Genomic DNA, 113,927 nt, shown 5'->3' on the forward strand with positions numbered 1-113,927 from the left:
ATATGGAGTATTTACCATAAAAAGTAACAATAAAGCCCAGGCAAATATTATTATATTTACCCGTGTTTAACTTTATTATTACAATCAACAATCATTGCCGAAGAGAATAAAAAAAGGGGCAATGAAATTGCCCCGTAATATAGCCCAGACGATTGAATACGCCTACTGCCGTTAATGTTATATGCGCTTATTTTGACCAGTAAGCGGCTTTTGCTTTCTGCAGCTTTTCATAGGCCTTCAGCAGAGACTGATGCGCCGGGAAGGCTTTCAGATCGCTGTCAACCGCCTGCAGACCGTAGAACGGCTCTTCACCGCTCAGCGCCGCGCTGGCGGCTTCAACCGCTTCAGCACCGTACATACGTACGAAAGCGTTCAGGTACTGCAGTGGCTCGCGATCGTCTTCCTGCGCAAGCAGCAGCAGGGTTTGCAGGCAGCGGTAATAGTTGGTGCGCTCGGCGGAGAAGACCGACTGGTTAAACTCCATGGTCCATTCTGTCCAGGCCAGAGCCTGATCCAGATCGCCGCCCGCGAGGGCCAGCATCGCTTTCAGTTCACCGATGCGCAGCGTATACCAGCCGTTGTCTTTCCCGGTCGCCAGACCCAGCAGCTCGCGCACGCGGGTAAAGTCATCGTGGCCTTCATCGTCCAGCTGGGCTATCAGGTTGAGATAATCTTCTTTTTCCCACTCGCTGCCCGGCAGGGAGAGTAGGGTTTCACGCAGGTGCGCGCCCATGCTGTTGTTTGCGAGCCACAGATCTTCCGCCGGGTAGATATCGGACATGCCAGGTACGATGATGCGGCACGCGTAAACGCCCAGGTGTTCGTAGTCGGCAATGTAGACTTCCTGATCTTCGGCGTCGAAGATTGCCATCAATGTAGCGAACTCTTCTTCGGTGGTACCGGCAAAGCTCCAGTCCACGAACGGATAGTCCGCGTCCTGCTTGAACATATCCCAGGAAATCAAACCGCTGGAGTCGATGAAGTGGGTTTCGAGGTTGGTGTGCTCGGCCACTTCTTCATCGTCAAACGTTGGCGGGGTGAATACGTCGAGATCTTTCAGGCTACGGCCCTGCAGCAGCTCGGTCACGGTACGCTCCAGCGCCACGCCGAAGTCAGGGTGCGCACCGAAGGAGGCGAAGCAGGTTCCGTTAGTCGGGTTAAACAGCACGACGCAGATAACCGGATATTTACCGCCCAGCGAGCCGTCATACGCAAAGATTGGGAAACCTTCCGCTTCCAGTTTGGCGATGGATTCCACCACGCCCGGGTAGCGCGCCAGCACGTCCGCCGGGATCTCCGGCAGGCTGATGGATTCAGCGATGATACGGTTTTTAATGTGACGCTCGAACACTTCAGACAGGCCCTGCACGCGCGCTTCATTGCGGGTATTACCGGCGGACATACCGTTGGACACATACAGGTTGCCGACGATGTTCATCGGAATATACACGGTCTGCTCGTCAGACTGACGGGTGAACGGCAGGGCGCAGATCCCACGCTCTTCATTCCCAGATTGCAGATCGATCAGCATGCTGGCGGTCAGTTCGTTTTCCGGATCGTAGAAGGCACGCAGACGGCCATCCAGAATGCCTTCCGGCAGTTCATCGTCTTCGGTCAGCGGGAACCATTTTTCGTTCGGATAGTGAACGAACGGGCCGTTGGCGATGGTTTCACCCAGCCAGAAGTCAGCGAAGAAGTAGTTGGTGGACAGACGCTCAAAATACTCACCCAGCGCAGAGGCCAGTGCCGCTTTTTTCGTCGCACCTTTACCGTTGGTAAAGCAGAGCGCGCAGTCTTTGTCGCGAATGTGCACGGACCAGACGTGAGGCACCGGGTTCAGCCAGGAGGCTTCTTCGATGTTAAAGCCCAGGTCGGTCAGTTTCTGCTGGAAGCGAGCGATGGAATCTTCCAGAGCGGCGTCTTTGCCGGGGATAAATGTTTGAGTCATGGCGTTCACTTTTATCGTACGTAAAGCGCGCAATGATACGGGTTTTGCGTGACGGGTGCTATCTCCGACGAAAATAAATGGCTGAGCTATGCTTAGTAGCAGTAACTGACTGTTAAGGCATAGAAAAATGAAAGCATTTGATCTCCAGCGGATGGCGTTTGATAAAGTTCCACCTGAATTTCTGGGCGAAGTGGCGCTGCGCAGCCTGTATACCTTCGTACTCGTCTTCCTGTTTCTCAAAATTACTGGCCGTCGTGGCGTTCGTCAGATGTCTCTGTTTGAAGTGCTGATCATCCTGACGCTGGGCTCGGCGGCGGGGGACGTCGCGTTTTATGACGACGTGCCGATGGTGCCGGTGTTTATCGTTTTTGTTTCCCTCGCCTTGCTTTACCGGCTGGTGATGTGGCTAATGTCGAAAAGTGAAAAGCTGGAAGATCTGCTTGAAGGGAAACCGGTCGTTATTGTCGAGGACGGTCAGCTGGCCTGGGAAAATGTGCAAAGCGCCAATATGACCGAGTTTGAGTTCTTCATGGAGCTGCGCCTGAATAGCGTTGAACAGCTCGGACAGGTGCGGCTGGCGATCATGGAAACCAATGGGCAAATCAGCGTCTATTACTATGCTGATGACGACGTTAAGCCCGGCCTGTGTATCCTGCCGGATATGTTAGTAGAACGGTTCAGGGTGATACCTGAAACCGGGGAGTATGCATGTATAAAATGTAGTCATGTTGTGGGGATGCATGCGGGCGATCATCAATTATGCCCTCGTTGTGCAAATCCGGAATGGACAAAGGTTAGCCGGGCTAAACGCCTCGTCTGACAGCGATTTTGTCGGTTTTGTGACGACGAGGCGGCAGATTGTTTTGTGTGACGAAGGGCACATTTCCCCGGTCATAAGTTTTAGACATTGCGGCGCGTGTCACTGAATGATAAAACCGATATCCACAGTTATAACTTATGGCTTTTAGCGTGGTGAGGGGAAATGGCTCAAGTTTTTAATTTCAGTTCAGGTCCGGCAATGTTACCGGCAGACGTACTCAAACAGGCTCAACAGGAACTGTGTGACTGGAACGGTCTGGGTACGTCGGTGATGGAAATCAGCCACCGGGGTAAAGCGTTTATTCAGGTGGCGGAAGAGGCAGAAAAGGATTTTCGCGATCTGCTGAACATTCCCTCGAACTACAAAGTATTGTTCTGCCATGGCGGTGGACGCGGTCAGTTTGCGGGCATCCCGCTCAATCTGCTGGGCGACAAAACCACCGCTGATTACGTCGATGCCGGCTACTGGGCAGCCAGTGCGGTAAAAGAAGCGCACAAATACTGCACGCCGAACGTTATCGACGCCAAAGTGACCGTTGACGGTCTGCGCGCCGTGAAGCCGATGAGCGAGTGGCAGCTGTCTGACAACGCCGCGTATCTCCACTACTGCCCGAACGAAACCATCGACGGCATCGCCATTCACGAAGAGCCAGACTTTGGCGACAATGTCATTGTGACGGCGGACTTCTCTTCAACCATTCTGTCCACTCCGCTGGACGTCAGCCGCTACGGCGTCATTTACGCAGGTGCTCAGAAAAACATCGGTCCTGCTGGGCTGACTATTGTCATCGTCCGTGAAGACCTGCTGGGGAAAGCCCATAAGTCCTGCCCGTCAATCCTGGATTACACCGTCCTGAATGACAACGACTCCATGTTCAACACCCCACCTACGTTTGCCTGGTATCTCTCCGGCCTGGTCTTCAAATGGCTGAAGCAAAACGGCGGCGTGGCGCAGATGGACAAGATCAATCAGCAGAAAGCCGAACTGCTGTACGGCACGATCGACAAGAGCGATTTCTACCGTAACGATGTGGCGAAAGCGAACCGTTCCCGCATGAACGTACCGTTCCAGCTGGCAGACAGCAGCCTGGACAGCGTGTTCCTGGAAGAGTCGTTCGCGGCGGGTCTGCACGCGCTGAAAGGCCATCGTGTGGTGGGCGGGATGCGTGCTTCCATTTATAACGCCATGCCGCTGGAAGGGGTTAAAGCCCTGACCGATTTCATGATCGACTTCGAACGTCGTCACGGTTAATTTGCTGTTTTTCACCCCCGCAGCGTCCCTGCGGGGTTTTTATTATGTTGAGTTGAGAGTTTAGTTTTCATGGAATCCCTGACGTTACAACCTATCGCGCGGGTAGATGGCACCATCAATCTGCCTGGTTCAAAAAGTGTCTCGAACCGCGCTCTGCTGCTGGCAGCTCTGGCAAACGGCACCACCGTCCTCACCAACCTGCTGGACAGCGATGACGTGCGCCATATGCTCAATGCGCTGAAAGCGTTGGGCGTTCATTACACACTCTCTGACGATCGCACCCGCTGCGAAGTGACCGGCAACGGCGGCGCGCTGCAGGCGAGTGACGAGCTTGAGCTGTTTCTGGGTAACGCGGGTACCGCGATGCGTCCGCTGGCGGCGGCCCTGTGCCTCGGGAGCAATAACATCGTGCTGACCGGCGAGCCGCGCATGAAGGAACGTCCGATCGGCCATCTGGTAGATGCCCTGCGTCAGGGCGGCGCGCAGATTGAGTATCTGGAGCAGGAAAATTACCCGCCACTGCGTCTGCGCGGGGGCTTTACCGGCGGTACCGTCGAGGTTGACGGCAGCGTCTCCAGCCAGTTCCTGACGGCGCTGCTGATGACCGCGCCGCTGGCCCCGCAGGATACGGTTATCACGATTAAAGGTGAGCTGGTCTCCAAACCGTATATTGATATTACGCTGCATCTGATGAAAACCTTCGGCGTTGAGGTTGAAAACCAGTCTTATCAGCGTTTCGTGGTTCGCGGCTCGCAGCAGTACCAGTCGCCGGGCAACTACCTGGTTGAAGGCGATGCTTCATCCGCGTCCTATTTCCTTGCCGCTGGCGCGATTAAAGGCGGTACGGTAAAAGTGACCGGCATTGGCCGCAACAGCGTGCAGGGCGATATTCGTTTTGCTGACGTGCTGGAAAAAATGGGCGCGGTTGTCACCTGGGGGGATGATTTCATCTCCTGTACCCACGGTGAGCTGAACGCCATCGACATGGACATGAACCATATCCCGGATGCGGCGATGACCATTGCCACGGCGGCGCTGTTTGCCAAAGGCACCACCACGCTGCGCAACATCTATAACTGGCGCGTAAAAGAGACGGACCGCCTGTTCGCGATGGCAACCGAGCTGCGTAAAGTCGGCGCTGAGGTAGAAGAGGGCGAAGATTACATTCGCATTACCCCTCCGGCAAAACTGAACTTTGCTGAAATCGGGACCTATAACGATCACCGTATGGCGATGTGTTTCTCGCTGGTGGCGCTGTCCGATACCCCTGTGACCATTCTCGATCCGAAATGTACGGCGAAAACCTTCCCGGACTATTTCGAACAGCTGGCGCGCATTAGCACCCTGGCATGATGAAGTCTTGCCGCATCACCTGATGCGGCATTTCCTTACGCTTCCTGACGATCTTTCCCGCTCATTTCTTCTACACTCTGCTTCTATCATTCCGTAATTTGCACGCAAAGGTAACAGTTGCGCACGTTGGCGCGTATAATGCGCGGCGTTCATGTTAACGGTATGCCTTATTTAAGGAGAAAAAGATGACGGCAGTTGCCCCGGTAATCACCATTGATGGGCCGAGTGGCGCAGGGAAAGGTACTCTGTGCAAAGCGATGGCGGAAGCATTGCAATGGCATCTTTTAGATTCGGGAGCAATCTATCGCGTGCTGGCGCTGGCTGCGCTGCATCATCACGTGGATGTCGCCTCTGAAGAAGCGCTGGTACCGCTGGCTGCGCATCTGGATGTGCGTTTTGTTTCTACCGATGGCAACCTGGAAGTGATCCTGGAAGGGGAAGACGTGAGCGGCGAAATCCGTACGCAGGAAGTCGCTAATGCGGCCTCCCAGGTGGCGGCTTTCCCACGCGTTCGCGAGGCGCTGCTGCGTCGCCAGCGAGCGTTTCGTGAAGCCCCGGGTCTGATCGCTGATGGACGCGACATGGGAACCGTGGTCTTCCCTGATGCGCCAGTAAAAATCTTCCTTGACGCCTCTTCGGAAGAACGTGCTCAACGCCGTATGCTTCAGTTGCAGGAAAAGGGGTTTAGTGTTAACTTTGATCGCCTTTTATCCGAGATAAAAGAGCGCGATGACCGCGATCGTAACCGCGCCGTCGCACCGCTTGTTCCTGCAGAAGATGCATTAGTTCTGGATTCAACCAGTTTAACTATTGAGCAAGTGATTGAAAAAGCGCTACAATATGCGCGCCAAAAACTGGCACTCGCGTAATCGCGACCGATTTAGCAGTACCCCCGCTGCAATGGATTGACGGCGGGTATGTGAAACAACCCCATCCGGCACGGAGCCAGGTGGACGTTAATATTAACCTGAAGATTAAACATGACTGAATCTTTTGCTCAACTGTTTGAAGAATCCTTAAAAGAAATCGAAACCCGTCCGGGTTCCATCGTTCGCGGTGTTGTTGTTGCTATCGACAAAGACGTAGTACTGGTTGACGCCGGTCTGAAATCTGAGTCCGCCATTCCGGCTGAGCAGTTCAAAAACGCCCAGGGCGAGCTGGAAATCCAGGTTGGTGACGAAGTTGACGTTGCTCTGGACGCAGTAGAAGACGGCTTCGGCGAAACCCTGCTGTCTCGTGAGAAAGCTAAACGTCACGAAGCATGGATCACGCTGGAGAAAGCTTACGAAGAAGCTGAAACTGTGGTCGGTGTTATCAACGGCAAAGTTAAAGGTGGCTTCACTGTTGAGCTGAATGGTATTCGTGCGTTCCTGCCAGGTTCACTGGTAGACGTTCGTCCAGTCCGTGACACCCTGCACCTCGAAGGCAAAGAGCTTGAGTTCAAAGTAATCAAGCTGGACCAGAAGCGTAACAACGTTGTTGTTTCCCGTCGTGCCGTTATCGAATCCGAAAACAGCGCAGAACGCGATCAGCTGCTGGAAAACCTGCAGGAAGGCATGGAAGTCAAAGGTATCGTTAAGAACCTCACTGACTACGGCGCATTCGTTGACCTGGGCGGCGTTGATGGCCTGCTGCACATCACCGACATGGCGTGGAAACGCGTTAAGCACCCAAGCGAAATCGTGAACGTGGGCGACGAAATCACTGTTAAAGTGCTGAAGTTCGACCGCGAGCGTACTCGTGTATCCCTCGGCCTGAAACAGCTGGGCGAAGATCCATGGGTAGCTATCGCTAAGCGTTACCCAGAAGGTACTAAACTGACTGGTCGCGTAACCAACCTGACCGACTACGGCTGCTTCGTTGAAATCGAAGAAGGCGTTGAAGGCCTGGTGCACGTTTCCGAAATGGACTGGACCAACAAAAACATCCACCCATCCAAAGTTGTTAACGTTGGTGATGTAGTGGAAGTGATGGTTCTGGATATCGACGAAGAACGTCGTCGTATCTCCCTGGGCCTGAAGCAGTGCAAAAACAACCCATGGCAGCAGTTCGCGGAAACCCACAACAAGGGCGACCGTGTTGAAGGTAAAATCAAGTCTATCACTGACTTCGGTATCTTCATCGGCCTGGACGGCGGCATCGATGGCCTGGTTCACCTGTCTGACATCTCCTGGAACGTTGCAGGCGAAGAAGCAGTTCGTGAATACAAAAAAGGCGACGAAATCGCTGCAGTTGTTCTGCAGGTTGACGCAGAGCGTGAGCGTATCTCCCTGGGCGTTAAACAGCTCGCAGAAGATCCGTTCAACAACTGGGTTGCACTGAACAAGAAAGGCGCAATCGTAAACGGTAAAGTGACTGCAGTTGACGCTAAAGGCGCAACCGTAGAACTGGCTGACGGCGTTGAAGGTTACCTGCGCGCTTCTGAAGCTTCACGTGACCGCGTTGAAGATGCCACTCTGGTTCTGAACGTAGGCGACGACGTTGAAGCTAAGTTCACCGGTGTTGACCGTAAGAACCGTGCAATCAGCCTGTCTGTTCGTGCTAAAGACGAAGCTGATGAGAAAGATGCAATCGCAACTGTTAACAAACAGGAAGATGCAAACTTCTCTAACAACGCAATGGCTGAAGCTTTCAAAGCAGCTAAAGGCGAGTAATATCAGGTTCTCAGCATCATTTGAGCTGTAACGCATTTACAGCGCGAAGGATGATGAGCAGACTTGACAGATTGCAGGATTCGTCCTGTAATCAATAACAAAGGGCGGCTACGGCCGCCCTTGTTTAATGAGCTGTTCAGCTAATTGGTTTGAAAGGAACCGGAGGAATCATGACCAAGTCAGAATTGATTGAAAGACTTGCCAGTCAGCAACCGCATATCCCTGCCAAGGCAGTGGAAGATGCCGTAAAAGAGATGCTGGAGCATATGGCCTCCACTCTTGCCCAGGGCGAGCGCATTGAAATCCGCGGTTTCGGTAGTTTTTCTCTGCACTATCGTGCTCCACGTACCGGGCGTAACCCGAAAACTGGTGATAAAGTCGAGCTGGAAGGGAAGTACGTTCCACACTTTAAGCCGGGTAAAGAACTGCGCGATCGCGCCAATATTTACGGCAACTGAGTTTAGCCAGCCGGTTAAACTGGGTTCGAAAGAAAGCACCTGCGGGTGCTTTTTTTGTCTCCGTCACTTTCATTCTGAAGGTGTCTCGCATTTTAAGTTGCGTTTTCTGCAACGCGCTAAAAACCTTGCAGCGCTTGCTGTAGATTGCATTTTTCATACCTGACACCCCGCTCGATCTGCCCGCATACTGCCACCCAGAAACAGGGAGGTAGCAATGGGAATTCCCGATTTAGGCATCTGCGCCATTCTGGCGATAGCCCCGTTACTCTGGTTACCTGAACTGCCATCGCGTTATACCATCTGGATAATGATGGCTGGCGGGGTTGCACTGGCCGCACGCCAAAACGTACGGCTGAAGTATGTGGGGATGACGCTGTTATTTTGCGTGTGGGGCATTCTGGCCGCGCAAGAGAGCGTCTGGCCGATGCAGCATTTAACCGCAGGTGCCGTACAGGCCGAGGTGGAGATCGCCGCGACTGATGGTGCCACTGTGCATCAGGGAAAAATACTCACCATTGATGGCCAGCGCTGGTGGGCGTCAACAGGCGTAACGCTTTATGGTCATTATCTGCCGCAGAAAGCGTGTGCCGGTCAGCGCTGGGCGATGACGCTCCGGCTCAGGCCTGTACACGGCGAACTGAACGACGGAGGGTATGACCCCCAGCGCAGCGCTATTGCCCGCCATCAAACGCTAAGTGGGCGTTTTACCCATGCAGAACTCATCGATGGACGCTGCAGCCTGCGAGCGCAATACCTGACATCGCTGCAAAACCGACTTTCAGTTTATCGCTGGGGCGCGGTTATCCTCGGGCTGGGCATGGGAGAACGTCTGGATGTCCCCAGGGAAATAAAAGACCTGATGCGTGAAACCGGCACGCTGCATCTGATGGCGATTTCGGGTCTGCATATCGCGCTGGCGGCCTCCATCGTCTGGTTTCTTGGGCGCGGGCTTCAGTTTTTATTACCTTGCCATCGGGTCAACTGGCAAATGCCCCTGCTGGCAGGGTTATTCTTTGCTGCTTTCTACGCCTGGCTGACCGGTCTGCAACCACCCGCGCTACGCACGGTCATCGCACTTGCTGTACTGGCGGCGCTGCGGATCGGTTCCCGGCAATGGTCTCCATGGCAGGTGTGGATCTGCTGTGTCGCGGCGATCCTGATAAGCGATCCCTTAGCCATACTTTCGCAGAGTCTGCTTTTGTCTGCATTTGCCGTCGCCGCGCTGATTTTCTGGTTTCAGTGGTTGCCGCTTCCTCACTGGCAGTGGGCTCGCCGGATACGTCCGCTGCTGAACCTGGTCTATCTGCAAGTCGGCATGCTGTTACTTCTCATGCCGCTACAGGTTCTGATTTTCCATGGCTTTAGCATTTCATCGTTGATCGCCAATTTCTTTGCCGTGCCGTTGGTGACGTTTGTCTGCGTACCGCTGATTTTACTCGGCATGCTGCTCCATCTGCTGCCGCTGGCGGGGCTGGAAAGCGGCATCTGGTATGCAGCCGATAAGACGCTTACCGGGTTGTTCTGGTTGCTGATGCGCCTGCCAGACGGCTGGCAGAGTGTGGACCAGCGCTGGCAGTACATGACGTTACTGCCGTGGCTTATCCTCATCGGCTGGCGTTTCCGCGCCTGGAAAACCGTTCCTGCCGTTTGTCTGGCGGGATGTGTCTTGCTGGCTTCTCCCCTCTGGCGAACGGCGAAAAGCGACGCCTGGACGCTCCATATGCTGGACGTGGGGCAGGGGCTGGCAATGGTTATTGAACGACAGGGAAAAGCCATTCTTTACGATACCGGGCTTGCCTGGCCGGGCGGGGATAGTGCACAGCGGTTAATTATTCCATGGCTGCGCTGGCATCATCTGCAGCCGGAAGGCGTCATTCTGAGCCATGAGCATCTCGACCATGCGGGAGGCCTTGTATCGCTGCAAAAAACATGGCCCGAAATGTGGGTAAGAAGTCCGTTGCACCAGACCGGGCATCGACCCTGCTTTCGCGGGCAAAGATGGCAATGGCAGGGGTTAACGTTCACCGTCCACTGGCCCACTGAAAATTATCCGGCTCAGGGTAACAATCACTCCTGCGTGGTAAAAATTGACGACGGCGAGCAGAGCGTTCTGCTGACGGGAGACATTGAAGCACAGGCAGAACAGGCTATGCTTAGCCATTACTGGCAGCATCTAACGTCCACCCTCATACAGGTACCTCATCACGGCAGCAATACCTCGTCGTCATTGCCGCTGGTACAGCGGGTTGAGGGACAGATAGCTCTGGATTCAGCGGCCCGCTATAACGCATGGCGATTCCCGTCGGCTAAAGTAGTCCGGCGCTATCGAAAAGAGGGATATATCTGGCACGATACCCCCCATTCCGGGCAAATATCGGTGACATTTTCGCACCATCGCTGGCAAATCCGGCGCGTGCGGGATCAATTTTTACCCCCCTGGTATCATCAGTGGTTTGGCGCGCCCGTAGATAACGGGTAGAATATGCGGCTATTTCAACAAATGCTGGTTTTTTGAATGCATAACGACAAAGATCTCTCCACGTGGCAAACCTTCCGCCGACTCTGGCCGATGATTGCACCCTTTAAAGCAGGCCTGATCGTGGCGGGTGTAGCGTTAATCCTCAACGCAGCCAGCGATACTTTTATGTTATCGCTCCTCAAACCGTTACTGGACGACGGTTTTGGTAAAACGGATCGCTCAGTGTTGCTGTGGATGCCTCTGGTGGTTATCGGGCTGATGATCTTACGTGGTATCACCAGCTATATCTCCAGCTACTGCATTTCCTGGGTTTCCGGGAAAGTGGTTATGACCATGCGCCGTCGTCTGTTCAGCCACATGATGGGCATGCCGGTCTCATTCTTTGACAAGCAATCCACCGGGACGCTGCTGTCTCGTATTACCTACGATTCAGAGCAGGTTGCCTCCTCCTCTTCAAGCGCGCTGATTACCGTCGTGCGCGAAGGAGCGTCGATCATCGGTCTGTTTGCAATGATGTTCTATTACAGCTGGCAGCTGTCGCTGATCCTTATCGTGCTGGCACCGGTCGTGTCCATTGCTATCCGCGTCGTCTCAAAGCGCTTCCGCAATATCAGTAAGAATATGCAGAACACCATGGGGCAGGTGACGACCAGCGCAGAACAGATGCTGAAAGGGCACAAAGAAGTGTTGATCTTCGGCGGTCAGGAAGTTGAAACCAAACGCTTTGACAAAGTCAGCAACAAAATGCGTCTGCAGGGGATGAAGATGGTCTCGGCCTCTTCCATCTCTGACCCGATCATTCAGCTGATTGCCTCACTGGCGCTGGCGTTCGTTCTTTATGCGGCAAGCTTCCCGAGCGTAATGGAAACGCTGACGGCGGGTACTATCACCGTAGTCTTCTCCTCGATGATTGCCCTGATGCGCCCGCTGAAATCCCTGACCAACGTGAACGCCCAGTTCCAGCGCGGGATGGCCGCCTGCCAGACGCTGTTCAGCATTCTGGATTCTGAACAGGAAAAAGACGAAGGTACACGCGAGGTAGAGCGCGCCCGTGGCGACGTGGAGTTCCGCAACGTGACCTTCACCTATCCAGGCCGCGAAACGCCGGCTCTGCGCAATATCAACCTGACGATTCCGGCAGGTAAAACCGTTGCGCTGGTAGGCCGCTCCGGCTCCGGTAAATCCACCATTGCGAGCCTCATCACTCGTTTCTACGATATTAACGAAGGTGAGATCCTGCTGGATGGTCACGATCTGCGGGAGTACACCCTGCAATCGCTGCGTAACCAGGTTGCGCTGGTTTCTCAGAACGTGCATCTCTTCAACGATACGGTTGCCAACAACATTGCTTATGCACGCACTGACGAGTACAGCCGCGAGCAGATTGAGAACGCCGCGCGTATGGCGTATGCAATGGACTTTATCAACAAGATGGATAACGGTCTGGACACGATAATCGGTGAAAACGGGGTACTGCTCTCCGGCGGTCAGCGCCAGCGTATCGCCATTGCGCGCGCGCTGCTGCGCGATAGCCCGATACTGATCCTGGACGAAGCAACCTCTGCACTGGATACGGAATCTGAACGCGCGATTCAGTCGGCGCTGGATGAACTGCAAAAGAACCGTACTTCGCTGGTGATTGCGCACCGTCTGTCCACTATTGAGCAGGCAGATGAGATCGTCGTGGTTGAGGACGGCATCATTGTTGAACGCGGAAGCCATGCCGATCTGCTGGAACATCGTGGCGTTTACGCCCAGCTTCATAAGATGCAGTTCGGCGAATGATTGCGCGCATCTGGTCCGGTGAATCCCCGCTGTGGCTGCTGCTTTTGCCGCTCTCCTGGCTGTACGGTTTGGTGAGCGGCATTATTCGCCTGTTTTACCGTCTGGGGATCAAGCGTGCCTGGCGCGCGCCGGTTCCGGTAGTCGTGGTGGGTAACCTCACGGCGGGCGGCAACGGCAAAACGCCAGTGGTGATCTGGCTGGTGGAGCAGTTGCAAAAACGCGGCATCCGCCCCGGCGTGGTGTCGCGTGGGTATGGTGGTAAAGCGGCGCACTACCCATTGCTGCTGTCGGCGGAAACCACGACCGCAGAAGCGGGTGATGAGCCAGTATTGATTTTCCAGCGTACCGGTGCGCCGGTTGCGGTCTCCCCGGTGCGCAGCGACGCCGTGCAGGCCCTGCTTGCTGAACACGCGGCACAAATCATCATCACTGACGACGGCCTGCAGCATTACGCTCTGGCGCGTGATAAAGAGATTGTAGTTATCGACGGCGTTCGTCGTTTCGGCAACGGCTGGTGGCTGCCCGCTGGCCCCATGCGTGAACGCGCTTCGCGTCTGAAGTCCGTTGATGCGGTGATTGTTAACGGCGGTGAAGCAAAGTCGGGTGAAATTCCTATGCGTCTGTTACCGGGAATGGCGGTCAACCTGGTGACGGGTGAACGCCGGGCGGTTGCAGAACTGCCTTCGCTGGTGGCAATGGCGGGTATTGGTCATCCGCCGCGCTTCTTCGCGACGCTGGAACAGTGTGGCGCCCGGCTGGAAAAACGCGTTCCGCTGGCTGACCATCAGGCGCTGGTGTCAGAACAGGTTGAGGCGCTTACCGCGCCTGGCCAGACGCTCATTATGACCGAAAAAGATGCGGTGAAATGCCGTGCCTTTGCGAAAGAAAACTGGTGGTATCTGCCGGTTGACGCTGAACTCAGCGGCGAACAGCCGGAACAATTGCTTAAGGAACTGATTGCGTTGGTGCAGTAGAGGCTTACGCGGTTCTGGTGGCGCTTTGACTGACAGGAAAACGCATGTCTTTACCGCAACTCTCGCTTTCAGCCGCACGTCATTTACACCTTGCCGCGCAGGGGCTGCTCAAAAAGCCCCGTCGCCGCGCGCAGCCTGCCGATATCCTCTCTACCATCCAGCGCATGTCGCTGCTCCAAATCGACACCATTAACATTGTCGCCCGTAGCCCTTACCTGGTGCTGTTTAGCCGCCTGGGGAGTTATCCTCCGCAGTGGCTGGATGAGGCGCTCTCCAAAGGGGAGCTGATGGAGTACTGGGCTCACGAAGCCTGCTTCCTGCCCCGTAGCGATTTCGCCCTGGTACGTCACCGTATGCTTGCTCCGGAAAAGATGGGATGGAAATACCGGCAGGCGTGGATGGAGGAACATGAGGCCGAAATAGAGCAGCTTATCAGCCATATTCAGGAAAACGGCCCCGTTCGATCCGCCGATTTTGAACATCCGCGCAAAGGTGCAGGCGGATGGTGGGAGTGGAAGCCGCACAAGCGTCATCTTGAAGGGTTGTTCACGTCAGGCAAAGTCATGGTCATTGAACGGCGTAATTTTCAGCGCGTTTATGATCTGACGCATCGCGTGATGCCTCACTGGGACGACGAGCGGGATCTGCTTACTCAGGAGGCGGCCGAGGCCATCATGCTGGAGAACAGCGCCCGCAGCCTGGGCATTTTCCGTCCGCAATGGCTGGCAGACTATTACCGCCTCCGTCAGCCTGCGCTGAAGCCTCTGCTGGAGATGTGGCAGCGTGAACAGCGAGTTATTCCCGTTATGGTGGAAACGCTGGGCGAAATGTGGCTGCACGCGGATCTTGTCCCTCTGCTGCCCGAGGCTCTGGAGGGGAAACTCCGGGCGACCCACAGCGCGGTGTTGTCACCTTTCGATCCGGTGGTTTGGGACAGAAAACGCGCCGAGCAGCTGTTTGACTTCAGCTACCGGCTGGAATGCTATACCCCGGCGCCAAAGCGGCAATACGGCTACTTTGTTTTACCGCTGCTGCACAAGGGACAACTGGTCGGACGCATGGATGCCAAAATGCACCGCAAGACCGGCACGCTTGAAGTCATTGCCCTTTATCTGCAAGAGGGCATCAGGGTCACGGCGAGCCTGGAAAAAGGGTTATCGTCCGCCATTAGCGAGTTCGCGCGCTGGCAGGAGGCTCGCGACGTATCGCTTGGCCGGGTACCTGACGGGTTATTCACATCCTGTCGAAGTGGCTGGGAAACAGGCACGCCCTGAAAAGGGAATGTGTTAAGCTTTAGCGATTACCCATACGGAGGAACTATGGATCACCGTTTACTTGAAATTATTGCCTGCCCGGTATGCAACGGCAAACTTTACTACAGCCAGGACAAACAGGAGCTGATCTGCAAGCTGGACAGTCTGGCCTTCCCGCTGCGTGACGGCATTCCGGTACTGCTGGAAAATGAAGCCCGTTCCCTGGTGGCAGAAGAGAGCAAACCATGAGTTTTGTTGTCATTATTCCTGCACGTTATGCCTCAACGCGTCTGCCGGGTAAACCGCTGGTAGATATCAACGGCAAGCCGATGATTGTGCATGTCCTTGAGCGGGCGCGTGAGTCCGGTGCCGACCGCATTATCGTTGCAACCGATCATCCTGATGTCGCCCGTGCGGTTGAGGCCGCAGGCGGTGAGGTGTGCATGACCCGCGCCGATCACCAGTCCGGCACCGAGCGTCTGGCGGAAGTGGTTGAGAAATGTGGTTTCAGTGACGATACGGTCATCGTCAACGTGCAGGGCGACGAGCCGATGATCCCGGCCGTTATTATCCGTCAGGTGGCGGAAAACCTGGCGCAGCGTCAGGTCGGTATGGCGACGCTCGCGGTGCCTATTCACCACGCTGAAGAGGCATTCAATCCGAATGCGGTGAAGGTGGTGATGGATGCCGAAGGCTATGCGCTCTATTTCTCCCGCGCTACGATTCCGTGGGATCGCGATCGCTTTGCGCTCTCTAAAGAGACCATCGGTGATTCTTTCCTGCGTCATATTGGGATCTACGGCTATCGCGCCGGCTTTATTCGCCGCTATGTAGCCTGGGCGCCGAGCCCGCTGGAGCATATCGAAATGCTGGAGCAGCTTCGCGTGCTCTGGTATGGCGAAAAAATCCACGTTGCCGTTGCCCGCGAAGTACCGGGAACGGGCGTTGATACCCCAGAAGATCTTGAGCGCGTCCGCGCCGAGTTGCGCTAATCCCGCCTGCATCCCTCCTTTCGGAGGGATGTCCTCTCCCCGCAAATTCCCCTTTCTTTACCCTAATTGATCTCTTCCGGGTGACATCTTCACGCTGTGCGCTCATTATAAAAGCAGTAGTCTTAATGGGGGTAATCTCATATGGAACAGCTGCGTGCCGAACTTAGCCATCTGCTGGGTGAGAAGTTAAGCCGGGTCGAATGCGTGAGTGAAAAGGTCGATACCGCGCTCTGGTCGTTGTATGACGGCCAGGGCAACCCGATGCCGTTGATGGCACGAAGCTTCTCGTCGCCGGGCGTGGCCAGGCAGCTTGCCTGGAAAATGTCGATGCTGGCATGGGAGGGAACCGTCCGTATGCCGACCGTGTACGGCGTGATGACCCACGAGGAACATCCCGGCCCGGACGTACTGCTGATTGAGCGTTTACGCGGTGTGCCGGTTGAAGCGCCCGCGCGTACGCCGGAACGCTGGGAACAGCTGAAGGATCAGATTGTTGAGGCGCTGCTGGCCTGGCACCGACAGGATAGCCGCGGGCTTGTTGGTCCGGTTGACAGCACCCAGGAAAACCTGTGGCCGCTGTGGTATCGCCAGCGGGTGGAAGTGCTGTGGGGGACGCTTAACCAGTTCAACAATACCGGTTTGACCATGCAGGACAAACGTATTCTGTTTCGCACCCGCGAGTGCTTACCGGCGCTGTTCGACGGCTTTAACGACAACTGCGTGCTGATCCACGGCAATTTTACTCTGCGCAGTATGCTCAAAGACTCCCGCAGCGATCAGCTTCTGGCGATGCTAGGGCCGGGGATCATGCTCTGGGCACCGCGGGAATATGAGCTGTTCAGGCTCAGCGACAGCGGGGCGGCGGAAGGTTTACTGTGGCACTACCTTCAACGCGCGCCCGTTGCAGAGGCGTTTCTCTGGCGTCGCTGGCTTTATTTGCTCTGGGACGAAGTGGCGCAGCTGGTCAACACCGGACGTTTCAATCGCGCCAACTTCGATCTGGCGGCTAAATCACTCTTGCCCTGGCTCGCCTGACGAGCCTTTCAGCCACTGCCAGAGGCGTCCGAGCGTCTCGTAGCCGACGCGATCGCTATGCATCAACCACATCGGAGAGGGGATCACCCGTTCCCATGGGTTGAGCGGCGCGCTGATGGCCATCTGGTTTGCCGGTGCGGGAAGCGGGTGCAAACCTTGCTTCTCGAAGAAAATCATCGCTCTTGGCAGGTGCGAGGCGGAGGTCACCAGTAAGAACGGAACATCGCCAATCGCCTGCTTCACCGCGGCAGCCTCTTCCTCGGTATCCTTTGGGCTGTCCAGCGTGATGATAGAGGAACGCGGTACGCCGAGCGATTCCGCGATTCTGGCTCCCGCTTCAGCCGTACTCACCGGGTTGGTTTTGGCCGCTGCGCCGGTGAAGATCATTTTTGATCCCGGATTCGCCAGCCACAGGCGAATACCTTCGTTTAGCCGCGGCAGGCTGTTGTTGATCAGGTTCGAACTGGGGGCCCAGTCAGGGTCCCAGGTATACCCGCCGCCCAGCACAACGATGTAATCAACTTTCTGGTTTCCCTGCCACGTAGGATACCTGTTTTCGATGGGGCGCAGCAGTCCATCCGCCACCGGCTGCAGGCTCAGCAGCAGCAGGACCAGCCAGCCGAACGTAATAAGCGTTTTGCCACTCTTCTGAAAGCGACTAAACCACACCAGCGCCAGCCCCAGCGCGATGATGATAAGCAGCAGCGGAAGGGGAAGCATCATCCCTCCAACGTATTTCTTAAGGGTAAAAAGCATCCTTTTTGGTTCCTTTTTTGACCATACAGCAGATGATTACCGGTGATATTACACCAGAGAGGTTCATTCTCCGCGCGGGTGTGACAAAATAGCGGTTTTGCAGTTAGCGAGTGGAACTCTCCCAATGCGGGATCGCAATTTTGATGACATCGCGGAAAAGTTTTCGCGCAACATTTATGGCACCACGAAAGGGCAGCTCCGTCAGACGATCCTCTGGCAGGATCTGGACACTATTCTGGCGACGTTCGGTGGTCAAACGTTGCGCGTGCTGGACGCCGGAGGCGGTGAAGGGCAGACGGCGATAAAAATGGCTGAACGCGGTCATCACGTCACGCTTTGCGATCTTTCTGCTGAAATGGTCGCCCGCGCGACGCGTGCGGCAGAAGAGAAAGGTGTGAGCGACAACATGCATTTTATACAATGCGCCGCTCAGGACATCGCGCAGCATTTGGAAACCCAGGTTGATCTGATATTGTTTCATGCGGTGCTGGAGTGGGTTGCCGATCCGCAAAGCGTGTTACAAACCCTGTGGTCAATGTTACGTCCGGGCGGTACGCTGTCGCTGATGTTCTACAATGCTAACGGCTTCCTGATGCACAACATGGTGGCAGGGAACTTCGACTATGTTCAGGTCGGGATGCCGAAAAAGAAAAAACGCACGCTTTCCCCGGACTATCCGCGCGATCCGCAGCAGGTTTACGGCTGGCTGGAAGAGATTGGCTGGCAGATCGTCGGGAAGACGGGCGTCAGGGTGTTTCATGATTATCTGCGTGAAAAACACAAACAGCGTGACTGTTTTGACACCTTAACAGAATTAGAAACGCGGTATTGCCGCCAGGAGCCGTTCGTCAGCCTTGGCCGCTATATTCACGTCACCGCGCACAAGCCGCAGATGCAAGGATAACCTATGAGTGAATTTTCCCAGACAGTCCCCGAACTGGTTGCCTGGGCCAGGAAAAACGATTTCTCCATCTCGCTGCCGGTAGACAGACTCTCTTTCCTGCTGGCGGTTGCCACGCTGAACGGCGAACGGCTGGATGGTGAAATGAGCGAGGGTGAACTGGTGGATGCGTTCCGCCACGTCAGTGATGCGTTTGAGCAAACCAGCGAAACCATTAGCGTGCGTGCCAATAACGCAATCAACGATATGGTGCGTCAACGTCTGCTGAACCGCTTTACCAGCGAGCAGGCGGAAGGAAACGCCATCTATCGCCTGACGCCGCTGGGCATCGGCATCACCGATTACTACATTCGCCAGCGCGAATTTTCCACGCTGCGTCTCTCCATGCAACTGTCGATCGTGGCGGGTGAGCTTAAACGTGCCGCCGACGCGGCCGATGAAAACGGTGACGAATTCCACTGGCACCGCAACGTTTACGCGCCGCTGAAATACTCGGTGGCCGAGATTTTCGACAGTATCGATCTCACTCAACGTCTGATGGACGAGCAGCAGCAGCAGGTGAAAGACGATATCGCGCAGCTGCTGAACAAAGACTGGCGTGCGGCCATTTCCAGCTGTGAACTTTTATTGTCAGAAACCTCCGGTACGCTGCGTGAGCTGCAGGATACGCTGGAGGCCGCAGGGGACAAGCTGCAGGCCAACCTGCTGCGCATCCAGGATGCGACCCTGGCGCACGACGATCTGCATTTTATCGACCGTCTGGTGTTTGATCTGCAGAGCAAACTTGACCGCATTATTAGCTGGGGCCAGCAGTCGATCGATCTGTGGATCGGCTATGACCGCCACGTGCATAAATTTATCCGTACCGCGATTGATATGGATAAAAACCGCGTCTTTGCTCAGCGTCTTCGTCAGTCGGTACAGACCTACTTTGATGCACCGTGGGCGCTGACCTATGCCAATGCCGATCGTCTGTTGGATATGCGCGACGAAGAGATGGCGCTGCGCGATGAAGAGGTCACCGGTGAACTGCCGCCGGATCTGGAGTACGAAGAATTCAACGAAATTCGTGAGCAACTTGCGGCGATGATCGAAGAACAGCTCGCCGTCTACAAAACCAGACAAGCGCCGCTGGATCTTGGGCTCGTGGTGCGCGACTATCTGGCGCAATATCCGCGCGCGCGCCACTTCGACGTTGCCCGCATTGTGGTAGACCAGGCGGTGCGCCTGGGTATCGCGCAAGCAGACTTCACCGGACTGCCGCCGAAGTGGCAGCCAATTAACGATTACGGAGCCAAGGTACAGGCGCATGTCATTGACAAATATTGAACAAGTGATGCCAGTTAAGCTGGCACAGGCGCTGGCGAATCCGTTATTTCCGGCGCTGGACAGCCAGCTGCGTGCCGGTCGTCACATTGGCCTGGACGAGCTGGATAATCACGCCTTTTTGATGGACTTCCAGGAGTACCTGGAAGAGTTTTACGCCCGCTATAACGTGGAGCTTATCCGCGCGCCGGAAGGCTTTTTCTATCTGCGCCCGCGTTCCACGACCCTGATCCCGCGCTCCGTGCTCTCCGAGCTGGACATGATGGTTGGCAAAATTCTTTGCTATCTCTACCTCAGCCCGGAACGCCTGGCAAATGAAGGCATCTTCACCCAGCAGGAGCTGTACGATGAACTGCTGACGCTGGCGGATGAGAGCAAACTGCTTAAGCTGGTGAATAACCGTTCGACGGGGTCGGATCTTGACCGTCAGAAATTACAGGAAAAGGTTCGCTCTTCCCTGAACCGTCTGCGCCGTCTGGGGATGGTCTGGTTTATGGGCCACGACAGCAGCAAATTCCGCATCACGGAATCGGTCTTCCGCTTCGGCGCCGACGTGCGTGCGGGCGATGATGCGCGTGAAGCGCAGCTTCGCATGATCCGCGACGGTGAAGCGATGCCGGTGGAAAACCATTTGCAGCTCAATGATGAGCATGAAGAGAATCTGCCGGATAGCGGGGAGGAAGAGTAATGATTGAACGCGGTAAATTTCGCTCACTGACGCTGATTAACTGGAACGGCTTCTTTGCCCGAACCTTCGATCTGGATGAGCTGGTCACGACTCTCTCCGGTGGTAACGGGGCAGGTAAATCCACCACCATGGCGGCGTTTGTAACGGCGCTGATCCCCGACCTGACGCTGCTTCACTTCCGTAACACCACCGAAGCGGGCGCGACAAGCGGCTCCCGCGATAAAGGCCTGCACGGTAAGCTGAAAGCGGGCGTCTGTTATTCCGTGCTGGACGTCATCAACTCTCGTCACCAGCGCGTGGTGGTGGGCGTACGTCTGCAACAGGTTGCCGGCCGCGACCGTAAAGTGGATATCAAACCGTTCGCCATTCAGGGGCTGCCAACCTCCGTACAGCCGACCGCGCTGCTGACGGAAACGCTGAATGAACGCCAGGCGCGCGTCCTGACGCTGCAGGAGCTGAAGGACAAGCTCGAAGCCATCGAAGGCGTGCAGTTCAAGCAGTTCAACTCCATTACCGACTACCACTCGCTGATGTTCGATCTGGGCGTGGTAGCGCGCCGTCTGCGCAGCGCATCAGACCGTAGCAAATACTACCGTCTGATCGAAGCGTCCCTGTACGGCGGTATCTCCAGCGCCATTACCCGTTCCCTGCGTGACTACCTGCTGCCGGAAAATAGCGGCGTGCGTAAGGCCTTCCAGGACATGGAGGCGGCGCTGCGTGAAAACCGCATGACGCTGGAAGCGATTCGCGTTACCCAGTCTGACCGCGACCTGTTTAAACACCTGATCAGTGAAGCGACCAACTACGTTGCGGCGGACTACATGCGCCACGCCAACGAGCGCCGCGTCCATCTCGATCAGGCATTAGAATATCGCCGCGAGCTGTTTACCTCCCGTAAACAGCTGGTGGCCGAGCAGTACAAGCACGTCGAAATGGCGCGCGAGCTGGGTGAGCACAACGGTGCCGAGGGCGACCTGGAAGCCGACTACCAGGCCGCCAGCGATCACCTGAACCTGGTGCAGACCGCGCTGCGTCAGCAGGAAAAGATCGAACGCTACGAAGCGGACCTCGATGAGCTGCAAATTCGTCTCGAAGAGCAGAATGAAGTGGTGGCCGAAGCTGCCGAGATGCAGGAAGAGAACGAAGCCCGCGCCGAAGCCGCCGAGCTGGAAGTGGACGAGCTGAAAAGCCAGCTTGCGGATTACCAGCAGGCGCTGGACGTGCAGCAGACGCGTGCGATTCAGTACAACCAGGCGCTACAGGCGCTACAGCGTGCGAAAGAGCTGTGCCATCTGCCAGACCTGACGCCGGAAAGTGCCGACGAGTGGCTGGACACCTTCCAGGCCAAAGAGCAGGAAGCCACCGAGAAACTGCTCTCGCTTGAACAGAAAATGAGCGTCGCGCAAACGGCGCACAGCCAGTTTGAACAGGCTTATCAGCTGGTAGTTGCGATTAACGGCCCGCTGGCGCGTAGCGAAGCCTGGGACGTTGCCCGTGAATTGCTGCGCGACGGCGTCAACCAGCGCCATCTGGCCGAGCAGGTGCAGCCGCTGCGTATGCGCCTGAACGAGCTGGAACAGCGTCTGCGCGAGCAGCAGGAAGCCGAACGTCTGCTGGCCGAGTTCTGCAAGCGTCAGGGTAAACATTACGATTTCGACGAGCTTGAGGCCCTGCATCAGGAGCTGGAAGCGCGTATTGCGGCCCTGTCCGATACCGTATCAAATGCCAGCGAACAGCGTATGACGCTGCGTCAGGAGCTGGAGCAGCTTCAGTCCCGTTCGAAGGCGCTCCTGCAACGTGCGCCGGTCTGGCTGGCAGCGCAAAGCAGCCTGAACCAGCTCAGCGAACAGTGCGGCGAGCAGTTCGAGTCCAGCCAGGAAGTGACCGAATATCTGCAACAGCTGCTAGAGCGCGAGCGCGAAGCCATTGTTGAACGTGACGAAGTGGGTGCCCGCAAGCGTGACGTCGATGAAGAAATCGAGCGCTTAAGCCAGCCGGGCGGGTCAGAAGATCCGCGTCTGAACACGTTAGCCGAGCGTTTTGGCGGCGTACTGCTGTCTGAGATTTACGATGACGTTGGCCTGGACGATGCGCCGTACTTCTCCGCGCTGTACGGTCCATCCCGCAACGCAATTGTGGTGCCGGATCTGTCGCTGATTTCTGAGCAGCTCGCAGGGCTGGAAGATTGCCCGGAAGATCTGTACCTGATCGAAGGGGATCCGCAGTCGTTCGATGACAGCGTCTTCAGCGTTGACGAGCTGGAAAAAGCGGTGGTGGTGAAAATCGCCGACCGCCAGTGGCGTTACTCCCGCTTCCCGGAGCTGCCGCTGTTTGGCCGCGCCGCGCGCGAAAGCCGCATCGAGAGCCTCCACGCCGAGCGTGAAACGCTGTCTGAACGCTTTGCTACTCTGTCGTTTGACGTACAGAAAACCCAGCGTCTGCACCAGGCGTTCAGCCGCTTTATCGGCAGCCATCTGGGCGTGGCGTTTGAAGCCGACCCGGAAGCGGAAATCCGCAAGCTCAACACCCGCCGTGGCGAGCTGGAGCGCGCGATTGCCAGTCATGAAAGTGACAACCAGCAGAGCCGCGTCCAGTTCGAACAGGCGAAAGAGGGCGTCGCTGCCCTTAACCGCATTCTGCCGCGCCTGAACCTGCTGGCGGATGACACGCTGGCCGACCGCGTGGATGAGATCCAGGAACGTCTGGATGAAGCCCAGGAAGCCGCGCGCTTCGTGCAGCAGCACGGCAACCAGCTGGCGAAGCTGGAGCCCGTCGTGTCTGTACTGCAGAGCGACCCGGAACAGTTCGAGCAGTTAAAAGAAGATTACGCCTGGTCGCAGCAGGTGCAGCGCGAAGCGCGTCAGCAGGCGTTTGCCCTGACGGAAGTGGTGCAGCGTCGTGCGCACTTCGGCTACTCCGATTCGGCTGAAATGCTGAGTGGTAACAGCGACCTGAATGAAAAACTGCGCCAGCGCCTTGAGCAGGCGGAAGCGGAACGTACCCGCGCTCGCGAAGCGATGCGCAGCCACTCCGCTCAGCTGAACCAGTACAACCAGGTGCTGGCCTCGCTGAAAAGCTCCTTCGACACCAAGAAAGAGCTGTTAAACGACCTGCAGAAAGAGCTGCAAGACATTGGCGTTCGTGCCGACAGCGGGGCGGAAGAGCGCGCGCGCATTCGTCGTGATGAGCTGCATAGCCAGCTCAGCAATAACCGCGCGCGTCGTAATCAGCTGGAAAAAGCGCTCACCTTCTGCGAAGCGGAAATGGATAACCTGACCCGCCGCCTGCGCAAGCTGGAGCGCGACTATCATGAAATGCGCGAGCAGGTCGTGACGGCGAAAGCGGGCTGGTGCGCCGTGATGCGGATGGTGAAAGACAACAACGTTGAACGTCGCCTGCACCGTCGCGAGCTGGCATACCTTTCTGCCGATGAGCTGCGTTCGATGTCGGATAAGGCGCTGGGTGCGCTGCGTCTGGCGGTGGCGGATAACGAACACCTGCGCGATGTGCTGCGCATGTCAGAGGATCCGAAACGTCCTGAACGTAAAATTCAGTTCTTCGTTGCGGTTTATCAGCACCTGCGCGAGCGTATTCGTCAGGACATTATCCGTACCGACGATCCGGTCGAAGCCATCGAACAGATGGAAATCGAGCTGGGCCGTCTGACGGAAGAGCTGACCTCCCGCGAGCAGAAGCTGGCGATCAGCTCCCGCAGCGTGGCGAATATCATTCGCAAAACCATTCAGCGCGAGCAGAACCGTATCCGCCAGCTGAACCAGGGGCTGCAGAGCGTCTCGTTTGGTCAGGTCAACAGCGTGCGTCTTAACGTCAACGTACGTGAAGCCCACGCGACGCTGCTGGAAGTGCTCTCTGAGCAGCACGAGCAGCATCAGGATCTGTTCAACAGCAACCGTCTGACCTTCTCCGAAGCGCTGGCGAAGCTGTATCAGCGCCTGAATCCGCAGATTGATATGGGCCAGCGTACGCCGCAAACCATCGGTGAAGAGCTGCTGGACTATCGTAACTACCTGGAAATGGAAGTTGAGGTAAACCGTGGTTCAGACGGCTGGCTGCGTGCGGAATCCGGAGCGCTGTCGACCGGTGAAGCCATTGGTACCGGGATGTCGATTCTGGTGATGGTGGTGCAGAGCTGGGAAGATGAAGCGCGCCGCCTGCGCGGGAAAGACATCTCCCCATGCCGACTGCTGTTCCTCGATGAAGCGGCGCGTCTTGATGCCCGCTCGATTGCCACGCTGTTTGAGCTTTGCGAACGTCTCGATATGCAGCTCATCATTGCGGCACCGGAAAACATCAGCCCTGAAAAAGGCACCACCTATAAGCTGGTGCGTAAAGTGTTCCAGAACAGCGAACACGTGCACGTTGTCGGGCTGCGTGGTTTTGCGCCGCAGCCGCCGGAATCATTGCCGGAAACCACGGCAGACGCTTCCTGAGGCGTTTTGTTACAAAGAGCGGCGCAGAAGCGCCGCTTTTTTTATTCTCTTAACTTGTGTTCAGGGCTGCGTTATCTTTAAACTTCTTTACATAAGGTAAGGCAACAGAGTTGTCGTCTACCTATAATAAAATAAAGCCCCACCGTGATGGGCATGTCGTGAAAACAGGGGGCAAGGGATGTTGCTAAAGAAAGAATGTGGTCGTCAGCTGTCAGCGCTGAGTTTATGTCTGGCAGTGATGTTTGCTCCACTGTTAACCGCCCAGGCCGACGAGCCTGAAATTGTGCCGACTGACAGCACCGCAACGACAGGCGCGCAGCCGACGTCATTGTCTCAGCCGCTGGAACAGTCTACGGCAACGGCCATCATGGCCGGGATTAAGCCGCTGCCGGAAGGCATCGACGTTGAATCGCTCAGCCAGCAGCTCCAGACAGGCCTGCCTGCAGGCTACACGCCTGCCTATATCAATCAGCTCACGCTGCTTTATGCTGCCCGCGATATGAAACCCATGTGGGAAAATCGTGAAGCCGTGCGCGCCTTCCAGCAACAGCTGGCGGAAGTGGCCATTGCGGGATTCCAGCCGCAGTTTACGAAGTGGGTTGAGCTGTTAACCGATCCTGCCGTCACCGGTCAGGCGCGGGACGTGGTCCTTTCTGATGCCATGATGGGCTACCTGCAGTTTGTGGCGGGTATTCCGGTCAATGGCAACCGCTGGCTGTACAGCGATAGGCCCTATAAGCTGGCGACGCCAGCCCTGTCGGTGATTAACCAGTGGCAATTAGCGCTGGATAACGGCGACCTGCCGCGCTTCATTGCCAGCCTCGCGCCGGCGCATCCACAGTATGCCACGATGCACCAGTCGCTCCTCGCGCTGGTGGGGGACTCGCGTCCATGGCCGCAAATGCGGGGGACCGCAACGCTGCGTCCGGGTCAGTGGAGCAGCGATGTGCCAGCCCTGCGCGAGATCCTTAAACGCTCCGGTATTCTTGATGGCGGGCCGAACATTGCCCTGCCGGGCGACGATCCGCAAAGCGCGGTGGTCAGCCCGTCAGCGCCCATAAAAGAGAACAAGTCCACTACCCTGAGCAATAAGCCCGAGGCTTACGATCGCGAGCTGGTCGCCGCGGTTAAACAGTTCCAGGCCGCTCAAGGGCTGGGAGCCGATGGCGTCATTGGACCTTCAACGCGTGACTGGCTTAACGTATCGCCTGCGCAGCGGGCCGGGGTGCTGGCGCTTAATATTCAGCGTTTGCGTTTGCTGCCGGGCACGCTGTCTACCGGCATTATGGTCAATATCCCTGCCTATTCACTGGTTTATTATCAGGATGGTAGCGAGAAGCTGGCCTCGCGCGTGATTGTCGGGCGTCCGGATCGCAAAACGCCGATGATGAGCAGCGCGTTAAATAACGTGGTGGTTAACCCGCCGTGGAACGTGCCGCCGACGCTGGCGCGTAAGGACATTCTGCCTAAGGTCTGGAACGATCCGGGTTATCTGGAACGTCACGGCTATACGGTCATGCGTGGCTGGAACAGTAAAGAGGCGATCGATCCTTACATGGTCGACTGGTCGACGATCACTGCCTCCAACCTGCCGTTCCGCTTCCAGCAGGCTCCCGGAGCGCATAACTCGCTGGGGCGCTACAAATTCAACATGCCAAGTTCAGATGCTATCTATCTGCACGATACGCCGAACCACAATCTGTTCCAGAAAGATACCCGGGCACTGAGTTCAGGCTGCGTGCGCGTGAATAAAGCCTCGGAGTTGGCCAACATGCTGCTGCAGGATGCGGGCTGGAACGATACGCGTATTTCTGACGCCCTGAAGCAGGGTGATACGCGCTACGTGAATATTCGCCACAACATTCCGGTTAATCTTTATTATCTGACAGCGTTTGTGGGTGAAGACGGTCGCACGCAGTACCGTACAGATATTTACAATTATGATCTCACCGCGCGATCCGGCGCACAAATTTTGCCAAAAGCGGAACAATTAATCAGGTAAATGAAGTAGTTCGGGAAAAATGATTGTCGTAAGTTATGGTGAATCGGGGCCAATATCGCTGTAAGCCGCGTATTCACTGGGGTTGGGCGCCTTGACGTACCCTGTTTTGCCAGTTAAGGTGCCCTTCGTGCGCTAAGCATATTACGATTTCCTTGACCTGTAGACCTGATTATCATGGACAAATTTGACGCTAATCGCCGCAAGCTGCTGGCGTTAGGTGGTGTTGCGCTTGGCGCAGCGGCCATCTTACCGACGCCAGCATTTGCCACCCTCTCGACACCTCGTCCGCGCGTTTTAACGCTCAGCAATCTTCACACCGGTGAGTCGCTAAAAGCGGAGTTTTTCGATGGCAGAGGCTATATTCAGGATGAATTAGCAAGACTCAACCATTTTTTCCGTGATTTCCGCGCGAATAAAGTAAAAGCCATCGACCCAGGACTGTTTGATCAGCTTTTCCGCCTTCAGGGCCTGCTGGGCACCAGCAAGCCGGTGCAGCTTATTTCTGGTTATCGCTCAATTGATACCAACAATGAACTGCGCGCCCATAGCCGTGGGGTAGCGAAAAAAAGCTACCACACGAAGGGACAGGCAATGGATTTCCACATTGAAGGCGTTTCGTTAGCCAATATTCGCAAAGCCGCGTTATCTATGCGCGCGGGTGGTGTAGGATATTACCCACGTAGCAACTTTGTGCATATTGATACCGGGCCGGTTCGGCACTGGTAATAACGAAACACAGGAGCAGTATGAACTATCGTATTATTCCGGTTACCGCGTTCTCCCAGAACTGTTCATTAATCTGGTGCGAGCAAACCAAACTGGCCGCGCTTGTCGATCCCGGCGGTGACGCTGAGAAAATCAAGCAGGACGTTGCCGACAGCGGCGTGACGCTGATGCAGATTTTACTGACGCATGGTCACCTCGACCACGTAGGCGCAGCAGCTGAACTGGCTAAACACTACGGTGTGCCGATTATTGGCCCGGAAAAAGAAGATGAGTTCTGGCTGCAGGGGTTACCCGCCCAAAGCCGCATGTTTGGCCTTGATGAGTGTCTGCCATTGACGCCCGATCGCTGGCTGAACGAAGGAGAGCGCGTTAACGTAGGGAATGTGACTTTACAGGTGTTGCATTGTCCTGGGCATACGCCAGGCCATATCGTCTTCTTTGACGACCAGTCCCGTCTGCTGATTTCCGGCGATGTGATTTTCAAAGGTGGCGTAGGACGCAGCGATTTTCCGCGCGGCGATCACGGGCAGCTGATTCAGTCGATCAAACAGAAGTTATTGCCCCTGGGTGATGACGTAACGTTTATCCCTGGACACGGTCCGATGTCGACGCTGGGTTATGAACGGCTCCATAACCCGTTCCTTCAGGATGAAATGCCTGTCTGGTAACCAGCATAAAAAAAGCCTGCTTAACGCAGGCTTTTTTGTGGGCGCAAATTACAGGACGGCGACAATCGCTTCGCACAGTGGCGCCATGTTGTCAGGGGTCATGCCTGCAACGTTTACGCGGCCAGAGGCTACGGCGTATACGCCAAACTCTTCACGCAGACGCAGAACCTGCTCTTTGGTCAGGCCGCTGAACGAGAACATACCGTTCTGTTTGATGATGAAGCTGAAGTCGCGGTCAGCGCCTTTCTCCGCCAGGGTGTTCACAAACAGCAGGCGCATGCGCTGGATACGCTGACGCATATCGTTCAGCTCTTGTTCCCAAATCGCGCACAGCGCATCGTTGCTCAGAATGGTCGCAACAACAGACGCACCGTGTGCCGGCGGGTTAGAGTAGTTAGCGCGGATAACGGACTTCATCTGGCTGAAAGCGCGATCGGCGGTCTCATCGTTAGCCGCAACCAGCGTACAGGCACCTACACGCTCATTGTACAGACCAAAGTTTTTGGAGTAGGAACTGGCAACGATCAGCTCCTGATGCACGGCTGCGAACGCGCGCAGGCCTTCGGCATCTTCTTCCAGGCCGCGGGCGAAGCCCTGGTAAGCAAAGTCAAACAGTGGCAGCCAACCTTTCTCAACGGAGAGCTTCGCCAGGTGTTCCCACTGCTCAAGCGTTGGATCGATACCGGTTGGGTTGTGGCAGCAGCCGTGGAACAGCACCACGTCACCCGCCTGCGCTTCGCTCAGGCTTGAGAGCAGGCCGTCAAAGTCGAGAGCGTGGTTTGCCGCATCGTAGTAAGCATATTCGCGCACTTCCAGGCCCGCAGAGTTAAAGACGCTCTTGTGGTTCGGCCAGCTTGGGTTGCTCACCCATACGCGCTTCACAGAGGTGTTTTTCGCAAGGAAATCCGCCGCCACGCGCAGCGCGCCGGTACCGCCAGGGGTCTGCGCCGTGCGCGCACGTTTGTCACTCACAATTGCGCTGCCTTTACCGAACAGCAGCTCCTGGGTGCAGCGACCAAATTCAGGGATACCATCAATACCGAGGTAGTTTTTGGTGGTTTCATTTTCCAGCAGATACTGCTCAGCTTTCTTAACGCTGGTCAGTACCGGAGTTTTGCCGGTTTCATCTTTATATACACCAATACCCAGGTTGATTTTGCCAGGGCGGTCGTCGGCACGAAACAGATCGGCCAGGCCCAGAATAGGGTCGGCAGGAGCGGCGGTAATGTTCTCAAACATGACGAAGTTCCATTGTGATTACAGAAGTGAAATCCGCTATCAGGTTAACGGTAGATTTACAAAATGCCAACCGTTTGCGACGAAAAGCGTGCGGCTTTTCAAAAGTCGCCATTATTTTCTGTCAGGCATAAAAAAACAGGGCCGAAGCCCTGTTCATTATGCATATAACAAAGTGGTGTTCTGATTAGAACTGGTAGGTTACACCCACAGCAGCCATATCGTCGTTGCCGTTCAGGCCGCCAACCACTTTCGCGTAGTCGGTGTCTTTGTCCAGCAGGTTGATGTAGTAGTCAGCCCACACGTTGAAGTTTTTGTTGAAGTAGTAAGTCGCGCCAACCTGGATGAATTTAGCCAGGTCTGCATCGCCGCCTGAGAAGGTGCCGTTAGCATTGGTTACGCCAACCAGGTCTTTACCCTTGGTCTGCACGTAGGAGATTGCTGGACGCAGGCCGAAGTCGAACTGGTACTGAGCAACCACTTCGAAGTTCTGCGTTTTGTTCGCGAAGCCAGCATCACCGTCAGAACCGGTACGGGTGGTGTTACGGGTTTCTGCATAGGTGGTTGCCAGGTAGATGTTGTTAGCGTCGTATTTCAGACCAACACCCCATGCTTCAGCTTTGTCACCCTGGCCATCAGCTTTCTGGCTCAGAGTACGGTTAGCGTTGCTGTAAGATGCGATTGCACCGAAGCCTTCGCCGAAGTCGTAACCCACAGAGTAGCCTACGCCGTCACCGTTTGATTTGAAGACATCATCACGGTCATTTTTACCCTGGTACTGAACGCCCAGGCTCAGGCCGTCAACCAGACCGAAGAAATCGCTGTTACGGTAGGTCAGCAGGCCGGTGCTGCGGCTGGTCATAAAGTTATCAACGTAGTTACCGCCCCAGGTCATACCAGAGAAGGATGGCGCCATATCGGTGTAGGATTCTACGTCGTAAACGATACCGTAGTTACGACCGTAGTCGATGCTGCCAGCGTCGCCCGCTTTCAGACCCGCGAAAGCCAGACGGTTTTTATTTTTCTGTGCGTTATTTTCCGCATCATTTGCCATGAAGCGGTATTCCCACTGGCCGTAACCGGTCAGCTGGTCGTTGATCTGAGTTTCGCCTTTGAAACCGATCTGCGCGTATGTTTGGTCGGTGCTGTCAGAGTTGTCGCCGGTGGTCACGAAATCGTGCTCGCCGTTAACTTTACCGTAGAAGTCCAGTTTGTTGCCGTTCTTGTTATAGATTTCTGCAGCGTTAGCTGCACCGGCTACCAGCAGGGCAGGGATTACCACTGCCAGAATATTGCGCTTCATCATTATTTATTACCCTCATTGGTTTTTTTATGACACTCGCCACTGCCGTCAATAAATTCTGTCAATAAATATTTCCGGAACTATTGATGAGAGTTTGGTGTCTTTATGTATCTGACAGGCATCTTTCCATTCACCGAAGCGTTTCGCTAGCCTGAAAGTGCTACAATTCTCAAGATTGAGTTACAGAAAGAAAATATGTGTAACTAAATGTGTAATTTTGGGAACTTTGTGAACCATCTCAAATTTCAGAACCCCCTGGCGAATTAAGCATCGGTTTGTTTTCTATATATATGAATTCCTTATGTTTAATTTGGATAAAGGCAATTCCTATAAACGAATGTTAAACGACTCGTTTTTTCTTATGACCCAAAAAAGACTTCTGGATGGCTGAAAAATTGGTTGAAATTTGTGCTATTACTTCAGAATGTAATAATCGCAATAAGAATGAGGTTAATTTTTTGTGGCTGGATATTTCGCGGAAACAAAACGTAACAGGTAGCGGTTGTGACGGGGTAGTGGTTTAAAAACGCTGACTTTACGCTGACAAAAACTGACAGGGCAGAATAAAATAATGGCCAGCAAATGCTGGCCATTGTCTGTTGCGTTGCTTAGAAGCTGGCGTTGCGTGGTGTACGCGGGAACGGAATTACGTCACGCACGTTCTGAACGCCGGTAACGTAGGCGATCAGACGCTCGAAGCCCAGACCGAACCCAGCGTGCGGAACGGTGCCATAACGGCGCAGGTCGCGATACCAGCTGTAGTCCGCAGGGTTGAGCCCCATCTCTGCCATGCGCGCGTCAAGCACGTCCAGACGCTCTTCACGCTGAGAACCACCAATGATTTCACCGATGCCCGGCGCCAGTACGTCCATCGCTGCCACGGTTTTCCCGTCTTCGTTAAGGCGCATATAGAAGGCCTTAATGTCTTTCGGGTAGTTTTTAACGACAACCGGCGCTTTGAAATGTTTCTCGGCGAGATAGCGTTCGTGCTCAGACGCCAGATCGACGCCCCAGTAAACCGGGTTCTCAAACTTCTCACCGCATTTCTCAAGGATCGCTACCGCATCGGTATAGTCCACCTGCGCAAAGTCGGCAGAGACGAAACGCTCCAGACGCGCTACAGCATCGCTGTCTACGCGTTCGGCGAAGAACTTCATGTCGTCAGGACGCTCTTCCAGCACCGCTTTGAAGACGTACTTCAGCATCGCTTCTGCGAGACCTGCAACGTCATTCAGATCGGCAAACGCCACTTCCGGCTCCAGCATCCAGAACTCCGCCAGGTGGCGGCTGGTGTTGGAGTTTTCGGCGCGGAAGGTTGGGCCGAAGGTATAGATCTTAGACAGCGCACAGGCGTAGGTTTCGCCGTTGAGCTGGCCGGATACCGTAAGGAAGGCTTCTTTACCAAAGAAGTCTTTGTCGTAGTCGACTTTACCTTCCGGCGTGCGCGGCAGGTTTTCCATGTCCAGCGTCGAGACGCGGAACATTTCGCCTGCGCCTTCCGTATCGGACGCGGTGATCAGCGGGGTAGACACCCAGAAATACCCCTGCTCATCGAAGAAGCGATGCAGCGCCTGGGCCAGCGTATGGCGCACGCGAGCCACCGCACCAATCAGGTTGGTACGCGGACGCAGGTGTGCGACTTCACGCAGATATTCAATGCTGTGACGTTTTGCCGCCATCGGGTAGGTGTCCGGATCTTCAACCCAGCCGGTCACTTCAATGGCAGAAGCCTGGATCTCGAAACTCTGGCCCTGGCCCGGGGATGCCACAACCACACCGGTGACGATAACGGAACAACCCGTCGTCAGGCGCAGAACGTCATCATTGTAATTGGGCAGAGAATTATTAATGACGGCCTGTACAGGATCAAAGCAGGAACCGTCATAGACGGCAAGGAAGGAGATGCCAGCTTTAGAATCTCGGCGAGTACGCACCCATCCGCGCACGGTGACCTCCTGGTCAACGGCGACACGGCCCTGGAGTACGTCGGCTACAGGCACAACGCTCATAATATTCTCTCTGTTAATAGTCGGAAAAAATAAACACTTGTCCACCCCAAGACGGGGGGATATCTATGTTACCTGCCAACCGCTATCAGACAAGTAAATTTCGCAGTCAAAAGAGAAGAATTGAGAAATAAATAAGGGAAGGGAGCCCTGAAGGCTCCCTTATGTGCTTAACTGGCTTTTTTGATCTGGGGGAGATCGAACGCTTTGCGCAATGCGCGAACAAACGCTTTGTCATGGCAGATGGTTTTACCCGGGCTGTCGGAGAGCTTAGCCACCGGCTTGCCGTTACATTCCACCAGCTTTATCACGATATTCAGAGGTTTTACCTGAGGAATATCGCAGGTCAACCGGGTACCGATCCCGAAGCCCAGATTAATTCTGGCATTGAAATGACGATACAGTTCGACGGCCTTTGCCAGGTCGAGATTATCGGAGAAGACCAGTACCTTGCTCATCGGGTCAATGCCGAGTTTTTGGTAATGAGCAATCGCCTTTTCGCCCCATTCAACCGGATCCCCTGAGTCGTGGCGTAACCCCTGGTAACGCTCAGCGAACTCGGGACCAAAGTCGCGCAGGAAGGCATCCATCGTAATACAGTCGGTCAGGGCGATCCCGAGTTGATTCGGGTACTCTTCAAGCCACGCAGCCAGCGCCGCACGCTGGCTGTTAGCCAGGTCCGGGCTAATTTGCTGATGCGCCTGGAACCACTCGTGCGCCTGGGTGCCCATTGGCGTCAGGTTGAGGCGACGAGCCAAATCGTAGTTGCTGGTACCCACGAACCACGGCTCCTGCTGCAGACGTTCAACGATAGCCTGCTGAACCTCGCGAGAGAAGCGGCGACGGGTGCCGAAATCCATCAGGCGGAAGCGGGACATATCCAGCCCTTCGGTCAGCGTTGAGAATGCCTCAAGTTTGTTCTCCAGCGAGGCGACCGCCTGTTCGACGCCCGTTTCAGGCGAACGGTAGCGGTGAGCCAGCTCGCTGATGACGGCCAGAAGCGGCACTTCCCACATGATCACTTCCCGCCACGGACCTTCAAGACGAATATCCAGCTTGCCGTTCTCGTTGGTCACGGTGACCTGTTCAGGCTTATAGCGGAAGTCGCGCAGCCAGTTCAGATAGTCCGCTTTAAAGAAAGGCAGGCCAGAAAGCCACTGATATTCGTCATCGGTGAGCGCCAGATGCTGCATCGCATCGACCTGTTCACGAATGGAGTCTGCGTAGATACCGAGCAAGTCGTCACCACGGCAGCGGAATTCCGCCGCGACGTGAACGTCATAGTAATGGTGGAAAACGGCTTGCTGCATATGCAGTTTATACGCGTCGGTATCCAGCAACGTATGCAGAACCGGAGAAGCGAATTGAGTCATAGGTGCGCTGTAGCATCCTCTCACGGGAGCGTTTAGTACAATAAACAACTCCGGAGTATACCTTGTTTAGTGATTTATTGAACCCCGATCACAACATAAGCACACTTTATGGTCGAGAGCATTTCGTGCCCCGTGTTATACAAATGTAGCGAAAAAGGTGTTTAAGCCTGAAAAGATGAACATTCTGCATAGCGCGTTTTACGCAACAGGAATATATTGAAACGTTACTCGACAAACGATGCATAAGGTTTTCTATGACACAACAGCCACAAGCCAAATACCGCCACGACTACCGTGCGCCGGAATACCTGATTAGCGATATCGACCTGACTTTTGACTTGGATGCCACAAAAACCGTTGTGACGGCGGTAAGCCAGGTGACGCGCCACAGCGCGACTGCCGTACCGCTGCGTCTGGATGGCGAAGACCTGACGCTGGTCTCCCTGCACATTAACGATGAAGCCTGGTCAGATTATAAAGAAGAAGGCAACCAGCTGGTCATCGACAACCTGCCGGAACGCTTTACGCTGCGCATCGTGAATGAAATCAGCCCTGCCGCCAACACGGCGCTGGAAGGGCTCTACCAGTCAGGCGTGGCCCTGTGTACCCAGTGTGAAGCCGAAGGTTTCCGCCACATTACCTGGTACTTGGACCGCCCGGACGTGCTGGCGCGCTTTACCACCAAAATCATTGCCGATAAAACCCTCTATCCGTTCCTGCTCTCCAACGGTAACCGCGTGGGTGAGGGCGAGCTGGAAAATGGCCGTCACTGGGTGCAGTGGCAGGATCCGTTCCCGAAACCGTGCTACCTGTTTGCGCTGGTGGCGGGTGATTTCGACGTGCTGCGCGATACCTTCAAAACCCGCTCTGGCCGCGAAGTGGCGCTGGAGCTGTTCGTTGACCGCGGCAACCTTGACCGCGCGCCGTGGGCGATGACTTCACTCATTAACTCCATGAAGTGGGATGAAGAGCGTTTCGGCCTCGAATACGATCTCGACATCTATATGATCGTCGCCGTCGACTTCTTCAACATGGGCGCGATGGAGAATAAAGGCCTTAACATCTTTAACTCCAAGTACGTGCTGGCGCGTACCGATACCGCCACCGATAAAGACTACCTCGATATCGAACGCGTTATCGGCCACGAGTATTTCCATAACTGGACCGGTAACCGCGTCACCTGCCGCGACTGGTTCCAGCTGAGCCTGAAAGAGGGGCTGACCGTCTTCCGCGATCAGGAGTTCAGCTCCGATCTGGGCTCGCGGGCGGTCAACCGCATCAACAACGTGCGCACCATGCGCGGCCTGCAGTTTGCGGAAGATGCCAGCCCAATGGCGCACCCGATCCGTCCGGATAAAGTCATTGAAATGAATAACTTTTACACCCTGACGGTGTACGAGAAGGGTGCTGAAATTATCCGCATGATCCACACCCTGCTGGGTGAAGAGAATTTCCAGAAAGGGATGCAGCTTTACTTCGAACGTCACGACGGCAGCGCGGCTACCTGCGACGACTTCGTGCAGGCGATGGAAGACGCGTCCAACGTTGATCTTTCTCACTTCCGCCGCTGGTACAGCCAGGCCGGGACCCCGATTGTCACCGTTAAGGACGACTACAACCCGGAAACCGAGCAGTACACTCTGACCATCAGCCAGCGCACGCCGCCAACCGCCGAGCAGGAAGAAAAATATCCGCTGCACATTCCGTTCAGCATTGAGCTGTACGACAACGAAGGCAACGTCATCCCGCTGCAGAAGGGCGGCCACCCGGTGCACCACGTGCTGAACGTGACCCAGGCAGAGCAGACCTTTATCTTCGATAACGTCTACTTCCAGCCGGTGCCTGCGCTGCTGTGCGAGTTCTCCGCGCCGGTGAAGCTGGAGTACAAGTGGAGCGACCAGCAGCTTACGTTCCTGATGCGTCACGCCCGCAACGATTTCTCCCGCTGGGACGCGGCGCAGAGCCTGCTGGCAACCTACATCAAGCTTAACGTGAACCGTTACCAGCAGGGCCAGCCGCTGACGCTGCCGGTGCATGTGGCAGACGCGTTCCGCGCCATCCTGCTGGATGAGAAGATTGACCCGGCGCTGGCGGCTGAAATTCTGACGCTGCCGTCCGCGACTGAAATTGCGGAGCTGTTCGACATCATCGACCCGATTGCCATCGTGGCGGTGCGCGAAGCGCTGACCCGCACGCTGGCGACCGAACTGGCGGATGAATTCCTGGCACTCTACAACGCTAACAAGCTTGACGCGTATCGCGTGGAGCATGCGGATATCGGCAAGCGTACCCTGCGCAATACATGCCTGCGCTATCTTGCGTTTGGTGAGGCCGAACTGGCGAACACGCTGGTGAGCAAGCAGTATCACGAAGCGGACAACATGACTGATGCGCTCGCGGCCCTGGCGGCAAGCGTTGCCGCTGAACTGCCGTGCCGCGATGCGCTGATGCAGGAGTATGACGACAAGTGGCACCAGGATGGTCTGGTGATGGACAAGTGGTTTATTCTGCAGGCGACCAGCCCGGCGGCCGATGCGCTTAGCAAGGTTCGCAGCCTGCTGAAGCACCGTTCGTTCACCATGAGCAACCCGAACCGCGTTCGCTCGCTGATTGGCGCATTTGCCAGCAGTAACCCGGCCGCGTTCCACGCCGAAGACGGCAGCGGATACCAGTTTATGGTGGAAATGCTGACCGAGCTGAACAGCCGTAACCCGCAGGTTGCATCACGTCTGATTGAGCCGCTGATCCGCCTGAAACGTTATGATGCGCAGCGTCAGGCGAAGATGCGCGCCGCGCTTGAGCAGCTGAAAGGGCTGGAAAATCTGTCTGGCGATCTGTACGAGAAGATTGCTAAGGCGCTGGCCTGATGTAAAAAAGCCCGGTGGCGCTACGCTAACCGGGCCTACGTGGGGGCGCGGGGCATCGGTTTTCTCCCTCTCCCACGGGGAGAGGGCCGGGGTGAGGGCATCAGGCATTGGCCTTTATCCGTTGAATCTCCGCTTCCCCACGTTTCATCACCCGATCCAGCACTTCGGCTTCCAGCTCCGCCAGTCTCGCCGAGCCCACGCGACGAGGGCGCGGGATGTCCACCGTCAGATCCAAACCGATTTTCCCGTTTTCTATAAGCAATACCCGGTCCGCCATCGCCACGGCTTCGCTCACGTCATGCGTCACCAGCAGTACCGTAAAGCCGTGCGCCTGCCAGAGGGATTCAATCAGATCCTGCATTTCTATCCGCGTGAGGGCATCAAGAGCGCCGAGTGGCTCATCAAGCAGCAGCAGGCCGGGACGGTGAATCAACGCTCGCGCCAGCGCCACGCGCTGCTTCTGGCCGCCCGACAGCGCCGCAGGCCATTCACCTGCACGGTTTTCCAGCCCGACGGCGGCCAGCGCCTGACGGGCTTCATCCCGCCAGTTGCCTTTGAGCCCCAGCCCGACGTTATCAATCACCGTTTTCCACGGCAGCAGGCGCGCATCCTGAAACATCATGCGCGTATCGTCCTGAATATTGGCCAGCGGCGTGGTTCCTGCCAGAATCTCTCCACCGTTGGGGGCTTCCAGCCCGGCTAAAAGACGCAGGAGTGTGCTTTTTCCGCCGCCGCTGCGCCCGACTACAGCCACAAACTGGCCGGCGGGAATGTGCAGATCCAGCCCGTTAAGGATGGTGTTTTCGCCGTAGCGTTTGGTTACGCCGTTCAGCAGCAGCGGCGTGCCCTGATTTAGTCGTGCGGTATTCATGCTTTCGCCTCCTGAAGGGTATAGGACGGGTTCCAGCGCAGCCAGCTGCGCTCCAGCCACTGTGCGCTGACGTCGGCGAGTTTGCCGAGCAGTGCATACAGAATGATGGCGACCACCACCACGTCCGTTTGCAGGAATTCGCGGGCGTTCATCGCCAGGTAGCCAATACCGGAGTTGGCTGAGATGGTTTCCGCCACAATCAGCGTCAGCCACATCAGGCCGAGCGCAAAGCGCACCCCGACCATAATGGAGGGCAGGGCGCCCGGCAGAATCACGTGAGCAAAGAGGGAAAAACCCGATAAGCCGTAGCTGCGCGCCATCTCCACCAGACCGCGATCGATATTGCGGATGCCGTGCCAGGTGTTGATGTATATCGGGAACAGCGTGCCCAGCGCCACGAGGAAGATTTTGGCGCTCTCATCGATCCCAAACCACAAAATGACCAGCGGGATCAGCGCCAGATGCGGCACGTTGCGCAGCATCTGGATGGAGGTATCCAGCAGCCTTTCCCCCCAGCGTGAAAGGCCGCTGATCAGACCCAGCACCAGACCGATGCTGCCGCCGATGGAAAACCCAATCACCGCGCGCCAGGAGCTGATCGCCAGATGTTGCCACAGCTCTCCGCTGACGCTCAGCGACCAAAACGCTTCGATAACGCCCTCCGGAGAGGGCAAAATGCGGCTCGACAGCCAGCCGGTGGTCGACGCGAGCTGCCAGAGCGCCACGATGCCGACGGGCAAAAACCACGGGGCGGCGCGCAGCAGCCATTTTTGTGAGGTGGCAGACATGGTCACTCCTTAGCTCTGTGCGGCTTTGCGCGGAATAAACTCGTTTGCCACGGCTTCGCCCTGCAACTGGAGCCGCTGCGGCTGCGGAATTTCCGGAACGGCGACATCCAGATGCGGGAATAACAGCTCGCCCACCCTGTAGGCCTCTTCCAGGTGCGGATAGCCGGAGAGAATAAAGCTGTCGATGCCCAGGTCAGCGTATTCATTAATACGTGCAGCCACGGTTGGCCCGTCGCCGACCAGCGCCGTGCCCGCGCCGCCGCGTACCAGACCCACGCCCGCCCACAGGTTCGGGCTGATTTCCAGATTCTCGCGCTTGCCGTTGTGCAGAGAGGCCATGCGGTGCTGCCCGACGGAGTCGGTTTTGGCAAACGCAGCCTGCGCCTTCGCAATGGTCTCATCGTCCAGATGGGAGATCAGACGGTCTGCCGCCTGCCAGGCTTCTTCATTGGTTTCGCGCACAATCACGTGCAGGCGAATCCCGAAGCGCACCTTGCGGCCATGGGCGGCGGCTTTGGCGCGGACCTGGGCAATTTTCTCTTTCACCAGCTCGGGCGGCTCGCCCCAGGTCAGATAGAGATCGACCTGCTCGGCGGCCAGATCCTGGGCCACATTCGACGATCCGCCAAAATAGAGCGGAGGGCGCGGCTGCTGCACCGGCGGGAAGTAGAGCTTTGCGTCGCGAACGTGAATATGCTTACCTTCAAAGGTGACGGTTTCGCCTTCCAGCAGGCGTCGCCAGACGCGGGTAAATTCGGCGGAGGCTTCATAGCGCTCGGTATGGTCGAGGAACACGCCGTCACCCGCCAGCTCCTGCGGATCGCTGCCCGTCACCAGGTTAAACAGAGCGCGGCCGTTGGAGAGCCTGTCCAGCGTTGCTGCCTGACGCGCCGCCACGGTGGGTGAAACGACGCTCGGGCGCAATGCAACCAGGAATTTAAGGCGCTGGGTGACCGGGATCATCGACGCGGCCACCAGCCAGGCATCCTCGCACGAGCGTCCGGTCGGGATCAGCACGCCGGTAAAACCGATTCGGTCCGCTGCCTGGGCAATCTGCTGAAGATAGCCATGGTCAACCGGGCGCGAGCCCTCTTCTGTACCAAGATAGTGTCCATCACCGTGGGTGGGTAAAAACCAGAAAAGATTCAGACTCATGATTTAGCTCCTTCTTTGCCAGCGGGCTGCCAGATGCGTTCGCGAATATCGACCTGTTTTGGTACCAGGCGGTTTTGATAGAAGAGGTCAGCAGTCTGTTGCTGAAGCGCGGCGACGTGTGCGTCGACAGGCGTAATGGTGGTGGGCGGACGGTGACTGAGGTAGCTCGCGATCACCGGCTCAGGTAAGCCCATGGTTTTTGCCAGCAGGGTGATGCTCGCCTGACGCTGGCTCTGGGTCAGGGCATCTGCCTGCGTAAAGGTATCCAGTACGCCCTGAATAAACGCGCCGTTTTTTTCGGCGTAAGGGCGTGAGGCGAGGTAGAACGAACCGGTTTGCTTCAGCGTGGTACCGTCTTTCAGCACCCGTACGCCACCCTGCAGTAATGCCGCGGAGTAGTAAGGATCCCAGATAGCCCAGGCATCAACATTCTTCTGCTGGAACGCGGCGCGCGCGTCGGCGGGCGTCAGGTAAACGGGCTGAATGTCGGTGAACTTGAGCCCAGCTTCCTGTAAGGCGCGCAGCAGCAGGTTGTGCGAGCTGGAACCTTTCTGGAAAGCGACCTTACGCCCTTTAAGGTCGGAGACGCTTTTAATGTCACTGTTTTCAGGTACCAGGATGACTTCGGCTTTCGGCTTAGCGGGTTCTACACCGACGTATACCAGGTCTGCCCCGGCAGCCTGAGCGAAAATAGGCGGGATGTCGCCCGTACTGCCCAGATCGATACTGCCGACGTTCAGGGCTTCAAGCATCTGCGGCCCTGCCGGGAACTCCACCCATGAGAATTTGGTGTCCGGGAAGCGTTTTTCCAGCAGCTGGTGGCTTTTTGCCAGCACCATACTGACGCTGCCTTTTTGGTATCCAATCCGTAAACTGTCCGGTGCGGTTTCTGCGGCATGTGCCAGCGCGGTAAACGCCATCAGGCCAGCCAGTCCGAGGCGGGTTATGGTTTTAAACATGTGCGACTCCCTGCGGCGGATTAAAAGAAGGAACCTGGATATCCCGGCGATGCAGCGCGTGCCAGAAAGTTTCCAGCGAGGCATCAAGGCGCGTTTGCAGATTCGGCGTGAAGTGCGGCTTATGCTGGTAGTCAATGACCTGCGAATCATCCGCGAAAACGCCGTGAAGGATCTCCTGCGCCTTCAGGGCGTTCAGCACCGGCTTCAGGGCGTAATCCACCGCCAGTAAATGGGCCACCGTGCCGCCCGTTGCCAGCGGCAGAACCACTTTGCCGTCCAGTGCGCGCTCGGGGAGAAGATCGAGCAGCGTTTTCAGCGCGCCCGAAAAAGAGGCTTTATAAATCGGGGTCGCAACGATGAGGCCGTCCGCTTCCTTGAGCTGCTCAGTGAGGGTTTTCAGCGCGGGGCTGTCGAAGCGGGCATACAGCAAATCTTCAGGTTCGAAGTTATGCAGATTCCAGTGGCACACTTCCACGTCCAGGGCATTGAGCTTGTCGCGGGCATATTCCAGCAGGGCGCTGGAACGCGAAGGGAATCGTGGACTTCCGGCCAGGGTAATGACGCGCATACTTCCTCCTTATAACTAATTGTTTGCTTTTGTCTAACATTCATAACAATTTTCAGGAGTGTGACACCGCGCGGTTATTCCACTAAATGATTTATCCGCAATTAAACTGCGAAAAACTGCATAAGAAAGAGAGTGGGAGGTAAACGATTGCGTTTTACGCCGATTTTTTTGCCGCAGGTCAATTCCCTTTCGTGACGGGATCGCCCATAATCCCCTCCCGGTTTGCACACCGGGAATCCAGGAGAGTTCATGTACTACCCCTTCGTTCGTAAAGCCCTTTTCCAGCTCGACCCCGAGCGCGCTCATGAATTTACATTCCAGCAATTACGTCGTATTACAGGAACGCCTCTGGCGGCCCTGGTGCGTCAAAACGTGCCGGAAAAGCCTGTGCAGTGCATGGGGCTGACCTTTAAAAATCCGCTGGGTCTGGCGGCCGGTCTGGACAAAAATGGCGAGTGCATTGATGCCCTGGGCGCGATGGGCTTTGGCTCCATCGAAATTGGTACCGTCACGCCGCGCCCGCAGCCGGGAAATGACAAGCCGCGCCTGTTCCGCCTGGTCGAAGCCGAAGGGTTGATCAACCGCATGGGCTTTAATAACCTCGGCGTTGATCATCTGGTAGAGAACGTGAAGAAAGCCCATTTTGATGGGGTGTTAGGCATCAATATTGGCAAAAATAAAGATACGCCGGTTGAGCAGGGTAAAGATGACTACCTGATTTGTATGGAAAAAGTCTACGCCTATGCCGGGTATATCGCGGTGAATATTTCCTCACCCAATACCCCGGGGCTGCGCTCCTTACAATATGGCGAAGCGCTGGACGATCTTCTGAGTGCCATTAAAAATAAACAAAATGAACTCCAGGCGATCCACCATAAATATGTTCCGGTCGCGGTGAAGATCGCGCCGGATCTTTCTGTCGAAGAATTGATCCAGGTTGCCGACAGTTTGGTTCGCCATAATATTGACGGGGTGATTGCAACGAATACCACGCTCGATCGTTCGCTCGTTCAGGGAATGAAAAACTGTGACGAAGCGGGTGGGTTAAGTGGCCGTCCGGTACAATTAAAAAGCACCGAAATTATTCGCGCGCTGTCTGCGGAATTAAAAGGCCGTTTACCGATTATTGGCGTCGGCGGTATCGACTCGGTGATTGCTGCGCGCGAGAAGATGGCGGCCGGTGCGTCACTGGTGCAAATCTATTCCGGCTTTATTTTTAAAGGCCCGCCTTTGATTAAAGAAATCGTTACGCATATCTGATCTTTTTTCTTAATCAGACAACCAGGGCTTTATTTCCAGCCCTGGTTGTTTTATATTCCGTCACTGTTGCTTATTTAGACATTATCGTCTTTTATTACTAGTGTTATAAACGAAGCGGCGAACAGGACATTTTTAGTACAGGACGTTTGGGGACGGGAGAGACACATGCGAATTAAACCTGACGATAACTGGCGCTGGTATTTTTGCGACGAGCATGACCGTATGATGCTCGATTTAGCCAATGGCATGTTGTTTCGTTCTCGTTTTGCCCGCCGAATGTTAACCCCGGACGCGTTTTCTCCATCGGGCTTTTGCGTTGACGATGCGGCGCTTTATTTCTCCTTTGAAGAAAAATGCCGCGACCTGATGCTCTCTAAAGAGCAGCGTGCCGAACTGGTATTAAATGCGCTGGTGGCTATCCGTTTCCTGAAACCGCAAATGCCGAAAAGCTGGCATTTCCTGCCTCACGGCATGGACTGGACGCCAGCAACGGGCGATGCGGCCAGCGTTAACCTGAGCGATACCGCCGAAGAGGTGAGCCTGTTAGTGGTTGAACCGGGCGAAAACGCCGCACTCTGTCTGCTGGCGCAGCCCGGCGTGACGATTGCCGGGCGTGTAATGCAGTTAGGTGATGCGATCAAAGTCATGAATGACAGGCTGAAGCCACAGCTGCGCGTCGATGCCTTCAGCCTCGAACAAGCGGTTTAAGCTTCCAGTTGTACCGAGGTTTTCGGTACGCAGCTACAGCACAGGATTGTGCCGTCATTTCCAATTGCAGATTTTTTCAGCGCACTCACTTCTCCCTCCAGCAGCTTGATGCGGCAGCATCCGCAAATTCCCGCGCGGCAGGAATACGGTACGCGAATACCGGCTTGCTCCAGCTGCTCCAGTAAAACCTGCTGATTGTTGCCACGAATAACCTTGCCCTGCCAGTGAATATCCACCCCAGTGGCGACATTCGTCTCAACCTCGACCATTTCTTCTTCCTGGCCTGAGCCGTACACTCGCGCCGGCCCGCGGGCGAGAATTTCAACCTCATCGCCTACGCGGATTGCGCCGCTGGATCGTGGGATCAGGTTCTGGCCGAAATCGACATCGCCGATGTCCTTCGCGGTACGGAACGATTGCAGCGTTTTCAGCGGCTCGCCAGAAGGATGCTTTTGGCCTTTCTCAGGACTTACCGTGGTGAAAATGCAGCGGCTGCAGGGTTTGACGACATCAAAGATGACGCTGCCGATGCGGATGACTTTCCAGGTGTCTTCATCCCAGGCGTCCGCTCCGGTCACGACCAGATTCGGGCGGAACTGTTCCATCTGTACGCTGGCTTTACAGCGATTCTGTAAATCACGCAGAGACGCTTCGTTGGTGAGCAGGAACGGGAAGCCATCCGCGAAGGAGAGGGGAACGGCGTCGTGGCGCTTTACGCGACGCGTCAGTTCCGGCCCAACCCACCGCAGCTGCACGTCGCGGGAGAAGAAGCCGCTCAGCCAGCGGTTAATTTCATCCGGCGCGATGCGCGCGGTAAAATGGTTGCCCCATACTTCCGTTGGCGCGTCGACAGCCGCAAAATCCGCAAAGCGAATCACCGCGCTGGAATCGTCCGGCGCGGTAAGGTGCAAACCGTCGTGAAGCGGGGAAGGGGTAAAGCGAACCATCTGAGGGAACTGGCGTGCGGTGATAAACGTACCGTCAGGCTCGGTGACCATAAAAATTCGATCGAAGGCGAACCCGCTCATGTCTGCCAGCGCGTGAGTGACGCCGATGCCGCGCATGGATTTCACCGGATGAATAAAAAGCCTGGATAACGTCGCCACTGCACACTCCCTCGAATGAAAATAAGCCTTCAACTTTATGACATACACGCCATATTAGCTATAATGCGCGACAATTTTCTAAGAGTAAAAGTGACGATATGAATTCTCTTTTTGCCAGTACGGCCCGTGGGCTGGAAGAGCTGTTAAAAACTGAACTGGAAGCCCTGGGCGCGCAAGAGTGCCAGGTGGTTCAGGGTGGTGTCCATTTTGAGGGCGACACGCGGCTTATTTACCAGAGCCTGATGTGGAGCCGTCTGGCGTCGCGCATCATGCTGCCGATGAAGGAATGCAAGGTCTATAGCGACCTGGATCTCTACACCGGCGTACAGATGATCGACTGGACAGAGATCTTCACGCCTAACGCCACCTTCGCGGTGCATTTCAACGGCGTGAACGACGAGATCCGCAACAGCCAGTACGGCGCCCTGCGCGTAAAAGATGCCATTGTGGACTGCTTCACGCGTAAAAATAAGGAACGTCCGAACGTCGATCGCGAAAACCCGGACCTGCGTATCAACGTCTGGCTGAACGGCGACACGGCGAGCATCTCCCTCGATCTGAGCGGCGCGGGTCTGCACCTGCGCGGCTACCGCGATCGCACCGGTATGGCGCCGATCAAAGAAACCCTGGCCGCCGCCATCGTGATGCGCTCCGGCTGGCAGCCGGGCACGCCGCTGCTTGACCCAATGTGTGGCTCCGGTACGCTGCTGATTGAGGCCGCAATGCTGGCAACTGACCGTGCGCCGGGGCTGCACCGCGGCCACTGGGGCTTCAAAGGCTGGGCGCAGCACGACGAAGCGCTCTGGAAAGAGGTTAAAGACGACGCGCAGACCCGCGCGCGTAAGGGCCTGGCGGAGTATACCTCTCACTTCTACGGTTCGGATAGCGACCCGCGCGTAATTGAACGCGCGCGCAGCAACGCCCGTCGCGCCGGTATCGGCGAGCTGGTCACCTTCGAGGTGAAAGACGTGGCGAACCTGACCAACCCGCTGCCGAAGGGCCCGTACGGGACCGTAATCAGCAACCCGCCATACGGTGAGCGTCTCGACAGCGAGCCTGCGCTGATTGCCCTGCACAGCCTGCTGGGCCGCAATATGAAGGACTACTTCGGCGGCTGGAATCTGTCTCTGTTCAGCGCCTCGCCGGAGCTGCTGAGCTGCCTTCAGCTGCGAGCCGATCGCCAGTTTAAAGCGAAAAACGGCCCGCTGGACTGCGTGCAGAAAAACTATCATCTGGCAGAGAAAGCGGCGGACAGCAAGCCAACCGGCGTGGCAGAGGATTACGCCAACCGCCTGCGCAAAAACCTGAAGAAATTTGAAAAATGGGCGAAGCAGGAAGGGATCGAGTGCTATCGCCTGTACGATGCCGACCTGCCGGAGTACAACGTAGCGGTTGACCGCTATGCGGACTGGGTGGTGATTCAGGAATATGCTCCGCCGAAAACCATCGATGCGCAAAAAGCGCGCCAGCGCATGCTGGACGTCATTGCGGCCACCATTGCCGTGCTGGGGATTGCGCCGAACAAGCTGGTGCTGAAAACCCGCGAGCGTCAGAAAGGTAAAAACCAGTACCAGAAGATGGGCGAAAAGGGCGACTTTATCGAAGTGGGCGAATACAACGCTCGCCTGTGGGTGAACCTGACCGACTATCTTGATACCGGCCTGTTCCTCGACCACCGCATCGCCCGCCGCATGCTCGGCCAGATGAGCAAGGGCAAAGATTTCCTCAACCTGTTCTCCTACACCGGCAGCGCCAGCGTGCATGCCGGTCTCGGCGGCGCGCGCAGCACTACCACGGTGGATATGTCCCGCACCTATCTGGAGTGGGCCGAGCGTAACCTGCGTCTGAACGGCTTAACCGGACGTCAGCATCGCCTGATGCAGGCCGACGTGCTGGGCTGGCTGCGCGATACCGACGAGCAGTTCGACCTGATCTTTATCGATCCGCCGACCTTCTCTAACTCCAAGCGCATGGAGGATAGCTTTGACGTTCAACGCGATCACCTGCGCCTGATGACCGACCTAAAGCGCCTGCTGCGCAAAGGCGGCACCATTATGTTTTCGAACAACAAACGCGGCTTCCGTATGGATCATGACGGCCTGGCAGCCCTGGGACTGAAAGCACAAGAAATCAGTCAAAAAACGCTGTCTCAGGACTTCGCCCGTAACCGTCAAATTCATAACTGCTGGTTGATTACCGCGGTCTGAAAGGAAAAATAAATGTCATTAATTAGTATGCACGGCGCGTGGCTCTCTTTCAGCGACTCACCGCTTCTCGATAATGCAGAGCTGCATATCGAAGATAACGAGCGCGTCTGTCTGGTGGGCCGTAACGGCGCGGGTAAATCCACGCTGATGAAAATCCTCAACCGCGAGCAGGGGCTGGATGACGGCCGCATCGTATACGAGCAGGATCTGATCGTCTCCCGCCTCCAGCAGGATCCGCCGCGTCATGTGACTGGCAGCGTGTACGATTTCGTGGCGGAAGGCATCTCCGAGCAGGCGGAGTACCTGAAGCGCTATCACGAGATTTCGCATCTGGTGATGACCGACCCGAGCGACAAGAATCTCAACGAACTGGCGAAAGTGCAGGAGATGCTCGATCACCACGGTTTGTGGCAGCTGGAAAACCGCATTAACGAGGTGCTGGCGCAGCTCGGGCTGGAACCCGACATGGAGCTGTCGGCGCTCTCCGGCGGCTGGCTGCGTAAAGCGGCGCTGGGGCGCGCGCTGGTCAGCGGCCCTAAGGTACTGCTGCTGGACGAACCAACCAACCACCTGGACATCGAAGCGATTGACTGGCTGGAAGGGTTCCTGAAAACCTTCAGCGGCACCATCATCTTCATCTCGCACGACCGTTCGTTTATTCGCAATATGGCGACGCGCATTGTCGATCTCGACCGCGGCAAGCTGGTCACCTATCCCGGCGATTACGACACCTATCTGCTGGAGAAAGAAGAAAATCTGCGCGTGGAAGAGCTGCAGAACGCTGAGTTCGACCGCAAGCTGGCGCAGGAGGAGGTCTGGATCCGCCAGGGCATCAAAGCCCGCCGTACCCGCAACGAAGGCCGCGTGCGTGCCCTGAAGGCGATGCGTCGCGAGCGCAGCGAGCGCCGCGAAGTCATGGGCAGCGCCAAAATGCAGGTGGAAGAGGCGTCCCGCTCCGGCAAGATTGTCTTCGAAATGGAAAACGTCAACTACCAGGTTGACGGCAAGGTGCTGGTTAAAGATTTCTCTGCGCAGGTTCAGCGCGGGGACAAAATTGCGCTCATCGGCCCGAACGGCTGCGGCAAAACCACGCTGCTGAAGCTGATGCTGGGCCAGCTGCAGGCCGACAGCGGCCGCATTCACTGTGGCACCAAGCTGGAAGTGGCCTACTTCGACCAGCACCGCGCGGAGCTGGATCCGGACCGCACGGTTATGGACAACCTCGCCGAAGGTAAACAGGAAGTGATGGTAAACGGCAAGCCGCGTCACGTTCTGGGCTACCTGCAGGACTTCCTGTTCCACCCGAAACGCGCCATGACACCGGTGCGCGCGCTGTCCGGCGGGGAGCGTAACCGTCTTCTGCTGGCCCGTCTGTTCCTGAAGCCAAGTAATCTGTTGATCCTCGATGAACCGACGAACGATTTGGATGTCGAAACGCTGGAATTACTCGAAGAGCTGATCGATGGGTATCAGGGAACCGTGATGCTGGTTAGCCACGATCGTCAGTTCGTGGATAACACCGTGACCGAGTGCTGGATCTTCGAAGGTGAAGGGCGAATTGGCCAGTACGTGGGCGGTTATCACGACGCAAAAGGGCAGCAGTCGCAGTCTCTGGCGCAGAAACAGTCGAAGTCCAGAACAAGTTCTGAACCTGCTGTAACAAAAGCAGAAACTGTCAAGAAAACCTCGGCTAAACTAAGCTATAACCTGCAGCGCGAACTGGAGGGGCTACCTCAGCGTCTTGAAGAGCTGGAGGCCGCGCTTGAGGAGCTGCAAGCGCAGGTTGCTGATGCCTCATTCTTTACCCAATCGCATGACTATACTCAGAAAGTACTGGCTGAAATGTCCGCGGCTGAAAAAGCCCTGGAAGAAGCATTTGAGCGCTGGGAGTACCTTGAGTCTCTGAAAAACGGCGCATAACAGGGATTAAATATGTGTGACCAGCACCATGCCGACAGGCATATATTATGCTCGCAATGCGATATGCTCGTGGCGTTGCCAGAGCTTGGTCACGGACATAAAGCCCAGTGTCCACGCTGTGGCGCGACGTTGACAACCGAGTGGGACGCGCCGCGGCAGCGTCCCACCGCTTACGCGCTGGCAGCACTGTTCATGCTACTGCTCTCCAATCTCTTCCCCTTCGTCTATATGAAGGTAGGCGGGATGACAAGCCAGGTGGATCTGCTTGAAATCCCGGGCGTGATGTTCTCGGAAGATTACGCCAGCCTCGGCACCTTTTTTCTGCTATTCGTCCAGATAGTCCCGGCGTTTTGCCTGGTCGTCATCCTGCTGCTGGTTAACCGCGTCAGGATGCCGTCATCGCTGAAAATCCGGCTCGCGCGCATCCTTTTTCAGCTCAAAAGCTGGGGGATGGCCGAGATCTTTCTCGCAGGGATACTGGTCAGTTTCGTGAAGCTGATGGCGTACGGCGACGTGGGGATAGGCAGCAGCTTTATTCCCTGGTGTCTGTACTGTGTCCTGCAGCTGCGTGCTTTCCAGTGCGTGGACAGGCGCTGGGCCTGGGACGATATCGCCCCGGCACCGACGCTCGCGCAGACGGTGAAGGTCGGCGTGCCGGGTATCCGCCAGGAGCTCCGTTCTTGTCCGTGCTGTACCGCCGTGCTGCCCGCCGATCTTGAGGTTTGTCCGCGCTGCGAAACGAAGGGCCATGTTCGCCGTAAAAATAGCCTGCAGTGGACGATGGCACTGCTGGTCACGTCCGTAATGCTGTATCTGCCCGCTAATATTCTGCCGATTATGATCACCGATTTGCTCGGCGATAAAATGCCCTCGACGATCCTCGCCGGGGTCATACTGCTGTGGAGCGAAGGATCCTATCCTGTCGCCGGCGTGATTTTCATCGCCAGTATCATGGTGCCCACTTTAAAAATGATCGCCATTGCCTGGCTCTGTTGGGATGCAAAAGGCCACGGAAAACGCGACAGCGAACGCATGCATCTGATTTACGAAGTGGTCGAATTTGTCGGTCGTTGGTCAATGATCGACGTGTTTGTGATTGCCGTTCTCTCTGCGCTGGTGCGGATGGGCGGTTTGATGAGTATTTATCCCGCGATGGGGGCTTTAATGTTTGCACTGGTGGTGATTATGACCATGTTTGCGGCCATGACCTTCGACCCTCGTTTATCGTGGGATCGTGAGCCTGAATCAAGCCATGAGGAAGAGTAAGAGCATGGAAAATAAGAGTGGAGAGGCGAAAGTGCAGAAGGTCAAAAACTGGTCGCCGGTGTGGATTTTCCCCATCGTGACCGCGCTGATCGGTGCATGGATCCTGTTTTATCACTACAGCCATCAGGGACCGGAAGTGACGCTGATTACCACCAATGCCGAAGGAATTGAGGGCGGTAAAACGACCATCAAAAGCCGCAGCGTGGATGTGGGCGTGGTGGAAAGCGCAACCCTGACCGACGATTTAACCCATGTGGAGATTAAGGCGCGTCTTAATGCCGGCATGGAAAAACTCCTGCACGGCGATTCTGTTTTCTGGGTGGTTAAACCGCAGGTGGGACGTGAAGGGATCAGCGGCTTAGGAACGCTGCTCTCAGGTGCCTACATCGAACTGCAGCCGGGTGCAAAAGGCAGCCAGCCGGCGCAGTACCAGCTTCTGGATTCACCGCCGCTAGCACCGCCTGATGCAAAAGGTATCCGCGTGATCCTCGACAGTAAAAAAGCGGGCCAGCTCACGGCGGGCGACCCGGTACTTTTCCGCGGCTATCGCGTGGGTTCGGTGGAGAAGAGCACCTTCGATCCTCAGAAAAGATCCATCAGCTATCAGCTGTTCATCAATGCGCCTAACGATCGTCTGGTTACCAGCAACGTCCGTTTCTGGAAAGACAGCGGCATCGCGGTGGATCTGACCTCGGCGGGCATGCGTGTAGAAATGGGCTCGCTGACAACACTGTTTGGCGGCGGCGTGAGTTTTGACGTACCCGAAGGTCTGGACCTGGGGCAGCCGGTTGCGGAGAACACCGCTTTCCGCCTGTTCGACGATCAAAAAAGCATTCAGGATGCACTCTATACCGATCACATCGACTACCTGATGTTCTTTAAGGATTCTGTTCGCGGCCTGCAGCCTGGGGCGCCCGTTGAGTTCCGCGGTATTCGTCTGGGGACGGTGGGACAAGTGCCTTACTTTGTTCCAGGCCTTAAGCAGATGCTTGATGATGATTACCGTATTCCGGTGCTGATCCGCATTGAGCCTGAGCGCCTGATCAACCAGATTGGTGAGAATCAGGATATCGGCGAGCACATCACCGACCTGATGAATCGCGGTCTGCGCGGCTCGCTGAAAACCGGTAACCTGGTGACCGGCGCACTGTATGTCGATATGGACTTCTATCCAAAAGCGCCGCCGATTACCGGTATGCGTGAATTTGGTGGTTACAAGATCATCCCAACGGTAAGCAGCGGTCTGGCCCAGATCCAGCAGCGTCTCATGGAAACGCTGGATAAAATTAACAATCTGCCTCTGAACCCAATGATTGAGGCGGCGACAGGTTCGTTACATCAAAGCCAGGCGACAATGCAGCGCCTGCAGACCACGCTGGATAACATCAACAAGATCACTGCAAACCAGAGTATGCAGCAGCTGCCGCAGGATATGCAGAAAACGCTGCGCGAGCTGAACCGCAGTATGCAGGGCTTCCAGCCTGGCTCGGCGGCGTATAACAAGATGGTGGCAGATATGCAGCGTCTCGATCAGGTCTTGCGTGAACTGCAGCCGGTTCTGAAAACGCTCAACGAGAAGAGCAACGCGCTGGTGTTCGAAGCGAAAGATAAAAAGGATCCTGAGCCGAAGAGGGCGAAACAATGAAAAAATGGCTAGCGATTGCAGGAGCGATGGTACTCACGGCCTGTAGCTCCGGGAGCGAAACGAAAAGCTACTACCAGCTGCCTCTGGTGACGCAGGCGGTTACGCAAAGTTCCGCCTCGCAGGGCAACCGTCTGCTGTGGGTTGAGCAGGTCGCCGTGCCGGATTACCTGGCCGGCAACGGGGTGGTCTATCAGACCAGCGATGTACAGTACGTTATCGCCAACAACAACCTGTGGGCCAGCCCGCTGGACCAGCAGTTACGCAATACGCTGGTGGCGAATCTGGGCAGCCAGCTTCCGGGCTGGGTTGTTGCCTCCCAGCCTTTGGGAAGCGATCAGGACACGCTGAACGTCACGGTAACGGGCTTCCACGGCCGTTATGACGGTGCCGTTGTCATCAGCGGCGAGTGGCTGTTGAATCATCAGGGACAGCTGATTAAGCGTCCTTTCCATCTGGAGCTGAAGCAGCAGAAGGATGGCTATGATGAAATGGTGAAAGTGCTGGCTCAGGGTTGGGCGCAGGAGTCAGCCAGTATCGCCCGGGAAATTTCCCGGCTGCCATAAGTAAAATTCATCGTCAAAAACCGCAATCGGCCTGGTGCTGATTGCGGTTTTTTTTTCGTTTTTTGCGTCAGGTTGTTACTTGTGCCGGGTCACAATTTTTGTACAAATGATCTTCCAGCTAGCTCACAAATATGACACCCGTATGAATTTTGAACATTGACGCTGGGACTAATTCGGGGTATTCGTTATCTGTGCCTGCGCATCTGGCGCGGACACTGTTTTCTTTCCACCAGACAAAAGAATGAGGGAAACGAGGCATGAAGAGACAGAAACGAGATCGCCTGGAACGGGCTCATCAACGTGGTTATCAGGCCGGCATCGCTGGACGTTCGAAAGAAATGTGTCCTTATCAGACGATAAATCAAAGGTCACAATGGCTTGGAGGCTGGCGAGAAGCCATCGGCGACAGGGCACTTATAGCCTGATAACGTCTCTTTAAAAAAAGAAACCTCCGCACTGCGGAGGTTTCGCCTTTCCGGGGTCGCTTAAAGCGATATCAGAACGCGGAAGTGTCCTGGAACAGACCTACTTTCAGGTCGTTCGCGGTATAGATCAGACGACCGTCTACCAGCACTTCGCCATCCGCCAGGCCCATAATCAGGCGACGGTTAACGATGCGCTTGAAGTGAATACGATAGGTGACTTTCTTCGCCGTAGGCAGAACCTGACCAGTGAATTTCACTTCGCCCACGCCCAGCGCGCGGCCTTTACCTTCACCACCCAGCCAGCCCAGATAGAAGCCAACCAGCTGCCACATGGCATCCAGGCCCAGGCAGCCAGGCATTACCGGATCGCCAATAAAGTGGCAACCGAAGAACCACAGGTCCGGGTTGATATCGAGTTCTGCTTCTACGTAACCCTTATCGAAGTTGCCGCCGGTTTCGGTCATTTTCACGACACGGTCCATCATCAGCATGTTCGGGGCCGGTAACTGTGGGCCTTTCGCGCCAAACAGTTCTCCGCGACCAGAGGCAAGAAGATCTTCTTTTGTATAGGATTCGCGTTTATCTACCATGTTCTCAGTAAGCCTTATTTTAGTGAAGGACGCAGGATAGCTAACACGTGTACGCTGAACAAGTCCGATCAGTTCGAACTGAACCAGCCCAGCCAGCGTAACGGCCATGGATAACGATGGCGAGCATCCTGCTGCGTCGCCTGAGCAATGCGCTCCTGGATAGTCTGCATCAAAGTTGTCTGACCTTCGCCATCCCAAACCAGGTTTGTCAGTAAGGGTAGTGCATCCTCAATCCCTTCGATGGCCCAGATGGCGAATTGTTCCTGTTCAACCGCGTCCAGAATATCCTGGCACAGGCTGAGATGGCGTACGTTAGGCGCCGGAATAATCACACCCTGTTTGCCGTTTAAACCGCGCTGCTGACAGACAGAGAAGAAGCCTTCAATTTTTTCATTCAGACCGCCAACGGGCTGAGCACGACCAAATTGATCGACCGAACCGGTAATAGCAATGTTCTGGTTGATCGGCACGTCCGCTAGGGCGCTGATTAAGGCGCACAGCTCCGCCATTGAGGCACTATCGCCATCCACTTCGCTGTAGGACTGCTCAAACGTCAGCGAGGCGGAGAAGGGGATTTGCTGCTCAAGCTGCAGCTCAGACATCAAAAATGCCTGCATGATCATCATGCCTTTGGCGTGAATGTTGCCGCCCAGTTCGGCCTTGCGTTCAATATCGGTAAACTCGCCGTCGCCAATATGCACAACGCAGCTGATTCGCGAGGGTTCACCGAACGCGCGCGGATGGCCAGGAAACTCGATCACCGAGAGGGCGTTGATCTGCCCAACGCGTTCGCCTTCTGTCTCGACCAGAATTTGTTCCAGCAGAATTTCATCCTGCATGCGGTCAGCAAGATAGCCTTCGCGCCACTCTCGCTGCGCCAGCATCTGCGTGAGCTGTTCGCCAGTAAACGCACCGTTACCGCTGATCGTACCGACTTCACGCAGCTGCTTGCCGATCCAGAGCGGGCAGAGCGGCAAGGTTTCCTGGTCACCGGTATAGCGAACAGCTTCGCGGATTAAACCCGGCCACGCGTCGGCGGCAGGCGCTGGCAATGCAAAACGTTCCGCTACGGCCATCACCCACTGACACCACTGCGCCATGTCGTCCGCATCGGCAATCTGAATGTTGTCTTCGTATTCGCTGTAAACTGCCTGTTCGGCCAGTTCCGGCTCCATCTCCTGGAAGTCCGCCAGCGATTCGCGGTCACCCATCAGCACGACGGTCAGCGACAGCGGCATTGACGGCACGGAGACAGGAAGAGGACGAGACTCGTCGTAACCGACCCAGTCAAAGCGCTGTTGGGTCACAACGGTTTTCAGACGCATCCACAGCAGCGGCTGCGAGAGCAAAGTGCGCAGAGAGATGATGAGCACGCCGCCGTTTGCGCGATGCACCAGCCCCGGCTGCAGGGAAAGCTCGCCGTTAAACTGGCGCAGACAGCCAAACAGCTGTTCAGCCTCGACCCAATTAGCGGTAATTACCTCGCCGTTAGCAGCAAAACGACCGTCGGCCTGGTCCGCCGGTCCGAAGGTAATATTATGCCCCGCGATACGATACTGGCCGCCAAATACCGCGGTGGTGTCCGGCCGCAGCTGGCGCGTGGCATCCCCAAGCAGCGACAGATATTCCGCTTCTTCAGGAGCTTTCAGCAGCATGAAGGGCGATGTCGCCCACGGGCTTAACGTCTGCTCCAGCGCATAATGTAAGCGTGGTTGCGTATCGCTAAGGATGAATTCGTGTTCTTTTGCGAGATCGGGCTGTGCAAACAGTTCCTGATAGCTCTCGGCATCCGGAACAAGGTCACGCCATGCTAGTTTCGTAATGGTCAAAGTTGATGTTTTTTAGTCAGATGTAAAAGCGTGGAGTATACCGTAAGCGGGGGGCTCTACCCAAGCAGGATTGGTGTTTCAGCGGGCGGATTGGCTGCAGTCACTCACAGGATATGATTTCTTTTCAGCAGATTGCTAAAAAACTGATATTCTGAACAGAGTTACGTGGTAACACTGAGATCGCAATGAAATATCAACAACTGGAAAATCTCGAAAGCGGCTGGAAATGGAAGTACCTGGTCAAAAAGCACCGTGAAGGGGAGCTGATCACCTGCTACATCGAAGCCAGCGCTGCGCAAGAAGCCGTGGATATTTTGCTGACCCTCGAAAATGAACCGGTACAGGTTAATGGCTGGATTGAGAAGCACATTAATCCTGCGTTGTTAAACCGGATGAAGCAAACTATCCGCGCGCGACGTAAACGGCATTTTAATGCTGAGCATCAGCATACCCGGAAAAAATCCATCGACCTGGAGTTCGTGGTCTGGCAGCGTCTGGCCGGGCTGGCACAACGGCGTGGTAAGACCCTGTCGGAAACTATCGTGCAGCTGATTGAGGATGCCGAACATAAAGAGAAGTACGCCAACCAGATGTCGTCGCTGAAAAATGACCTTCAGGCGTTGTTGGGCAAAAAATAGATTTTTGTTTTCTTCAGACAATAAAAAACCCCGCATGGCGGGGTTTTTTTATAAGACGATAACTTATGCCGCTGGCTGAGTTACAACGTCTTTAACGCCTTTAACTTCGATCTCTACGCGACGATCTGGTGCCAGGCAGTCGATCAGTGCAGCGCGAGCTTTAACGTTGTCACAGGTGTTGCCAGTAACTGGGTTAGATTCGCCCATACCACGTGGGGAGATCTTGTTAGCTGGGATACCTTTAGAGATCAGGTAATCAACAACAGACTGAGCACGTTTCTCAGACAGTTTCTGGTTGTAAGCGTCAGAACCGATGCGGTCGGTGAAGCCCAGAACCACTACAGAACCGTCTTTAGGATCCAGGTTGCTCAGCTGGGTGTACAGCTGATCCAGTGCCTGCTGACCTTCTGGTTTCAGGGTCGCTTTGTTGAAGTTGAACAGAACGTCAGACTTCAGAGTGAAGTGCTTGGTCTGTACTTCTGGAGCTGGAGCCGGCGCTGGAGCAACAACTGGTGCTGCATCTTCCTGCTGGCCGAAACGGTAGGAAACACCTACGCTCAGCATGCCGTTGTCTGGACGAACGCCAACGGTAGCACCGTCACCGATGTTGTTAACCCACTGGTATTCCAGACGGGTAGCGATGTCACGGGTCATAGCCCACTCAACGCCACCAGCGAATACTGGGGAAACGCCAGTGTCATGGTCGTCGCCAGCGATGTTGTTGCTGGAGTCTGCACGCCATACCATGCCGCCCAGACGGGTGTACACGTCCAGATCGTCAGTTACTGGGTAACCCAGTTTAGCGGTCAGCTGAACGCCCTGAGCTTTGAAAGCGCCATTGATGGTGTCGCCTTTGTATGGCATACGACCTAACCAGTCGTAACCCATTTCAAAGCCAACATACGGGTTAACCTGATAGCCACCGAACGCACCTGCACCAAGCTGGCTCTCGTGAGTAGGGCCATCGTTGTTCAGGCTGCTGTTGTACCAGCCAGTGTCATGGAACTGAGACCAGCCCAGTTTACCACCTGCATACCAGGTATTATCTTTCGGAGCGGCCTGCGCTACGGTAGCGAAGCCAGCCAGTGCCACTGCAATCGCGATAGCTGTCTTTTTCATTTTTTGCGCCTCGTTATCATCCAAAATTCGCCATGAAGGTCTCAAGAGAGAATCACGGTTAAATCCTTCACCGGGGGGCGTGGTCAAATATAAATCTACCGATATCTTCGGCTTAGGCCGAGCACCCCTGGCGATGTAAAGTCTACAACGTAGCTGAAAACTTACAAGTGTGAAGTCTGTCAGGCATATGAAAAAAAAAGTTCCGTATACCTATTATTTAACATTTTTAGAACGAATTTTGTGCAATAAAATTAAGGAGAACCGCACCAGACAAGCCTTGCCGCAATTTTGAGGCCGGGAACTAAAACCGCATCCTGCGGTCAAAAAAAATTCCAGGAAAAATCTTAATTTCACTCAATGATACAAATTTGAGTGAATTTTTAGCCCAGAAAGTTGTCCTCTGCGATAAGAATCTGGACGAACCGGGCGCATGATAAACCCGATCGCATTCCCTTCTTCAGCCGCTTCGGTCAGACGAAAATGTTCCTCTTCCGTCAATTCTTCCGGTAACCACCCGATCACCACGCTGTAATTTCCGGTGCGTAACGCGCGAATCATCGATTCGACGGTATCGCAGGGAGAAAGCTGGTTGATCTGCATAACCTTTGCCAGCGGCAGGCCCACAGACTGCACCCATTGGCGGCTCAGTTTTTGCTGTGGCGTCAGCCAGAGCTGCCAGCGTGATTGCTGACCAAGCTGCTGTAATAACGGAAGCAGCAGGAGTTGGGTCAACAGAGGCTGGTCTTCACGGTAAACCACTTCACTAATAAGCCCCGTCGAAGCACCCCCAACGGTGTTCTGCGCGACAGTGCCCGCGGTAGAGGAGAGAGAAGTTGAGCGATTTGCATAGCCTGAAGTGTACATATTCATTCCAGCCCTGTAGTTACTGTATGGATATACAGTAATCCCTGTATGCATAAAGATCAACCTCATTTTCGGAAAGCGACTCGCAAAATTCATTCAATGTTGATGCCCTTCGAAAAATCATCTTGCTCAACGACGCTAAGTTGCCTATTTTCCTGCTAACGGATCCGCTAGTAAGAAATTTCGTTGTTACTTTATGATTTTGAAGGGAAATATCATGAAAAAGATATCTTATGAACGGATTTATAAATCCCAGGAATACCTGTCACCACTGGGTGAAATTCATCATCGCGCGCTGTTCGGCGGCTATACCCTGGCAGTGGATGATGCGGTTTTTGCCATGGTGTCAGAAGGTGAGCTCTACCTCCGTGCCTGTGAAGAAAGTGCGAAATACTGTGTGAAAAATGCCGCGTCTTTTTTGACCCTGATGAAGCGGGGCCGTCCGGTGCTTCTCAACTATTACCGGGTGGATGACGGGCTATGGCAGGACAGGGAGCGTCTGCTTCAGCTCTCCACTTTCGCACTTAATGCGGCAAGAAAAGAGCGTTACCAGCGGCATCAGCGCAATCGACTTAAGGACCTGCCAAACCTGACCTTTCAGCTGGAAGTGTTGCTCTTTGAAGCGGGCATTACCAACGAAGAAACGCTGCGGGCGCTTGGCGCAAGGGAGAGCTGGCTGAAGATGCGGGCGAAAAATAAAGCGCTGAGTATCAAAGTGCTATTCGCGCTGGAAGGGGCGATCGAGGGGCTGCATGAGGCGGCACTCCCGGCCGGCATTCGCCGGGAGTTGACGGAGTGGTTTAATGCGCTGCCTGAGCCACTGGAGAATCACTCCTCCAGGTAGCGATTTGCTGTTGCAGCCGGCAAATTTCTGGCAGCAGGGCGATGAGCAGGCCAATCTGCTGTAACACCAGAGGCGCTTTGCTGTCGTTTCCGGGCTCAAGATGCGCAATACGTTGGGTAAGTTCATCCAGCGCCTGTCTCACGCGCGGTTCATCGGCTGGCCGGTGATGCAGTGCATCATCGACATAACAGACCGCGTCATCCAGCAGGTTGAGGATGCCCGGGTTGATGAGTTTTTCGCGGTGGGCGCCCAGCGTGGAAATATAGCTGGTGAAGGTATGGTTCAGGCAGAGCAGCCGGAAAGCCGTCTCACGAATCTCGGCCGTGGCGCGAGGCTCCGTTGACATGTTAGAGACCACCGAGGCCAGTTCCGCATCGCTGTTGTGCGCATCGCGGCGCGCTATCCGGTAAGCCAGGCGGTTATCGCGGCCCTGATGATACTGCTCAAGGATGGCATCCAGGTATCGGCAGTTGGCGTTCATAGCCCTGTCTAACACTCGCGGTAGATTACGGAAACGCCAGTCCGGCCAGATAAAGCTGACGGCGGCCCAGGCGATAGCGCAGCCAATCAGGGTATCGAGTACGCGGGGCAGGGCGACCTCGAACCCTTCACCCAGCAGGTTAAAGCAGAGCAGAACCAGCAGCGTGATGAACATTGTGGCATGGGCGTACTGCACGTTGCGAAACGCGAAGAACAGCACGCCGGTGATCACGATCAGGATCAGCTGTCCTTCAATGGACGGCACGAAATAAAGCACCGGAAGGCCGATCGCGACGCCGACCAGGGTGCCGATAATACGCAATGCCAGGCGGTGTCGGGTGGCGTTATAGTTCGGCTGACAGACAAACAGGCTGGTCAGCAGGATCCAGTAGCCGTGGTGCAAACCGGTTATCTGGATAAAAGCATACCCCACGCATAAGACCAGGGACATTCGCACCGCGTGACGAAACAGCGCCGACTCCGGCGTGAAGTTGCGGCTCAGCCTTAGCCACATATCGCTCACGCTGTGCACGCTGTCATCTGCAAGCTGGTTATCCACCTCGCTGCCCGGCAGTGCCATCGCCTGCTCGGACTCAATCGTCGCCAACTGAGCATCAATCGCCCGCAGGTTGTTGAGCAGAAAACCCAGCGCTTTGATCTGTTCCGGTGACGTTCCGCTGGCCTGCACGCGGTCGAGCGCCGCATCAAGATGGCTAAACACGCGTTCGAAGCGGGAGTCGTGCTGATAGGGCGTGCGCAAAAGAATGGAGCGCGCGAGCTGCTGGCATGCCTGTGACTGCATGGACAGCAGGCGCTGAAAGCGGAACATGACGTCGCTGTAGCGGAACTTCTCGCGCAGGGCGGCATACTGAACGTGTGAGGAGCTGGCGCGCTCATGAATGTCCTGAGCGGCAAAATAGTAGTGCAAGGTTCTGCGCGTGCCGCGCTGGCCGCGATCCCCGCGCAGACGGGTAAGCAGCGAGGCTTTCGTCTGGTTAAGGGTGGCGACCAGCTGGCCGTTTGCCAGCGCCAGATCGTAAAGCGGCGCCTGGCTTTCTTCCTCGATATCCGGGTCGAACAGCCGGGATTTCAGTTCCAGATAATGGGCTAGCTGCTCATAGCTGCGGGCAAGGTTATCCTGCAGAGGACGAACCGGGAAGATTAGGTGGCCGGTTAACGTCAGCAGGTTATACCAGATGGCGCCCAACAGCAGCAGCACAGGCTGCTGATACCACTGGTCGTACAGGGAAACGCCCAGCATGGTGTAGATGGCGATCAGCAGGGCCCCAAAGGCGATAGTGGCATAGCGCTGCCCCAGACCGCCCAGCAAAATAAACCCGCTGGTGGAGAGTGTAAGGCCAAGGGCAAACAGCCACGGCCAGGGGAAAAGTAACTCAACGGACGCGGAGGCGATAAAAAAACAGACGAGCGTAATGACCAGATTCCGCAAACGCCCGGCCAGGCGATCGTCCAGATCCGCCAGCGCTCCGGCCACCACCCCCAGCGTGAGGGGGATGGTGAGCTTGACATCATTCAGCCACCACGGCAGGGCAGCCGTGCCGCAAAGCGCGATAAATATCCTGACGTTGTAGAGCCAGGCGCTGTTCCAGGTATAACGGCGAAGCAGTGGACTTAGCATAAACGCGGCCAGTCCTTATTTACTGAAAACGACGACGTGCGTTCGCTTCACGCGCCGCCTGGGCCACTTCGACCGGGACCACCCTGCGCCCGACGGGCCAAAGGGCGATGGCGGCGATTTTAAAGTTCGCGAGCCCGACCGGAATACCAATTATTGAGATGCACTGCGCAATACCGGCAAAAATATGCATGATGCACAGCCACCAGCCGAAGAAAATCAACCACAGAATGTTCAGCAAAGTTCCCCCCGTATTCATCAGGGCGCTTTTGCTCTCCGGGTTCAGCTCGTTAACGTGGATAGCTTCGTTACCGTAGGGGATGAACGAGAGTTTCGTGATTTCCCAGCAGGAACGGGTCAGGGGAAGGGTGAAGATCAGGACGATGCTCACCAGCGTGGCAAAAAGCCAGGAAAGGGTGGTGGCAAAACCGCCCAGCACAAAATTCAACACATTCAGAACGGTACGCATAAACCCTCACTTCCTTTCGATAAAATTAACGCCCAATGATTGTAACGTTTTTTTAGGCTGGAGCACCTTAAAACTGGCAGTTAAACTGTCAGGTAAATTATCTCTTCGTGGATTTGGCGGGACATGGAACTGAAAGCAACTTCTTTAGGCAAACGCCTGGCGCAACACCCCTATGACAGAGTTGTTCTGCTCAACGCCGGGGTTAAAGTCTCCGGAGAACGCCACGAATACATTATTCCGTTTAATCAGCTTCTGGCTATTCACTGCAAGCGCGGGCTGGTGTGGGGCGAGCTCGAGTTCGTTCTGCCTGACGACAAAGTCGTGCGCCTTCACGGTACCGAGTGGGCGGAAACCCAGCGTTTCCACCATCACCTGAACGCGCTCTGGCAGCAGTGGAGCCACGACATGAGCGTGATTGCCGCTCAGGTGCTGCAGCAGGTGCTGGACGATATCGCGCAAAGCAACGCGCAGCAAACGTGGCTGACGCGCCAGCAGACCGCCGGTCTGCAGCAAAAGATTCGACAGGCACTTTCGGCGCTGCCGCTCTCCGTGACGCGTCTTGATGAGTTCGACAATTGTCGCGATGCCTGGCGTCAGTGCCAGGCCTGGCTGAACGATATGGATAAAAGCCGGCTGGCGCATAACCAGGCCTGGACGGACGCCATGCTCACCCAATACGCCGACTTTTTCAGTACGGTGGAGTCTTCACCGCTCAACCCTGCTCAGGCGCGCGCGGTGGTGAACGGCGAGCAGTCGCTGCTGGTGCTGGCGGGGGCCGGAAGCGGTAAAACGTCGGTGCTGGTGGCGCGTGCGGGCTGGCTTCTCACCACCGGGGAGGCCGTTGCCGATCAGATCCTGCTTCTGGCTTTTGGCCGTAAGGCGGCACAGGAGATGGACGAACGCATCCAGGAACGGCTGCACACCCGGGATATTACCGCCAGAACCTTCCATGCCCTCGCGCTGCATATCATTCAGCAGGGCAGTAAAAAAGTGCCTGCCATCAGTAAACTGGAAAACGACGCGCAGGCGCGACAGGCGTTGTTTATTAAAACGTGGCGTCAGCAGTGCAGTGAGAAAAAGGCGCAGGCGAAAGGGTGGCGTCAATGGCTGGAAGAGGAACTCAACTGGGAGGTACCGGAGGGCAGCTTCTGGCAGGATGAAAAACTGGCTCGTCGGCTCGGCTCGCGTCTTGACCGCTGGGTCAGCCTGATGCGGATGCACGGCGGCTCGCAGGCAGAGATGATTGAAAGCGCGCCGGAGGCGATCCGCGATCTATTTTCAAAACGGGTCAAGCTGATGGCTCCGCTATTGAAAGCCTGGAAAACCGCGCTGAAAGAGGAAAATGCCGTTGATTTCTCCGGTCTTATCCATCAGGCGATCGTCATTCTGGAGAAGGGGCGCTTTGTCAGCCCGTGGAAGCATATTCTGGTGGATGAGTTCCAGGATATCTCACCCCAGCGTGCGGCACTGCTCTCGGCGCTGCGGGCGCAAAATAAACATACCTCGCTGTTCGCGGTGGGGGACGACTGGCAGGCCATCTACCGTTTCAGCGGGGCGCAGCTCTCGCTGACGACCGCCTTCCACCACTATTTTGGCGAAGGCGACCGTAGCGATCTGGACACGACCTACCGCTTCAATTCACGGATTGGTGAGATCGCCAACCGCTTTATCCAGCAGAACCCGCACCAGCTGGCCAAGCCGCTAAACAGCCTGCGGGCAGGGGATAAAAAAGCGGTCACCCTGCTGGCGGATGACCAGCTGGAGCCGCTGCTGGACAAGCTCAGCGGCTATGCGAAACCCGATGAACGTATCCTGGTGCTGGCGCGTTATCATCACCTTAAGCCTGCTGCGCTGGAAAAAGCCGCTACCCGCTGGCCGAAACTGCAGCTTGAATTTATGACCATTCACGCCAGCAAAGGGCAGCAGGCCGATTATGTGATTGTGGTGGGGCTGAAGGAGGGCAGCGACGGATTCCCGGCTCCGGCCCGCGAGTCGGTCATGGAAGAGGCCCTGCTGCCGGTGCCGGAAGACTTCCCGGATGCCGAAGAACGGCGTTTGCTGTACGTGGCCATCACCCGCGCGCGTCACCGCGTGTGGCTGCTGTTCAATAAAGAGGAGCCATCCGTGTTTGTCGATATATTGAAGAGTATTGATGTGCCGGTGGCGCGGAAGCCATAACGACCAAGACAACGAGGGGGAGGCCGGGTAAGACGTAGCCGCCACCCGGCAAAAAAGCTACTTCAGTCTCTCGGAAAGATAGCGCTGATAGTCCGGAATAAGGATCTCAACCGGCGAGTTAAACTGCGGTGATTCAATGATGAAATCCGCCGTCGACAGGTTCGTCGCCACCGGAATATTCCACACCGTTGCCAGACGCAGCAGCGCTTTGACATCCGGATCGTGCGGAACCGCATTCAGCGGATCCCAGAAGAAGATCAGCACATCAATTTTCCCTTCGGAAATCTGCGCCCCGACCTGCTGATCGCCGCCCATCGGGCCGCTCAGCATCGCATTCACCTCCAGACCCGTTTCGCGCTGGATCAGGTTACCGGTAGTGCCGGTCGCCGAGAGGGCATGCTTTTCCAGCAGCGGCTGATGGCGGCGAACCCAGTTAAGCAGCATTTGTTTACAGTGATCGTGCGCCACCAGCGCAATGTGTTTGCGTTCAGGCAGCGTGCGTGTTGTCAGTTCCATAATCATATCCATCAGGTTAACTGACTACACGATGACGGGAACCGTCTGACGCTGCAAGAGAAAGGCGTAAAAAATGTGGCTTAAGATGAAGGTTGTTGCTTTGCCCACTGTAAAAACCGGGCCCGCGTGTCGGGATCGGCCTGCTGGAACCAGAATTTAAGGCGCTGTTCCGTCAGGCTCTGGGACTGCGGTGGAATGACGTCCAGTTCCGAGACGCCGGATAGCAGCGTACTGTCGTCCGCCATCATGGTGGCAAACTGCGGAAGGGAGGCGCGTTTGCCGGCTTTGTTATAGACCTGCGTTGCGGCCTCGTAGTCCGGGCTTTTTGTGGCGCTGGTCAACGCCAGAATATCCAGCTTGACCGGGATCGGCATTGCATTCCCGTCCAGCAGCTCAACGCGCGGCGAGGCGTCGAAGGCCGCTGATTCCTTCTCCGTTTCAAGGCGAGGCAGGGTAATGTTCACCTGGCTGATTTGCCGGGTATTAAAGCTGACAATCAGCGGCGGAGAGATGTACATCCGCTGCTCATGGTTAGTCAGGCCGATCGCTTTTTCGACCCGGAACACCAGCTGATGTGGCCCGTTATCTAACTCAATGCTGTCAGCCCCGCGCAATAACGAGCTGGAAACCTTTTTCCCGTCCAGAACCAGAAGATCAATGTCGCCAGAAAGCCGAAGCGTGGTGGCAAAAACGCAAACCGGCATCACTAACGCAATCAGAGCAGTGGCAAAACCGGTTTTCATAGAAGGCTCCCGTCAAAGATACTGTCGCCGCATTAATGTATCTAAATCTTTCGATAATCACGTTTACTAACATATAGACATATTTTGCCGTTTTGCCCTCATACATCTGTATGGGATGGATGGTTGAGATGTGCGCTTTGGCGTACACTTTTAAAAAAGCCAGGAGAAAAACCATGAAAGAGAACGATATTGCCGAGATTCTGACATCCACGCGTACCATTGCGCTGGTGGGCGCGAGCGATAAACCCGACCGTCCCAGCTATCGGGTGATGAAATACCTTCTCGATCAGGGCTATCACGTCATCCCCGTCTCACCAAAAGTGGCGGGGAAAACCTTACTGGGCCAGCAGGGTTATGCCACGCTCGCTGACGTGCCGGAAAAAATTGATATGGTCGATGTCTTCCGTAATTCCGAGGCGGCGTGGGAAGTGGCGCAGGACGCGATTGCCGTCGGGGCGAAAACATTGTGGATGCAGCTGGGTGTGATTAACGAGCAGGCTGCCGTGCTGGCGCGGGATGCGGGATTGAAGGTGGTTATGGATCGCTGTCCGGCGATCGATATCCCCCGTCTGGGGCTGGCGAAGTAATAAAAAAAAGCCCGTTCATCGGGCTTTTTTTACACGCTTAGTTCCGCAGGCGCGGAGCCTGTAACTGTTTGCGGATAGTCTGAGCAAGTTCATCCATCGTGGGTTGTTCCGGATGCTCTTCCTGCAGCTCGCTACTTAGCTGCGCTTCGGCAAGGTAGGTATGTACGGGTTGTCCGTCGTCACCTTCCATCACCACATGGTACCAGGGTGCAGCGCGAAGCTCTGCGTTCACCGCCAGTTCGTCCGCTGACGGTTCATCAAGGGAATACTCCGGGTCGATATCCACGACCACACCCAAATACCCAAGCAAAGTGTGGCGGACCTGCTGGCCGATACCGAATTTGCTGGCAATCATAGTCACCTCCCGGGAAATACGACTTACACATTAAGTGCGGGCAATATTTCTCTTTTCAAGTTACATGACGCGACAGGCAAACCCTTTCAGATACAGTCCTTCCGGGTAGGTAGCAATCACGGGGTGATCGGCTGCCTGACGGAACTGCTCTATAAATTGTACATCACGACCAGCATCTATTGCGGCATCGGCGATGATTTTTTGGAATAAATCGGTGGTCATCAGCCCGGAGCAGGAGAAGGTGAGCAGCACCCCGCCCGGGTTCAGCAGCTGGATCGCCAGCATGTTGATATCCTTATACCCACGGCAGGCGCCCATCAGCTGGCTTTTGTTTTCCACAAACTTTGGCGGATCCATCACGATGACGTCGAACTTCTCGCCCTGATCGCGATATTTACGCAGCAACTTGAAGACGTCGTCGCGTATAAATTCGGCTTTGCTCAAGTCCAGTTTGTTCAGCTCGACGTTCTGTTTTGCCACGTCCAGCGCTTCCTGCGAGGTATCCACGCTGACCACCTGGGCACAACCGCCCATCAGCGCCGAAACGGCAAAACCGCCGGTGTAGGAGAAGCAGTTCAGCACGCGTTTGTCGGCAACGTACTGACGCGTAGCCAGGCGGCTGTCGCGCTGGTCAAGGTAGTAACCCGTTTTGTGCCCGCCCTGAATATCCACCAGCAGCTTCATACCGTGCTCTTCAATCGGCAGCAGGGCAGGCGGCAGTTCACCCGTGACCGGGCCCTGCGTCAGCTCCATGCCCTCTTTTTTGCGCACCGCCACGTCGCTGCGGTCGTAAATAGCGCATTCCGGGAACAGGGTTTGCAGGGCGCTAATCAGCGCGGCACGCTGATACTCCGCCCCTGCGCTGAGGAGCTGCAGCACCAGGAAGTTGCCGAAGCGATCGATGGTCACGCCCGGCAGGCCGTCGGACTCACCGGCAATCAGACGATAGCTGTCCAGCCCGTCGCGCTTTGCCAGCCACTCGCGCCACTGCTGCGCCTGCTGCAGGCGGCGGACGAAGAAGTCAATGTCGATGGTTTCGTCTTTATCGAAGGTCCAGACGCGTGCGCGGATCTGAGACGCTGGCGAGTAAGCGCCTCGCGCTAACCATTTCCCCTGATGGTCAACAATATCAATGGTTTCACCGAGGCTGGCTTTGCCTTCCATACGGGCAACCGCGCCGGAAAAGACCCAGGGATGACGGCGCAGTAATGACTTCTCGCGCCCTTTGGCTAACACTAAACGTACACTCATAATTTGCTGTTCTGTCGATTCAAGAAAATGGCCGCCATTTTCCCGAGTTCGCTGGGGAAATGCAACGCGCCAGACGGATAAGGAGAAGGAAGATGTCAAAAGTCTGCACCATTGCCTGGGTCCACGGCGTTGTTCAGGGCGTCGGGTTCCGCTACAGCACCCAGCGCGAAGCGATGACGCTTGGGCTAACGGGATACGCGCGAAATATGGACGACGGCAGCGTTGAGGTGGTCGCCTGCGGCGACGCGGAGCAGGTTGAAAAACTGATGGCGTGGCTGAAAGCAGGCGGGCCGCGCAGCGCCCGGGTTGATAAGGTCTTAACGGAACCGCATCAACCCGGCAGGGAATATGTGAACTTCGGTATTCGGTATTAAATACACTTCACCGGTTTAGGAAGGCCGGCAATTTTGGTGGCCTGTTTTGCCGGGCCCTTCGGGAACAGGCGATACAGATAGCGGCTGTTGCCTTTTTCTTCGCCAAATTTGTTGGCCATCGCTTTAACCAGCATGCGGATGGCCGGAGAGGTGTTGAATTCGAGATAAAACTCGCGCACAAAACGGACCACCTCCCAGTGTTCGGGGGAGAGGGCGATACCTTCGTTTTCGGCGATTTTCTCCGCCAGCGGCTCGCTCCATAGCGTGGTGTCTTTCAGATAGCCTTCGCTATCGGTCTCAATTTCCTGGCCTGCAAAAATGAACATAGTGCTCTGTCGATAAAGTAAAAAACGCCCCTAGTCTAGCAAATAAGGGGCGGCGTGAGAAACCTCGACCTACAGAAGAAGCTGGAGCAGATTGTTGGCATTAAGCTTTTTCAGCGCGTTGCATTTATACGTCGATACCTGTTTTTCGCTCATCTGCGTCATATGCGCGACATGCCGTACCGATTGTCCGTTCACCAGCCTGTCGAGCACGTTGAACTCCATGCCTGTCAGGCAACAATTCAGGGTGCGCACCCGGCGGGGCTCTCTGGCAAGCAGATACGCCGCATCCGCAACGGCAATCCGGTCATCAATGATATATAAGGTCAGCGTGGCAAACCGCTTTCGCAGATGGGTAGCCAGTGCCCAGCCTTTTTCATTGCACACCAGATACAACGTTCCTTCCCAGCGCCTGGCTTCCAGCTCCAGAAGAATGTCGACCAGCGCCAGGTGCGTCCCCGCGACGGAAAAGCGGCAGCGAACAACGAGGGTGTCGCAGGCCAGCAGCGAACGGCACCACTTTACCGTACCGCTCTCAACCTGCGTCTGAGCGTTACGGCGCAGAAGGGCGTAGCGCAACCCTTCGGCATAAAAACGATTGTTGTCGAGGATGGCGTAACTCACAATGGCCTCTTTATAAGGTACTGGGCGTATAGATAACGCGTAGCGTGCCGGTGTAATCCCCGGCATTTTTGCTGCTGGCAGCAAACGCGGGCGTTTTCAGAATGATGGGGGCGGGGACACAAAGTACGCTCTCCCGTCCACCCGGCAGCACAACCTGACGCAGATATTGCGGGTCATTAGTGCCCTGCCAGATCAGCGTTTTGCCATTCGCCGCGGTTTCTGCTGCGCCCGTTACCGGGTTGATCACCGTAACCTGATAATCGAGCCGATCCCGTGCTTCGGTCTGGCTTCCACCGCGTCGTCTGACGGAAAACGCTCCCTCAGTACGGCCCGTGGCCGCTAAACCGTCATCCTCAAAGCGCAGATAGACGCGCGTGCTGGCGCTGTTTTTACCGTCAAACAGGCACATATCCAGCGCGCTCTCGCCCTGGATTTCGCTGCCGCCGGGCCGCCCCGGAAAATTGGTCAGATTGAGGTTAACCAGAGGGGTTGAGTGGGGGAAGGCCGGCAGATAAATCTGCTGGTTACCCGGATCGACCACCTCAATGCGTATCGTCGCCTGCCAGCGGGCTATGGTGAGGTAGCCCGGACACCCGACGTTGACATCGTTAAAGTTGCCCCCGCAGTCGGCGCTTCCCCATTCGCGCAGGTTCTGCTTCAGCGTTGCGGTCCAGATGCCCGGCTGGGCGAGCTTATCCAGTTCGCCTTTAACGATGTAAAAATCAAAATAGGGTTCCCGGTTCCAGGCCGAGAGATCGGCGGTACCGCCGCTGACAAAGCTGGCAAAGGTGAAAACTTTGTTGTTGATAAACATATGTTTTTCCCCATAGACCTTCACATCTGCTGTTTTATTTGTCGACGTGTGGGTAAAACGCAGCGTAATGGCGTAGGGGGCGGCCGGGTTCGCGGTAAACCAGACCGGCGCTGTCATACACGCTCCGTTCGTCGGGTCGGTGCGGGACTCGCAGGTCAGGGTGTTGCGTCCCCACTTTTGCGGGTCGATAGTGTCGTAACCGCTCGGTTCATGGACCCAGATATCAAAACGCGCAGGCGGCACCGCGCGATCGTAGCTAATCCCTACGCTGGAATTTCTTCCGGCAGGGACGCCCGCCAGCGTCTGACAGCTCCACAGCGTCAAAAAAAGTAAAATAAAGAGGTAGTTGTTCACATCATTTCCCTTTGGTGAGGTGCTCTGCATTCATGGCCGTTGGCCCCGTAGGCACGTTCCGCCCGGCGAGCATCAGTTGCGCCTGGTGCTGGACCGAATCCGGCAGGGCGGAGAAAGTGAGTTCCCGACACGGGATAGATCCGACATAACGCACCACGTCGCGCATGCTTTTCACGCTCAGTTCACACTGATAAAACTGCTGCTGACGCACCAGATAAAGGTTGCGCAGCAGGGCGTCGCTCTGGGCGCTGAAACCGCCATTGCCGAGATCGTTCCAGCCGTTCACGTTCAGCGGTACGCCGCCCACGAACGGCGAATGATGTTCGTCAGTGAGCTGGCCGAGCCAGGTGTAGCGGGTGGTGGTTTGCACGTCCCGGCGAAGCATTTTGCCCGGCACCATAAAGAGCGTCCGGCTCCCGGAACCCTGCGTGATTTCACTGCTTGCGCCTGATGAGACGTTCAGCGACTCATTAACCGTCAGCGTTGTTGGCTGATAACCCGGCACCGCAAAAAGGGCACGGCTGTTGGCCGGGATATCCGCGGTGCCGCCGTTATCCAGCGAGACGGCGACGCGTGAATCCCGGGAATCCTCAGGCGTAGCCACGTTTACCGCAACGGCAGAAGCCGGGCGTCCATCGCCCCAGCGGCCAAGCCACAGCCCTGAGCGCGACAGGGCGAGGGTGGAGCTGTAGTTGCCGCTGCTGCTTAACGTATGGCGCCCATCCTGGCGGTCCCATGCGTCGCTCACCGTCAGGCTGGCGTTACCAAAACGTCCACCCTGGCGCGTATACGCCGAGGCATTGAGCGAATCGCTGTTAATCCCCGACGCGCTCAGCCCGTATTCATTCTCGCCGCGCGCGTCGGCATACCAGTTGTGCGCCACGTTGTAGCTCAGCTGGTTTTTCTGATGCTGCTGGTGCTGCCAGGTTGCACCAAGCGAGGTATAGCCTGACGCATCACCCTGACGCTTATGCGCCAGTGAGAGGCTAACGCTCAGATAGCCGCCTTTGTCTTTCCCGTCGCGAGAGTGGTCGTTGCGCATAAACAGGTTAATGCTGCTGTTGATGTTCAGACCGCGCGCGCTAAAGGTATTACTCAGCCCGCCCTGCCAGGCCTGCGTGCGGGAGCGGGTCATATACACCGGCTCCCACGGCAGGCCGGCATCGTGACGATCGTCATGGTCAGGCAGTTCCCGGCGCGTAACGTAGCGCCCTTCGTTGCGGTTATCCGAATACCCCAGGTTGGCGTACCACGAGCCGACAGGCACGGAGAACATGATCGAGAGGCTACGATAACAGCCGTTGACGGCGTCAAAACCTGCGCTGCGGGTATCACAATTTTCTGCGGATAACGCGTTGCGGTAGAAGCTCAGCGAAAACCCGTCGTTATAGCTGATTTGCTGAATATTACCGCGTTGGCCCTTGCTGCCGTAGAGGTAGCTAAAGCGTGTGCTTAATACCCCGTCGATCGGGCCCGCGTTAAAGCCGCGGCTCCAGTCGAGGGCATTTTCCAGGAAGTGCTGCCTTTTCATGACGGTTGCGCCGCTGGTCAGCGCCAGCGTCGGGGTGACGGGCAGGCGTATACCCGCCTGTGCGACCGGGCTGCGTTCATCATTGCGATCGTTATTAGCCGTTTCCCCTGCCTGCATAAACCACTCGACGCGGTCGAATGGCGTAATGCCCGTACGGGTAAACGGAACCTGCTCGGTACGCGTCAGTCGGTTGTTTTCGTAAACTGACAGCGTCACGGTATAGCTTCCATCCGGAAACGCGCGGGTATCCAGAGTTTGTGCCCCGGCGTTGAGGTAAAAGCTGGCCAGCAGCTCCTTGCCGCGGCGCGCGTCGATACGCGCATCGTGCGAAAGCAGCACCGTAATGGGCGTGCCCTTCGATTGCTGAACCGGGTTGATCCATGCCCGGGTCGAGCCCGTGCGCAGGCCACGAATTTTGCCCAGCGGCAGCTGGCTGAGGTTAATATTCCCCCCGGCGTTGCTGAACAGGTCGCGGGTATCCATCTCGCCTATCTGTAGATAATATTCACGCCATAAATCCTGGCGGAACCAGGCATTGTTAACGGTCATTTCCTGCTGCTGCTGATGACGCGAGCGTTGTCCCAGCCAGGTCCAGTCGAGGTTAAGATAGCCGTCCTGGGTCAGCGCCAGCGCCCCGTTGCCCTGAACGGTGGCAGACTGATAATCCCTGTCGGCAACGAAATTGATATTTTGCTGATGAATCAACGCGTTTTCGCTGTCCTGGGTGGGCTGATACCACTGGATTTCTTCTGAGGGCTTTGGCAAAAAGCGCTTATCAAAAAACAGGTTTATGCGAGCATTGTTTTCGTCATAGATGATGGCCGCACGGCGGGTTTCGAGATAATCACACCCCGTCGCGGAGCCGTTGCTGCTGCAGGCCAGGTTGCCGTTACGGGCAAGCGGAACGGCCAACGCTGCGGAAACGGAGCCGATAAGGGCAGGATCGTCGTTAAACTGACGTTTGATGGCCGCGACCACAGTTTCAGGCGCGACAAAACTGACCGTTTCAAGATTGATATCGGTTTCGAAAAGGCCAAGCGACTCGCCGTATAAGCTCACCTCTGTCCACATGCGCTGCGTTTTCGCCAGGTCTTCGAATCCGGCCGGGACGGCCATCTCAGCGCAGGCGAGGTGGACAGATGCGGGTAATAAAGCAACAAAAAGGAGAGTATTTTTGTGAAACGCCATGAACGAGCCTCGACATCATCCTGACGTCAGAGGGCGGGCGCCCTCTGACGTTATTCCTTAGGTGCTATGGTGTTACGCACCGCCTTCCGTGGTGGTCGCCTGAGTCAGCATCAGGCTTACAACGCCGCTGTACTGGCCGGTTTTCAGAATGCCTTTGGTGGTCTGGGAAATGGTCAGAGGCAGAACCGCAGAACCGTTTTCAATGCTGCCCGGGAACAGTTCGGTTCCGGTAAATTCGGCATCGGTGGTGGACAGAGTTTTATCACCCAGAAGAACCGTCATCGGTACAATCTGATCCCCATCCGTGTTGGTGAGCTTAGCTGCGCTAACGAGGCGTACTTTGACGTTACTGGTAGCGGAGTTGGACCATACCTTGGTGTTCAGGCGGTAGCTTTCCAGGCCCCGACCCGGCAGATACTGCATGTCGATACTGGCTGGCAGCGGCGTGTTATCGGCCTGGGTCATATCCAGCTGTGAATCAACGCTGGCGTTGACGGTAATATCTTTCTGGATCGCCAGCGCGCTGGCAGATGTGGTCATCGCGGCAACGATCATCAGAGGTTTAATAAATTTACGCATTGATATCTCCATATTTTACAAATGAGCACCCTGGCTCTTTAAACAAACCACAAGGGTTTTTACAGTGACGTCGTGTTATTGCACGACGGGTAAGTCAGCTTCTTCAGCGGTTTTTTTCACCCAGTTGAAGTAGCGGAATTTGTATTTCTTGCCGTTTACCTGATTAAGCGTTTTTAATTTCCGCTCGGTATCCGGATAAATCGTGGCGTCTTCTTTAATCCATTTACAGACGTCGTCTGACTGACAAATACCGATCTCCCTGAGCGGCACGCGCAGGGTGCCGGCGTTGGTGACGGTCCCCCGTGCGGGATCGATATGCAGCGAAACGCGCTCCGTGGCAGGGGCCAGATGTACCAGCGCCCCCCAGATAACATTGACCCCAAGCTTTGCCGTCGCTGCCGTGCTTTCGGGCTGGCCGGGAATAATGCTGTCCGGCTGTTTCACCCCTTCAAAATAGACTCGCCAGGTGGTCTCTTTTTCCGGCGGCGTCAGTGAAACAAGGCGCACCACGCGCATTGCGCCTGCAGCCAGGGCAAATTTATCGGGCGTCACCACGACGCCGCCTTCTTTCCACGAAGCAACGTCAATCTCTTTTTCCTGGGCCGTTCCGGGGTTAAGAATTTTCTTTTGCCTCACCCGAATGAACTGAATATCATCCGTTTTCGATGCCACTTTTATTTGCGCTGCGCCGGCGCTATCCACGTTAAGTTCCATTGGATAGACGCTCATATTGGCCATTGTCATTTCTGAGAAAAATGACAGCGACAGCGCGGCGACATAAAACGCGGTTGTCATATTCACTTTTTGTTTCTGTTTCACATTCAGCCTGCCTGCTCTGAGTTCTTGTGCGGTTTTTAACACCAGGACACCGTCTGCTTTCGTATCGCTTCAGGGCAGGGAAACTTTAACCAGAACAGCAGGTTTTGAAAATTTGTATTAGTTAACCGCTGCTATACAGTGATTTATCCTGATTTGCTGGTCTTAAAGTTGTATAGTTAAAAGAAAATGCCGCTACCCAGGATGGGAAGAAAATTCCTGTTGATGAAAAAAGAACCAGCTCAGGAAGCGATTTTCTTGCCGATGTCACAGGGATAAAAAAGCCTGCGGTAATAGCTGAGAGTGAAATATGTTTTTTATATGCAATAATTCGTTGTTATTTGATCCTGAAGCACATGCAATTAGCCTTGTTGGTCAACCGGAGTCTGTATTAACGCTCTCGGCGCCAGCCGTTCGCCTTTTACAGGAGTTTATTCGTCATAAAGGGCACGATCTGAGTCGGGAGGAATTAATTACACGCGTCTGGGAGGAGTATGGCTTTACGCCGTCTGGAAATAACCTCAACAAAGCGGTCAGTGAATTACGCAAAGGCTTCCAGTCTCTTGGGGAACATCATAATTTCATTGTGACGATACCCCGGTATGGATTCCGTTTTGTTGCCGATGTGATTTGCCAGCCTGCGCAAATTGTTCAACCCGCTGAAGCACAGCCGTTCTCTTCCGTCGTGCCACCAGAGGAAAAACGTCAGCGTATTTCCCTTAAATGGGGCGCCGCGGCGGCGGTATTGTTAGCATCAGCACTGGGGTTAGGCCTGCTGTTTAACCAGCAGCAGAAGATCGCTATACCGATGACGCCAAAGCCCGTCGCGCAGAAAATAGCGGGCTGTAGCATCTGGCTTATTAACGATCATGGCCGGCCGCTGGTGCTCTCGAAACTGGCGGTGCTGCTGGAGGCGAATAACGTGGCGTGCGCGCGCGAAGCGTACAATATCTACTATTTCAGCGCCCGCTTTAACCTTGCAGTTGCGGATGAAGTGTTCATTGGTGCATGCCCGGTCAATAAAACCAGCCTGTGCAAAACCATTCGCTATAAAAGCGGGGCAGAAAAATGAAAATGAGACTTCTGTTTGCTGCGGGTGGGGCGCTTGCTGGCGGCGCGCTGGTGCTCTTTATTTATTCCGGGGGCATATATAAGCGTGATGCGCTGGCCTGCAGTACGGAATTTAACTTTACGCGTAACGAGGGAAAAGCGAATGAGGTCCGGGTCAATACCGTGGCCCAGTTCTATTTTCATCGGGACGGCACCGGCTTAACAACGTACAAAGGTGCAGCTATGGCTGAAGGCCGGGGCATGATCGTTGACAGGGATGTGGATTTTACCTGGTCGCGACGGGATGATGATAACGTTATCGTGTTGAGCTACACCAAAACCTGGCGTCGGCATAATGACAATACCCCGGACGAAAAGTGGGGAGGCTTTGCGAGGCCGACAGCCCGCTATTACCTGACGATCTCCGAGCTTGCGCCCGCCGTGTGGCTGATACAGGACCGGCTCTATCCCACCTATATTTGCCGCGGTGACTAGGGCATAAAAAAAGGAGAATGCCTGAGGCATTCTCCTTTTTGTTTCAGCAGGTCTGCTTAATCGCGGCTGGCGAAGCCCAGGATGCTCAGCAGGCTGACGAAGATGTTGTACAGCGACACATACAGGCTCACGGTCGCGCGGATGTAGTTGGTCTCACCGCCGTGAATAATGTTGCTGGTTTCATACAGGATCGCGCCGGATGACAGCAGGATAAACACCGCGCTAATCGCCAGGTGCAGGGCAGGCAGCTGCAGGAAGATGTTTGCCACCATACCAATCAGCACCACCACGATACCCGCCATCAGCATACCGCCGAGGAAGGACATATCCTTGCGCGTGGTCAGCACGTAGGCCGAGCAGCAGAAGAACACCAGCGCGGTACCGCCCAGCGCCATGCCAATCACGTCACCCATACCGGCAGACAGATACGCGTTCAGGATCGGCCCCAGGATATACCCCAGGAAGCCGGTGAAGGCGAACGCGGAAAGAATACCGACCGGTTTATCAGCGGTTTTGTAGGTCAGGAACATCAGACCGTACATCCCCACCAGCGTCAGGATCAGGCCCGGAGACGGCAGCATCAGCACGGTGCTGGCGGTAGCGGTGATCGCTGAAAACGCCAGCGTCAGGCTGAGCATGAAATAGGTATTGCGCAGCACCTTGTGGGTGCTGAGTAGCGATGTGCGGTCGCGTGAGGAAGTAATTATACGATCCATGAGTCACTCTCTTATGACAGATGTAATTAACGGAAAGAATAGGAAACGGCGCGCCAGTCTCAAAGTGGTTTTACCCATCTTTACTCAGCACGTTAGCGCTGAAGGTGGTCATTTCTTCTGCAAAAGCATGTGTAACCAGTATGAACGGCGGTTTAAAAGTATTTACCAGATCAACCTCTTATAGGTTACTGAAAAATATTGCGTTATTGCCTTTCGGGCGCTAAGAGTTATCTCCGGATCGTCATAAAACAGACAATAAGGCGAAGGAAATGAAACCACAAACACGCACGCGCTTTACGCTCTCTTTACTCACCGCCGGGATCCTGTGCGCCAGCACGGCGACCTGGGCGGCTAACGTGCCGGCAGGAACAGCGCTGGCCGAAAAACAGGAACTGGTCAGAAACAATGGCAGCGAACCGGCCTCGCTCGACCCGCACAAAGTCGAAAGCGATGTCGAATTCAATATTATCAGCGATTTATTCGAAGGGCTGGTGAGCGTCTCCCCGTCAGGAGAAATCCAACCCCGGCTGGCTGAAAAATGGGAGAATAAGGACAACACCGTCTGGACGTTCCACTTACGTCCGGGCATCACCTGGAGCGACGGGACGGTCATTACCGCAGAGGATGTGGTCTGGAGCTGGCAGCGCCTGGTTGATCCAAAAACCGTTTCACCGTACGCCAGCTATCCCGGCAACATGCATATCGTCAACGCGGCCGATATCGCTCAGGGGAAAAAATCCCCCGACACGCTGGGCGTAAAAGCAATTAACGATACCACGCTGGAAGTAACGCTCACCCAGCCCAACGCGGCGTTCCTGGCGATGCTGGCGCACCCGTCGCTGGTGCCGGTGGATAAAGTGCTGATTGGCCGTTTCGGCGAAAAGTGGACCAAACCGGAGCATTTTGTCAGCAGCGGAGCGTATAAGCTGTCCCAGTGGGTGGTCAACGAACGCATTGTGGCGGAGCGTAACCCGCGCTACTGGGATAACGCGCATACCGTTATTAACAAAGTCACCTATCTGCCGATCACCTCCGAGGCCTCGGATGTGAACCGCTATAAAGCGGGCGAAATTGATATTGTGTATACGGTACCCATTAACCAGTTTGCTCAACTGAAGAAAACGCTGGGCAGCCAGCTGGACGTCTCCCCGCAGCTGGCGACCTATTACTACGAATTCAACACCACCCGTCCGCCGTTCAACGATGCCCGCGTGCGCAAGGCGCTGAACATGGCGCTGGATAAAGACATCATCGCTGAGAAGGTGATGGGGCAGGGGCAGCGTCCGGCGTGGCTGATTAGCCAGCCGGACATCGGCGGGGTCAAGCTGCAGAATCCGGATTACGCCAGCTGGCCGCTGGACAAGCGTATTGCTGAGGCGAAAAAACTGCTCAACGAGGCCGGGTATAACGAAAGCCATCCTCTGAGCTTCAACCTGCTCTATAACACCTCTGAATCGCACCAGCGCATCGCGATTGCGGCCAGCTCTATGTGGAAGAAAAACCTCGGCGTAGACGCGAAGCTGCAAAATCAGGAGTGGAAAACCATGCTGGATACCATGCACACCCACAACTTTGACGCGGTGCGCTACGCCTGGATTGCCGACTACGACGACGCGGCGACCTTCCTGAACAACTTCCGTACCGGCGACAGTGAAAACACCAGCCAGTACAGCAACCCGGACTACGATCAAGCCTTGATCAACGCCGCAAAGGCCAAAACGCCGGCAGAGCGGGGTAAGTTCTACCAGCAGGCAGAGGATCTGCTTGGGCGTGATGTGCCTGCCATTCCGGTTTATCACTACGTCCGTACGCACCTGGTGAAACCGTGGGTGGGTGGCTTTACGCCGGATAAGCTGGGGTACTATTTCACAAAAGATATGTACATCAAAAAGCACTAAGCGAGAGGGCTGGATTTTATGCTGATAAAATCGCCGATGTGTTGTCAGTTCAACCGATTAAGCACATTTTGGCTAATTTTAAAGCGAACGATTGCAGCCACTCTTTACAGCATGCGGTGAGGTGTTTATAGTTCGCCTCACTCAGGAAGTGTGGCCGAGCGGTTGAAGGCACCGGTCTTGAAAACCGGCGACCCGAAAGGGTTCCAGAGTTCGAATCTCTGCGCTTCCGCCAGATATAAACCCCAGCTTACTCGTTAAGCTGGGGTTTTTCTTTTTGCGCGTATCTGTAAACCTGACGTCTATGAGCGGATAAAGGCCAGAATATCCGCGTTAATGGTATCCGCGTGGGTGGTATGCATCCCGTGCGGGAAGCCCGGATAGATTTTCAGCACGCTATTCGCCAGCAGCTGGTCCTGCAGAAGGGCTGCATTCTTATAAGGCACGACCTGATCGTCATCCCCCTGCATCACCAGAACGGGAACCGTAATGGTTTTCAAATCCTCTGTCTGATCGGTTTCTGAAAACGCCTTAATTCCCTCATAGTGGGCCCTGGCGCTGCCGATCATGCCCTGACGCCACCAGTTCTGAATGGTGCCCTGTGAAACCTTGGCCCCCGCCCGGTTAAACCCATAAAAAGGACCGCTGGCGACGTCAAGGTAAAACTGGGCGCGATTCGCGGCCAGCGCTTTACGAAAGCCGTCGAAAACCTCTACAGGTGTCCCGCCAGGGTTGTTTTCTGTTTTCACCATCAACGGTGGAACGGCGCTCACGAGCACCGCTTTGGCAACGCGCCCCTGCGGCTGGCCGTACTTCGCAACATAGCGGGCCACCTGGCCACCGCCGGTAGAGTGGCCGACGTGCACCGCATTGTGCAGATCCAGGCTTTCAACCACGGCCGACGCGTCAGCCGCATAATGATCCATATCGTGCCCTTCGCTGACCTGGTCCGAACGCCCGTGACCACGGCGGTCGATTGCGATAACGCGATAGCCTTCCGCAAGGAAGAAGAGCATCTGGTTATCCCAGTCATCGGCACTCAATGGCCAGCCGTGATGGAAAACAATGGGCTGAGCCTCTTTCGGACCCCAGTCTTTGTAGTAAATATTGACGCCGTCTTTCGTTGTTACGAATGCCATACCGCAGACTCCTCTGTTAAAGACGCAACGATCGCTGGCTGAGCGCAGAGCGAACCATTATTGTCTTCATGATGTTGGCTTGTTTTGTTTCCCGTACCGACAGTACCCCTAAAGTGTAGGAGAAATAGTAAAACCGGTGGGTTTCATTCGTGTGAATGGTATCCAGAAGGGGAAAGCGAATGATGGGCTCTGGAGGGAGTCCCAGAGCCATCAGAGGAGGGGGCGTTAACGGTTCTCTTCAATATAACGGGCGAGATCGGCCGGGGTTTTCAGCACCGTCGCCACGTCGGTAGGCGGGATCATACAGCCGTAAACGTCCTGCACCTCCAGCACCATGTCGACTGCCAGAATGGAGTCGAGAATGTCGGATTCAATCAGCTCATCGTGAAAGCCAACCTTGCGGGATAACACTTTTTCAAACAGGGCGAGAATATCGTGTTCCATCATTTTTCCTGGGATAATTAATGTGTGCGGGCGTAAGCGTCTAGCAGCTTGCGGTCAATTTTGCCGTTAGGATTTAGCGGCAAAGCGTCTTTTACGATAATTTGTGAAGGCACCATGTAGTGGGGCACCACGTTTGCCAGCGAGGTTTTGATCGCATCCGGTGCAAGCTCCGTCACGCAGAACGCGGCGATGCGCAGCACGCTGCCGCAGGGTTTCATCAGCGGCATCACCACCGCTTCACTGATGCCGGACATGGCCAGCAGGCGGTTTTCAATCTCGCCGATCTCGATGCGGTAGCCATTCAGCTTGACCTGGCTGTCGTTGCGGCCCTGGCAGTAGATGAGCCCGTCTTCATAACCCAGATCGCCGGTCCGGTAGCCGCGGAACGCATCATTTTCCCGACGCAGCAGTTTAGCCGCGTTCTCCTGCGGCAGGCCGAGGTAGCCGCGCATGACGTTTTTGCCCCAGATAATCAGCTCGCCCTCGGCGGAAATTTCCATTCTGCTGTCCGGCATCATCACGCCCACCGGCAGCACCGCGCTGTCGCTGTTAAGGATCTCATCCGTGATCTCAACCACGGTTGTCGCAATGGTCGCTTCCGTTGGGCCATAGGAGTTGATGATTTTGGCCTGCGGGAAACGGCGGCGGAGCTGTTTCACCAGCGCTTTATTGAGCACTTCACCAATGAAGATAAAGACGCTGAGTGCAGGCAAATACTCGCTGTTAAAGTGCGGAGAAAGCAGTTGCTGGTAGGCAAAAGAGGGGGTGGAAACCCAGGCGGAGACCGCGTTGCTTTGCAGTCGCTCGAGCCAGTTCTCTTTCTGGATATCCTCTTTGGCATTCAGCACGATGTGGCCTCCCATCGCCAGGTTCGCCAGCAGAGGGATCAGGGAGAGGTCAAAGCTGAACACCGCGTGGTTCATCAGCACCGGTTTTTCCGGCAGCGAAAAGTCCTGGCTGACCCACTTCATGAAGTGCCATACGCTTTCACGTCCAATCTGCACGCCTTTCGGTTTTCCGGTGCTGCCTGAGGTAAACATGATATAGGCCAGATCCTGCTCCTCCAGGACCTTGCCCGCCTCGCCGGTGGCGATGAACTGCCGCGTCGCCACGTCGTAGTAGTAAGGGGCGCCGGTCAGGTTGCAGATCTCGCGAAGCCGCTCCTGCGGGTAGATGCAGTCCACCGGGATGTACGGAATGTTGTGCAGCAGGCAGCTATAGATTGCCACGGCGAACTCGGCCTGCTGATGGCCGTACAGCACGATCGGCGTACCGTCTGCGGGCTGGCAGCGTCGATAACGCTCTGCCCAGTCCGTCACGGCAGAGGAAAGCTGGAGCCAGCTTAAGGTTTCGTCGCTGCCGCTGATGGCCAGCTGCTGCGGGGAGGCGGGATCGCGCAGTGCCGCACGCAAGAAATCCTGCAGTTCCTGAAGATCGGAGTGATTTTTCATAGAGGTGACATTCCACTGAAGATGTAAAGGGATCCTGCGGCGCTTCCCAGCGTCAGAATTCGTCCCAAAAACGCAACGGCCGGATACTGCAATCCGCGGTGTAACGTTGGGCTGCGTTTGGCTGACCACAGCAGCATGTTGTGCGCGACGGAAATCGCGCCAAACAGCGCGCCGCTGATGACGTAATGGCGTTCCAGGCCATTCCACGCCCCCATGCAGAACAGGGTGCAAAAAATACCGATATTTTGCGCCAGCGTTTTGTTCTGGCGGAAAAAGTTAAACTTCATCAGGTTCATATAGACGGGCATAAAGACCACGTCGCGCAGCCATTCGGACAGGCTGATGTGGAAGCGGCGCCAGAAATCCTGCGGGTTCTTTGCAAGAAGCGGCATGTTGAAGTTTGCCGGAATATTCAGCCCAAACAGCCGGCCCGCGCCGATGGCCATATTGCTGTAGCCCGCAAAATCGAAGTACAGATAGGCGCTGTAGGCAATCGACATCACCATGCCCACGGTCAGGGTAAACGGCTTATGGCTCCAGGGCTGCACGACGAGCGAATCGATCAGCATGGCAAACAGGAACTTCTGAATGATGCCGGTAATAATTTGCTCCAGCGCCGTTAAAAACTGTTCACGGTTCAGGACAAATGCCGGCTTGTTCACATCGCTCATCCATGTCCGCCAGCGATACATCGGGCCGGCCAGAATAATAAAGGGCATAAAGAGATAGCAGAAATAGTGCAGGAAATTCTGGCCCTCTTTTTTACTGCGATACAGCAGTACATCCACAGCGCGGAAGGTCATAAAAGAGAGACCGATTGTGCCGAGGTGATAATTAAAATGTAATTTCACCAGAACCAGAGGCAGCAGCGTTAAAACGACCGCCTGCCAGGTTTTTAATCTGCCTTTTTCTTTTAACGTGGCGACAAGATAAAACCAGCAAAAGACGGCCACGGGAACACTGTAATTGCCCTGAAAAATATAACCCCAGCCTAATGCTGTCACCACGGATAAGGAAACTAGCCAGGTCAGACGGTGGCGTAAAACACGATTAACCATCGCAAACACCAGCGCGGATGAAAATAAACAGACAAAAAACATTCCTGAGCTGTACATCATTTCGCCTCAGAATTTTTGATATTCAAAATGCAGCTGCATACTCATGCTGTCATCGACAGCGGTCCATGCAACGACGGTGATCGCCAGCAGTAAATAAAGGCAAAAAAGACGGATCGCGATTTTCATTATTTAAAACTCTGTGCAATAAAGCGAAGCATTGGCACCCAGGCCAGTTCGGTAGGGTGCAGACGATCCCAGTTCCAGCCGTTCTGATACGGCATGGCGTACATATCCAAATACGGGATCTGGTTCTCTTTCAGAATGGTTTGAATCAGCTTATCGAACGGGCGGAAGGTGTCGGTATTGTAAAGCGCCCAGGGGTTAACCGGGTCGACGATAGCTATCACCTGCACGTGATGCGCTTTCAAAAGCTGAACGGTTTTCCTGAACGCGGCGAACTGCCCCGGCACCACCGGCGTGTCATCCCACTGCTGCGGCTTACCGTCCTCGTCGTAAATCGTTTTGTCCATCCACAGCGTGGCCGCGCTCTGATGGCGCTTTTTATTCAACTCGCGGGCATTCGCCAGCGCTTTATCCCAGTCAGGGGAAAGACGGGCGGTTGGCTGCTGAGGCCAGGGCTGCGCCGTCTGTGGCCTGATGTTGAGCAGCGACAGCCAGTCGTTTTTAATCAGGGTGCAGAAGTTTGCAAACTGAAAACTCAGCTCGTCCCACATCAGCGCCGGATGCCAGCCATACACACGCATTTGCCCGAAGGTTAAATGGCTTATCTCTTTCGCATCAATATGCTTCAGGTAATTAACCAGGAACGGGCGCGCCTGCGGATCCTTCATCAGGGGATTAAAAATCGAGCCCGGAAAATTATCCGCATAGATAGCGGGCGGCAGGCCTTTTGAATAAAAACCGTCAGGCGCCAGAAGCAGCACCACTTTGCTGTTTGCGTTAAGGCTATCTTTAAAACGCGAGAGAAGTAAAAATTGCGTTTCGTCATCGACAAACGCATCGCCATAGGCCACGACGGGCTGGTGCAATTGCTTATTAAAATAATTAAATACGGCGTAATGTTCCTCTTCTGAGGTGGCGACCTCAGACGCACCAAGGAAGAAAATAGCATTCCCTTCTAAAGCATGGGAAATAGTGGCTATTTTTTCCGCCTGTTCTTTTGTCGTCCCTGCCATGGACTTGATCAGCGGCTGGAATTTAAGCGGCGGATCAAAGCTTGTCACCAGCGGGTGAAAACTCAGGACTAAAATGGCCAAAACGGCCATCAGGATATGTAAGCAAAACGTATTTTTGATTTTCATCATCAACCAGTAAGGCGCTATGACAGTAATGCGTTAAAACCCGCATTACCCGGATTTATTACCATTACAAAACACATGGCCGTCTATTTTTTTTGGCATTCTATACCACGGTGATTTAAAAGGATGAGCGTTGCTGTGTAACGGTATGTACAAGGGGAGAAGGGGGGAGGGCTGGTAAGCGTCCGGGTGACTTTTTGCGCAGTCAAACGCCTGCAGGCAAAAATAGAAAAATTCCTGCTTTACAAGGCGCTAATAGATGTTTATAGTGCGCCTCACTTTGGAAGCGTGGCCGAGCGGTTGAAGGCACCGGTCTTGAAAACCGGCGACCCGAAAGGGTTCTAGAGTTCGAATCTCTACGCTTCCGCCAAATTCGAAAACCCTGCGATAGCAATATCGCAGGGTTTTTTCGTTTTACAGCGCAATCACCAGCTCCCCGGAGTGACTCCGCGAACAGCAGAGCGCCACCTGCTGGTCAGCCGCACTTTTTTCTGCCTCCGACTGCACGCTATCCCTGTGGTCCACCACGCCGTCAATCACCGGCGTCAGGCAGGCGCCGCAGATCCCCATTTCGCAGGACAGCGGCACGTCCACGCCGTTTTCCTGTAATACCTGAGCGATGGTCTTATCCGCAGGCACCGGCCAGCGCTCGCCGGTAGAGGCAAGCTTGACCGTAAAGATCTCGCCTGCGACGCCGCTTGTGACAGGGGGAGCGGGCTGAAACGCCTCGCTGTGGATATGGGCGTCATTCCATCCCTTCGCCGCCGCCACATCGCGCGCTTTCTCCATAAACCCCGCAGGTCCGCACACCCACGCGTGCAGCCCCGCTTCAGGCGCGGGGAAATGCTCCGCCAGCGTGGTTCGTGGGGTGGTGGTATGAATAATGCAGTCACCGCACTGCGAGAGTTCGCGCGCAAACGCCGCGTTTTCCCGGTTTCTGACGTAATAGTGCAGCGTAAACGGCGTTCCGGTCGCTTTCAGCTGCAATGCCATCGCATACAGCGGCGTAATGCCAATCCCTGCTGCCAGCAGCAATACCCGCTCAGCCTGATGCAGCGGAAACAGATTGCGCGGGGCCGAGATTGAAAGCCTCTGGCCCGGACGCAGCGTTTCGTGAACGTAGCGCGACCCGCCGCGCGAGGCGGCTTCTCGCCCCACGCAGATAAGATAGCTCTCGTCGCCACATGCCCCGGTCAGAGAGTACTGGCGGACCACGCCGCAGGGCAGGTGGACATCAATGTGCGCGCCGGGTTGCCACGCCGGTAGCGCGTCGCCGTTTTCGGCCACCAGCCTGACGGCGAGGCTTTTATCCCCCTCGCGCCACAGCCCGTCAACGATCGCGTTCAGCATATTGGCCTCCGTCATACCAGGAAAAATTCGCCAAAGCCCATTTTTTTCAGTCCACGGCGGTAGGCAATCGAACTCTTATCTGCCGGAATATGGGCTTCCAGAGTGAGATCCAGCGGCAGACTTTCCGGGCGCTGGGTTTCGACCATCAGGCGATCCTCTTCAAAAATGCGCAGGTTAAAGGCATGCACGTCCTCCACCGGAATATGCAGATCAAAATTGCGCGCGATGGGCGCGAACATGCGGGTCACCCGTGACGAGACGGGCGAGGCGGCGTTCATAATCACCAGCCGCGATTCACCCGGAAAATGAATCGTCAGGGTGGCGGTAAACGGCAGATGCATTTCAAAATGGCGCAGCCACTGGAACCCTTCTGGCGCCTGCACGGGTGAACTGGCGGGATAGTTGCTCACGGAACTCCAGTAATCGGCCACGAAACCGAAGGGCGTCTCCTGCGGCTGATAGATAGGGACAAGCTGATTATTGGGATCGGCAAAGGTATCGGTATGGATCCACGCAAAGTGGGCAACATCCAGAAACCCCTCCACCTGGCGCCCGGCGAAGCCGTTCACCTCAAACGCCGGGCAGTTGATCTGCTGAAATCCGTCGTCGCTCCAGTGCGGCATGGTGGGCAGCGGCACGGGATTGTCCGGGTCAAACGCCAGGCAGGTCCAGATCAGGCCGAAGCGCTCTTCCACCGCGTAGTTAATCAGATTCAGCTTCGCCGGAACGGGCTGGTCGGGGCTGGACGGAATGCGGTTGCAGCGGCCGTCTTCACCAAAGCGTAAGCCGTGGTAGGGGCAGATAATCCCGTGCTCGTCGTGAAAGCCGAGCGTCAGCGGCACGCCGCGGTGCGGACACACGTCCCGGGCAACCACGACCTGGTCGTTAATTCGGTAAATCACCAGCTGTTCATCCAGCAGGGTGGCCTTGACGGGGGCCGGGCCGACGTCGCAGGCGCGCGCAACCGGATGCCAGCATTTCGCCAGGCGCAGCCAGTCCTCTGGCTCAAACGTGCAGTGGGCGGGTGGTGTCGGTTCTCTTTTCATCGTTGTCCCTCTTGTTTAGCCTAACGGGCCGCCCTGAATGGTCTCGCACAGACCGTTGATAATGCGTTCCCCGGTCTCCTCTTTGAGTTCCTGATACCAGGCCTGCGTCAACGCCATATCTTTCCCGTGGGTGACGTCGCAGCGTTTACGCGCTTTCAGCACCAGGTCACGCACCCGGTCGCAGCGCAGGGCTTCGTACTGCCGCAGCGCCAGCGTAATGTTGTGGTTTTCACGCAGGCATTCGCCCAGCACCACGGCGTCCTCCATGGCCGCGCAACCGCCCTGGCCGATATCCGGCGTGGTGCTGTGCCCGGCATCGCCGAGCAGCGCGACGTTGCCGCGTACCAGGTTGTCGAACGGCTCGATGTCATGGATTTCAATGCGGTTGGTGGTATCGGGATCCAGCGCGGCGATAAGCTTCTGCACCGGCGGCGCCCAGCCGCGGAAGTAGCCCGTGAGATCGGCGCGCAGGGTGGTGCGATCCTCCGCCAGGCCCGCGGGCAGCGGCACGTCAAAAAAGAAATAGAAGCGTCCGTTGGAGACGGGCATCAGCGACACGCGTTTACCCTCGCCAACGAAGGTGGTCCACTGGTGCGCCGGGGCAATCTCTTCATCAATCTTCACCAGCCCGTTCCAGTTCACGTAGCCGGCGTAGCGGCGCTCCGGGGTATAGCCCAGCACGTACGGACGAACCGCCGAGTGGCTGCCGTCGGCGGCAATCACAAAATCGCCTGTTGCCGTGGTGCCATCGGTAAAGGTCACGCTTACGCCCGCGTCGTCTTCGTGGACGTGTTCCACGCGCTTGCCGAACTGCACCTTGTCGCGCCCCCAGAAGTCCAGCATTTCGCGCTGGAGTTCAGCGCGCGAGACGGGGCAGGGGCGCCCGCCGGTACGCTCAACCAGCGGGGCGAGGCTGAAGCGGGTCAGGGTGTCGCCGCGCCGGTAATCCTTGTAGGCCATAAAACGCATCGGACCGCCGTAGGTTTCGATAATGTCGCCCATGCCGAGGTGCTGCATACACTTCACGCCGTTAGGCCAGATGGAGATGGCCGCCCCGACGGGCCGGATCTCTTTTACGGCTTCGAACACGGTACAGTCGATGCCCGCTTTCTTTAGCGCGACGGCAGCGCTCAGGCCGCCAATACCCGCGCCAATGACGATTGCTTTCATGCTTCTCTCCTTTTGCAGGGTGTAAAAACTTTCAGCAATTTGCGTACCAGGCTGCAGAGTGGCGAAAACGGCGTTGTGGGAGGTGAGTTTGCACTGCTAAGGTGCGCAAACACGGTGAATATGCCTTTTTATGAATCAATAATTTCCTGTCCAGCCATACAGAATCGACTGTTTCACATCGGCGACAAGAGTGGCGTGGTTTGTGCAACAACCCGGAGGAGGACAATAAAGGAGACACTATGATCGCACTGCACGACTTCAATCATCTTCCTGAGAAAGAGGCTCTCGCGCTGCTCACCCCCTGCGTGGCGCTCCCCGGCTGGGCTGAGGCGCTGGTTTATGGACGGCCTTACCCGAGCCGGAGTGAATTGACGATCGCGGCGCAGGCGCTGATGCAGCGCTGGGATGAGGCGTCGTTAGCGCAAGCCCTGAGCGCGCACCCGCGCATCGGGGAAAAGCCCGCGGGTGAAGAGGTGGAGGCGGCGCTGTCGCGTCAGGAGCAGGGCGCGGTGAATGACCGTGACGCGGCGCTTGCGCAGGCGCTGCGCGAGGGTAACGCCCGCTACGAGGCCCGCTTTGGGCGCGTATTTCTGATCCGCGCGAAGGGCCGCAGCGGCGAGGAGATATTACAAGCCCTGCGCGCGCGGCTGGAAAACAGCGACGCTCAGGAAATCCATGCTGCGCTGGAACAGCTGCGGGAAATTACGCTGCTGCGGCTGGAAGGAGTGATTAGCGAATGAGCACGCTCAGCACCCATATTCTCGATATTTCAACGGGCAAACCCGCCGCGGGCGTGACGGTTCACTTAGAACGGGAGGGCGAAATCATGGCGACGGGCGTTACCAACGTTAATGGTCGCATCACCGAATTTGTCCCTTTCCTGCCCGCAGGCCACTATCGGCTGGTGGCGGAGATCGGCGGGTGGTTTCGCGCAACCGGCCGGGAGACGATTTACCCCTGCGCGCAAATTGATTTTGTGACGGGAGAAGCGGCAGACGAGCACTTCCATCTGCCGTTTGTGATTGCACCTGGCGGGTGGTCAACCTACCGGGGCAGTTGACCACACCCGCTCGCCGTTGATCCAGGTCTCACTGATGTTGCGCTCGTCGCCCAGGGTCATCAGCACAAATAGCTGCTCGTAGATATCCTGACAGCGGCGATTGCGCAGGCGCTGCAGCGGCGTCACGTCAGGATCGATAACCACGAAATCCGCCTCTTTGCCGGGGGCGAAGTTGCCAATCTTATCGTCCAGCCTGAGGGCGTGCGCGCCGCCCAGCGTGGCGTGATAAAACGCCTCGCTGGCGCGCAGGCGGTAGCTCTGCAGTTGGCCGACCTTGTAGGCTTCTCCCAGGGTGCGTAGCATGCTGAAGGTGGTGCCCGCGCCGACGTCGGTGCCGATGCCCATCCGCACCTTGTGCTGCCAGCAGGCGGGCAGGCGAAACAGCCCGCTGCCGAGAAACAGGTTCGAGGTGGGGCAAAACGCCACCGCTGAACCGGTGTCGTGCAGGCACTGCCACTCGCTGTGGTGCAGATGGATCGCGTGGGCAAACACGCTGCGCTCGCCGGTCAGGCCGTAGTGGTGATATACGTCCAGATAGCGCTCGTGCTCCGGCCAGAGATCGTTCACCCAGGCCACTTCGTTTGGGTTTTCGCTGAGATGGGTCTGCAGCCAGGTATCCGGGAACTCCTCTCTGAGCAGGCTGACCGCGGCGAGCAGCTCGGGTGAGGACGTTGGGGCAAAGCGCGGCGTAATGGCATACCCCAGCCGACCCCGTTGATGCCAGCGCTGGATCAGCTCCCGCGTCTGCCGGTAGCTCTGCTTTGCATCTTCGCTCAGGTAGTCCGGCGCGTGCCGGTCCATCATCACCTTTCCGGCGATAAGGCGCATGTTGAGGCGCAGGGCTTCGGTAAACAGCGCTTCGACCGATTGCGGATGCAGCGTGCAAAACACCAGCGCGGTGGTGGTGCCGTTGCTCACCAGTTGGTTAATGAAAAATTCGGCGATCTCTTTCGCGTAGGCTTCATCGGCAAACTGGCTCTCCACCGGGAAGGTGTAGGTGGTTAGCCACTCCAGCAGCTGTTCGCCGAAGGCGCCGATCATCTCCGTTTGTGGATAATGAACGTGGGTGTCGACAAAACCGGGCAGCAGCAGCCTGCCGCGCAGGTCCGTGTAGCCTTTGTGGGGGTCGAGATACTGCTCGCCCTCCTGCCACGCCATGTGCGCCAGAATTTTTCCGTTCTGGATAAACAGCAGCCCGTCCTCAAGGTAGCGGGCGTGTTGGGCAATCGCGTCTGCGCTGTCGCAGACCTGGGCGATATCGAAAAATGCACCGCGTATCGCAGTCTGGTATTCCATCGTGGGTCCTGCCTTAGTGTTTGCGTAGCGGGGTGAAAAAGCTCAGCAAGAACGGTGCCAGAATGAACGGGCCGCAGATAAACTGCGGCCGGAAGGAGGGGTTACTCTTTTTGCGTCGCTACGCGGGAGCTGAACGAGGCTGCGCCTGCCGTCTCGCGCTCTTCCCGCGCCAGCCAGCGGTAGGTCACGCCGCCGAGGAAGACGCCGATAAACCAGCTGAAGTTTGCCACTTCATGCAGGGCCGGGATAAAGCCAATCACCAGACCTACGGCAACGGATGGGATCAGCGCGCCAATGGCCTTCGGGTTAAAGCCGTTGCGGTACCAGTATTTGCCCTTTGGCGTGTCGTCGAACAGATCGTCTACCGACACCTTGCCGCGCTTAATCAGGTAGAAATCGGCAATCAGAATGCCGAACAGCGGGCCGATAAACGCTCCAAGCACGTCCAGGGTGTAATGGATGAGCTCCGGCGAGTTGAACAGGTTCCACGGGGTGAGCAGGATCGAGCCGACGGCGGCAATCATCCCCCCGGTGCGGAAGCTGATCTTCTGCGGCGAGCAGTTAGAGAAATCAAACGCCGGTGAGACGAAGTTTGCCACGATGTTGATCCCGATGGTGGCGGTGATCATCGTCAGCAGGCCAATCGCCACGGCCAGATCGTTACCTACGCGGCTGACGGTTTCGATCGGGTCGGTGATCATGCGGCCAAACAGCGACTGGGTGCCGGAGACAATCACCACGGTGACGATGGAGAACAGCAGGAAGTTAAACGGTAGCCCCCAGCGGTTGCCACGGCGGATCTCACCCATGCTTTTGCCGTAGCGGGAGAAGTCGCCAAAGTTAAGCAGCGGGCCGGAGAAGTAGGAGACCACCAGCGCGGTCGCGGTGATCATCTGCCAGGTCTGCTCGCCCGCGCTCAGGGATTTGCTGGCGAGGGTGAAAGAGATCCCGTCAAAACCGGTCTTGTATACAATCCAACCCGCGAGGGCCAGCATCACCACATAGACCGCCGGACCGGCGATATCAATAAAGCGCTTAATGGCGTTCATGCCGTGCCAGAAGACCATCGCCTGAAGAACCCACATGATGGCAAAGCAGATCCAGCCCAGCGGCGACAGGCCCAGGAAGGCACCGGTGGTAAGGCTCGCCAGAGAAGGCCAGAACTTCAGCACCACTAGCATCAGCGCGTTGGCGGCAAGCCAGGTCTGGATGCCGTACCACGCAAAGGCGATAAGACCGCGGATCACCGCCGGAATATTGGCCCCGAAGACGCCAAACGCCTGACGGCTGATCACCGCATAGGGCACGCCCGCCATCTGGCTCGGTTTTGCTACCAGGTTGGCGCACAGCTGCACAATGCAGATCCCCACCAGCAGGCAGAGCAGCACCTGCCAGCTTGCCAGCCCGAGCGTAAAGAAGCTCGCGGCAACAACGTAACCCCCCATGCTGTGAACGTCGGACATCCAGAATGAAAAGATGTTGTACCAGCTCCAGTTCTGGTCACGCGTCGGTGCCAGATCCTCATTGCAAAGACGTGGGCTGTAAACCGTACCGGAATCAGCGGCCGTACTCTGCTGTGCGTTTTGACTGTTTGGCATGAAACCTGCTCCTGTGAATGAAAACCCGTTGAGTGGGAGTGCAAACGGTGTTGCAGGATCCAGGCCAAAATAATAAATCTTGTATGCAATATTTTATTTTTATGTATACGATTCGATAACGGAAAGTAAAATTCGGAGTGGTGAATGAACAACATAAACGCCCTGCAGACCGCGCCAGACCTGCATGACAAAGACGAAACCATCTTCCAGGCGCTGATGACCGCGATTGTGGAACATCAGCTGCTGCCGGGGAGCAAATTGCCGGAAGAGGCGCTGGCCGAGGTGTTTGGCGTGAGCCGCACGGGCATCCGCAAGGTGCTTCAACGACTCGCCGCTGTGCAAATGGTCACCCTGACGCCCAAACGTGGTGCACACGTCGCCAGCCCGACGGTGGAAGAGGCGCGGCACATCTTCCGCACCCGCGCGCTGCTGGAGGTCGCTAACCTGCCGGACGTGCTGGCGCACTGTCAGCCGCCGCACCTTGCCGCGCTGGAGGCCATTATTCGTCAGGAGCAGCAGGCGCACGAGGCCTATGACGGCCCGGCGGCAATTCGCCACTCCGCCAATTTCCACATTCAGCTGCACGCCATCTCCGGCAACCAGGTGCTCACCGAGATGGTGACCGGCCTGAGCCAGCGATCGTCACTGGTGATTGCCACCTGGGGCGCGCCGTGGCGTCAGGGCTGCCGCTGCAACGATCACGAACAGCTGGTGGATCTGCTGCGCCAGAAGGCGCTTGAGCCATTAAGCGATGCCCTCATGCACCATTTTGAACATATCGTTGCCAGCCTCTGCTTCGAGCGGGCGGGCGAGTGCCTGCCTGATTTTGCCCGGCTGTTTGCCGGCCACAAGGAGTCGTAATGTCTGTCTGTATACAAGTGATCAACCCCAACACCAGCCTCGCGATGACGGAAACCATCGGCGCGGCGGCCCGCGCGGTGGCGGCGCCGGGAACGGAGATCCTCGCGGTCTGCCCGAGCGCGGGCGTGCCGTCTATAGAAGGCCACTTTGATGAGGCCATCGCCGCCGTTGGTGTCCTGGAACAGATCAAAAAAGGCAGGGAGCAGGGCGTGGATGGTCACGTGATTGCCTGCTTTGGCGATCCGGGCCTGCTGGCGGCGCGCGAGCTGGCGCAGGGGCCGGTTATCGGCATTGCTGAAGCCGCTATGCATATGGCGACGCTGGTCGCGACGCGCTTTTCGGTGGTCACCACGCTGCCGCGCACGCTGATTATTGCCCGCCATCTGTTGCACCAGTATGGCTTTCAGGACCACTGCGCAGCGCTGCACGCCATCGACCTTCCGGTGCTGGCGCTGGAGGACGGCAGCGGTCTGGCGCAGGAGAAGGTGCGCGCGCGCTGTATACAGGCGCTGAAAGAGGATGGCTGCGGCGCCATCGTGCTCGGCTGCGGCGGCATGGCGACGCTGGCGCAGGAGCTGACCCGCGAGCTGCGCGTGCCGGTGATCGACGGCGTCAGCGCGGCGGTGAAGATGGTGGAGTCGCTGGTGGCGCTGGGGCTCTCAACCAGCAAGCACGGGGATCTGGCCTTCCCGGAGAGCAAACCGTTAAGCGGACATTTTCAGGCATTGAATCCATTTTAACTTTTGGGGGTGGTATGGGGCTTTTCGAACAGGATTATCCGCGGGATCTGCGCGGCTACGCGGGCAACCCGCCGCACGCGCGGTGGCCGAATCAGGCGCGCATCGCGGTGCAGTTTGTGCTCAATTATGAAGAAGGGGCGGAAAACCACGTTCTGCACGGCGATGCCGGGTCCGAGCAGTTCCTGTCGGACATCATCGGCGCGGCCAGCTACCCGGACAAACACATGTCGATGGACTCCCTTTACGAATACGGCAGTCGCGCCGGGTTCTGGCGGATCCACAATGAATTTCAAAAACGCGGCCTGCCGCTGACGGTCTTTGGCGTGGCGATGGCGCTGGCGCGTCACCCGGAGATTGTTGAGGCGATCAAGGCCGCGGATTACGACGTGGTCAGCCACGGCTGGCGCTGGATCCACTATCAGAACATGGACATCCGCCAGGAGCGCGACCACCTACATAAGGCGGTGCAGATTCTGACCGACCTGTTCGGCAAGCCGCCGACGGGCTGGTACACCGGGCGCGACAGCCCCAACACCCGCCAGCTGGTGGTGGAGCACGGCGGCTTTGACTACGACAGCGACTACTACGGCGATGATTTGCCCTTCTGGACGGAAGTGGCCTGCGGCGACGGCACCCGCAAACCGCACCTGATCGTGCCCTATACGCTGGATGCGAACGACATGCGCTTTGCGACCGCGCAGGGGTTTAACACCGCCGAGCAGTTTTATACGTACCTGAAGGACAGCTTTGACGTGCTGTACGAGGAGGGGGAGAGCGCGCCAAAGATGATGTCCATCGGCATGCACTGCCGCCTGCTGGGAAGGCCGGGGCGTTTTCGCGCGCTGCAACGGTTTCTGGATTACGTGCAGCAGCACGATCGGGTGTGGGTCTGTACCCGCCAGCAGATTGCTGACCACTGGCGGGAAGTGCATCCGTTTCAGAAGTAATTGTGCGATGTTTTGCCGGGTGGCGGCTGCGCCTTACCCGGTCTACACCATCAAACTCACCTGCGCCGCCACGATCCGCCACCCGTAGGCAAACCTTACCCACGTCTGCTGCTGGCGGCCAATCCGCTCCGTACCTTCACGGGTAAACTCGGTGCTGCACACGGCATAATCCTCCCCGAAGGTGGTAATCACGGTGTGGCGCAGCGTCCGCTGAAGCCCGGCAGACGGGCGCGCCGCCCTAAAGGCGCGGATTTCATCGATCCCGTACAGGTTTTCCCCCGCCCCCAGACGCACCGTGTTTTTGTCGTGCCAGAACAGCTCGTCCAGCACGGCAATGTTGTTACTCACCAGCGCGTCCTCGTAGCGGTAAAACGCGGCCGTCACCTCGGCAACCACCCACGGCAGGTTAATGTCATCGTGATTGATCATGCTGCAACCTCCGCCGGGCGGGCATCGGTGATGCCGCTCTCTTCCAGCACGCGCGCGACGCGCAGGCAGGCCTGCTCGTTAAACGGCGCGGCAATCAGCTGCAGGCCAATCGGCGCGCCATGTGCGGTGCGCAGCGGAACGGTGGTCACGGGCAGGCCCAAAAATGAAATCGGCTGGGTCAGCATCCCCATGCTGGCGCGGATGGGGAGCGGCTGACCGTTAATCTCCATGACTTGCTCGCCGATCCGCGTGGCGCTGCGCGGCGTCGCGGGGGCGATCAGCACGTCGGCCTGGGCAAACAGTGCGTGAAACGCCTGCCGCGCCTGCGCGCGGAACCGCTGGGCCTGAATATACCAGGCGGAGGGGATCATCGCGCCTGCCAGCAGTCGCTCGCGGGAGTGCGGCTCAAAGCGCTCGGGCTCGCGGCGAAGCGCGGGCAGGTACTGATTTCCCCCTTCGGCGGCGCTGATGATAAACGCCGCGGAGCGCGCCAGCTCGGCGTCCGGAAACTGCAGCTCATCCTGCACGTCGAGCGCCTTCGCCACCCGCGCCACGGCGTCTCTGGCCTGTGCGTCGCACCAGGTGGTGAAGTAGCCGCTGAGCACCGCGCAGCGCAGGCCGTCAAGCCCGCGGTCTAGCAGGGGGCGCGTCTGCTCGCGTGAGCTCTCTGCCTGAAAACGGTCGCTGCTGTCCCGGCCCTGCAGCGCGTCGTACACGGATGCCAGGTCGCACACCCGGCGGGCAAAGGGGCCGATATGATCCAGGCTCGCGACAAACGGATGGCTGCCGGATCGTGACAGGCGGCCAAAGGTGGGCTTGAGGCCATAGATGCCGCACAGCGAGGCCGGAACGCGAATCGACCCGTTGGTGTCGGTGCCGAGCGAAAAGTGCACCAGCCCGGCGGCCACGGCGGCGGCTGAACCGCCAGAGGATCCGCCCGCAATGCGCGTCAGGTCGTGCGGGTTACGCGTCGCGCCGTAGTGGCTGTTCTCGGTGGTAAAGCCGTAGGCGTAGGCGTCCATATTCACCATCCCGGACAGCAGCCCGCCCGCGCTGCGCAGCTGGCGCACGGCGAAGCTGTCAGCGGCCGCAGCGGGGCGCTGGCTGAACAGCCCGGCGCCCGCGAGGGTGGTGTGTCCGGCAACGTCGAACAGGTTTTTCACCGCGTAGGGCACGCCCGCCAGCGGCGGCAGGGGGCGCTTCTCGCGGCGCAGGGTGTCGATGTTCTCGGCCTCGGCGAGCATGCGTGCTTCCGTCACGGTGGTCCAGGCATTGATCTGCGGATTAACGCGCCCAATCGTCTCCAGCGTCTGGCGGGCAATCTCATGGGCGCTCAGCTCGCCCGCGCTCAGCGCCTGTTGAATGTCGCTGATACTCATCTCGTGTAGCGTCATGCTTTATACACTCCTGCGATCTCCAGACGGTCGTCGAGCGGCAGCGCCATCAGCGGGGCGGCCATGCTGGCAATGCGGCTGAACTGCAACTGCAGCTCAGCGCGGCGGGCATCGTCCAGCGTCACGCCGAGCACGGACTCCATTTGCGCAAGATACGCCTGCCAGTCGGGTTGTTGTGTCGTCATTGTTTTCTCCTCAGTATCCGGCGGCCGCGCCGTTGCTGCGCGGGTCAAACGCCCCTTCAAACAGCCCGTTGGGGTGGCGGACAATCGCGCCCGCGTGGCCCATCGCTTCACTGAAGTCAGGGAATATTTCTACCTCATGTCCGAGTACCTGAAGCCGTAAGACCGTCTCAGCGGTAAAGCGTCCTTCCAGCTTTAACGTGTCTGAGGTTTGTCCCCAGGTGCGCCCCAGCAGCCAGCGCGGGCGGGAAATGCTTTCCTGCAAGGGCACGCCCTGAACCACGTAGCGGGTAAAGAGCGCGGCCTGGGTTTGCGGCTGTCCGTCACCGCCCATCGATCCGTAGACCATTACGCGCCCGTCCTTAAGACGCGCCGCCGCCGGGTTCAGGGTATGGAAAGGCTGTTTGCCCGGCGCGAGGGCCAGAAGATGAGCGGGGTCGAGGCTGAACGACGCCCCCCGGTTCTGCCAGACGATGCCGGTATCGGGCAGCACCACGCCGCTGCCGAACTCGTGATAAATACTCTGGATAAACGACACGGCCAGCCCGCTGTTATCCATCACCCCCATCCACACCGTATCGCCGGGCCCTTTTCCGGTTCCCCACGGCGCGGCGTGGCCGTCGTCAACCCTGTCGGCAAGCGCCTGCAGGGCGGCGGGATCCAGCAGTTTCTGAATCTCGGTTTTCAGCTCACGCGGGTCGGTAATGTGGGCATCGCGCAGGCCAAAGGCCAGCTTGGTGGCTTCAACGATGCGGTGAATGGTGTCCGCGTCGTCGGCCTCCGCCATATTCAGGCGGTCGGTGATGCCGAGTATCGCCAGCGAGACCAGCCCCTGCGTCGGCGGGGCGTGGTTAAAGATCTCCCCCTGCTGATGCTGCAGCTTCAGCGGCGCGGTGCGCCGGGCAACGTGCGCGTTAAGATCGGCCAGCGTCACGGGCATGCCCAGCGTCTCCATGCCGTGCGCCACCACGTTCGCCAGCGGGCCGCGATAAAAGCTGTCCAGACCGTCCTCTACGAGGCGCGTCAGGGTTGAGGCCATGGCGGGCTGGTAAAAACGGCTCCCGACCTGGGGCGGCTTACCGTTCACCAGCCACGTTTCCGCGAAGCCGGGGATGGCCTTCAGCTCGTCGAATTTACTGGCCGTGGCATGGGCCTGTGAGTCCGTGACCGGGGTGCCGTTCTGCGCATAGTCAATGGCGTCGGCCAGCAGGCGGGCCAGCGGCAGCGACTTGCCGGTCATCTCGCGGGAGACCTTCAGCGCCTCGTCCCAGCCGCTCACCGTGCCGGCGACGGTCAGCGCCGCCTGCGGTCCGCGATGAGGAATGTGCGTGTGCCCGTCGTAGGCGGCAAGCGTTGCGCGCGATCCCGCCGCGCCGCTGGCGTCAACGGCGATGGGGTCGCCTTCTGGCGGCACGATAAGCCAGAAGCCATCGCCGCCCAGCCCGTTCATGTGGGGGTAAACCACGGCGATGGTGGCCGCCGCCGCGACCATCGCTTCAATCGCGCTGCCGCCTTCGCGCAGCACCGCCAGCGCGCTCTGGCTGGCAAGATGGTGGGGCGCAACGGCCATGCCGTGCGTGGAGACGTTGCTTTGCATGAGAAGTCCTCGTAACACTGAAAGTCACAAGGCGCTGCAAAAGCTGTTCCAGTTCTGAAAGAAAAGTTTCAGTAAACTGGCACGTATAATGAATACGTATAAAGAAAGGTATAATGTGATGAAACAAAAGTTACAGAGGCGCTATGGAACAACTGGATGAACGTCTGAAAGCACAATACCCGTCGCTGTCGCCGCAGGAGCAGCGGGTGGCAGACTTTATATTCGACCATTTTGACGACCTGATCAGCTACAACAGCGCCGAGCTGGCGCAGCTGAGCGGGGTGTCGAAAGCCACGGTCAGCCGCCTGTTTAAGCGTCTGGGCTATGAGAAATATAAGGATATGCGCGACGAGCTGCGCACCCTGCGCCAGAGCGGGATGCCGCTCACCGATAACCGCGATGCGGTGCAGGGCAACACGCTGCTGGCGCGCCACTACAAGCAGGAGATGGCGAACCTGACCCAGTGGGTCAATGCCCTTGACGCGCAGCAGTTTGCCGACGCCATGGCCTGCATGGTCAAGGCGCGGCGCATTGTCATTATCGGCATGCGTAACGCTTATCCGGCGGCGCTCCACCTGCGCCAGCAGCTGCTGCAGGCGCGCGGTCAGGTGCTGGTCCTGCCGCAGCCGGGCCAGAGCCTGAGCGAGGAGCTGGTGGACCTAACGCCGGACGATCTGGTGGTGATGATGGCCTTCCGCCGCCGCCCGCGCATCATTCGTCCGCTGATGCAGCAGCTTCAGAGTAGCGGTATTCCGGTGCTGCTGATGTGCGAGCCGCAGGCCCACAGCTTATTTCCGCTGGCGAGCTGGCAGCTCTGCGCCCCGCTGGACAGCGTCTCCGCCTATGACAGTTATTCCTCGGTCAACAGCCTGATCAACCTGCTGGCAAACGCCTTCCTGCATGACATTCTCGATAAAGGCCGTCCGCGCATTCACGAGATTGCCTCCCTCTACCAGCAGCTGGACGAACTCGAACAACGATAATGGGGCATCAGACTGGTGCTTTGCATTGAAATGGTGCAATTGAACGGGGCGAAAATAGAGAGTATTTTCGCCCCGTTCGCGTTTTATCAGGCTTTAAGAGAAAATTCCCCGCTTCGCCTTATCTGGCACATTAGTTGCAAAATCACATTCAAAGAATCTTTTGTTTCATGTTAACGTTACGGGGAAGCACCATGAAAAAACTGTTTATTGCACTGGCCGGGGCCGCCTGTCTCTTCACTCAGCTGCCGGCAAAGGCTGACCAGCTTCAGGATATCGAGAAGCGCGGCACCATTCGCATTGCCGTTCCGCAGGATTTCCCGCCGTTTGGCTCGGTAGGGACCGATCTGCAGCCGCAGGGCTACGACATAGACATGGCGCGCTATCTGGCGAAACAGATGAAGCTCAAGCTGCAGCTGGTGCCGGTGACCAGCGCCAACCGCGTGCCGTACCTGCAAACCGATAAGGTGGACCTGGTCATTTCCAGCCTCGGTAAAAACCCGGAGCGCGAGAAGGTGATCGACTTCAGCCGCGCCTACGCGCCGTTCTTCCTCGGCGTGTTTGGCCCGAAAGGCGCCGAGCTGAAGGACGCCGCCGCGCTGAGCGGAAAAACCATCGGCGTGACGCGCGGGGCGGTGGAGGACATGGTGCTGACCGGCCTGGCACCGAAAGATGCCAACGTGAAACGCTACGAAGACAACAACACCACGCTCTCGGCCTACCTCTCCGGCCAGGTGCAGTACGTGGCGACCGGCAACCTCGTGGTGGCGGCCATTTCGCGCCAGAACGCGGATAAAGCCCCGGTGCCGAGCTTTATGCTGAAAGACTCACCGTGCTTTATCGGCCTGAAGAAGAACGAACCGGCCCTGAAGGCGAAAGTGGATGCGCTGATTGAGCAGGGCATCAAGGACGGCACGCTGAACGGCCTGTCTGAGCAATGGCTGAAGGCCCCGCTGCCGGCAAACCTTGGCGCCTGAGCCTATGACGGAGCAACTTGATTTTTCAGCCCTCTGGCCGCACTGGCCGGAGCTGCTGGCCGGGCTGTGGGTCACCATTCAGCTGACGGTAATGGCAACCGTCGGCGGGCTGGCAATCGGGATTTTCGGCGCAGCGATCCGCAGCGGACGCACCACCTGGTACAGCCGGATCTGGGGCGGCTACGTGGAGATCATCCGCAACACGCCGTTTGTGGTGCAGCTGTTTTTCATCGTCTTCGGCCTGCCGAATCTTGGCCTGAAGATGACGGCGGGGGAGGCGGCGCTATTGGCAATGGTGGTGAACCTGGGCGCGTACAGCACCGAAATTATCCGCGCGGGCATTCAGGTCACGCCGAAAGGACAGTGGGAGGCCGGGCGCGTGCTGGGGCTGACCCGTCTGCAGACGTTTATTCGCGTGGTGCTGCCGCCCGCGCTGCAGCGCATTTATCCGGCGCTGGTGAGCCAGTGCATCATCGTGATGCTCGGCTCGTCGGTGGTGTCGCAGGTCTCGTATGAAGAGCTGACCTTCGCCGCTAACCTGATCCAGTCCAGAACGTTTTTGAGCTTTGAGGTCTATCTGGTGACAACCGGGATTTACTTAGCGCTGTCGATTACCCTGCGCCAGTTGATGATGGCGGCAGGACGCAAATGGCTGGGGGTGCAGGCATGATGACCACCTTTACCGACTGGGACATTATTCGCAACCTGCTGCTGGCCGGACGCTGGACGGTACTGCTGTCGCTGGTGGCGTTTGTCGGCGGGGCGGTGGTAACGCTGCCGCTCCTGCTGCTGCGCCTGACGGGCGGGCGCACGGTGAAGCGCATTATCCGCGGCTATATCGAGCTGTTTCAGGGCACCCCGCTGCTGATGCAGCTGTTCCTGGCCTTCTTCGGCGTGGCGCTGTTCGGCATCGACGTTTCGCCGTGGACCGCCGCCTCGCTGGCGTTAACCTTCTACACCAGCGCATTTCTGCTCGATATCTGGTACGGCAGCATTCGCGCCCTGCCGAAGGGGCAGTGGGAAGCCTCGCGCTGCCTGGGCCTGACCTTCGGCCAGACCCTGTTTCGCGTGGTCGCTCCGCAGGCGCTGCGCATCGGCATCGCCCCGACGGTGGGCTTTGCGGTGCAGGTAATCAAAGGTACCGCGCTGGCGTCGATTATCGGCTTCATCGAGCTGACCAAGGCCGGCACCATGCTGACCAACGTGACCTATCAGCCATTTAAGGTCTTTGCGCTGGTGGCGCTGGGCTACTTTATTCTGTGTTATCCGCTGTCGCGCTACAGCCGCTATCTGGAGACCAAATTCAATGCCTCTCATCACCATTAATCAGGTGCAGAAGTACTACGGCGATAACCACGTGCTCAAGGGCGTCGATCTGGATATCGACATGGGCCAGGTGATCTCCATTATCGGGCGCAGCGGATCGGGTAAAAGCACGCTGCTGCGCTGCATCAACGGCCTGGAAGGGTATCAGGACGGAAGCATCAAGCTGGGCGGCATGACCATTACCGACCGGGATTCTCAGGCGCGCGAAATCAGCCGCTCGGTCGGGATGGTGTTCCAGAGCTTCAACCTGTTCCCGCACATGACGGCGCTGGAGAACGTGATGCTCGCCCCGCGTCGGGTGCTGAAGAAAAGCGCCGCCGAATGCCGCGAACTGGCCCAGCGCATGCTGGAGAAAGTGGGGCTTGGCGATCGTCTGGATTACTACCCGTCGAGCCTCTCCGGCGGCCAGCAGCAGCGCGTGGCGATTGCCCGCGCGCTGGCGATGTCGCCGAAAGTTTTACTCTGCGACGAGATCACCTCCGCGCTCGACCCGGAGCTGGTGGGCGAAGTGCTCAAGGTGCTGGAGCAGCTGGCGGCCGAGGGGATGACCCTGATTCTCGTGACCCATGAAATGAATTTTGCCCGCGAAGTGGGCGACCGCGTGGTGTTTATGCACCAGGGGAAAGTCTGGGAGCAGGGCGACAGCAAAACGCTGTTCGCCAACCCGCAGACCACGGAACTGAAGCAGTTCATCTCCTCCGTGCGCGGCCTCAACTGATAAGGACTGACAAATGGATATCGCACACTTTCCGCAAATCAACCCGCCCCAGCGCCTGCTGATGGGGCCTGGGCCGATCAACGCCGACCCGCGCGTGCTGCGCGCTATGTCGAGCCAGCTGATTGGCCAGTACGATCCGGCCATGACCCACTACATGAACGAGGTGATGGCGCTCTATCGCGGCGTGTTCCGCACCGAAAACCGCTGGACGATGCTGGTGGACGGCACCTCCCGCGCGGGAATTGAGGCCATTCTGGTCTCCGCCATCCGCCCGGGCGATAAGGTGCTGGTGCCGGTCTTTGGCCGCTTTGGCCACCTGCTGTGCGAAATTGCCCGCCGCTGCCGCGCGGAGGTGCACACCATCGAGGTGCCGTGGGGCGAGGTGTTTACCCCGGACCAGGTGGAGGATGCGATTAAGCGTATTCGTCCGCGCCTGCTGCTGACCGTGCAGGGCGACACCTCCACCACCATGCTGCAGCCGCTCGCGGAGCTCGGTGCCATCTGCCGCCGCTACGATGTGCTGTTTTACACCGATGCCACCGCGTCGCTCGGCGGCAACGCGCTGGAGACCGACGCATGGGGGCTGGACGCCGTCTCGGCAGGGATGCAGAAGTGCCTCGGCGGCCCGTCGGGCACGTCGCCGATCACCCTGAGCGCGCGCATGGAGGAGGCGATCCGCCGCCGTAAATGCGTTGAGGAGGGCATTCGCACCGACGCCCACCGCGACGGCGATGAGGAGATGATCTACTCCAACTATTTCGATCTCGGCATGGTGATGGACTACTGGGGGCCGGAGCGCCTCAACCACCACACCGAAGCGACCACCGCGCTGTTTGGCGCCCGTGAGTGCGCGCGTTTGATCCTGCAGGAAGGGCTGGATAACGGCATCGCCCGCCACAGGCTGCACGGCGATGCGCTGCTGAAGGGCATTCAGGCGATGGGGCTGGAGACCTTTGGCGATCTGAAGCACAAGATGAACAATGTGCTGGGGGTGGTCATCCCGCAGGGCATCAACGGCGACCAGGTGCGTAAGCTGATGCTGGAGGATTTCGGGATTGAGATCGGCACCTCGTTTGGCCCGCTGCACGGCAAGGTGTGGCGCATCGGCACCATGGGCTATAACGCGCGCAAGGACTGTGTGATGACCACCCTGAGCGCGCTGGAGTCGGTGCTGAACTACCTGAAATTCACCACCACGCAGGGTGCGGCGATGCAGGCCGCGTGGGACCACTATCGCCGCGAGACGCCGCAATGAGCCCGGCGGCAGAACGGGTGATGGCCCGCGCCGACGCGCTGGCCGCCATCAGCGAAACCCCGGATGCGCTGACTAGGGTCTATCTCTCGGTGCAGCATCAGCAGGCCAACCAGCTGGTGGGGCAGTGGATGAGCCAGGCGGGCATGACCGTCTGGCAGGACAGCGTGGGCAACATTTGTGGACGCTATGAGGGGGCGCTGGAAGGGGCGCAGGCGGTGCTGCTTGGATCGCATCTGGATACCGTGCGCAACGCGGGACGCTACGACGGCATGCTCGGGGTGCTCACGGCCATTGAAGTGGTGGACAGCCTGCATCAGCAGGGTGTGCACCTGGCGCAGGCCATCGAGATTGTCGGCTTTTGCGATGAAGAGGGCACCCGCTTCGGCATTACGCTGTTAGGCAGCCGGGGGCTGACGGGCACCTGGCCGCAGGGCTGGCTGGAAAAAACCGACGCCAGCGGCATCAGCGTGGCGCAGGCGATGACCCAGGCGGGGCTCGATCCTGCCCGCGTGTCGCATGCCGCAAGGCGTCAGGTAGATTTCAGCGCCTATCTCGAGCTGCATATTGAGCAGGGGCCGTGCCTTGAGCAGGAGGCGCTCGCGCTTGGCGTGGTGGAAGCCATTAACGGTGCGCGTCGCCTGAACTGTCGCTTCACCGGCGAGGCCGGACATGCGGGAACCGTGCCGATGCTCCACCGCAGGGATGCGCTGGCCGCCGCCGCCGAGTGGATGGTTATCATTGAAAACGCTACCCGACAGCAGGGCGGCAACCTGGTGGCGACGGTCGGGGAATTGCGCTGTCTGCCGGGAGCGGTCAACGTGATCCCCGGTGAGGTTCAGCTCTCGCTCGATATTCGCGGCCCGCAGGATGCACCGCTGGACAGGTTGCTCAACGACCTGCTGGAACATGCCCGGGCGGTCGTATCGCGCCGCGGGCTGGCATTTAGCGCCGAGGAGTTTTACCGCATTGCCGCCACGCCGTGCGATCTGCACCTGCAGAACGTGCTGGGGGAGGCCGTCAAATCGGTACAGGGACGCTCGCTGTCGCTGCCCAGCGGCGCGGGCCACGATGCGATTGCCATCGCGGAACGCTGGCCGGTGGGCATGCTGTTCGTGCGCTGCAGGGGCGGAGTCAGCCACCACCCGGCGGAATCGGTGATGGCTGAGGATGTTGCGCTGGCGATTGAGGCGTTTTCGCGTGCGGTGATTCAGCTGGCGGATCGCGTTACTCCAGCCCCAGCGTATACTGCGCGATCTTGAAGTAGATAATCAGCCCGGTACCGTCGATAAGCGTCGCGATAAACGGCGCGGAGACGACCGCCGGGTCAATGCCGCAGCGCTTGAGCACCATCGGGATCACTGACGACACAATCGCGCTCCAGAGCGTAATGCATACCAGCGTCAGGCTGACGATAAGCGTGATTTCCAGCCCGATACCCATCATCCAGGCGCGGATGCACCCGGCAATACCGAGCGTCACAGCAATCATCAGCGAGGTGGTCATCTCTTTGCGCAGCACGCGGCCCACGTCGCGCAGATGCACTTCACCCAGCGCCATGGCGCGCACCAGCGTGGAGGTAATCTGCGTTCCGCTGTTGCCGCCCGTGCCGATCAGCAGCGGAATAAAGAACGCCAGCGCGATGGCAGACTCCAGCGCCTCTTCGAAGTGCTGGATCACCGAGCTGGTGTAGGCTTCCGCGACAAACAGCAGCAGCAGCCATACGGAGCGTTTCTTCCACAGGCTGAAGGCGCTGGTTTCCAGATAGGGCTTCTCCAGCGGCAGCGTCGCCCCCTGAAGCTGGGCGTCTTCGGTGACGTCATCTTCCAGCAGATGGGCGATTTCGCGCTCGGTCAGGCAGCCGACGAGCTTGCCGTGGGTCACCACCGGCACGACGTCCGCGTCGCCGTGGGCCAGAAGTCCGGCGACATCGGCTCGTTCATCTTCCGGTTTCACCTGCAAAAACTGCGAAATCATCAGGCTTTTAATTGGCTGCACGGTATCCGTGACCTGCAATAATTTGCGTACCGCAATCATGCCCGCCAGGCGTCCATGGTCTTCAATAAAAATATGCGACGGAATATCATCGTCTTTTAATTTTTCGAAGAATTGCTCGCGCGCCAGCGCCACGCATAATGAAACGTCGAGGACAATAAAATCGGTATTCATATATTGCGCGACCGCGCGGTCATTGAATGCCAGGTTGTGATTGTGAATAGCGTAAGACATAGTGAATTCCCTTTGAATAATAAAATCTCTCAGGGGCGAGCAAGACAGGGCATGTCGGAAAGGAGATCCCCACGTCCTGGGTTCAGCACTGTACACCGTATCCCGCAAGGGAAGTTATACTGACAAAGCCTTGATTCGACAGTGCCTGTTTTACCCTGTGCCAGTTCTCTCGAACCCACCAGAGCGATAACGTGTATTTGTACAGGAGCCTCGCCATAACGAGATCGTTGTAAAGCGTGAGGAATAATACGCCTGTTTAAATTTATCGCTCAGGAAATTAAATAATGTTTAAGGAAGGTTTAGGTAAATCTTATTAATAAAATGTTGAGGGTTTATTTAAGGTTATTCCTTTTAAATGGAGGATTAATTAACGGGGGGAAGGAAAATGGCGTGGTTTGATAATCTGCTGAATCATTTTGCGCTTTATCCGGCACATCTGTTCGCGCTGTTATTCATAATGGCGCTGAGCAAGTCCACGGTGCTGATCTCCTCCGTGCTGCCGCCCGCCTCGGTGATGCTGCTGGCGGGCATCGGCGTCAGCCAGGGGAGCATGCATCCTGCGCTGGCGTGGCTCGCCGTGGTGCTGGGGGCAACGGCGGGATCGGTGCTGAACTACCATATCGGCCAGCTGATGGGGCACACCCGGCTGGTCGCGCGCTTTACGGCGAAGCATGCCGCTACGTTTTTACGGGTTCAGCATCAGCTGCAAAAAAACGGTGTCATCGTACTGTTTACGTCGCGCTTTCTGGCGGTGTTGCGTTATGTCGTGCCGCTGGCGGCGGGGATGCTCAGGCTGAACGCCGTCAAAGTTTACGCCGTCAGCCTGCTTTCCGCCTGTGCATGGGCGGCGCTGTATGTCGGCGCGGTCACCGGCATAAGCGCCTTTTGAGTTACAGGCTTCCCATTCCGCCGTCCACCAGCAGTTCCGTTCCTACCGTGTAGCTCGACTCGTCGGAGGCCAGATAGAGCGCGGCTTTTGCCAGCTCCGTCGTCGAGCCCATTCTGCCGAGCGGCACCAGCTTGATGATCTCCGCCATCATCGCGTTAAGCGTCTCTTCGCTTAAGCCCGTCTTCGTAAATGCCGGCGTTTCCACCGGACCGGGGCTCAACCCGTTGACGCGGATCCCGCGCGGCAGCAGCTCCGCCGACAGCGTTCGCGCCAGCGACAGCAGGGCGGCCTTGCTCGCAGCATACACGCTGCTGGTGGGCAGGCCGATGCGCGCGCTCACGGAGCCGCAGAGGATCACCGAGGACGGGTTATTCAGCAGCGGCAGCAGCGCCTGAATTAAAAAGAACGGTCCCTTCAGGTTGATGCCCATCAGGCGGTCCCACGCATCCTCTTGCCAGGCTTCCAGCGGCGCGTGCGTCACATCGCCAGCGTTGAGAAATACCGCGTCCAGGCGTGGCCAGCGGGCGGCGAGCGTTTCCGCCAGCGCTTTTTGCGACGCGATATCGCCTGCGTCGGTTGGGATCACCCAGGCCTTATCGCCCAGAATGCGCTCTGCTTCGGCGAGGGTGTCCGGGTTGCGTCCGGTCACAGCGACGCGCGCCCCTTCGGCGATAAACGCCTGCGCGGTGGCAAGACCAATGCCGCTGGTGCCGCCGGTAATCAGCGTATATTTATCTGTTAAACGACCCATGTTCTTCTCCTGAAATGTCACTGGAGAAAGCACTATAGAAACGTTAGTATCGAAAGGAAACTAGGTACCAAATGGATACTAAAGAGGCAAGAGGTGTGCTATGGCAGAAATGCTGGAGGTGTGCTGCGAAAAAAAATCTGAGGCGTATACCTGCCCGATGACGCAGTTTGTCAACCTGATATCCGGTAAGTGGGCGATCCCCATTCTCTATCGCCTGATTGTGTTCAACACGCCCGTACGGTTTGGCGATCTGCTGCGTGCCGCTGCCCCCATCACGCAGAAAGAGCTGACGAAGCAGCTCCGCCTGTTTGAGCAGCGCGGGCTGGTGACGCGGACGGTCTACCCGGAGATCCCCCCGCGCGTGGAGTATCAAATTACCGAGCTGGGGTTAACCCTCCAGGATGCGCTCTCGCCGCTGGCCGCCTGGATGAGCGAGTACGGCGACCAGCTTGAGCGTTAGGCTACTGTTTAACGTAGCGCGGTGCCGGAACCCCGGTGCGCGCGCTGTTAAACAGCTCAAGTCGCGCCGCTTCGTAGCGATCCCACAGGGCGGCGTCATGCATCGGCGGAATAGTGATCTGTTCGCCCTGATTCAGACCCGCCAGTGACGCATCGACCATATCATCGGTGGTCATCACCGACCCTTCCGGCAGATCGTTCACCGTAACCCCTGAATGGCTCCAGATCTCCGTCGCCGTCGCGGCGGGCAGCACGGCCTGAATGCGCACGCTGCTATCGGCAAATTCTTCCTGCAGTCCGCGGGTAAAGCTCAGTACCCAGGCTTTGGTGGCGCTGTACAGCGCGCTGCCCGCACGGACATGGAGCGATAACACCGAGGCGATATTGATCAGCGTCCCGCGATTGTTCTGCGCCAGGCGGGGCAGGATGGCGTAGGTCAGACGCATCAGCGCCGTGGTGTTGAGGGTGTTGATGGCCTGATGCTGCGCCACATCGCCCGCGAGGAACGGGGCCATCTGCGCGGTGCCCGCGTTGTTTACCAGCGTATCGATGGCGGTATTGTGGCGCAGTTCATTTTCCACGGCGCGGATCCCGGCTTCATCGCTGAGATCGGCCACCAGTATAGCGACGGCCACGCCATAGCGCGCGCGCAGGTCGGCGGCGAGGGTTTTCAGGCGATCCTCGCGGCGGGCGACCAGGACCAGGTTAGCGCCGCGCGCGGCCAGGCGATCGGCATAGACGGCCCCGATCCCGGAAGAGGCGCCGGTAATTAAGGCGGTGGTGATTTGCGTAGTCATTGTGTGTTACCTCAAAGCAAAGTGGGGTATTTGGTTTCAATATGAAACTGAATTAACTCTCTGCTATTTGGTTTTATAATGCAACCATTTTGCCGGGCATTTTGTGCTTTTGCCGTTGGGAACGATCAGGAGGGGAGTTTAGCTACGATCTCTTCAGGCGTCAGTTCGCGCCCATCGTCGGCGATAAGCGCCAGTTTACGCAGGGGTTTGCGCTGTTCGCTATCGACGAGAACGGTGCCGCATTCGTTTTCCGCGAACAAAAATTCATTGCCCCACTGGGAGAGAGCAACCAGCACCGTCTGGAGCGCGCGTCCCTTGTCGGTCAGAACGTATTCCTGCCAGGCGCTGCCGTCGGAGGCGGGCTGAAGCCGGAGGATGCCTTCATCGACCAGCAGCTTCAGCCGCGAGGTGAGCATGTTTTTCGCGATACCGAGGCTTTTCTGAAACTCACCGAAGCGTTTAATCCCGCGCAGCGCGTCGCGAACGATCAGCAGCGACCACCAGTCGCCAATGATATCCAGCGAACGGGCGACGGGGCAGGTGCTCTCTTCAAGGCGGGTGCGTTTCACGGTCAGGTCTCCGGGGGGTGTGGTTTTATTATAAAACTAATTAGCGTCCACCGTAAGCACGTTAATCATCAGTTTGAGAAATGCTTCCCGAAAAAACTGTCACGAATCTGTCACACTCACTGGAATATTAAAAAAACGTGAGGAACGAGGGATGAGAAAAGCACTACTCGCAGTGGCCGTGGCAGGTACCCTTTCAATGACCTTTGGCGCACAGGCGCAGGAGACGCCGAAAGGCTATCAGCTGGAGCAGGTGTTAATCATGAGCCGTCACAACCTGCGCGCGCCGCTCGCCAACAACGGCAGCGTGCTGGAGCAGTCCACGCCGAAGCAGTGGCCGGAGTGGGACGTGCCGGGCGGTCAGCTCACCACCAAAGGCGGTGTGCTGGAAGTCTATATGGGCCATTACATGCGCGAGTGGCTGGCAGAGCAGGGGATGGTGAAGACGGGAGAGTGTCCGCCAGCGGATAGCGTTTATGCTTACGCCAACAGTCTGCAGCGTACTGTCGCCACCGCGCAGTTCTTCATTACCGGCGCGTTCCCGGGCTGCGACGTACCCGTGCATCATCAGGAAAAAATGGGCACCATGGATCCGACCTTTAATCCGGTGATTACCGATAACTCGCCGGAATTCCGCGAAAAAGCACTCAAGGCGATGGAGTCCGAGCGGCAGAAAATGCAGCTTGGTGAAAGCTATAAGCTGCTGGAGCAGTTGACGAACTACGCTGACTCTCCGTCCTGCAAAGAGAAAAAGGTCTGCTCGCTGGCAGACGCGAAAGATACCTTCAGCGCCGACTATGAAAAAGAGCCTGGCGTATCCGGGCCGCTGAAGGTGGGTAACTCGCTGGTGGACGCGTTCACGCTGCAGTATTACGAAGGTTTCCCGGCCGACCAGGTGGCCTGGGGTGAAATCAAGACCGACCAGCAGTGGCGCGTGCTGTCGAAGCTGAAGAATGGCTATCAGGACTCGCTGTTTACCTCCACCGAGGTGGCGCAAAACGTGGCGAAGCCGCTGGTGAAATATATCGATAAAACGCTGGTCACCGAACAGGCGAAAGCGCCTAAGATTACTCTGCTGGTAGGGCACGATTCGAACATCGCTTCACTGCTCACCGCGCTGGATTTCAAGCCGTATCAGCTGCATGACCAGCAGGAACGGACCCCGATTGGCGGCAAGATTGTCTTCCAGCGTTGGCACGACAAAAACAGCAATCAGGAGCTGATGAAAATTGAGTATGTCTACCAGAGCGCGGAACAGCTGCGCAACGCCAGCGTGCTGACACTGCAGTCGCCCGCGCAGCGCGTGACGCTGGAGCTAAAGGGCTGTCCGGTGGACGCGAACGGCTTCTGTCCGGTTGATAAATTCAATGCGGTCATGAATAACGCGGCGAAGTAAAAGAGACCCCCCCGCTGCGGCGGGGGGAACGCTTAGACGTTTTTACGTTCGATGGTTTGCTCGCCCCAGAAGAGCGAGTCTTTGTCCGTTTTTTCGAAGGCGCGAATCAGCACTTCATCGTTGCCTTCTTCCCAAATCTGCTCGGCCAGCTTTTCGTCGTAGTTCGCGACTTCAAAGATGGCTTCGGCAATCTCCGGAGAGGTGTTGCGTAAACTTGCCCATTCGCCCACGTGGTGAGCTTTGGATTCCTGTGTTGGCATACTTTTCCTCCTGTTGGGTTAGCCGTTCAGTTTTTTAGCGAGACCCGCGACGTATTCACCCTGATAGCGGGCGATAGAGAGTTCTTCATTGCTTGGCTGACGTGAGCCATCCCCACCGGCAATGGTGGTTGCGCCGTACGGCGTCCCGCCGCGCACCTGAGAAACGTCAAACAGCTCCTGCGCGCCGTAGCCAATTGGCACAATCACCATTCCATGATGAGCAAGGGTAGTCCAGGTTGAGGTAATCGTCTGCTCCTGGCCGCCGCCGGTACCGGTAGAGCTGAATACGCTGGCGAGTTTGCCGTACAGCGCCCCGGATGCCCAGAGCCCGCCGGTTTGATCGAGGAAGGTACGCATCTGGCCTGACATATTGCCGAAGCGGGTCGGGGTGCCGAAGATAATGGCATCATACTCCGCCAGCTCCTGCGGGGTGGCGACCGGGGCATTTTGTGTTTTTCCCCCGGCTTTGGCGAACGCTTCCGCCTGCATGGTTTCCGGTACGCGTTTTACCACAACCTCAACGCCGTCCACTCTGTTTGCACCTTCTGCTACCGCGTGAGCCATGGTTTCAATGTGTCCATACATGGAATAATAGAGCACCAGAACTTTTGCCATTTTGCATCACTCCTCGTTGGTTTTTCTGACAGCGGATCGCTGCGTTCATTTAAAGATATGACATCACGGCCAGACTGCAAAAATGAACGGCATTTCTTTGATTTATAACAACATGGTTACAATACGGGGCTGTAGCAAAATGAAACAACTTTCTGGTCGTCGAATTTTAAAATGATAAGAAAGGCTTATAGATTTCCGTCGCGTTATCTGACCCGAAAGGCGGATATCATGTTGCAGAATATTACCCGTGGCTTGCCGGATAGCCTCAGTCCACTAAGCTTAGTTTCACGCGGCACAGATAAAGGCCCTGTCCTTTAGCCGCGAGGTGAAAGAATCCTCTTTTACTGAATGCAATATGATGTCTAATGTTTCACACTCTGGAGGTTAGAGATGGCAAACCATCGTGGTGGTTCAGGTAATTTCGCTGAAGACCGTGAAAGAGCATCAGAAGCAGGTCGTAAAGGTGGCCAGTCTAGCGGGGGTAACTTCAAGAACGACCCTCAGCGCGCATCAGAGGCTGGTAAAAAAGGGGGTAAAAATAGCCACGGCAGCAATAAGTAGTACGCCGGGTTGACTCCCTGCCGCCGGGTTTCCCGGCGGTTTTTTTATGTCTGCAACATTGAACTGTAACCAAAGGCAACGCACACTACAGAATTGATCTCACTTGTTGGTGTCGCATGTCCGTCTCACGCTTTAAATTCTCCATAAAACCGCAGGAAGCCATCCTTATTCTCATCACCATGTTCTGGGGCGGAACCTTTCTTGCCGTCCAGTACGCGGTGACCCTCAGCGATCCGTTCTTTTTTGTCGGCCTGCGCTTTGCGACGGCGGCGATAGCCGTGGGGCTGATCTCCCTTAAAACGCTGCGGGGTCTGACGCTGAAGGAACTCAAGGCAGGCGTGGCGATTGGGATTGCGATAGCGATGGGCTATAGCCTGCAGACGTGGGGATTGCAGACCATCTCCAGCAGCAAATCCGCTTTTATTACCGCCATGTACGTGCCGCTGGTGCCGCTGCTGCAATGGTTATGCCTCGGGAGGCTACCGGGGCTGATGTCCTGCATTGGCATCGTGCTGGCGTTTATCGGCCTGATTTTATTAGCCGGGCCGGAAAATAACCTGCTGGCGCTGGGGCCGGGCGAGATCAATACCCTCGTCGGGGCCATTGCCATCGCGGCGGAAATTATTCTGATCAGCGCCTGGGCTGGGAAAGTGGACGTCAAGCGCGTGACGGTGGTGCAGCTCGCGACGGCGTCGCTGGTGGCCTTCGCGACGATGGTGCCAGCCGGGGAATCCGTGCCGCCGATGTCCACCGGGCTGGTGGTAGTCGCGCTGGGGCTTGGCATCTTCAGCGCCATTATCCAGGTGACCATGAACTGGGCGCAGCGCAGCGTATCGCCAACGCGGGCGACGGTGATCTACACCGGTGAACCGGTGTGGGCGGGGATTTTCGGACGACTGGCCGGCGAGCGTTTACCGCTGCTGGCGCTGGTGGGCGCGGCGTTTATTGTCGCCGGGGTGCTGGTGAGCGAACTAAAGCTCAGAAAGCGGGGGCGTGAAGCGAGTCATTTGACTGCTGAAAAAGGTTTAGATTGAAAAAAAGCGCAACGTTACTTAGGATGTGTACGGATTAAAACCGTACACGGTGATGTAAACCATGCCAGCACTTAAAAAACAGCGTATCGATCTTCGCTTAACGGACGAAGACAAAACAATGATTGAAGAAGCGGCGGCGATGACGAATCAAACGATCACCCAGTTTATGGTGAACAGTGCGTCAGAGCGTGCTGCAGAGGTCATCGAGCAGCACCGTCGTCTCGTGTTAAACGAAGCCTCCTGGAATGCGGTGATGGATGCCATCGACAATCCGCCAGAGCCAAATGAACGCCTCAAGCGCGCGGCAAAACGTCTTCGAAACATGGAGTGAAGCGTCTTGGCAAATCTCACGATTGAAATGTTTTCAGAGGGAACCGACTATGATTTCGGGGATTTTGATTGTGGTGAACCCTCGCTAAATGCCTTCCTGAGAGAACACCTGGTACGCCAGCACAATGGACGTATTCTACGAGCCTACCTGCTTAAAGAGCGCGACCATCCGCGCGTGCTGGGCTATTACACGCTATCGGGAAGTTGCTTTGAGAGAGCGATGCTTCCTTCTAAGACTCAGCAGCGTCGGATCCCTTATCTCAACGTACCCAGTGTGACGCTGGGACGTCTGGCTATTCATAAAGAACTACAGGGAAACGAGTGGGGAACAACGCTTGTTGCACACGCTATGCGGGTGGTTTACCTGGCGTCGCAGGCTGTGGGAGTACACGGAATATTTGTTGATGCCCTTAGCGAGCAGGCTAAACGATTTTATCTGAAGCTGGGGTTCATCCCGCTGGCAGGCGAAAACAGCCATTCTTTGTTCTTCCCGACAAAAGCTATCGAACGACTGTTTGAGCAGGCGTGATCGCTCTTAAGGAGCATGCAGGTCGGGTAAGGCGTAGCCGTCACCCGACATATCGATTTCACGAATCCTGATGCGCCGCGGCGGCCTGCGGCGCGGCAGCCATCCGGCGGCTCAGCAGGGCGTTAAGCAGGATCGCGCCGAAGGTCGCCGTACCAATCCCACCGATCGTAAACCCGCCCAGCGTCAGGGCAAAATCGCCCGCGCCCAGCACCAGCGTGACGGCCACCATGATCAGGTTGCTGTTCTGGCTGAGGTCAACCCGATGCTGCACCCAAATGCGCGCCCCGGCCACGGCGATTAGCCCGAACACCACAATCGACGCGCCGCCGATGACCGGTGACGGAATGGTGTGGATCAGCGCGCCGAACTTCGGTGAGAAACCAAGAAGGATCGCCATTACCGCCGCCGCCACGAAGACCAGCGTTGAGTAGACCTTGGTCACCGCCATCACGCCGATGTTTTCCGCATAGGTGGTCACGCCGCTGCCGCCCACGGAGCCTGAGAGCATGGTCGCCAGCCCGTCGCCGACGAACGCGCGGCCCATGTACGGATCCATGCTGCGCCCGGTCATTCCCGCCACCGCCTTCAGGTGCCCTAAGTTTTCCGCCACCAGGATCACCGCCACCGGGGCGATAAGCATCATCGCCTGCGTGTTAAAGGTGGGCGAGGTCACCTGCGGCAGACCGAACCAGGCGGCCTGATGAAGCAGGGTAAAATCGACCGGCTTGCCCATGCCGAACACGTTCGCCAGCAGGGCGTAGATCAGACAGGCGACAATCAGCCCGACCAGGATCAGCAGACGCTGGATCATCCCGCGCGTAAAGACTGCCACCAGGCCGATGCACAGCACCGTGATCACCGCCATCCAGCTTTCAAACGGCGAAGCGGAGACGCTTTTCACCGCAATCGGCGCGAGGTTCAGGCCTATCGCCATCACCACCGCGCCGGTGACGACGGGGGGCATCATCCGTTCGATCCAGCGCGTGCCGATCTTCATCACAACGAGACCAATCAGGGTATAGACCAGCCCGCAAGCGATGATGCCGCCGAGGGCCACGCTCAGGTTGGGGTTGATCCCCTGGCCGTTAAAACCGGTAGTGGCGATCACCACGCCGACAAAGGCGGCGCTGGAGCCCAGGTAGCTGGGCACGCGCCCGCCGGTAACAAAAAAGAACAGCAGGGTGCCGATTCCCGACATCAGAATAGACAGGTTGGGATCGAGCCCCATCAGCATCGGCATCAATACCGTCGCGCCAAACATCGCGACTGCATGCTGGACGCCCATCACCATGGTTTGCCCGAGCGGGAGGCGTTCATCCGGCGCGACCACGCCTGCTTCAGTGGAGGTCGATTTCAACTGCCAGTGGGGAAATCCGAACATGGTCTGTCTCCTTAAAGCGCCTTAGCAGGCGGGTCGCATAAGCGCGTGGTAGCTGCGGTCAAACCACACCAGACCTTGCGGGGCGGGGTGGCGAATAATCGATACGATGTCGCAAAACAGAATGTCGTGGGTACCGACGCTGACCACCTGACTGATGCGGCAGTCAAAGGAGGCCAGCGCATCCTCCAGACG

General features: G+C 56.8%; 106 protein-coding genes, 2 tRNA genes, 1 pseudogene and 1 riboswitch (1 of these 110 running past the window's edge). Of the genes and pseudogenes, 58 read left to right on the plus strand and 51 right to left on the minus strand.

The genetic code is table 11. The features are described 5' to 3' along the window. Positions 1–187: 187 nt before the first annotated feature. A complete protein-coding gene (gene ycaO, locus IM271_RS13010; RefSeq protein WP_049136587.1) occupies positions 188–1,948 on the minus strand; it encodes a 30S ribosomal protein S12 methylthiotransferase accessory factor YcaO in 1,761 nt (586 codons plus the stop codon). 127 nt (positions 1,949–2,075) lie between these two features. Between ycaO and IM271_RS13015 the strand changes: the two genes are divergently transcribed. The 13 genes from IM271_RS13015 to IM271_RS13075 all read left to right on the plus strand — a co-directional run bounded on the left by IM271_RS13015 (position 2,076) and on the right by IM271_RS13075 (position 17,002). After that, a complete protein-coding gene (locus IM271_RS13015) occupies positions 2,076–2,768 on the plus strand; it encodes a DUF421 domain-containing protein (RefSeq protein WP_028012566.1) in 693 nt (230 codons plus the stop codon). Between the two features lie 162 nt (positions 2,769–2,930). Then, positions 2,931–4,019: a 3-phosphoserine/phosphohydroxythreonine transaminase gene (serC, locus tag IM271_RS13020; protein WP_048958355.1), complete on the plus strand. Its 1,089-nt coding sequence runs from the start codon at positions 2,931–2,933 to the stop codon at positions 4,017–4,019. 69 nt (positions 4,020–4,088) lie between these two features. Next, complete coding sequence (aroA, locus tag IM271_RS13025) at positions 4,089–5,372, plus strand: 3-phosphoshikimate 1-carboxyvinyltransferase (RefSeq protein ID WP_193052702.1); 1,284 nt, start codon at positions 4,089–4,091, stop codon at positions 5,370–5,372. Between the two features lie 185 nt (positions 5,373–5,557). Further along, the gene (gene cmk, locus IM271_RS13030; RefSeq protein ID WP_013097305.1) at positions 5,558–6,241 is read left to right on the plus strand and encodes a (d)CMP kinase; all 684 of its coding nucleotides are present in this window, start codon (positions 5,558–5,560) and stop codon (positions 6,239–6,241) included. A 111-nt stretch (positions 6,242–6,352) separates the two neighbouring features. Beyond that, complete coding sequence (gene rpsA, locus IM271_RS13035; protein ID WP_008499966.1) at positions 6,353–8,026, plus strand: 30S ribosomal protein S1; 1,674 nt, start codon at positions 6,353–6,355, stop codon at positions 8,024–8,026. A 170-nt stretch (positions 8,027–8,196) separates the two neighbouring features. Beyond that, positions 8,197–8,484 carry an integration host factor subunit beta gene (gene ihfB / locus IM271_RS13040; RefSeq protein WP_008499965.1) on the plus strand — a complete coding sequence of 96 codons (288 nt, stop codon included), beginning with the start codon at positions 8,197–8,199 and terminating at the stop codon, positions 8,482–8,484. Positions 8,485–8,698: 214 nt separating this feature from the next. Beyond that, positions 8,699–10,963: a ComEC family protein gene (locus IM271_RS13045; RefSeq protein ID WP_193052703.1), complete on the plus strand. Its 2,265-nt coding sequence runs from the start codon at positions 8,699–8,701 to the stop codon at positions 10,961–10,963. Between the two features lie 36 nt (positions 10,964–10,999). Beyond that, positions 11,000–12,748, plus strand: a complete 1,749-nt coding sequence (gene msbA, locus IM271_RS13050) for a lipid A ABC transporter ATP-binding protein/permease MsbA (RefSeq protein ID WP_028012570.1) — start codon at positions 11,000–11,002, stop codon at positions 12,746–12,748. After that, a complete protein-coding gene (gene lpxK, locus IM271_RS13055) occupies positions 12,745–13,722 on the plus strand; it encodes a tetraacyldisaccharide 4'-kinase (protein WP_063154562.1) in 978 nt (325 codons plus the stop codon). Before msbA ends, lpxK begins: the two co-directional genes overlap by 4 nt. 44 nt (positions 13,723–13,766) lie before the next feature. Further along, complete coding sequence (locus IM271_RS13060) at positions 13,767–14,996, plus strand: winged helix-turn-helix domain-containing protein (RefSeq protein ID WP_193052704.1); 1,230 nt, start codon at positions 13,767–13,769, stop codon at positions 14,994–14,996. Between the two features lie 45 nt (positions 14,997–15,041). After that, positions 15,042–15,224: a protein YcaR gene (gene ycaR, locus IM271_RS13065; protein WP_006174474.1), complete on the plus strand. Its 183-nt coding sequence runs from the start codon at positions 15,042–15,044 to the stop codon at positions 15,222–15,224. Beyond that, complete coding sequence (kdsB, locus tag IM271_RS13070; RefSeq protein ID WP_028012573.1) at positions 15,221–15,967, plus strand: 3-deoxy-manno-octulosonate cytidylyltransferase; 747 nt, start codon at positions 15,221–15,223, stop codon at positions 15,965–15,967. Before ycaR ends, kdsB begins: the two co-directional genes overlap by 4 nt. A gap of 141 nt (positions 15,968–16,108) precedes the next feature. Continuing rightward, positions 16,109–17,002: a YcbJ family phosphotransferase gene (locus tag IM271_RS13075; protein WP_193052705.1), complete on the plus strand. Its 894-nt coding sequence runs from the start codon at positions 16,109–16,111 to the stop codon at positions 17,000–17,002. Here IM271_RS13075 and elyC read toward each other — a convergent pair. After that, a complete protein-coding gene (gene elyC / locus IM271_RS13080) occupies positions 16,979–17,758 on the minus strand; it encodes an envelope biogenesis factor ElyC (RefSeq protein WP_028012575.1) in 780 nt (259 codons plus the stop codon). The genes IM271_RS13075 and elyC overlap by 24 nt on opposite strands. A gap of 124 nt (positions 17,759–17,882) precedes the next feature. Here elyC and cmoM point away from each other — a divergent pair, with 124 nt between their 5' ends. From cmoM to IM271_RS13115, 7 genes are all read left to right on the plus strand, one after another. Next, entirely contained in the window at positions 17,883–18,662 is a 780-nt protein-coding gene (gene cmoM / locus IM271_RS13085) for a tRNA uridine 5-oxyacetic acid(34) methyltransferase CmoM (protein WP_028012576.1), read from the plus strand. A gap of 3 nt (positions 18,663–18,665) precedes the next feature. Beyond that, positions 18,666–19,988, plus strand: coding sequence for a chromosome partition protein MukF (mukF, locus tag IM271_RS13090; RefSeq protein ID WP_041910621.1), 1,323 nt, complete (start codon positions 18,666–18,668; stop codon positions 19,986–19,988). Continuing rightward, positions 19,969–20,673 carry a chromosome partition protein MukE gene (mukE, locus tag IM271_RS13095; protein ID WP_008499954.1) on the plus strand — a complete coding sequence of 235 codons (705 nt, stop codon included), beginning with the start codon at positions 19,969–19,971 and terminating at the stop codon, positions 20,671–20,673. The genes mukF and mukE overlap by 20 nt, the downstream gene beginning before the upstream one ends. Next, complete coding sequence (mukB, locus tag IM271_RS13100; RefSeq protein WP_193052706.1) at positions 20,673–25,124, plus strand: chromosome partition protein MukB; 4,452 nt, start codon at positions 20,673–20,675, stop codon at positions 25,122–25,124. Before mukE ends, mukB begins: the two co-directional genes overlap by 1 nt. A gap of 178 nt (positions 25,125–25,302) precedes the next feature. Next, the gene (gene ldtD / locus IM271_RS13105; RefSeq protein ID WP_193052707.1) at positions 25,303–27,126 is read left to right on the plus strand and encodes a L,D-transpeptidase; all 1,824 of its coding nucleotides are present in this window, start codon (positions 25,303–25,305) and stop codon (positions 27,124–27,126) included. A gap of 174 nt (positions 27,127–27,300) precedes the next feature. After that, positions 27,301–27,852 (plus strand): YcbK family protein, encoded by a 552-nt coding sequence (locus tag IM271_RS13110; RefSeq protein WP_028012580.1) that lies wholly within the window; start codon positions 27,301–27,303, stop codon positions 27,850–27,852. A gap of 20 nt (positions 27,853–27,872) precedes the next feature. Continuing rightward, positions 27,873–28,520 carry an MBL fold metallo-hydrolase gene (locus IM271_RS13115; protein ID WP_028012581.1) on the plus strand — a complete coding sequence of 216 codons (648 nt, stop codon included), beginning with the start codon at positions 27,873–27,875 and terminating at the stop codon, positions 28,518–28,520. Positions 28,521–28,568: 48 nt separating this feature from the next. On the opposite strand, the gene IM271_RS13120 is transcribed toward IM271_RS13115, so the two are convergent. From IM271_RS13120 to pncB, 4 genes are all read right to left on the minus strand, one after another. Further along, entirely contained in the window at positions 28,569–29,759 is a 1,191-nt protein-coding gene (locus IM271_RS13120) for an amino acid aminotransferase (RefSeq protein ID WP_193052708.1), read from the minus strand. Positions 29,760–29,943: 184 nt separating this feature from the next. Further along, positions 29,944–31,062 (minus strand): porin, encoded by a 1,119-nt coding sequence (locus IM271_RS13125; protein WP_283251476.1) that lies wholly within the window; start codon positions 31,060–31,062, stop codon positions 29,944–29,946. A gap of 605 nt (positions 31,063–31,667) precedes the next feature. After that, the gene (gene asnS, locus IM271_RS13130) at positions 31,668–33,068 is read right to left on the minus strand and encodes an asparagine--tRNA ligase (RefSeq protein ID WP_028012584.1); all 1,401 of its coding nucleotides are present in this window, start codon (positions 33,066–33,068) and stop codon (positions 31,668–31,670) included. 167 nt (positions 33,069–33,235) lie between these two features. Then, positions 33,236–34,438 carry a nicotinate phosphoribosyltransferase gene (gene pncB, locus IM271_RS13135; protein ID WP_045630030.1) on the minus strand — a complete coding sequence of 401 codons (1,203 nt, stop codon included), beginning with the start codon at positions 34,436–34,438 and terminating at the stop codon, positions 33,236–33,238. 254 nt (positions 34,439–34,692) lie between these two features. On the opposite strand from pncB, the gene pepN reads away from it, so the two are divergent. Next, on the plus strand, positions 34,693–37,305 hold the full coding sequence (gene pepN, locus IM271_RS13140; RefSeq protein WP_028012586.1) for an aminopeptidase N: 2,613 nt from the start codon (positions 34,693–34,695) through the stop codon (positions 37,303–37,305). A gap of 100 nt (positions 37,306–37,405) precedes the next feature. On the opposite strand, the gene ssuB is transcribed toward pepN, so the two are convergent. The 5 genes from ssuB to ssuE are packed head-to-tail and all read right to left on the minus strand — an operon-like array spanning position 37,406 to position 41,646. Further along, complete coding sequence (ssuB, locus tag IM271_RS13145) at positions 37,406–38,176, minus strand: aliphatic sulfonates ABC transporter ATP-binding protein (protein ID WP_041910612.1); 771 nt, start codon at positions 38,174–38,176, stop codon at positions 37,406–37,408. Continuing rightward, on the minus strand, positions 38,173–38,964 hold the full coding sequence (gene ssuC / locus IM271_RS13150; RefSeq protein ID WP_193052709.1) for an aliphatic sulfonate ABC transporter permease SsuC: 792 nt from the start codon (positions 38,962–38,964) through the stop codon (positions 38,173–38,175). Before ssuC ends, ssuB begins: the two co-directional genes overlap by 4 nt. Positions 38,965–38,973: 9 nt before the next feature. Continuing rightward, positions 38,974–40,119, minus strand: coding sequence for an FMNH2-dependent alkanesulfonate monooxygenase (gene ssuD / locus IM271_RS13155; protein ID WP_193052710.1), 1,146 nt, complete (start codon positions 40,117–40,119; stop codon positions 38,974–38,976). Continuing rightward, complete coding sequence (locus IM271_RS13160) at positions 40,116–41,078, minus strand: sulfonate ABC transporter substrate-binding protein (protein ID WP_193052711.1); 963 nt, start codon at positions 41,076–41,078, stop codon at positions 40,116–40,118. Before IM271_RS13160 ends, ssuD begins: the two co-directional genes overlap by 4 nt. Further along, on the minus strand, positions 41,071–41,646 hold the full coding sequence (ssuE, locus tag IM271_RS13165; protein ID WP_028012591.1) for an NADPH-dependent FMN reductase: 576 nt from the start codon (positions 41,644–41,646) through the stop codon (positions 41,071–41,073). The genes IM271_RS13160 and ssuE overlap by 8 nt, the downstream gene beginning before the upstream one ends. Before the next feature lie 249 nt (positions 41,647–41,895). Here ssuE and pyrD point away from each other — a divergent pair, with 249 nt between their 5' ends. Both pyrD and zapC read left to right on the plus strand, forming a co-directional pair. Next, the gene (pyrD, locus tag IM271_RS13170; protein WP_045261711.1) at positions 41,896–42,906 is read left to right on the plus strand and encodes a quinone-dependent dihydroorotate dehydrogenase; all 1,011 of its coding nucleotides are present in this window, start codon (positions 41,896–41,898) and stop codon (positions 42,904–42,906) included. A gap of 165 nt (positions 42,907–43,071) precedes the next feature. Next, entirely contained in the window at positions 43,072–43,614 is a 543-nt protein-coding gene (zapC, locus tag IM271_RS13175) for a cell division protein ZapC (RefSeq protein WP_028012593.1), read from the plus strand. On the opposite strand, the gene IM271_RS13180 is transcribed toward zapC, so the two are convergent. Then, complete coding sequence (locus IM271_RS13180) at positions 43,611–44,720, minus strand: YcbX family protein (protein ID WP_193052712.1); 1,110 nt, start codon at positions 44,718–44,720, stop codon at positions 43,611–43,613. The two genes, zapC and IM271_RS13180, sit on opposite strands and share 4 nt — an antisense overlap. Before the next feature lie 98 nt (positions 44,721–44,818). Between IM271_RS13180 and rlmKL the strand changes: the two genes are divergently transcribed. The 6 genes from rlmKL (at position 44,819) to rmf (ending at position 52,746) form a co-directional block, all read left to right on the plus strand. Continuing rightward, positions 44,819–46,927, plus strand: coding sequence for a bifunctional 23S rRNA (guanine(2069)-N(7))-methyltransferase RlmK/23S rRNA (guanine(2445)-N(2))-methyltransferase RlmL (rlmKL, locus tag IM271_RS13185; RefSeq protein WP_028012595.1), 2,109 nt, complete (start codon positions 44,819–44,821; stop codon positions 46,925–46,927). A 12-nt stretch (positions 46,928–46,939) separates the two neighbouring features. Beyond that, complete coding sequence (locus tag IM271_RS13190; RefSeq protein WP_028012596.1) at positions 46,940–48,847, plus strand: ABC transporter ATP-binding protein; 1,908 nt, start codon at positions 46,940–46,942, stop codon at positions 48,845–48,847. Between the two features lie 12 nt (positions 48,848–48,859). Continuing rightward, entirely contained in the window at positions 48,860–50,113 is a 1,254-nt protein-coding gene (gene pqiA / locus IM271_RS13195) for a membrane integrity-associated transporter subunit PqiA (protein ID WP_192985912.1), read from the plus strand. Positions 50,114–50,117: 4 nt separating this feature from the next. Further along, positions 50,118–51,758: an intermembrane transport protein PqiB gene (gene pqiB, locus IM271_RS13200; protein WP_028012598.1), complete on the plus strand. Its 1,641-nt coding sequence runs from the start codon at positions 50,118–50,120 to the stop codon at positions 51,756–51,758. Next, positions 51,755–52,321, plus strand: a complete 567-nt coding sequence (gene pqiC / locus IM271_RS13205; protein WP_028012599.1) for a membrane integrity-associated transporter subunit PqiC — start codon at positions 51,755–51,757, stop codon at positions 52,319–52,321. Before pqiB ends, pqiC begins: the two co-directional genes overlap by 4 nt. Before the next feature lie 257 nt (positions 52,322–52,578). Further along, positions 52,579–52,746, plus strand: coding sequence for a ribosome modulation factor (rmf, locus tag IM271_RS13210; protein ID WP_013097261.1), 168 nt, complete (start codon positions 52,579–52,581; stop codon positions 52,744–52,746). A 71-nt stretch (positions 52,747–52,817) separates the two neighbouring features. On the opposite strand, the gene fabA is transcribed toward rmf, so the two are convergent. Both fabA and IM271_RS13220 read right to left on the minus strand, forming a co-directional pair. Next, entirely contained in the window at positions 52,818–53,336 is a 519-nt protein-coding gene (gene fabA / locus IM271_RS13215; RefSeq protein ID WP_000227926.1) for a bifunctional 3-hydroxydecanoyl-ACP dehydratase/trans-2-decenoyl-ACP isomerase, read from the minus strand. 68 nt (positions 53,337–53,404) lie between these two features. Beyond that, positions 53,405–55,165 carry a Lon protease family protein gene (locus IM271_RS13220; RefSeq protein WP_045261706.1) on the minus strand — a complete coding sequence of 587 codons (1,761 nt, stop codon included), beginning with the start codon at positions 55,163–55,165 and terminating at the stop codon, positions 53,405–53,407. A gap of 185 nt (positions 55,166–55,350) precedes the next feature. Here IM271_RS13220 and matP point away from each other — a divergent pair, with 185 nt between their 5' ends. Continuing rightward, positions 55,351–55,803 carry a macrodomain Ter protein MatP gene (gene matP / locus IM271_RS13225; protein WP_023332611.1) on the plus strand — a complete coding sequence of 151 codons (453 nt, stop codon included), beginning with the start codon at positions 55,351–55,353 and terminating at the stop codon, positions 55,801–55,803. 63 nt (positions 55,804–55,866) lie between these two features. Here matP and ompA read toward each other — a convergent pair whose 3' ends face one another. After that, complete coding sequence (gene ompA, locus IM271_RS13230) at positions 55,867–56,922, minus strand: porin OmpA (RefSeq protein ID WP_108780329.1); 1,056 nt, start codon at positions 56,920–56,922, stop codon at positions 55,867–55,869. A 354-nt stretch (positions 56,923–57,276) separates the two neighbouring features. Continuing rightward, positions 57,277–57,786: an SOS-induced cell division inhibitor SulA gene (gene sulA, locus IM271_RS13235; RefSeq protein WP_193052742.1), complete on the minus strand. Its 510-nt coding sequence runs from the start codon at positions 57,784–57,786 to the stop codon at positions 57,277–57,279. A 217-nt stretch (positions 57,787–58,003) separates the two neighbouring features. Here sulA and IM271_RS13240 point away from each other — a divergent pair, with 217 nt between their 5' ends. Continuing rightward, a complete protein-coding gene (locus tag IM271_RS13240; protein WP_041910603.1) occupies positions 58,004–58,630 on the plus strand; it encodes a TfoX/Sxy family DNA transformation protein in 627 nt (208 codons plus the stop codon). Here the strand turns inward: IM271_RS13240 and yccS are convergent. Continuing rightward, positions 58,587–60,749, minus strand: coding sequence for a YccS family putative transporter (yccS, locus tag IM271_RS13245; RefSeq protein WP_193052713.1), 2,163 nt, complete (start codon positions 60,747–60,749; stop codon positions 58,587–58,589). The genes IM271_RS13240 and yccS overlap by 44 nt on opposite strands. 19 nt (positions 60,750–60,768) lie before the next feature. Then, a complete protein-coding gene (locus tag IM271_RS13250; RefSeq protein WP_041910601.1) occupies positions 60,769–61,215 on the minus strand; it encodes a YccF domain-containing protein in 447 nt (148 codons plus the stop codon). 123 nt (positions 61,216–61,338) lie between these two features. Between IM271_RS13250 and helD the strand changes: the two genes are divergently transcribed. After that, positions 61,339–63,393 (plus strand): DNA helicase IV, encoded by a 2,055-nt coding sequence (helD, locus tag IM271_RS13255; protein ID WP_193052714.1) that lies wholly within the window; start codon positions 61,339–61,341, stop codon positions 63,391–63,393. Positions 63,394–63,450: 57 nt separating this feature from the next. Here helD and mgsA read toward each other — a convergent pair whose 3' ends face one another. Then, positions 63,451–63,909, minus strand: a complete 459-nt coding sequence (gene mgsA / locus IM271_RS13260) for a methylglyoxal synthase (protein WP_041912035.1) — start codon at positions 63,907–63,909, stop codon at positions 63,451–63,453. Between the two features lie 80 nt (positions 63,910–63,989). Further along, a complete protein-coding gene (locus IM271_RS13265; RefSeq protein ID WP_045261703.1) occupies positions 63,990–64,652 on the minus strand; it encodes a DUF2057 family protein in 663 nt (220 codons plus the stop codon). A gap of 173 nt (positions 64,653–64,825) precedes the next feature. Between IM271_RS13265 and IM271_RS13270 the strand changes: the two genes are divergently transcribed. After that, positions 64,826–65,239 carry a CoA-binding protein gene (locus IM271_RS13270; protein ID WP_028012609.1) on the plus strand — a complete coding sequence of 138 codons (414 nt, stop codon included), beginning with the start codon at positions 64,826–64,828 and terminating at the stop codon, positions 65,237–65,239. 37 nt (positions 65,240–65,276) lie between these two features. Here the strand turns inward: IM271_RS13270 and hspQ are convergent, their stop codons facing one another. Both hspQ and rlmI read right to left on the minus strand, forming a co-directional pair. Beyond that, a complete protein-coding gene (gene hspQ / locus IM271_RS13275; RefSeq protein WP_008499919.1) occupies positions 65,277–65,594 on the minus strand; it encodes a heat shock protein HspQ in 318 nt (105 codons plus the stop codon). A gap of 60 nt (positions 65,595–65,654) precedes the next feature. After that, positions 65,655–66,845, minus strand: a complete 1,191-nt coding sequence (rlmI, locus tag IM271_RS13280; protein ID WP_045261702.1) for a 23S rRNA (cytosine(1962)-C(5))-methyltransferase RlmI — start codon at positions 66,843–66,845, stop codon at positions 65,655–65,657. Between the two features lie 92 nt (positions 66,846–66,937). Here rlmI and yccX point away from each other — a divergent pair, with 92 nt between their 5' ends. Next, on the plus strand, positions 66,938–67,219 hold the full coding sequence (gene yccX, locus IM271_RS13285) for an acylphosphatase (protein WP_028012610.1): 282 nt from the start codon (positions 66,938–66,940) through the stop codon (positions 67,217–67,219). On the opposite strand, the gene tusE is transcribed toward yccX, so the two are convergent. The 6 genes from tusE to IM271_RS13315 form a co-directional block, all read right to left on the minus strand. Beyond that, entirely contained in the window at positions 67,216–67,545 is a 330-nt protein-coding gene (gene tusE, locus IM271_RS13290; protein WP_028012611.1) for a sulfurtransferase TusE, read from the minus strand. The genes yccX and tusE overlap by 4 nt on opposite strands. Before the next feature lie 69 nt (positions 67,546–67,614). Beyond that, complete coding sequence (locus tag IM271_RS13295; protein ID WP_193052715.1) at positions 67,615–68,166, minus strand: LuxR C-terminal-related transcriptional regulator; 552 nt, start codon at positions 68,164–68,166, stop codon at positions 67,615–67,617. Between the two features lie 10 nt (positions 68,167–68,176). After that, complete coding sequence (locus IM271_RS13300; RefSeq protein ID WP_193052716.1) at positions 68,177–69,334, minus strand: CfaE/CblD family pilus tip adhesin; 1,158 nt, start codon at positions 69,332–69,334, stop codon at positions 68,177–68,179. A gap of 1 nt (position 69,335) precedes the next feature. Beyond that, positions 69,336–72,053, minus strand: a complete 2,718-nt coding sequence (locus tag IM271_RS13305; protein WP_193052717.1) for a TcfC E-set like domain-containing protein — start codon at positions 72,051–72,053, stop codon at positions 69,336–69,338. Positions 72,054–72,125: 72 nt separating this feature from the next. Beyond that, complete coding sequence (locus IM271_RS13310) at positions 72,126–72,632, minus strand: CS1 type fimbrial major subunit (protein ID WP_028012615.1); 507 nt, start codon at positions 72,630–72,632, stop codon at positions 72,126–72,128. Positions 72,633–72,707: 75 nt separating this feature from the next. Continuing rightward, entirely contained in the window at positions 72,708–73,427 is a 720-nt protein-coding gene (locus tag IM271_RS13315; RefSeq protein ID WP_206689348.1) for a fimbrial protein, read from the minus strand. A 331-nt stretch (positions 73,428–73,758) separates the two neighbouring features. On the opposite strand from IM271_RS13315, the gene IM271_RS13320 reads away from it, so the two are divergent. Together IM271_RS13320 and IM271_RS13325 are read left to right on the plus strand one after the other, a co-directional pair. Continuing rightward, the gene (locus tag IM271_RS13320) at positions 73,759–74,520 is read left to right on the plus strand and encodes a winged helix-turn-helix domain-containing protein (protein WP_193052718.1); all 762 of its coding nucleotides are present in this window, start codon (positions 73,759–73,761) and stop codon (positions 74,518–74,520) included. Continuing rightward, complete coding sequence (locus tag IM271_RS13325; protein ID WP_193052719.1) at positions 74,517–74,993, plus strand: hypothetical protein; 477 nt, start codon at positions 74,517–74,519, stop codon at positions 74,991–74,993. The genes IM271_RS13320 and IM271_RS13325 overlap by 4 nt, the downstream gene beginning before the upstream one ends. Before the next feature lie 56 nt (positions 74,994–75,049). On the opposite strand, the gene yccA is transcribed toward IM271_RS13325, so the two are convergent. Next, complete coding sequence (yccA, locus tag IM271_RS13330) at positions 75,050–75,709, minus strand: FtsH protease modulator YccA (RefSeq protein ID WP_013097244.1); 660 nt, start codon at positions 75,707–75,709, stop codon at positions 75,050–75,052. Between the two features lie 269 nt (positions 75,710–75,978). On the opposite strand from yccA, the gene IM271_RS13335 reads away from it, so the two are divergent. Both IM271_RS13335 and IM271_RS13340 read left to right on the plus strand, forming a co-directional pair. After that, the gene (locus IM271_RS13335) at positions 75,979–77,607 is read left to right on the plus strand and encodes an ABC transporter substrate-binding protein (protein WP_193052720.1); all 1,629 of its coding nucleotides are present in this window, start codon (positions 75,979–75,981) and stop codon (positions 77,605–77,607) included. Between the two features lie 144 nt (positions 77,608–77,751). Beyond that, positions 77,752–77,839, plus strand: a tRNA-Ser gene (locus IM271_RS13340). 67 nt (positions 77,840–77,906) lie between these two features. Here the strand turns inward: IM271_RS13340 and IM271_RS13345 are convergent. From IM271_RS13345 to IM271_RS13365, 5 genes are all read right to left on the minus strand, one after another. Beyond that, on the minus strand, positions 77,907–78,743 hold the full coding sequence (locus IM271_RS13345) for an alpha/beta fold hydrolase (protein ID WP_193052721.1): 837 nt from the start codon (positions 78,741–78,743) through the stop codon (positions 77,907–77,909). 225 nt (positions 78,744–78,968) lie between these two features. Further along, the gene (locus IM271_RS13350; RefSeq protein ID WP_028012621.1) at positions 78,969–79,187 is read right to left on the minus strand and encodes an acyl carrier protein; all 219 of its coding nucleotides are present in this window, start codon (positions 79,185–79,187) and stop codon (positions 78,969–78,971) included. A 17-nt stretch (positions 79,188–79,204) separates the two neighbouring features. After that, positions 79,205–80,638, minus strand: coding sequence for an AMP-binding protein (locus IM271_RS13355; RefSeq protein ID WP_047368240.1), 1,434 nt, complete (start codon positions 80,636–80,638; stop codon positions 79,205–79,207). Then, positions 80,635–81,753: an MBOAT family O-acyltransferase gene (locus IM271_RS13360; RefSeq protein WP_193052743.1), complete on the minus strand. Its 1,119-nt coding sequence runs from the start codon at positions 81,751–81,753 to the stop codon at positions 80,635–80,637. The genes IM271_RS13355 and IM271_RS13360 overlap by 4 nt, the downstream gene beginning before the upstream one ends. A 128-nt stretch (positions 81,754–81,881) precedes the next feature. Next, positions 81,882–83,018 carry a D-alanyl-lipoteichoic acid biosynthesis protein DltD gene (locus IM271_RS13365; protein ID WP_193052744.1) on the minus strand — a complete coding sequence of 379 codons (1,137 nt, stop codon included), beginning with the start codon at positions 83,016–83,018 and terminating at the stop codon, positions 81,882–81,884. Between the two features lie 279 nt (positions 83,019–83,297). On the opposite strand from IM271_RS13365, the gene IM271_RS13370 reads away from it, so the two are divergent. Then, a tRNA-Ser gene (locus IM271_RS13370) sits at positions 83,298–83,385 on the plus strand. A gap of 44 nt (positions 83,386–83,429) precedes the next feature. Here IM271_RS13370 and IM271_RS13375 read toward each other — a convergent pair. From IM271_RS13375 to hpxO, 3 genes are read right to left on the minus strand one after another with little or no spacing between them, the layout of a single operon-like run. Then, positions 83,430–84,365 carry a PDR/VanB family oxidoreductase gene (locus IM271_RS13375; RefSeq protein WP_193052722.1) on the minus strand — a complete coding sequence of 312 codons (936 nt, stop codon included), beginning with the start codon at positions 84,363–84,365 and terminating at the stop codon, positions 83,430–83,432. 11 nt (positions 84,366–84,376) lie between these two features. Next, entirely contained in the window at positions 84,377–85,411 is a 1,035-nt protein-coding gene (hpxD, locus tag IM271_RS13380; protein WP_059354509.1) for a molybdenum cofactor-independent xanthine hydroxylase subunit HpxD, read from the minus strand. A gap of 15 nt (positions 85,412–85,426) precedes the next feature. Continuing rightward, a complete protein-coding gene (gene hpxO / locus IM271_RS13385; protein ID WP_193052723.1) occupies positions 85,427–86,581 on the minus strand; it encodes an FAD-dependent urate hydroxylase HpxO in 1,155 nt (384 codons plus the stop codon). Positions 86,582–86,820: 239 nt separating this feature from the next. On the opposite strand from hpxO, the gene uraD reads away from it, so the two are divergent. Both uraD and uraH read left to right on the plus strand, forming a co-directional pair. After that, a complete protein-coding gene (gene uraD, locus IM271_RS13390) occupies positions 86,821–87,321 on the plus strand; it encodes a 2-oxo-4-hydroxy-4-carboxy-5-ureidoimidazoline decarboxylase (protein WP_088204965.1) in 501 nt (166 codons plus the stop codon). Then, entirely contained in the window at positions 87,318–87,641 is a 324-nt protein-coding gene (gene uraH, locus IM271_RS13395; RefSeq protein ID WP_088204966.1) for a hydroxyisourate hydrolase, read from the plus strand. The genes uraD and uraH overlap by 4 nt, the downstream gene beginning before the upstream one ends. Here uraH and guaD read toward each other — a convergent pair. After that, on the minus strand, positions 87,621–88,937 hold the full coding sequence (gene guaD / locus IM271_RS13400; RefSeq protein ID WP_193052724.1) for a guanine deaminase: 1,317 nt from the start codon (positions 88,935–88,937) through the stop codon (positions 87,621–87,623). The genes uraH and guaD overlap by 21 nt on opposite strands. Before the next feature lie 101 nt (positions 88,938–89,038). Further along, positions 89,039–90,535, minus strand: a complete 1,497-nt coding sequence (locus IM271_RS13405; protein WP_028012631.1) for an NCS1 family nucleobase:cation symporter-1 — start codon at positions 90,533–90,535, stop codon at positions 89,039–89,041. 144 nt (positions 90,536–90,679) lie between these two features. Here IM271_RS13405 and IM271_RS13410 point away from each other — a divergent pair, with 144 nt between their 5' ends. The 3 genes and pseudogenes from IM271_RS13410 (at position 90,680) to puuE (ending at position 93,083) form a co-directional block, all read left to right on the plus strand. After that, positions 90,680–91,396: a GntR family transcriptional regulator gene (locus tag IM271_RS13410; RefSeq protein ID WP_193052725.1), complete on the plus strand. Its 717-nt coding sequence runs from the start codon at positions 90,680–90,682 to the stop codon at positions 91,394–91,396. Beyond that, a pseudogene (gene hpxA, locus IM271_RS13415) lies at positions 91,396–92,266 on the plus strand (allantoin racemase). The gene IM271_RS13410 and the pseudogene hpxA overlap by 1 nt, the downstream one beginning before the upstream one ends. Beyond that, positions 92,184–93,083, plus strand: coding sequence for an allantoinase PuuE (gene puuE, locus IM271_RS13420; RefSeq protein ID WP_370532092.1), 900 nt, complete (start codon positions 92,184–92,186; stop codon positions 93,081–93,083). The pseudogene hpxA and the gene puuE overlap by 83 nt, the downstream one beginning before the upstream one ends. Before the next feature lie 42 nt (positions 93,084–93,125). Here puuE and hpxZ read toward each other — a convergent pair whose 3' ends face one another. From hpxZ to hpxW, 4 genes are read right to left on the minus strand one after another with little or no spacing between them, the layout of a single operon-like run. Further along, the gene (gene hpxZ, locus IM271_RS13425; protein WP_048960335.1) at positions 93,126–93,512 is read right to left on the minus strand and encodes an oxalurate catabolism protein HpxZ; all 387 of its coding nucleotides are present in this window, start codon (positions 93,510–93,512) and stop codon (positions 93,126–93,128) included. Further along, complete coding sequence (locus tag IM271_RS13430) at positions 93,509–94,906, minus strand: AtzE family amidohydrolase (protein ID WP_193052728.1); 1,398 nt, start codon at positions 94,904–94,906, stop codon at positions 93,509–93,511. The genes hpxZ and IM271_RS13430 overlap by 4 nt, the downstream gene beginning before the upstream one ends. Further along, positions 94,903–95,091, minus strand: a complete 189-nt coding sequence (gene hpxX / locus IM271_RS13435) for an oxalurate catabolism protein HpxX (RefSeq protein ID WP_028012637.1) — start codon at positions 95,089–95,091, stop codon at positions 94,903–94,905. Before hpxX ends, IM271_RS13430 begins: the two co-directional genes overlap by 4 nt. A 10-nt stretch (positions 95,092–95,101) precedes the next feature. Continuing rightward, complete coding sequence (gene hpxW, locus IM271_RS13440; RefSeq protein WP_193052729.1) at positions 95,102–96,685, minus strand: oxamate amidohydrolase; 1,584 nt, start codon at positions 96,683–96,685, stop codon at positions 95,102–95,104. A 143-nt stretch (positions 96,686–96,828) separates the two neighbouring features. On the opposite strand from hpxW, the gene hpxU reads away from it, so the two are divergent. The 7 genes from hpxU (at position 96,829) to hpxK (ending at position 103,200) form a co-directional block, all read left to right on the plus strand. Beyond that, positions 96,829–97,668 carry a MurR/RpiR family transcriptional regulator HpxU gene (hpxU, locus tag IM271_RS13445; protein WP_045261682.1) on the plus strand — a complete coding sequence of 280 codons (840 nt, stop codon included), beginning with the start codon at positions 96,829–96,831 and terminating at the stop codon, positions 97,666–97,668. A gap of 191 nt (positions 97,669–97,859) precedes the next feature. After that, positions 97,860–98,642, plus strand: coding sequence for a transporter substrate-binding domain-containing protein (locus tag IM271_RS13450; protein WP_045261681.1), 783 nt, complete (start codon positions 97,860–97,862; stop codon positions 98,640–98,642). Positions 98,643–98,646: 4 nt separating this feature from the next. Next, positions 98,647–99,312, plus strand: a complete 666-nt coding sequence (locus IM271_RS13455) for an amino acid ABC transporter permease (RefSeq protein ID WP_041912033.1) — start codon at positions 98,647–98,649, stop codon at positions 99,310–99,312. Continuing rightward, positions 99,312–99,968 carry an amino acid ABC transporter permease gene (locus tag IM271_RS13460; protein WP_014883296.1) on the plus strand — a complete coding sequence of 219 codons (657 nt, stop codon included), beginning with the start codon at positions 99,312–99,314 and terminating at the stop codon, positions 99,966–99,968. The genes IM271_RS13455 and IM271_RS13460 overlap by 1 nt, the downstream gene beginning before the upstream one ends. Beyond that, positions 99,949–100,686 carry an amino acid ABC transporter ATP-binding protein gene (locus IM271_RS13465; protein WP_008499843.1) on the plus strand — a complete coding sequence of 246 codons (738 nt, stop codon included), beginning with the start codon at positions 99,949–99,951 and terminating at the stop codon, positions 100,684–100,686. The genes IM271_RS13460 and IM271_RS13465 overlap by 20 nt, the downstream gene beginning before the upstream one ends. Positions 100,687–100,699: 13 nt before the next feature. Further along, complete coding sequence (locus tag IM271_RS13470) at positions 100,700–101,941, plus strand: alanine--glyoxylate aminotransferase family protein (protein WP_032651243.1); 1,242 nt, start codon at positions 100,700–100,702, stop codon at positions 101,939–101,941. Further along, positions 101,938–103,200 carry an allantoate amidohydrolase gene (hpxK, locus tag IM271_RS13475; RefSeq protein WP_193052730.1) on the plus strand — a complete coding sequence of 421 codons (1,263 nt, stop codon included), beginning with the start codon at positions 101,938–101,940 and terminating at the stop codon, positions 103,198–103,200. The genes IM271_RS13470 and hpxK overlap by 4 nt, the downstream gene beginning before the upstream one ends. On the opposite strand, the gene IM271_RS13480 is transcribed toward hpxK, so the two are convergent. Further along, complete coding sequence (locus IM271_RS13480; protein WP_045261677.1) at positions 103,166–104,167, minus strand: magnesium transporter; 1,002 nt, start codon at positions 104,165–104,167, stop codon at positions 103,166–103,168. The genes hpxK and IM271_RS13480 overlap by 35 nt on opposite strands. 60 nt (positions 104,168–104,227) lie before the next feature. After that, a riboswitch (M-box (ykoK) riboswitch) is annotated at positions 104,228–104,397 on the minus strand. A gap of 155 nt (positions 104,398–104,552) precedes the next feature. On the opposite strand from IM271_RS13480, the gene IM271_RS13485 reads away from it, so the two are divergent. Next, the gene (locus IM271_RS13485) at positions 104,553–105,056 is read left to right on the plus strand and encodes a DedA family protein (RefSeq protein WP_049001621.1); all 504 of its coding nucleotides are present in this window, start codon (positions 104,553–104,555) and stop codon (positions 105,054–105,056) included. A 1-nt stretch (position 105,057) separates the two neighbouring features. Here IM271_RS13485 and IM271_RS13490 read toward each other — a convergent pair whose 3' ends face one another. Further along, a complete protein-coding gene (locus tag IM271_RS13490; RefSeq protein WP_028012645.1) occupies positions 105,058–105,807 on the minus strand; it encodes an SDR family oxidoreductase in 750 nt (249 codons plus the stop codon). Between the two features lie 100 nt (positions 105,808–105,907). On the opposite strand from IM271_RS13490, the gene IM271_RS13495 reads away from it, so the two are divergent. Further along, a complete protein-coding gene (locus IM271_RS13495; protein ID WP_023335206.1) occupies positions 105,908–106,267 on the plus strand; it encodes a helix-turn-helix domain-containing protein in 360 nt (119 codons plus the stop codon). Position 106,268: 1 nt separating this feature from the next. Here IM271_RS13495 and IM271_RS13500 read toward each other — a convergent pair whose 3' ends face one another. Both IM271_RS13500 and IM271_RS13505 read right to left on the minus strand, forming a co-directional pair. Further along, a complete protein-coding gene (locus tag IM271_RS13500) occupies positions 106,269–107,063 on the minus strand; it encodes an SDR family oxidoreductase (protein ID WP_193052731.1) in 795 nt (264 codons plus the stop codon). 125 nt (positions 107,064–107,188) lie between these two features. Then, a complete protein-coding gene (locus IM271_RS13505) occupies positions 107,189–107,632 on the minus strand; it encodes a helix-turn-helix domain-containing protein (protein ID WP_028012647.1) in 444 nt (147 codons plus the stop codon). A 151-nt stretch (positions 107,633–107,783) separates the two neighbouring features. On the opposite strand from IM271_RS13505, the gene agp reads away from it, so the two are divergent. Then, entirely contained in the window at positions 107,784–109,025 is a 1,242-nt protein-coding gene (gene agp, locus IM271_RS13510; RefSeq protein ID WP_069732506.1) for a bifunctional glucose-1-phosphatase/inositol phosphatase, read from the plus strand. A gap of 32 nt (positions 109,026–109,057) precedes the next feature. On the opposite strand, the gene IM271_RS13515 is transcribed toward agp, so the two are convergent. Both IM271_RS13515 and wrbA read right to left on the minus strand, forming a co-directional pair. Continuing rightward, positions 109,058–109,285 carry a YccJ family protein gene (locus tag IM271_RS13515; protein ID WP_028012649.1) on the minus strand — a complete coding sequence of 76 codons (228 nt, stop codon included), beginning with the start codon at positions 109,283–109,285 and terminating at the stop codon, positions 109,058–109,060. Between the two features lie 18 nt (positions 109,286–109,303). Continuing rightward, a complete protein-coding gene (gene wrbA, locus IM271_RS13520; protein ID WP_041910554.1) occupies positions 109,304–109,900 on the minus strand; it encodes an NAD(P)H:quinone oxidoreductase in 597 nt (198 codons plus the stop codon). Positions 109,901–110,290: 390 nt separating this feature from the next. Between wrbA and IM271_RS13525 the strand changes: the two genes are divergently transcribed. The 4 genes from IM271_RS13525 to IM271_RS13540 all read left to right on the plus strand — a co-directional run bounded on the left by IM271_RS13525 (position 110,291) and on the right by IM271_RS13540 (position 112,354). Continuing rightward, positions 110,291–110,461: a general stress protein gene (locus IM271_RS13525; RefSeq protein WP_001273664.1), complete on the plus strand. Its 171-nt coding sequence runs from the start codon at positions 110,291–110,293 to the stop codon at positions 110,459–110,461. Between the two features lie 116 nt (positions 110,462–110,577). After that, positions 110,578–111,495, plus strand: a complete 918-nt coding sequence (locus IM271_RS13530; protein ID WP_193052732.1) for a DMT family transporter — start codon at positions 110,578–110,580, stop codon at positions 111,493–111,495. Positions 111,496–111,556: 61 nt separating this feature from the next. Then, entirely contained in the window at positions 111,557–111,826 is a 270-nt protein-coding gene (locus IM271_RS13535; protein ID WP_008499829.1) for a DUF1778 domain-containing protein, read from the plus strand. A gap of 27 nt (positions 111,827–111,853) precedes the next feature. Beyond that, entirely contained in the window at positions 111,854–112,354 is a 501-nt protein-coding gene (locus IM271_RS13540; RefSeq protein WP_172616463.1) for a GNAT family N-acetyltransferase, read from the plus strand. A gap of 58 nt (positions 112,355–112,412) precedes the next feature. On the opposite strand, the gene rutG is transcribed toward IM271_RS13540, so the two are convergent. Continuing rightward, positions 112,413–113,735, minus strand: coding sequence for a pyrimidine utilization transport protein G (gene rutG / locus IM271_RS13545; protein ID WP_045261670.1), 1,323 nt, complete (start codon positions 113,733–113,735; stop codon positions 112,413–112,415). Positions 113,736–113,756: 21 nt separating this feature from the next. Then, a protein-coding gene (rutF, locus tag IM271_RS13550; protein ID WP_047364261.1) for an NADH-dependent FMN reductase RutF crosses the window boundary here: on the minus strand, positions 113,757–113,927 show its final stretch. 321 nt of this gene lie beyond the right edge of the window; only the last 171 of its 492 coding nucleotides appear in the window; the start codon falls outside the window, past its right edge — the gene reads right to left on this strand; its stop codon occupies positions 113,757–113,759.

The sequence above is a fragment of the Enterobacter cloacae complex sp. I3 genome (assembly GCF_014896175.1).
Classification (GTDB): Bacteria; Pseudomonadota; Gammaproteobacteria; order Enterobacterales; family Enterobacteriaceae; genus Enterobacter; species Enterobacter bugandensis.

Coding starts and splice junctions, on each gene's coding strand:
- cmoM (WP_028012576.1), top strand. CDS start 17,883: ATGCGGGATCGCAATTTTGATGACATCGCGGAAAAGTTTTCGCGCAAC.
- hpxK (WP_193052730.1), top strand. CDS start 101,938: ATGAGCCCGGCGGCAGAACGGGTGATGGCCCGCGCCGACGCGCTGGCC.
- asnS (WP_028012584.1), bottom strand. CDS start 33,068: ATGAGCGTTGTGCCTGTAGCCGACGTACTCCAGGGCCGTGTCGCCGTT.
- IM271_RS13250 (WP_041910601.1), bottom strand. CDS start 61,215: ATGCGTACCGTTCTGAATGTGTTGAATTTTGTGCTGGGCGGTTTTGCC.
- IM271_RS13060 (WP_193052704.1), top strand. CDS start 13,767: ATGTCTTTACCGCAACTCTCGCTTTCAGCCGCACGTCATTTACACCTT.
- IM271_RS13265 (WP_045261703.1), bottom strand. CDS start 64,652: ATGAAAACCGGTTTTGCCACTGCTCTGATTGCGTTAGTGATGCCGGTT.
- zapC (WP_028012593.1), top strand. CDS start 43,072: ATGCGAATTAAACCTGACGATAACTGGCGCTGGTATTTTTGCGACGAG.
- pncB (WP_045630030.1), bottom strand. CDS start 34,438: ATGACTCAATTCGCTTCTCCGGTTCTGCATACGTTGCTGGATACCGAC.
- rpsA (WP_008499966.1), top strand. CDS start 6,353: ATGACTGAATCTTTTGCTCAACTGTTTGAAGAATCCTTAAAAGAAATC.
- uraD (WP_088204965.1), top strand. CDS start 86,821: ATGATCGCACTGCACGACTTCAATCATCTTCCTGAGAAAGAGGCTCTC.
- tusE (WP_028012611.1), bottom strand. CDS start 67,545: ATGTTCATTTTTGCAGGCCAGGAAATTGAGACCGATAGCGAAGGCTAT.
- helD (WP_193052714.1), top strand. CDS start 61,339: ATGGAACTGAAAGCAACTTCTTTAGGCAAACGCCTGGCGCAACACCCC.
- kdsB (WP_028012573.1), top strand. CDS start 15,221: ATGAGTTTTGTTGTCATTATTCCTGCACGTTATGCCTCAACGCGTCTG.
- IM271_RS13470 (WP_032651243.1), top strand. CDS start 100,700: ATGGATATCGCACACTTTCCGCAAATCAACCCGCCCCAGCGCCTGCTG.
- rmf (WP_013097261.1), top strand. CDS start 52,579: ATGAAGAGACAGAAACGAGATCGCCTGGAACGGGCTCATCAACGTGGT.
- pqiB (WP_028012598.1), top strand. CDS start 50,118: ATGGAAAATAAGAGTGGAGAGGCGAAAGTGCAGAAGGTCAAAAACTGG.
- rlmKL (WP_028012595.1), top strand. CDS start 44,819: ATGAATTCTCTTTTTGCCAGTACGGCCCGTGGGCTGGAAGAGCTGTTA.
- IM271_RS13335 (WP_193052720.1), top strand. CDS start 75,979: ATGAAACCACAAACACGCACGCGCTTTACGCTCTCTTTACTCACCGCC.
- IM271_RS13430 (WP_193052728.1), bottom strand. CDS start 94,906: ATGACGCTACACGAGATGAGTATCAGCGACATTCAACAGGCGCTGAGC.
- IM271_RS13320 (WP_193052718.1), top strand. CDS start 73,759: ATGTTTTTTATATGCAATAATTCGTTGTTATTTGATCCTGAAGCACAT.
- IM271_RS13365 (WP_193052744.1), bottom strand. CDS start 83,018: ATGAAAATCAAAAATACGTTTTGCTTACATATCCTGATGGCCGTTTTG.
- ssuE (WP_028012591.1), bottom strand. CDS start 41,646: ATGCGCGTCATTACCCTGGCCGGAAGTCCACGATTCCCTTCGCGTTCC.
- IM271_RS13350 (WP_028012621.1), bottom strand. CDS start 79,187: ATGGAACACGATATTCTCGCCCTGTTTGAAAAAGTGTTATCCCGCAAG.
- IM271_RS13525 (WP_001273664.1), top strand. CDS start 110,291: ATGGCAAACCATCGTGGTGGTTCAGGTAATTTCGCTGAAGACCGTGAA.
- sulA (WP_193052742.1), bottom strand. CDS start 57,786: ATGTACACTTCAGGCTATGCAAATCGCTCAACTTCTCTCTCCTCTACC.
- IM271_RS13535 (WP_008499829.1), top strand. CDS start 111,557: ATGCCAGCACTTAAAAAACAGCGTATCGATCTTCGCTTAACGGACGAA.
- IM271_RS13360 (WP_193052743.1), bottom strand. CDS start 81,753: ATGTACAGCTCAGGAATGTTTTTTGTCTGTTTATTTTCATCCGCGCTG.
- wrbA (WP_041910554.1), bottom strand. CDS start 109,900: ATGGCAAAAGTTCTGGTGCTCTATTATTCCATGTATGGACACATTGAA.
- IM271_RS13485 (WP_049001621.1), top strand. CDS start 104,553: ATGGCGTGGTTTGATAATCTGCTGAATCATTTTGCGCTTTATCCGGCA.
- ycaR (WP_006174474.1), top strand. CDS start 15,042: ATGGATCACCGTTTACTTGAAATTATTGCCTGCCCGGTATGCAACGGC.
- serC (WP_048958355.1), top strand. CDS start 2,931: ATGGCTCAAGTTTTTAATTTCAGTTCAGGTCCGGCAATGTTACCGGCA.
- IM271_RS13500 (WP_193052731.1), bottom strand. CDS start 107,063: ATGACTACGCAAATCACCACCGCCTTAATTACCGGCGCCTCTTCCGGG.
- hpxX (WP_028012637.1), bottom strand. CDS start 95,091: ATGACGACACAACAACCCGACTGGCAGGCGTATCTTGCGCAAATGGAG.
- IM271_RS13405 (WP_028012631.1), bottom strand. CDS start 90,535: ATGCCAAACAGTCAAAACGCACAGCAGAGTACGGCCGCTGATTCCGGT.
- pepN (WP_028012586.1), top strand. CDS start 34,693: ATGACACAACAGCCACAAGCCAAATACCGCCACGACTACCGTGCGCCG.
- IM271_RS13125 (WP_283251476.1), bottom strand. CDS start 31,062: ATGATGAAGCGCAATATTCTGGCAGTGGTAATCCCTGCCCTGCTGGTA.
- cmk (WP_013097305.1), top strand. CDS start 5,558: ATGACGGCAGTTGCCCCGGTAATCACCATTGATGGGCCGAGTGGCGCA.
- rlmI (WP_045261702.1), bottom strand. CDS start 66,845: ATGAGTGTACGTTTAGTGTTAGCCAAAGGGCGCGAGAAGTCATTACTG.
- mukF (WP_041910621.1), top strand. CDS start 18,666: ATGAGTGAATTTTCCCAGACAGTCCCCGAACTGGTTGCCTGGGCCAGG.
- IM271_RS13270 (WP_028012609.1), top strand. CDS start 64,826: ATGAAAGAGAACGATATTGCCGAGATTCTGACATCCACGCGTACCATT.
- IM271_RS13355 (WP_047368240.1), bottom strand. CDS start 80,638: ATGAAAAATCACTCCGATCTTCAGGAACTGCAGGATTTCTTGCGTGCG.
- mukB (WP_193052706.1), top strand. CDS start 20,673: ATGATTGAACGCGGTAAATTTCGCTCACTGACGCTGATTAACTGGAAC.
- matP (WP_023332611.1), top strand. CDS start 55,351: ATGAAATATCAACAACTGGAAAATCTCGAAAGCGGCTGGAAATGGAAG.
- IM271_RS13240 (WP_041910603.1), top strand. CDS start 58,004: ATGAAAAAGATATCTTATGAACGGATTTATAAATCCCAGGAATACCTG.
- IM271_RS13325 (WP_193052719.1), top strand. CDS start 74,517: ATGAAAATGAGACTTCTGTTTGCTGCGGGTGGGGCGCTTGCTGGCGGC.
- IM271_RS13480 (WP_045261677.1), bottom strand. CDS start 104,167: ATGTCTTACGCTATTCACAATCACAACCTGGCATTCAATGACCGCGCG.
- ycaO (WP_049136587.1), bottom strand. CDS start 1,948: ATGACTCAAACATTTATCCCCGGCAAAGACGCCGCTCTGGAAGATTCC.
- IM271_RS13120 (WP_193052708.1), bottom strand. CDS start 29,759: ATGTTTGAGAACATTACCGCCGCTCCTGCCGACCCTATTCTGGGCCTG.
- IM271_RS13450 (WP_045261681.1), top strand. CDS start 97,860: ATGAAAAAACTGTTTATTGCACTGGCCGGGGCCGCCTGTCTCTTCACT.
- ompA (WP_108780329.1), bottom strand. CDS start 56,922: ATGAAAAAGACAGCTATCGCGATTGCAGTGGCACTGGCTGGCTTCGCT.
- guaD (WP_193052724.1), bottom strand. CDS start 88,937: ATGGAATACCAGACTGCGATACGCGGTGCATTTTTCGATATCGCCCAG.
- IM271_RS13460 (WP_014883296.1), top strand. CDS start 99,312: ATGACCACCTTTACCGACTGGGACATTATTCGCAACCTGCTGCTGGCC.
- pqiC (WP_028012599.1), top strand. CDS start 51,755: ATGAAAAAATGGCTAGCGATTGCAGGAGCGATGGTACTCACGGCCTGT.
- IM271_RS13115 (WP_028012581.1), top strand. CDS start 27,873: ATGAACTATCGTATTATTCCGGTTACCGCGTTCTCCCAGAACTGTTCA.
- IM271_RS13345 (WP_193052721.1), bottom strand. CDS start 78,743: ATGGCATTCGTAACAACGAAAGACGGCGTCAATATTTACTACAAAGAC.
- IM271_RS13530 (WP_193052732.1), top strand. CDS start 110,578: ATGTCCGTCTCACGCTTTAAATTCTCCATAAAACCGCAGGAAGCCATC.
- msbA (WP_028012570.1), top strand. CDS start 11,000: ATGCATAACGACAAAGATCTCTCCACGTGGCAAACCTTCCGCCGACTC.
- IM271_RS13540 (WP_172616463.1), top strand. CDS start 111,854: ATGTTTTCAGAGGGAACCGACTATGATTTCGGGGATTTTGATTGTGGT.
- agp (WP_069732506.1), top strand. CDS start 107,784: ATGAGAAAAGCACTACTCGCAGTGGCCGTGGCAGGTACCCTTTCAATG.
- mgsA (WP_041912035.1), bottom strand. CDS start 63,909: ATGGAACTGACAACACGCACGCTGCCTGAACGCAAACACATTGCGCTG.
- IM271_RS13110 (WP_028012580.1), top strand. CDS start 27,301: ATGGACAAATTTGACGCTAATCGCCGCAAGCTGCTGGCGTTAGGTGGT.
- fabA (WP_000227926.1), bottom strand. CDS start 53,336: ATGGTAGATAAACGCGAATCCTATACAAAAGAAGATCTTCTTGCCTCT.
- mukE (WP_008499954.1), top strand. CDS start 19,969: ATGTCATTGACAAATATTGAACAAGTGATGCCAGTTAAGCTGGCACAG.
- ssuB (WP_041910612.1), bottom strand. CDS start 38,176: ATGAATACCGCACGACTAAATCAGGGCACGCCGCTGCTGCTGAACGGC.
- IM271_RS13075 (WP_193052705.1), top strand. CDS start 16,109: ATGGAACAGCTGCGTGCCGAACTTAGCCATCTGCTGGGTGAGAAGTTA.
- rutG (WP_045261670.1), bottom strand. CDS start 113,735: ATGTTCGGATTTCCCCACTGGCAGTTGAAATCGACCTCCACTGAAGCA.
- hspQ (WP_008499919.1), bottom strand. CDS start 65,594: ATGATTGCCAGCAAATTCGGTATCGGCCAGCAGGTCCGCCACACTTTG.
- IM271_RS13465 (WP_008499843.1), top strand. CDS start 99,949: ATGCCTCTCATCACCATTAATCAGGTGCAGAAGTACTACGGCGATAAC.
- hpxW (WP_193052729.1), bottom strand. CDS start 96,685: ATGCAAAGCAACGTCTCCACGCACGGCATGGCCGTTGCGCCCCACCAT.
- IM271_RS13015 (WP_028012566.1), top strand. CDS start 2,076: ATGAAAGCATTTGATCTCCAGCGGATGGCGTTTGATAAAGTTCCACCT.
- lpxK (WP_063154562.1), top strand. CDS start 12,745: ATGATTGCGCGCATCTGGTCCGGTGAATCCCCGCTGTGGCTGCTGCTT.
- IM271_RS13455 (WP_041912033.1), top strand. CDS start 98,647: ATGACGGAGCAACTTGATTTTTCAGCCCTCTGGCCGCACTGGCCGGAG.
- hpxU (WP_045261682.1), top strand. CDS start 96,829: ATGGAACAACTGGATGAACGTCTGAAAGCACAATACCCGTCGCTGTCG.
- pyrD (WP_045261711.1), top strand. CDS start 41,896: ATGTACTACCCCTTCGTTCGTAAAGCCCTTTTCCAGCTCGACCCCGAG.
- elyC (WP_028012575.1), bottom strand. CDS start 17,758: ATGCTTTTTACCCTTAAGAAATACGTTGGAGGGATGATGCTTCCCCTT.
- IM271_RS13410 (WP_193052725.1), top strand. CDS start 90,680: ATGAACAACATAAACGCCCTGCAGACCGCGCCAGACCTGCATGACAAA.
- yccA (WP_013097244.1), bottom strand. CDS start 75,709: ATGGATCGTATAATTACTTCCTCACGCGACCGCACATCGCTACTCAGC.
- IM271_RS13375 (WP_193052722.1), bottom strand. CDS start 84,365: ATGCTGAACGCGATCGTTGACGGGCTGTGGCGCGAGGGGGATAAAAGC.
- IM271_RS13160 (WP_193052711.1), bottom strand. CDS start 41,078: ATGTTTAAAACCATAACCCGCCTCGGACTGGCTGGCCTGATGGCGTTT.
- IM271_RS13490 (WP_028012645.1), bottom strand. CDS start 105,807: ATGGGTCGTTTAACAGATAAATATACGCTGATTACCGGCGGCACCAGC.
- hpxD (WP_059354509.1), bottom strand. CDS start 85,411: ATGAAAAGAGAACCGACACCACCCGCCCACTGCACGTTTGAGCCAGAG.
- ldtD (WP_193052707.1), top strand. CDS start 25,303: ATGTTGCTAAAGAAAGAATGTGGTCGTCAGCTGTCAGCGCTGAGTTTA.
- IM271_RS13045 (WP_193052703.1), top strand. CDS start 8,699: ATGGGAATTCCCGATTTAGGCATCTGCGCCATTCTGGCGATAGCCCCG.
- ssuC (WP_193052709.1), bottom strand. CDS start 38,964: ATGTCTGCCACCTCACAAAAATGGCTGCTGCGCGCCGCCCCGTGGTTT.
- IM271_RS13495 (WP_023335206.1), top strand. CDS start 105,908: ATGGCAGAAATGCTGGAGGTGTGCTGCGAAAAAAAATCTGAGGCGTAT.
- aroA (WP_193052702.1), top strand. CDS start 4,089: ATGGAATCCCTGACGTTACAACCTATCGCGCGGGTAGATGGCACCATC.
- IM271_RS13515 (WP_028012649.1), bottom strand. CDS start 109,285: ATGCCAACACAGGAATCCAAAGCTCACCACGTGGGCGAATGGGCAAGT.
- hpxZ (WP_048960335.1), bottom strand. CDS start 93,512: ATGATCAATCACGATGACATTAACCTGCCGTGGGTGGTTGCCGAGGTG.
- yccX (WP_028012610.1), top strand. CDS start 66,938: ATGTCAAAAGTCTGCACCATTGCCTGGGTCCACGGCGTTGTTCAGGGC.
- uraH (WP_088204966.1), top strand. CDS start 87,318: ATGAGCACGCTCAGCACCCATATTCTCGATATTTCAACGGGCAAACCC.
- IM271_RS13310 (WP_028012615.1), bottom strand. CDS start 72,632: ATGCGTAAATTTATTAAACCTCTGATGATCGTTGCCGCGATGACCACA.
- ihfB (WP_008499965.1), top strand. CDS start 8,197: ATGACCAAGTCAGAATTGATTGAAAGACTTGCCAGTCAGCAACCGCAT.
- pqiA (WP_192985912.1), top strand. CDS start 48,860: ATGTGTGACCAGCACCATGCCGACAGGCATATATTATGCTCGCAATGC.
- IM271_RS13190 (WP_028012596.1), top strand. CDS start 46,940: ATGTCATTAATTAGTATGCACGGCGCGTGGCTCTCTTTCAGCGACTCA.
- IM271_RS13305 (WP_193052717.1), bottom strand. CDS start 72,053: ATGGCGTTTCACAAAAATACTCTCCTTTTTGTTGCTTTATTACCCGCA.
- IM271_RS13315 (WP_206689348.1), bottom strand. CDS start 73,427: ATGACAACCGCGTTTTATGTCGCCGCGCTGTCGCTGTCATTTTTCTCA.
- yccS (WP_193052713.1), bottom strand. CDS start 60,749: ATGCTAAGTCCACTGCTTCGCCGTTATACCTGGAACAGCGCCTGGCTC.
- ssuD (WP_193052710.1), bottom strand. CDS start 40,119: ATGAGTCTGAATCTTTTCTGGTTTTTACCCACCCACGGTGATGGACAC.
- hpxO (WP_193052723.1), bottom strand. CDS start 86,581: ATGAAAGCAATCGTCATTGGCGCGGGTATTGGCGGCCTGAGCGCTGCC.